102 protein-coding genes (1 of these 102 running past the window's edge) are annotated in these 115343 nt (G+C 43.5%); 43 read left to right on the top strand and 59 right to left on the bottom strand.

What is annotated here, in order from left to right; all coding sequences use genetic code 11:
- Together lon and CYQ88_RS00505 are read left to right on the top strand one after the other, a co-directional pair.
- Positions 1-1317: the 3' portion of an endopeptidase La gene (gene lon, locus CYQ88_RS00510; RefSeq protein ID WP_233188769.1), read on the top strand. The gene continues 1170 nt to the left of window position 1, outside the view; the window shows 1317 of its 2487 coding nt (coding positions 1171-2487); the start codon falls outside the window, past its left edge; its stop codon occupies positions 1315-1317.
- A 155-nt stretch (positions 1318-1472) separates the two neighbouring features.
- A complete protein-coding gene (locus CYQ88_RS00505) occupies positions 1473-4469 on the top strand; it encodes a methyl-accepting chemotaxis protein (RefSeq protein ID WP_101839318.1) in 2997 nt (998 codons plus the stop codon).
- A gap of 48 nt (positions 4470-4517) precedes the next feature.
- Here CYQ88_RS00505 and CYQ88_RS00500 read toward each other — a convergent pair whose 3' ends face one another.
- The 5 genes from CYQ88_RS00500 to dapA all read right to left on the bottom strand — a co-directional run bounded on the left by CYQ88_RS00500 (position 4518) and on the right by dapA (position 14750).
- Positions 4518-7349 carry an EAL domain-containing protein gene (locus tag CYQ88_RS00500; protein WP_101839315.1) on the bottom strand — a complete coding sequence of 944 codons (2832 nt, stop codon included), beginning with the start codon at positions 7347-7349 and terminating at the stop codon, positions 4518-4520.
- A 141-nt stretch (positions 7350-7490) separates the two neighbouring features.
- Positions 7491-9404, bottom strand: coding sequence for a 5'-nucleotidase C-terminal domain-containing protein (locus CYQ88_RS00495; RefSeq protein WP_101839313.1), 1914 nt, complete (start codon positions 9402-9404; stop codon positions 7491-7493).
- A gap of 196 nt (positions 9405-9600) precedes the next feature.
- The gene (gene purL, locus CYQ88_RS00490; protein ID WP_101839311.1) at positions 9601-13479 is read right to left on the bottom strand and encodes a phosphoribosylformylglycinamidine synthase; all 3879 of its coding nucleotides are present in this window, start codon (positions 13477-13479) and stop codon (positions 9601-9603) included.
- Positions 13480-13638: 159 nt separating this feature from the next.
- Complete coding sequence (locus tag CYQ88_RS00485; RefSeq protein ID WP_101839310.1) at positions 13639-13887, bottom strand: hypothetical protein; 249 nt, start codon at positions 13885-13887, stop codon at positions 13639-13641.
- A complete protein-coding gene (gene dapA / locus CYQ88_RS00480) occupies positions 13884-14750 on the bottom strand; it encodes a 4-hydroxy-tetrahydrodipicolinate synthase (RefSeq protein ID WP_199170137.1) in 867 nt (288 codons plus the stop codon). The genes CYQ88_RS00485 and dapA overlap by 4 nt, the downstream gene beginning before the upstream one ends.
- A gap of 197 nt (positions 14751-14947) precedes the next feature.
- On the opposite strand from dapA, the gene CYQ88_RS00475 reads away from it, so the two are divergent.
- Together CYQ88_RS00475 and CYQ88_RS00470 are read left to right on the top strand one after the other, a co-directional pair.
- Positions 14948-15430 carry a peroxiredoxin gene (locus CYQ88_RS00475; RefSeq protein ID WP_101839305.1) on the top strand — a complete coding sequence of 161 codons (483 nt, stop codon included), beginning with the start codon at positions 14948-14950 and terminating at the stop codon, positions 15428-15430.
- A gap of 55 nt (positions 15431-15485) precedes the next feature.
- The gene (locus tag CYQ88_RS00470; RefSeq protein ID WP_101839303.1) at positions 15486-16895 is read left to right on the top strand and encodes a PhoH family protein; all 1410 of its coding nucleotides are present in this window, start codon (positions 15486-15488) and stop codon (positions 16893-16895) included.
- Between the two features lie 70 nt (positions 16896-16965).
- Here the strand turns inward: CYQ88_RS00470 and CYQ88_RS00465 are convergent, their stop codons facing one another.
- The 6 genes from CYQ88_RS00465 to CYQ88_RS00440 form a co-directional block, all read right to left on the bottom strand.
- Entirely contained in the window at positions 16966-17901 is a 936-nt protein-coding gene (locus tag CYQ88_RS00465; protein ID WP_101839301.1) for a LysR family transcriptional regulator, read from the bottom strand.
- Between the two features lie 134 nt (positions 17902-18035).
- Positions 18036-19007, bottom strand: coding sequence for a potassium channel family protein (locus tag CYQ88_RS00460; protein ID WP_101839299.1), 972 nt, complete (start codon positions 19005-19007; stop codon positions 18036-18038).
- Positions 19004-20266, bottom strand: coding sequence for a UbiH/UbiF/VisC/COQ6 family ubiquinone biosynthesis hydroxylase (locus CYQ88_RS00455; RefSeq protein ID WP_101839297.1), 1263 nt, complete (start codon positions 20264-20266; stop codon positions 19004-19006). The genes CYQ88_RS00460 and CYQ88_RS00455 overlap by 4 nt, the downstream gene beginning before the upstream one ends.
- Positions 20259-21440, bottom strand: a complete 1182-nt coding sequence (locus tag CYQ88_RS00450) for an FAD-dependent oxidoreductase (RefSeq protein ID WP_101839296.1) — start codon at positions 21438-21440, stop codon at positions 20259-20261. Before CYQ88_RS00450 ends, CYQ88_RS00455 begins: the two co-directional genes overlap by 8 nt.
- A 24-nt stretch (positions 21441-21464) precedes the next feature.
- The gene (gene pepP, locus CYQ88_RS00445) at positions 21465-22784 is read right to left on the bottom strand and encodes a Xaa-Pro aminopeptidase (protein WP_101839295.1); all 1320 of its coding nucleotides are present in this window, start codon (positions 22782-22784) and stop codon (positions 21465-21467) included.
- Positions 22784-23368, bottom strand: coding sequence for a UPF0149 family protein (locus CYQ88_RS00440; protein WP_101839293.1), 585 nt, complete (start codon positions 23366-23368; stop codon positions 22784-22786). Before CYQ88_RS00440 ends, pepP begins: the two co-directional genes overlap by 1 nt.
- A 165-nt stretch (positions 23369-23533) precedes the next feature.
- Between CYQ88_RS00440 and CYQ88_RS00435 the strand changes: the two genes are divergently transcribed.
- Positions 23534-23809: a cell division protein ZapA gene (locus tag CYQ88_RS00435; protein ID WP_101839291.1), complete on the top strand. Its 276-nt coding sequence runs from the start codon at positions 23534-23536 to the stop codon at positions 23807-23809.
- A 169-nt stretch (positions 23810-23978) separates the two neighbouring features.
- Here CYQ88_RS00435 and CYQ88_RS00430 read toward each other — a convergent pair whose 3' ends face one another.
- A complete protein-coding gene (locus tag CYQ88_RS00430; RefSeq protein ID WP_101839289.1) occupies positions 23979-25223 on the bottom strand; it encodes a hypothetical protein in 1245 nt (414 codons plus the stop codon).
- Positions 25224-25532: 309 nt separating this feature from the next.
- On the opposite strand from CYQ88_RS00430, the gene CYQ88_RS00425 reads away from it, so the two are divergent.
- Positions 25533-26219: a helix-turn-helix transcriptional regulator gene (locus CYQ88_RS00425; RefSeq protein ID WP_101839287.1), complete on the top strand. Its 687-nt coding sequence runs from the start codon at positions 25533-25535 to the stop codon at positions 26217-26219.
- Between the two features lie 417 nt (positions 26220-26636).
- On the top strand, positions 26637-27221 hold the full coding sequence (locus CYQ88_RS00420; protein WP_101839285.1) for a 5-formyltetrahydrofolate cyclo-ligase: 585 nt from the start codon (positions 26637-26639) through the stop codon (positions 27219-27221).
- 40 nt (positions 27222-27261) lie between these two features.
- Here CYQ88_RS00420 and ilvA read toward each other — a convergent pair whose 3' ends face one another.
- Positions 27262-28785, bottom strand: a complete 1524-nt coding sequence (ilvA, locus tag CYQ88_RS00415; RefSeq protein ID WP_101839284.1) for a threonine ammonia-lyase, biosynthetic — start codon at positions 28783-28785, stop codon at positions 27262-27264.
- 209 nt (positions 28786-28994) lie between these two features.
- On the opposite strand from ilvA, the gene CYQ88_RS00410 reads away from it, so the two are divergent.
- The 6 genes from CYQ88_RS00410 to CYQ88_RS00385 all read left to right on the top strand — a co-directional run bounded on the left by CYQ88_RS00410 (position 28995) and on the right by CYQ88_RS00385 (position 33474).
- A complete protein-coding gene (locus CYQ88_RS00410) occupies positions 28995-29624 on the top strand; it encodes an SCO family protein (RefSeq protein WP_101839282.1) in 630 nt (209 codons plus the stop codon).
- A 182-nt stretch (positions 29625-29806) separates the two neighbouring features.
- Positions 29807-30298 carry a hypothetical protein gene (locus CYQ88_RS00405; RefSeq protein WP_101839280.1) on the top strand — a complete coding sequence of 164 codons (492 nt, stop codon included), beginning with the start codon at positions 29807-29809 and terminating at the stop codon, positions 30296-30298.
- A 108-nt stretch (positions 30299-30406) separates the two neighbouring features.
- On the top strand, positions 30407-31075 hold the full coding sequence (gene rpiA / locus CYQ88_RS00400) for a ribose-5-phosphate isomerase RpiA (protein ID WP_101839278.1): 669 nt from the start codon (positions 30407-30409) through the stop codon (positions 31073-31075).
- 10 nt (positions 31076-31085) lie between these two features.
- Positions 31086-31589: a peroxiredoxin gene (locus CYQ88_RS00395; RefSeq protein WP_101839276.1), complete on the top strand. Its 504-nt coding sequence runs from the start codon at positions 31086-31088 to the stop codon at positions 31587-31589.
- A 47-nt stretch (positions 31590-31636) separates the two neighbouring features.
- Complete coding sequence (gene hemL, locus CYQ88_RS00390; protein ID WP_101839275.1) at positions 31637-32917, top strand: glutamate-1-semialdehyde 2,1-aminomutase; 1281 nt, start codon at positions 31637-31639, stop codon at positions 32915-32917.
- 11 nt (positions 32918-32928) lie between these two features.
- Complete coding sequence (locus CYQ88_RS00385) at positions 32929-33474, top strand: elongation factor P hydroxylase (RefSeq protein ID WP_101839273.1); 546 nt, start codon at positions 32929-32931, stop codon at positions 33472-33474.
- 130 nt (positions 33475-33604) lie between these two features.
- On the opposite strand, the gene CYQ88_RS00380 is transcribed toward CYQ88_RS00385, so the two are convergent.
- The gene (locus tag CYQ88_RS00380) at positions 33605-34627 is read right to left on the bottom strand and encodes a diguanylate cyclase domain-containing protein (RefSeq protein ID WP_101839270.1); all 1023 of its coding nucleotides are present in this window, start codon (positions 34625-34627) and stop codon (positions 33605-33607) included.
- On the bottom strand, positions 34624-36021 hold the full coding sequence (gene mpl / locus CYQ88_RS00375; protein WP_101839268.1) for a UDP-N-acetylmuramate:L-alanyl-gamma-D-glutamyl-meso-diaminopimelate ligase: 1398 nt from the start codon (positions 36019-36021) through the stop codon (positions 34624-34626). Before mpl ends, CYQ88_RS00380 begins: the two co-directional genes overlap by 4 nt.
- A 169-nt stretch (positions 36022-36190) precedes the next feature.
- On the opposite strand from mpl, the gene CYQ88_RS00370 reads away from it, so the two are divergent.
- The 7 genes from CYQ88_RS00370 (at position 36191) to CYQ88_RS00340 (ending at position 43388) form a co-directional block, all read left to right on the top strand.
- Positions 36191-37336: an HRDC domain-containing protein gene (locus CYQ88_RS00370; RefSeq protein WP_101839266.1), complete on the top strand. Its 1146-nt coding sequence runs from the start codon at positions 36191-36193 to the stop codon at positions 37334-37336.
- 53 nt (positions 37337-37389) lie between these two features.
- Positions 37390-38667: a 6-phosphofructokinase gene (locus CYQ88_RS00365; protein WP_101839264.1), complete on the top strand. Its 1278-nt coding sequence runs from the start codon at positions 37390-37392 to the stop codon at positions 38665-38667.
- Between the two features lie 117 nt (positions 38668-38784).
- Positions 38785-39657, top strand: coding sequence for a mechanosensitive ion channel family protein (locus tag CYQ88_RS00360; RefSeq protein ID WP_101839262.1), 873 nt, complete (start codon positions 38785-38787; stop codon positions 39655-39657).
- Positions 39654-40385, top strand: a complete 732-nt coding sequence (locus CYQ88_RS00355) for a YdiY family protein (RefSeq protein ID WP_101839260.1) — start codon at positions 39654-39656, stop codon at positions 40383-40385. Before CYQ88_RS00360 ends, CYQ88_RS00355 begins: the two co-directional genes overlap by 4 nt.
- 137 nt (positions 40386-40522) lie before the next feature.
- Complete coding sequence (locus tag CYQ88_RS00350; RefSeq protein WP_101839258.1) at positions 40523-41770, top strand: DUF3419 family protein; 1248 nt, start codon at positions 40523-40525, stop codon at positions 41768-41770.
- A 5-nt stretch (positions 41771-41775) separates the two neighbouring features.
- Positions 41776-42876 (top strand): GNAT family N-acetyltransferase, encoded by a 1101-nt coding sequence (locus tag CYQ88_RS00345; RefSeq protein ID WP_101839256.1) that lies wholly within the window; start codon positions 41776-41778, stop codon positions 42874-42876.
- A 143-nt stretch (positions 42877-43019) separates the two neighbouring features.
- Entirely contained in the window at positions 43020-43388 is a 369-nt protein-coding gene (locus CYQ88_RS00340) for a hypothetical protein (RefSeq protein ID WP_101839254.1), read from the top strand.
- A 43-nt stretch (positions 43389-43431) separates the two neighbouring features.
- Here the strand turns inward: CYQ88_RS00340 and CYQ88_RS00335 are convergent, their stop codons facing one another.
- The 10 genes from CYQ88_RS00335 to CYQ88_RS00285 form a co-directional block, all read right to left on the bottom strand.
- Positions 43432-43938 carry an efflux RND transporter periplasmic adaptor subunit gene (locus CYQ88_RS00335; RefSeq protein WP_101839506.1) on the bottom strand — a complete coding sequence of 169 codons (507 nt, stop codon included), beginning with the start codon at positions 43936-43938 and terminating at the stop codon, positions 43432-43434.
- Positions 43939-43965: 27 nt separating this feature from the next.
- The gene (locus tag CYQ88_RS00330) at positions 43966-45303 is read right to left on the bottom strand and encodes a TolC family protein (RefSeq protein ID WP_158235983.1); all 1338 of its coding nucleotides are present in this window, start codon (positions 45301-45303) and stop codon (positions 43966-43968) included.
- Positions 45304-45310: 7 nt separating this feature from the next.
- Complete coding sequence (locus CYQ88_RS00325) at positions 45311-45814, bottom strand: thioredoxin family protein (RefSeq protein WP_101839250.1); 504 nt, start codon at positions 45812-45814, stop codon at positions 45311-45313.
- 146 nt (positions 45815-45960) lie between these two features.
- Positions 45961-46833, bottom strand: a complete 873-nt coding sequence (locus tag CYQ88_RS00320; protein ID WP_199170130.1) for a hypothetical protein — start codon at positions 46831-46833, stop codon at positions 45961-45963.
- Positions 46821-48263, bottom strand: coding sequence for an aspartate kinase (locus CYQ88_RS00315; protein ID WP_101839249.1), 1443 nt, complete (start codon positions 48261-48263; stop codon positions 46821-46823). The genes CYQ88_RS00320 and CYQ88_RS00315 overlap by 13 nt, the downstream gene beginning before the upstream one ends.
- 157 nt (positions 48264-48420) lie before the next feature.
- Entirely contained in the window at positions 48421-48816 is a 396-nt protein-coding gene (locus tag CYQ88_RS00310) for an ectoine synthase (RefSeq protein WP_101839247.1), read from the bottom strand.
- A gap of 20 nt (positions 48817-48836) precedes the next feature.
- Positions 48837-50093, bottom strand: coding sequence for a diaminobutyrate--2-oxoglutarate transaminase (gene ectB / locus CYQ88_RS00305; RefSeq protein ID WP_101839245.1), 1257 nt, complete (start codon positions 50091-50093; stop codon positions 48837-48839).
- Between the two features lie 52 nt (positions 50094-50145).
- The gene (ectA, locus tag CYQ88_RS00300) at positions 50146-50661 is read right to left on the bottom strand and encodes a diaminobutyrate acetyltransferase (protein ID WP_101839243.1); all 516 of its coding nucleotides are present in this window, start codon (positions 50659-50661) and stop codon (positions 50146-50148) included.
- A 405-nt stretch (positions 50662-51066) separates the two neighbouring features.
- Positions 51067-51354, bottom strand: a complete 288-nt coding sequence (locus tag CYQ88_RS00290) for a hypothetical protein (RefSeq protein WP_101839240.1) — start codon at positions 51352-51354, stop codon at positions 51067-51069.
- 61 nt (positions 51355-51415) lie between these two features.
- The gene (locus CYQ88_RS00285; protein WP_101839239.1) at positions 51416-52012 is read right to left on the bottom strand and encodes an LPP20 family lipoprotein; all 597 of its coding nucleotides are present in this window, start codon (positions 52010-52012) and stop codon (positions 51416-51418) included.
- Between the two features lie 142 nt (positions 52013-52154).
- On the opposite strand from CYQ88_RS00285, the gene greB reads away from it, so the two are divergent.
- Entirely contained in the window at positions 52155-52628 is a 474-nt protein-coding gene (gene greB / locus CYQ88_RS00280) for a transcription elongation factor GreB (protein WP_101839504.1), read from the top strand.
- 55 nt (positions 52629-52683) lie between these two features.
- On the opposite strand, the gene CYQ88_RS00275 is transcribed toward greB, so the two are convergent.
- From CYQ88_RS00275 to hldE, 10 genes are all read right to left on the bottom strand, one after another.
- The gene (locus CYQ88_RS00275; RefSeq protein ID WP_101839238.1) at positions 52684-53016 is read right to left on the bottom strand and encodes a DUF3392 domain-containing protein; all 333 of its coding nucleotides are present in this window, start codon (positions 53014-53016) and stop codon (positions 52684-52686) included.
- Between the two features lie 55 nt (positions 53017-53071).
- Entirely contained in the window at positions 53072-55570 is a 2499-nt protein-coding gene (locus CYQ88_RS00270) for a glycogen/starch/alpha-glucan phosphorylase (protein WP_101839237.1), read from the bottom strand.
- A 45-nt stretch (positions 55571-55615) separates the two neighbouring features.
- Positions 55616-57088: a glycogen synthase GlgA gene (gene glgA, locus CYQ88_RS00265; protein WP_101839235.1), complete on the bottom strand. Its 1473-nt coding sequence runs from the start codon at positions 57086-57088 to the stop codon at positions 55616-55618.
- An 18-nt stretch (positions 57089-57106) separates the two neighbouring features.
- Positions 57107-59290: a 1,4-alpha-glucan branching protein GlgB gene (glgB, locus tag CYQ88_RS00260; protein ID WP_101839233.1), complete on the bottom strand. Its 2184-nt coding sequence runs from the start codon at positions 59288-59290 to the stop codon at positions 57107-57109.
- Between the two features lie 10 nt (positions 59291-59300).
- On the bottom strand, positions 59301-60668 hold the full coding sequence (gene malQ, locus CYQ88_RS00255) for a 4-alpha-glucanotransferase (RefSeq protein WP_101839231.1): 1368 nt from the start codon (positions 60666-60668) through the stop codon (positions 59301-59303).
- Positions 60669-60731: 63 nt separating this feature from the next.
- Positions 60732-62459: a glycoside hydrolase family 57 protein gene (locus CYQ88_RS00250; protein WP_101839230.1), complete on the bottom strand. Its 1728-nt coding sequence runs from the start codon at positions 62457-62459 to the stop codon at positions 60732-60734.
- Positions 62460-62555: 96 nt separating this feature from the next.
- Positions 62556-63824: a glucose-1-phosphate adenylyltransferase gene (gene glgC, locus CYQ88_RS00245; RefSeq protein WP_101839229.1), complete on the bottom strand. Its 1269-nt coding sequence runs from the start codon at positions 63822-63824 to the stop codon at positions 62556-62558.
- 162 nt (positions 63825-63986) lie between these two features.
- Complete coding sequence (gene glk / locus CYQ88_RS00240; protein WP_101839227.1) at positions 63987-64958, bottom strand: glucokinase; 972 nt, start codon at positions 64956-64958, stop codon at positions 63987-63989.
- 75 nt (positions 64959-65033) lie between these two features.
- Complete coding sequence (locus CYQ88_RS00235; protein WP_101839225.1) at positions 65034-65591, bottom strand: SIS domain-containing protein; 558 nt, start codon at positions 65589-65591, stop codon at positions 65034-65036.
- A gap of 1 nt (position 65592) precedes the next feature.
- Entirely contained in the window at positions 65593-67029 is a 1437-nt protein-coding gene (hldE, locus tag CYQ88_RS00230; protein ID WP_101839223.1) for a bifunctional D-glycero-beta-D-manno-heptose-7-phosphate kinase/D-glycero-beta-D-manno-heptose 1-phosphate adenylyltransferase HldE, read from the bottom strand.
- 96 nt (positions 67030-67125) lie between these two features.
- Between hldE and CYQ88_RS00225 the strand changes: the two genes are divergently transcribed.
- From CYQ88_RS00225 to CYQ88_RS00215, 3 genes are read left to right on the top strand one after another with little or no spacing between them, the layout of a single operon-like run.
- On the top strand, positions 67126-67791 hold the full coding sequence (locus tag CYQ88_RS00225; RefSeq protein WP_101839221.1) for an acyloxyacyl hydrolase: 666 nt from the start codon (positions 67126-67128) through the stop codon (positions 67789-67791).
- Positions 67792-67814: 23 nt separating this feature from the next.
- A complete protein-coding gene (locus tag CYQ88_RS00220; protein WP_101839219.1) occupies positions 67815-68759 on the top strand; it encodes an SIS domain-containing protein in 945 nt (314 codons plus the stop codon).
- An 18-nt stretch (positions 68760-68777) separates the two neighbouring features.
- Positions 68778-70100, top strand: coding sequence for a 3-deoxy-D-manno-octulosonic acid transferase (locus CYQ88_RS00215; protein ID WP_101839217.1), 1323 nt, complete (start codon positions 68778-68780; stop codon positions 70098-70100).
- A gap of 95 nt (positions 70101-70195) precedes the next feature.
- On the opposite strand, the gene hemN is transcribed toward CYQ88_RS00215, so the two are convergent.
- The 3 genes from hemN to rlmKL form a co-directional block, all read right to left on the bottom strand.
- Positions 70196-71578, bottom strand: a complete 1383-nt coding sequence (gene hemN / locus CYQ88_RS00210) for an oxygen-independent coproporphyrinogen III oxidase (RefSeq protein ID WP_101839215.1) — start codon at positions 71576-71578, stop codon at positions 70196-70198.
- Between the two features lie 94 nt (positions 71579-71672).
- Positions 71673-73046: a sensor domain-containing diguanylate cyclase gene (locus tag CYQ88_RS00205; protein ID WP_101839213.1), complete on the bottom strand. Its 1374-nt coding sequence runs from the start codon at positions 73044-73046 to the stop codon at positions 71673-71675.
- Positions 73047-73088: 42 nt separating this feature from the next.
- Positions 73089-75293 carry a bifunctional 23S rRNA (guanine(2069)-N(7))-methyltransferase RlmK/23S rRNA (guanine(2445)-N(2))-methyltransferase RlmL gene (rlmKL, locus tag CYQ88_RS00200; RefSeq protein ID WP_101839211.1) on the bottom strand — a complete coding sequence of 735 codons (2205 nt, stop codon included), beginning with the start codon at positions 75291-75293 and terminating at the stop codon, positions 73089-73091.
- A gap of 166 nt (positions 75294-75459) precedes the next feature.
- On the opposite strand from rlmKL, the gene CYQ88_RS00195 reads away from it, so the two are divergent.
- Positions 75460-76686 carry a lytic murein transglycosylase gene (locus tag CYQ88_RS00195; protein WP_101839209.1) on the top strand — a complete coding sequence of 409 codons (1227 nt, stop codon included), beginning with the start codon at positions 75460-75462 and terminating at the stop codon, positions 76684-76686.
- A 209-nt stretch (positions 76687-76895) separates the two neighbouring features.
- On the opposite strand, the gene lspA is transcribed toward CYQ88_RS00195, so the two are convergent.
- The 7 genes from lspA to CYQ88_RS00160 form a co-directional block, all read right to left on the bottom strand.
- On the bottom strand, positions 76896-77396 hold the full coding sequence (gene lspA, locus CYQ88_RS00190; RefSeq protein ID WP_101839207.1) for a signal peptidase II: 501 nt from the start codon (positions 77394-77396) through the stop codon (positions 76896-76898).
- A gap of 51 nt (positions 77397-77447) precedes the next feature.
- Positions 77448-80276, bottom strand: a complete 2829-nt coding sequence (gene ileS / locus CYQ88_RS00185) for an isoleucine--tRNA ligase (protein ID WP_101839205.1) — start codon at positions 80274-80276, stop codon at positions 77448-77450.
- Positions 80277-80340: 64 nt separating this feature from the next.
- Positions 80341-81282 carry a bifunctional riboflavin kinase/FAD synthetase gene (gene ribF, locus CYQ88_RS00180; RefSeq protein WP_101839203.1) on the bottom strand — a complete coding sequence of 314 codons (942 nt, stop codon included), beginning with the start codon at positions 81280-81282 and terminating at the stop codon, positions 80341-80343.
- A 62-nt stretch (positions 81283-81344) separates the two neighbouring features.
- Positions 81345-82118 (bottom strand): peroxide stress protein YaaA, encoded by a 774-nt coding sequence (gene yaaA, locus CYQ88_RS00175; protein WP_101839200.1) that lies wholly within the window; start codon positions 82116-82118, stop codon positions 81345-81347.
- A 6-nt stretch (positions 82119-82124) separates the two neighbouring features.
- A complete protein-coding gene (locus CYQ88_RS00170) occupies positions 82125-82391 on the bottom strand; it encodes a hypothetical protein (RefSeq protein WP_101839198.1) in 267 nt (88 codons plus the stop codon).
- 20 nt (positions 82392-82411) lie between these two features.
- On the bottom strand, positions 82412-83065 hold the full coding sequence (gene murU / locus CYQ88_RS00165; RefSeq protein WP_199170136.1) for an N-acetylmuramate alpha-1-phosphate uridylyltransferase MurU: 654 nt from the start codon (positions 83063-83065) through the stop codon (positions 82412-82414).
- A gap of 5 nt (positions 83066-83070) precedes the next feature.
- Complete coding sequence (locus tag CYQ88_RS00160) at positions 83071-84114, bottom strand: aminoglycoside phosphotransferase family protein (RefSeq protein ID WP_101839195.1); 1044 nt, start codon at positions 84112-84114, stop codon at positions 83071-83073.
- Between the two features lie 145 nt (positions 84115-84259).
- Between CYQ88_RS00160 and CYQ88_RS00155 the strand changes: the two genes are divergently transcribed.
- The 6 genes from CYQ88_RS00155 to CYQ88_RS00130 are packed head-to-tail and all read left to right on the top strand — an operon-like array spanning position 84260 to position 91267.
- Positions 84260-86644 carry an LPS-assembly protein LptD gene (locus tag CYQ88_RS00155; RefSeq protein WP_101839193.1) on the top strand — a complete coding sequence of 795 codons (2385 nt, stop codon included), beginning with the start codon at positions 84260-84262 and terminating at the stop codon, positions 86642-86644.
- Between the two features lie 20 nt (positions 86645-86664).
- Entirely contained in the window at positions 86665-88002 is a 1338-nt protein-coding gene (locus tag CYQ88_RS00150) for a peptidylprolyl isomerase (protein ID WP_101839191.1), read from the top strand.
- Positions 88003-89019 carry a 4-hydroxythreonine-4-phosphate dehydrogenase PdxA gene (pdxA, locus tag CYQ88_RS00145; protein ID WP_101839189.1) on the top strand — a complete coding sequence of 339 codons (1017 nt, stop codon included), beginning with the start codon at positions 88003-88005 and terminating at the stop codon, positions 89017-89019.
- Positions 89006-89800, top strand: a complete 795-nt coding sequence (gene rsmA / locus CYQ88_RS00140) for a 16S rRNA (adenine(1518)-N(6)/adenine(1519)-N(6))-dimethyltransferase RsmA (RefSeq protein ID WP_101839187.1) — start codon at positions 89006-89008, stop codon at positions 89798-89800. The genes pdxA and rsmA overlap by 14 nt, the downstream gene beginning before the upstream one ends.
- 1 nt (position 89801) lies before the next feature.
- Entirely contained in the window at positions 89802-90656 is an 855-nt protein-coding gene (locus CYQ88_RS00135; protein ID WP_101839185.1) for a symmetrical bis(5'-nucleosyl)-tetraphosphatase, read from the top strand.
- 14 nt (positions 90657-90670) lie between these two features.
- Positions 90671-91267 carry a hypothetical protein gene (locus CYQ88_RS00130; protein ID WP_233188767.1) on the top strand — a complete coding sequence of 199 codons (597 nt, stop codon included), beginning with the start codon at positions 90671-90673 and terminating at the stop codon, positions 91265-91267.
- On the opposite strand, the gene CYQ88_RS00125 is transcribed toward CYQ88_RS00130, so the two are convergent.
- The 9 genes from CYQ88_RS00125 to CYQ88_RS00085 form a co-directional block, all read right to left on the bottom strand.
- Entirely contained in the window at positions 91264-91644 is a 381-nt protein-coding gene (locus CYQ88_RS00125; RefSeq protein ID WP_101839183.1) for a MerR family transcriptional regulator, read from the bottom strand. The two genes, CYQ88_RS00130 and CYQ88_RS00125, sit on opposite strands and share 4 nt — an antisense overlap.
- Entirely contained in the window at positions 91631-91924 is a 294-nt protein-coding gene (locus CYQ88_RS00120) for an integration host factor subunit alpha (RefSeq protein WP_101839181.1), read from the bottom strand. Before CYQ88_RS00120 ends, CYQ88_RS00125 begins: the two co-directional genes overlap by 14 nt.
- Positions 91925-91968: 44 nt before the next feature.
- Positions 91969-94350: a phenylalanine--tRNA ligase subunit beta gene (gene pheT, locus CYQ88_RS00115; protein ID WP_101839179.1), complete on the bottom strand. Its 2382-nt coding sequence runs from the start codon at positions 94348-94350 to the stop codon at positions 91969-91971.
- Between the two features lie 24 nt (positions 94351-94374).
- Positions 94375-95373: a phenylalanine--tRNA ligase subunit alpha gene (gene pheS, locus CYQ88_RS00110; protein WP_101839177.1), complete on the bottom strand. Its 999-nt coding sequence runs from the start codon at positions 95371-95373 to the stop codon at positions 94375-94377.
- A gap of 238 nt (positions 95374-95611) precedes the next feature.
- Positions 95612-95968 (bottom strand): 50S ribosomal protein L20, encoded by a 357-nt coding sequence (gene rplT / locus CYQ88_RS00105; protein ID WP_101839176.1) that lies wholly within the window; start codon positions 95966-95968, stop codon positions 95612-95614.
- 12 nt (positions 95969-95980) lie between these two features.
- Complete coding sequence (gene rpmI, locus CYQ88_RS00100) at positions 95981-96178, bottom strand: 50S ribosomal protein L35 (RefSeq protein ID WP_101839175.1); 198 nt, start codon at positions 96176-96178, stop codon at positions 95981-95983.
- 221 nt (positions 96179-96399) lie between these two features.
- The gene (gene infC / locus CYQ88_RS00095; RefSeq protein ID WP_101839173.1) at positions 96400-96954 is read right to left on the bottom strand and encodes a translation initiation factor IF-3; all 555 of its coding nucleotides are present in this window, start codon (positions 96952-96954) and stop codon (positions 96400-96402) included.
- A 26-nt stretch (positions 96955-96980) separates the two neighbouring features.
- Positions 96981-98909 carry a threonine--tRNA ligase gene (gene thrS / locus CYQ88_RS00090; protein ID WP_101839171.1) on the bottom strand — a complete coding sequence of 643 codons (1929 nt, stop codon included), beginning with the start codon at positions 98907-98909 and terminating at the stop codon, positions 96981-96983.
- Positions 98910-99029: 120 nt separating this feature from the next.
- Positions 99030-99905 carry an HDOD domain-containing protein gene (locus tag CYQ88_RS00085; protein ID WP_158235982.1) on the bottom strand — a complete coding sequence of 292 codons (876 nt, stop codon included), beginning with the start codon at positions 99903-99905 and terminating at the stop codon, positions 99030-99032.
- A 242-nt stretch (positions 99906-100147) separates the two neighbouring features.
- Between CYQ88_RS00085 and CYQ88_RS00080 the strand changes: the two genes are divergently transcribed.
- Positions 100148-100795, top strand: coding sequence for a protein-L-isoaspartate O-methyltransferase (locus tag CYQ88_RS00080; protein ID WP_101839168.1), 648 nt, complete (start codon positions 100148-100150; stop codon positions 100793-100795).
- A gap of 68 nt (positions 100796-100863) precedes the next feature.
- Here the strand turns inward: CYQ88_RS00080 and CYQ88_RS11590 are convergent, their stop codons facing one another.
- From CYQ88_RS11590 to CYQ88_RS00070, 3 genes are all read right to left on the bottom strand, one after another.
- Positions 100864-101082, bottom strand: a complete 219-nt coding sequence (locus CYQ88_RS11590; protein WP_233188766.1) for a hypothetical protein — start codon at positions 101080-101082, stop codon at positions 100864-100866.
- A 35-nt stretch (positions 101083-101117) separates the two neighbouring features.
- The gene (locus CYQ88_RS00075) at positions 101118-101654 is read right to left on the bottom strand and encodes a DNA ligase (RefSeq protein WP_233188765.1); all 537 of its coding nucleotides are present in this window, start codon (positions 101652-101654) and stop codon (positions 101118-101120) included.
- Positions 101655-101730: 76 nt separating this feature from the next.
- Positions 101731-101985 (bottom strand): helix-hairpin-helix domain-containing protein, encoded by a 255-nt coding sequence (locus tag CYQ88_RS00070; protein WP_101839166.1) that lies wholly within the window; start codon positions 101983-101985, stop codon positions 101731-101733.
- Between the two features lie 299 nt (positions 101986-102284).
- Between CYQ88_RS00070 and CYQ88_RS00065 the strand changes: the two genes are divergently transcribed.
- The 11 genes from CYQ88_RS00065 (at position 102285) to CYQ88_RS00015 (ending at position 112699) form a co-directional block, all read left to right on the top strand.
- Positions 102285-103331 carry a rod shape-determining protein gene (locus tag CYQ88_RS00065; protein ID WP_101839164.1) on the top strand — a complete coding sequence of 349 codons (1047 nt, stop codon included), beginning with the start codon at positions 102285-102287 and terminating at the stop codon, positions 103329-103331.
- Between the two features lie 59 nt (positions 103332-103390).
- Positions 103391-104227, top strand: a complete 837-nt coding sequence (mreC, locus tag CYQ88_RS00060; protein ID WP_255408722.1) for a rod shape-determining protein MreC — start codon at positions 103391-103393, stop codon at positions 104225-104227.
- Positions 104220-104723: a rod shape-determining protein MreD gene (gene mreD, locus CYQ88_RS00055; RefSeq protein WP_101839162.1), complete on the top strand. Its 504-nt coding sequence runs from the start codon at positions 104220-104222 to the stop codon at positions 104721-104723. Before mreC ends, mreD begins: the two co-directional genes overlap by 8 nt.
- Positions 104724-104726: 3 nt before the next feature.
- A complete protein-coding gene (gene mrdA / locus CYQ88_RS00050) occupies positions 104727-106544 on the top strand; it encodes a penicillin-binding protein 2 (RefSeq protein WP_101839160.1) in 1818 nt (605 codons plus the stop codon).
- Positions 106534-107664 (top strand): rod shape-determining protein RodA, encoded by a 1131-nt coding sequence (rodA, locus tag CYQ88_RS00045; RefSeq protein ID WP_101839158.1) that lies wholly within the window; start codon positions 106534-106536, stop codon positions 107662-107664. The genes mrdA and rodA overlap by 11 nt, the downstream gene beginning before the upstream one ends.
- A 120-nt stretch (positions 107665-107784) precedes the next feature.
- Complete coding sequence (locus CYQ88_RS00040; protein WP_101839156.1) at positions 107785-108972, top strand: D-alanyl-D-alanine carboxypeptidase family protein; 1188 nt, start codon at positions 107785-107787, stop codon at positions 108970-108972.
- 3 nt (positions 108973-108975) lie between these two features.
- A complete protein-coding gene (locus CYQ88_RS00035) occupies positions 108976-109869 on the top strand; it encodes an aminotransferase class IV (RefSeq protein WP_101839154.1) in 894 nt (297 codons plus the stop codon).
- Complete coding sequence (locus tag CYQ88_RS00030; protein WP_101839153.1) at positions 109866-110144, top strand: YbeD family protein; 279 nt, start codon at positions 109866-109868, stop codon at positions 110142-110144. Before CYQ88_RS00035 ends, CYQ88_RS00030 begins: the two co-directional genes overlap by 4 nt.
- A 4-nt stretch (positions 110145-110148) precedes the next feature.
- Entirely contained in the window at positions 110149-110787 is a 639-nt protein-coding gene (gene lipB / locus CYQ88_RS00025; RefSeq protein ID WP_101839151.1) for a lipoyl(octanoyl) transferase LipB, read from the top strand.
- Between the two features lie 35 nt (positions 110788-110822).
- On the top strand, positions 110823-111839 hold the full coding sequence (lipA, locus tag CYQ88_RS00020; RefSeq protein ID WP_101839149.1) for a lipoyl synthase: 1017 nt from the start codon (positions 110823-110825) through the stop codon (positions 111837-111839).
- Complete coding sequence (locus CYQ88_RS00015) at positions 111836-112699, top strand: Hsp33 family molecular chaperone HslO (protein ID WP_101839148.1); 864 nt, start codon at positions 111836-111838, stop codon at positions 112697-112699. The genes lipA and CYQ88_RS00015 overlap by 4 nt, the downstream gene beginning before the upstream one ends.
- Positions 112700-112720: 21 nt before the next feature.
- Here CYQ88_RS00015 and CYQ88_RS00010 read toward each other — a convergent pair whose 3' ends face one another.
- Both CYQ88_RS00010 and CYQ88_RS00005 read right to left on the bottom strand, forming a co-directional pair.
- The gene (locus CYQ88_RS00010; protein ID WP_101839147.1) at positions 112721-113383 is read right to left on the bottom strand and encodes a CZB domain-containing protein; all 663 of its coding nucleotides are present in this window, start codon (positions 113381-113383) and stop codon (positions 112721-112723) included.
- Positions 113352-115343 (bottom strand): methyl-accepting chemotaxis protein (locus CYQ88_RS00005; protein WP_101839145.1); only part of this gene is annotated, 1992 nt, incomplete at its 5' end. The genes CYQ88_RS00005 and CYQ88_RS00010, both read right to left, overlap by 32 nt.

Here is a 115343-nt window from a genome sequence, read left to right as displayed (position 1 = left end):
GGGCCGCCGGGGGTTGGAAAAACTTCGATTGGCCGTTCTATTGCCGAATCCTTAGGCCGACAATTTTATCGGTTTTCGGTCGGAGGCATGCGTGATGAAGCGGAAATAAAAGGACATAGACGCACTTATATTGGAGCCATGCCGGGTAAATTTATTCAAGCTTTAAAGGACTGTGGCACAGCGAATCCAGTAGTAATGCTGGACGAAATTGATAAAATTGGCTCATCTTATCAAGGTGACCCCGCATCGGCATTACTTGAAGTACTCGATCCAGAACAGAACAGCGAGTTCATGGATCACTTTATGGATCTGCGTTTTGACCTCTCAAAAACGCTGTTTATTTGCACAGCAAATACACTAGATTCCATTCCCCATGCACTATTAGATCGCATGGAAGTGATACGATTGTCGGGTTATATTACCGAGGAAAAAGTCCAAATAGCCAAACACCACCTTTGGCCAACGCTGCTTGAAGAAGCAGGCCTGGTTAAAAATCAGCTCAAAATCACCCAAGCCACCCTTCGTCATGTGGTTGAAGGCTATGCTCGAGAAGCCGGTGTTCGAAACCTTAAAAAGCAATTAGCAAAACTGATTCGAAAGCTGGCCATCCGTTTTGTCAATGGCGAAATTGAACAAGCCACGCTGCATGTCAAAGACATTGAACCGCTACTGGGCAAACCGCATTTTGTTAATGAAAAACCCAGCCAACAGATTGGTACGGTCACTGGCTTGGCGTGGACTTCAATGGGCGGCGCGACCTTATCGATTGAAGCCAGTCGAGTGCATACCCTCAACCGAGGTTTTAAGCTCTCAGGACAATTGGGCGACGTTATGCAAGAATCTGCCAGCATTGCGTACAGTTACATTGCCTCCAATTTACAAAAATACAAAGCCGACCCAGAGTTTTTCGACAAGGCCTTTGTCCATTTGCATGTGCCGGATGGAGCCACACCGAAAGATGGGCCCAGTGCTGGTATTACCATGGCAACAGCCCTGCTGTCTTTAGCGCGAAATGAATCCATTCAATCTCCTTTGGCGATGACCGGCGAGCTCAGCTTAATCGGCCAAGTTTTACCTGTTGGAGGAATCCGTGAAAAGGTGATCGCCGCTCGACGAGTCGGTATCAAACGACTGATTTTGCCGGAAGATAACCGTAAAGATTATGAAGAACTGCCAAACTATCTCAAAACAGACATGCAAGTGCACTTCGCTAAGCATTTTGATGAGGTCGCACGTTTAACCTTTGCCATTCGTTCACAATCGGATGCGCTACGTCAGCACCTTAGCAAAATCACGTCTGAAGTGGCTTCTGATTAGTCAACTAATGTGTCCCACCATATTCCGGTACAAATCATAGACTCAGCAACCTGTCTTGGTTATAATTAAAGGCTGGGTTTTTATCCTAAAAATCAATTGCCTATTGGTTTAACATAAAAACTTCCGATTCATTCTTATTTGAAGCCTTAAATATTATGCGCCAAGACATCTCGATTACACAAAACGAATACAATTTACCTGAAGGGAGCCTTTTAGTTTCCAAAACCGACTTACAGGGAAACATTACCTATGCTAACGAGGATTTTGTTGAAGCCAGTGGCTATGACTATGATGAGTTAATTGGCCAACCCCACAATATACTTCGTCATCCAGATGTCCCAAAAGCGGTGTTTGCCGATTTTTGGAAAACGCTTCAAGCGGGCCGTCCCTGGAATCAGATTGTCAAAAACCGTCGCAAGAATGGCGATTTTTATTGGGTTGAAGCGAATGCGACACCCATTTTTGAAAATGGCAAAATTACCGGTTATATGAGCGTTCGTAGAACGGCATCTAACACTCAAAAAAAGGCCGCCGCTCAAGCATATCAAGCGATTGCCAATAAGCAGCTGTCTCTGACCAATGGCCAACCCAATAGTTTTTCAAAACGCTTCAATGTGATGGCGCATTGGCCGCCCCTATTAACACTCATCCCCGCAACGGTTTTAGCCTTATTTGATAAAGCTTTTCCTGATCTTGGCGTAATCAGTGACTACATTAAAATCGTTAATATTATTCTGATTATTTTTTCAACGCTCCATGTCATGTATTTTATTTACCGCATTAAAGATTCCATCAAAGTGGTAGATGAGATTGCCAACAATAACTTATCGGAAGACATTAATACCCACGGTGGCAACATTGCTGGAAAACTCAATCGACGCTTAAAATCGATGCAAATCCGCATGCAAGCTCAGCAAAATGAAATTCTATATGAGGAAAAACTCAACACCCGACTCAAAGCTGCACTCAATGATATTCAAACCAATATTCTTTTGATGGATCATAACCATACGATTGTTTATAGCAACCAGGCTTTGAATAACTTTTTAAAACCGCTTGAATCAAAACTAAAACAGGCAATGAATGACCCTGAACCACTCCAGCTGATTGGCAAGAACATCAGTCATCTATTTAGTCAAAACCCAGAAGCTTTAGACGCTTGTATAAACTTAACCTCAAAACAAACCTTAAATCTAAATTTCTTTGGCTCAGAAGTGCAACTGGTGATTCTTCCTATCTTAAACGAACAGAATGAATCCATCGGCGTTGCGATTGAATGGCAGGATGTTTACCAAGAACTATATGTTCAAAATAGCATTAAGAATTTAGTATTGGATGCCAGTGCAGGTCGATTACATACTCGCTTGGATTCAGGGCAATTAACTGGCTTTTATAAAGACCTATGCGTTGATATCAACCAGTTAATGGATAGCTTACAAGAAACCTTAACAGATATTTCCGTGCTTATAGGTGGCTTACCTGCAAAAGATTTAACTCTAAAGCTTAATAAAACCCATTCTGGACAATATGGCTGGACGCTAAAAACGCTTGCCAGTGGTATTGAATCTCTTAGACAAGATTTTTGTAAAGTCAATGGCTTGGCTGAAGATGTGTATGAATCGGCCAATCATGTTGCAACCAGCAATCAAGAGCTAACAGATGCCATTAAAACGCAAGAATCTGAATTGTTAAAAACCTCCCAAGCCATGCGCTTACTCACTGAAAAGGTCAATGCCACAGCTGATCAGGCACAAGCGTCTAACGGACTCGCACAACAAACCCAGCAGGGTGTGAGTGAAGGGAATGCGAATATGCAGGAAGCCATTGCGGCAATGAGCGAAATTAGCAATGTCAGTGAACAAATTACCGGCATTGTTTCCTTAATTGACAATATTGCCTTTCAAACCAATCTACTCGCGCTCAATGCCGCCGTGGAAGCGGCAAGAGCAGGCGATCACGGTCGTGGATTTGCCGTGGTTGCGGGTGAGGTCCGTCAATTAGCACAAAAATCAGCTGATGCAGCCAGAGAGATTAAAACATTAATTGACTCCACCTCTGAGAAAATTCAACAAGGCACACAGAAAGTCGAGGTGACTGGAGAATCCTTAACAGCCATTATCGAGCAAGTGACTGAAATGACGGATAATATGAGCCTGATTTCAGAAAATGCACAGCAACAGTCTCAACAAATTTCTGAAGTTAATCAATCAATACAAAGCCTCAATCAAACAGCTGAGAAAAGTGCAACCCTAGTGACTGAAAACGCTTCCCTCGCAGAATATTTAGGAGAAGTCGCAGCTAATATGGACAACTTGGTTGGCACCTTTGAACTGGGCGACTGTGATCAAACGGGACAATCGACACAGCTAGCAGATCAAAGCAGCTTGGTCTTAGTGGTGGATGATAATATCTCCAATCAAAAAGTCGCCGTCATGATGCTGAAGAAATTAGGCTATTTATCCAAAGTGGCCAACAATGGTCGTGAAGCATTGAATCAAGTTCAACGTTATCAACCCAGCTTGATTCTAATGGACATCGAAATGCCCGTCATGGATGGGATAACAGCGACCCAGCAATTGAGAAAACAAGGGTATCAAAAACCGATTATCGCCTTTACGGGGCATGGCAAGGACTTCGATGAAAAATTGCGGGCAGCGAATATGAATGAAGTTCTACACAAACCCTTAAAGCTAGAGACTCTCAAACAGACCTTAAATCAATTCAAATGCTCACCGAACCCAGAATTATTGGCACAAGCGCAAAAGAACATCCGACAACTAAAAGTCGACAAAAACCCACAGGCCAAACAATTCTTAACCATGATAGAAGCGCATTTAAATTGGAAAGCCAAAATCCGTAAATTTATCGATGGTGCCGACATCGGCGTAACCGTTGATACAGCAGCAGATCATACAGCATGTGTTTTGGGTAAATGGTACTACAGTTCAGAAGGCCAAAACCTCATGCATTTACCATTAATGAAACAGCTTGGTGAAGAACATGCCCAAATGCATGCTCTAATCCGTATCATTATGGAAGCGTTTGATATTGATGATTTTGAAACAGTTGAAAGTGGCATAGAGCAAATGGATGCACAATCTGACAAGGTCGTAACATTATTGAATCAGTTAATTGATGAAACCATTTTTTAATGTGATTACCGGTGCGAGCACATCGGTTTTAATGGTTTAATTTAAAGCTTAGTCATCATCAGAATGATTTAGCGGAAAGCTTTCTAAGGGCAAGGGCTCTCCTAGATGGAACCCTTGGAGATAGGACACTTTATATTCCAGTAGCTTTTCTTTAATCGCTTCATCACTGACATACTCGGCTACCACTTTAATACCTAATTTGTTCGCGATATCAACGATGCTGGTGGCGACCAACCAACTTTTTTGATCCGTTAAAATTTGTTTGATAATCGAGCCATCGATTTTTAAATAGTCTGCTTGCATATTTGCTAAATAAGAAAAATTCGAATAGCCACTGCCAAAATCATCTATGGCAATTTCTGCACCGAGTGCTTTTGCCTGATGAATAAAATCTTGTACAACCTGATAATCACTAATCGACTCACTTTCCGTCAGTTCAAAAGTTAATTTACCCTGTGCAACTTTTGATAATTGCTCTAGTAAATATTGACGAATTAAAGGGTCTTCAATATCAACAATCGATAAGTTGACAGCCACTTGATACCTAGTTTCGTTAATAAATTCAACCGCTTTTCTGACAACAACTTGCGTTAACTGAGCATAATATCGACTCTTTTTAGCGATTTCTAAAAAGTAGTAAGGGGATACCACTGATCCATCTTCATCTATCAAGCGCACCAATGCTTCATATTTAATATCATCTGGATCGAGAGGATTAATAATAGGTTGATAATAATTCACCACCCGATCTTCTTTTAATGCCAGTTTTAATTTCTCTAGCCAGGCCATGTGGGTTTTAGTGGCGTCAGAATCCTGAATGACCGTTGTAACCCCTGTATGGTGTGACTGATGTTTTGCTTGATACAGTGCCGTTTCTGCCATTTTCAATAGATGATCTACGCCTTGACCAATCCCAACCTCGACATCGACATCAATTTCGATATTTTCGATAAGAAAGTTGTGCAAACCGATCTTCTGTTGAATTGTCTGCATTTTTTCTTCAAAAGGTTTTTTCTGCTTTCTTGAGCGCAAGCGTTCAGGACGCACCACAAAGACGTCCGTCTGTAACCGATAGAGAACTAAATTATATTTTTCACAAAGCTCTAAAAGCACCTTAGAAAACTGCTGAATTAACGTATCACCAAATTCAAATCCGTAATACTGGTTAATAAACCGAAATCCTTTAATATCCAAAATACCTAACTGCTCACACCGTGTATTGGCTATATCTTCAAAGAGTTGGATTCGGTTAGGCAATCCTGTCAAATCATCTAGGCGATGACTCTTTATGATTTCAGCTTGCTTGATCAAGTCTGTCACATCAGAGCGAATACTAATATATTCCGTAATATTTTGATCCAAATCTAAAATTGGCACAATCACACTCTTCACGTAATAATTAGAACCATCTTTTTTGATATTTTGAATAACGCCACGCCAGACTTTTTTAGCCTGAATGGTTTGCCAGAGATCAGCAAATACTGAACTAGGCATTTCTGGATGACGCAAAATATTATGATTCTTCCCTAACACCTCACTTGAAGAGTAGCCTGAAATCTTTTCAAACGCTTCATTAACATAGGTAATGCGTCCCGTAATGTCTGCTTTCGAAACGATAGCGGTTTGATCCAACGCATTTTTGTATTGCTCCAAAGAAGCGGTATGTTCATCTAATTCATCCAACACCACGCGATTCAAGTGGTTTAAGGAGCGGATAGTTGACGCTTTGGCTAAATGGTGCTTCAAATCAAAATTGGGCGATGAGCGTTTTAAAGGATGCTTCTGTTCAGATAGAGCGATAAAAGTGGTGGTTAAATTTAAGAGTTTGGGCTGATTCTGATGAGTAAAGTACTCTCCATAGGTAAAGAATCCGGCGGTAGGCGCAATTTCACTCAACGCGTGAATTTCCGCCTGAATATGCTCTCCTAAGAAAGCGCGCCTTGCGGTACATGAATAGATAAAGATCGACTCAATCGGATAGTAATCATAAGCATATTTCGCCCTATCCGCCGCTTGATTCAAAATTGAATTTACATCTGCAATACCAAAACGGACTTGATCGCCCTCTTGGAAAACACCTGCGTAACGAAAGCCATCTTGCAAAGAGGCCGCCACCATGGAGCGCCCAACTTGTAAATCATCCTGTTGCTTCAGGAGTGGAAACTCCATCGCACTAGCAGGTAAATCCTCAAGAATTTCTGCCCCTAAATACCGTTGGTATACCTCGCTGATCGGTTTATCATTCAAACAATAGATCGTACCTTGATCGTCGCATTCTGTAACCGTCAAAAGCGGCCCAACAGGTGTCCAATTCAATACATAATCCTGATAAACCTCTAAATCAGGATTAACCAGTAATACCCCGGCCATACCTTGTTCATGAAACTCACAACCGGTTATCACAAAGGTTCGATGAAATTGATCTAAATCCCCTGCATTGCCACCAGAAATTACCAGTCCTGGTGCGTTTTTTGCCATGCCATCTAAAAATGCCTGTGGCTGCCCCGTTAAGGTATTACCAAACAGGATCGCACACTTCGCAGCCAATTGATTTGCTTGGTTTGCAATCTGCTGTCCGGTCTGTTGTGATAATTCATCGACATAAAATGGGTGGAGTTGCGTGCTTTCAAACACTGAAAAAACCAATAGTAATTCACCATCCGAGACCTGACCTTGGTCAATTTCACCGCTGGTTGAGGTTCCAATAATCACGACATTGGGTAGTTTTTCTTGAATAAGCACTAAGACAGATGTGATTTGATCTTGATTCTGATTACCTGTCATGACCTGTAATAACAAATGGTCTACTGAAGGCGGTATTTGCTGGAGAAAGGCTTGAAGGGCATCATTTGACTGATAGCGATGAATCAAAGTTTGCATAGATAATAGAAGGTCTCAGCCAGTGCAGAATCATTTCTGTAAAATTTTAATATAAGTGTAACAATACTTTAAAAAATCATGAATTACAAATAAAAAAACCCGCAAATAATGCGGGTTTTATTTTATGACGATCAATCTAAATTAGGCAAGATCACCTGCGTAATCTTCAATCCCTGGATTGTTTTTCACGCCCTTTAACTTAGGATGGTTGACTTTCTTCAGCTTCATATCTTGCTTATGATTACGCAAATAATCCGCCGCAACATCCCACATTAAACGACCATCACCGACCGTATCAACTTGCGCCCAACCGGCAACAGAATAAGACTTACTGGCTTCAAGTGGTGTACCATCATCTAAGCGCAAGTCAGAAATACGATTACCAAATGAGGCGTTCGGTTCACAAGTATAATCCATACCCCCTAAACGGACCATATCACCACCTGACTGCAAGTATGGGTCTTTTTGGAAAAGGTTTTCACATATCCCTTCCAAAATATCCTTCATTTGCGCGCCAGTCAATTCAGATTTATAGGTTTCACCATAAGTCATTGACGTCTCATCCATCACGCGTTCCATGGTAATCATTTCACCCGCAAGCACAGAGGTCCCCCAACGAACTCCGGCAGACATAGCGATTTGTGCATCATGTTCTTCACGCAATGAATTCACGATAATCTGATCCCAAGTCCCCATAAAATTACCACGACGGTAAAGGGTATCTTCGGCCACAGCCAATTCTTCAGAAAGAATCTCACCATAAGTTTTACCTAATCGGTCTTTGTTGACGGCACGCGCTGGATCTCTTGACTCAATAATGGCGTTGTCGTACTTACGAGTGTAAAGATTGTCGATATACTTTTTAACGGTTTCATCTGCAGGCAACACATTAGAGAAAACAGGTAAAAGGTTATAGTGAACGCCTCGCAATTTACCGTTTTGAATATCTAAATCCATACAACCCACATATTTGGCATTTGACCCAGCGTTGGTCACATGACACACACCCCCTTCAGGGTTTTTCACTGGAATGGTCTTAGGAATCCCATCATGGGTATGGCCACCAAAGATAGCATCAATACCACTGACACGAGAAGCCATTTTAATATCTACATCCATACCATTATGAGAGATCATGACTACCGCAGCGACTTTTTCCGTTTCACGAATGTGGTCAACTGTTTCTTGCAAAGCGTCTTCACGTAAACCAAATGACCAATCTGGGAAGTTAGACTGAGGGTTTGCATTTGCCGTTCTTGGGAATGCTTGACCCACCACAGCAATACGTTCACCATTAATCACTTTCACCGTATATGGCTTAAAGGCACGACCGTCATCTTCCGAATACATACCGATGCCATTGTGACGTTCAGTCATTTCACGGTATTCATCACCAAATAATGAATCTTCTTTAATCCGAATATTTTGCGCTAAGAATTCACCCTTAAATTGACCGAGGTTTCTTAGGACTTCCTCTTCTTTATAGGTAAATTCCCAGTGACCGGTCATAATATCAACGCCAATCAAATTCGACGCTTCAACCATATCTTGACCACGGGTAAATAAAGCCGTACCAGAACCATGCCATAAATCTCCGCCGTCCATGGTCAACGTATTTTCACGACCACCAGCACCTTCACGTAACTTATCTAACAAGGTTTTTAAATGAGCAAAGCCACCGACTTTACCATACTGTTCTGATGCATCCTGGAAGTTCAGATAAGTAAATGCATGAGCCAAAGGTGTGCCCGGCTTAAGGTTTAATTCTTTCAGTAATTTTGTTCCGACCACATGTGGCAGCTTACCAAAGGCAGGACCCGTTCCCAAATTCACATTCGGTTCACGGAAATAGATCGGCTTTAATTGGGCATGAGTATCGGTAATATGCAATAAACGAACCTTACCGTTCATCGGTAAGTTATACATATCCATAGTGGCGGCAGCGCCTTGTTTCTTTTCTGGGCTAGACGACATAGCACCCGCTGTACCTGGAAGCATTCCAGCAGCTGCTGCTAGAGACATAACATGAAGGAATTCACGACGATTTAAAGACATATTGCCCTACTCCGTTTAGGTTAAAAAATCGAATTGAGTGGCGCGCACAATTGCCGCCAACCCAAAATATACAAAGTTTGATAAATATAAGCAATCCCTAATAAAAAGTCTAATAGAGTCTGCTTATCTTATCTTCGATATTATTTATCCACAAACTGGGGTTAGGTTTTATGTACCTGTCTCGACTATAAAATGATTACCCCACCCACTTCCTGGCATTTCGGAACAAACGCATCCAAGGCGCATCTTCTAGCCAATCATCCGGATGCCATGAATTTTGCACCGTTCTAAACACCCTTTCTGGGTGCGGCATCATAATAGTGACGCGGCCATCTTGGGTCGTTAACCCGGTCATGCCATTAACGGTTCCATTCGGATTCGCCGGATAAACTTCCGATGGCTGACCTTGAGCATCAACATAACGTAAACTCACCATTGCATCAATATCCCTCGGTAGGTCACCGCCAAAATCCATACGGCCTTCTCCATGAGCAACGGCCACCGGAATTCGCGTACCCGCCATGCCTTGTAATAAAATGGATGGTGAGTCCTGAATTTCAACCAATGAAAAACGTGCTTCAAATTGCTCTGATTGATTACGCACAAATTTTGGCCAATGCGCAGCCCCCGGAATAATATCCTTAAGGTTTGACAACATTTGACAGCCATTACAAACCCCTAGAGTAAAGGTATCTTCACGATTGAAGAAGCTTTCAAACTGGCTTCTCGCTTGCTCGTTCAATAAGATGGAGTTTGCCCAGCCTCGCCCTGCACCCAATACATCACCGTAAGAAAAGCCACCACAAGCAACCAATCCACGGAAGTCATCGAATGCAACCGCTCCAGATAAGACATCAGACATGTGAACATCAATGGCATCAAACCCAGCACGATTAAACGCGGCGGCCATTTCTTGCTGCCCGTTCACCCCTTGCTCCCGCAAAATAGCCACTTTAGGTCGCGGCTGTCCAGCAAACTCAGCAGTAATATCGTCATTGACATCGAAAGTGACCACAGGCGCTATCTGCACTTGAGTATCATCGGTAATAGCATCAAATTCTTGTTTTGCACAGTGCTCATTATCGCGCAAGGCTTGCATACGGTAGCTGGTTTCCGCCCAGCAGGCCTGGTAGGTTTTACGTGACCCCTGTAACACTTTCTGACCTTGTGCACGTATTTCAATCTCATCACCTTCTGTGACTTGACCAATAAAGTGTGTCATCTCCGTTAAACCATAGGTCGCGATTAATCTTTCAACTGCGGGGCGATCTGATTCTAAAATTTGAATAATCGCACCGACTTCCTCTGAACATAAAGCGGCAACTGGCTCATCGCCTAAGGCAGACACATCTAGATCTAAACCACAGTGCCCAGCAAATGCCATTTCTAATAAGGTGACTAAAAATCCACCGTCCGATCGGTCATGGTAGGCTAACGCCAACTCATCGGCCATTACAGTTTGTACAAAGTCAAACAACTGTATTAAGTCATTCGCCGAATCCAAATCAGCAGATTCATCCCCTATTTGATTATAGACTTGCGCTAAACAACTTCCCCCTAAACGATTTTGACCACGACCTAGGTCAATTGCCAATAAACAGGTTTCACCTAAATCCGTTCGTAATTGAGGGGTCAACGTCTTACGCACATCCTGTACGGGTGCGAAGGTAGTAATATTCAATGAAACTGGTGAGGTAACCGATTTAATATCATCAGCTTCCTGCCACACGGTTTTCATTGACATGGAGTCCTTACCAACCGGTACGGCAATTCCCAACTGAGGACATAACTCCAACCCAACTGCTTCTACGGCTTGATAGAGTGCGGCATCTTCGCCTGGATGACCAGCTGCAGCCATCCAGTTCGCAGAGATTTTGATATCGCTCATTTTCTCAATTTTGGCACAGGCGATATTGGTAATCGCTTCGGCGATTGACAAACGTGCCGAAGCTTTTGGATTAATTAAGGCGACTGGCGGCCTTTCACCGGATGCCATCGCTTCACCTGTTACACCGTTATAATCCGCGCAAGTAATACCCGCATCTGCTACCGGAACCTGCCAAGGCCCGACCATTTGATCTCGAGTCACCATCCCCGTAATCGTCCGATCACCGATAGTGATAAGGAAACTCTTACTGGCTATAGTGGGTAACTTCAATAACCGCTCCACCACCTCATCCATAGCCAAAACAGCCGGTTCAAAACCGGGCTGAGGAACCTGACGAGAAACGACATCACGGTGCATTTTGGGTGGTTTTCCTAGCAGGACATTCAATGGCATATCTACTGGGTTATTATCAAATACCGTATCATTCACCACCAACTTCTGCTCAGCAGTGGCTTCGCCTACAATTGCATACAAACAGCGTTCACGACGGCAAATGCGTTCAAATTCTGCAAGCTTGTCAGGATAAATCGCAATCACATAACGCTCTTGCGATTCATTACACCAAATTTCCATCGGCGACATGCCCGGTTCATCATTAGGAACCGCTCTTAGATTAAAGTGTCCGCCCCGACCTGCATCATTCACTAATTCGGGAAAAGCATTCGACAAACCACCCGCGCCCACGTCATGAATGGATGCAATTGGTGAGGCTCCTCCCAAATAGGTACAACGGTCAATGACTTCCTGCGCTCGCCTTTCCATTTCTGGATTTTCACGCTGAACAGAGGCGAAATCCAAGCTTTCGGAACCGGCACCACTGTCTACAGAAGAAGCTGCGCCACCACCCAGACCAATCAGCATCGCCGGGCCACCTAAAACCACTAGTTTAGCGCCAACAGGAATGGTTTCTTTTTGAACATGCATATCCCGAATAGAACCCAAACCACCGGCCAACATAATCGGTTTATGATACCCTCGAACCTCATCGCCCTCATTTGTTAATAAGGCATTTTCATAAGTACGGAAATAGCCATTAATCGCTGGACGACCAAACTCATTATTAAACCCTGCTGCACCTAAAGGCCCTTCCAACATAATATCCAGTGCAGAAACAATTCGGCTCGGCTTACCATAAGGTCTTTCCCAAGGCTGCTCAAATTCTGGAATATTCAAATTGGACACCGTAAATCCGGTTAACCCAGCTTTTGGTTTAGACCCGCGACCGGTAGCGCCTTCATCCCGAATTTCGCCCCCTGATCCAGTCGCAGCACCTGGCCAAGGTGAAATTGCCGTTGGATGGTTGTGGGTTTCCACTTTGATTTGAAAGTGAACAGGCTCCTCAACCGTTTGATACTGAGCGGTCTGCGGATTCGGAAAAAAACGCGAGGCAGGATAGCCTTCTAAAACTGCCGCATTATCACTATAGGCGGATAGCACCCCTTGCGGGTTCTTTTGATAAGTATTCCGAATCATGCCAAACAGCGAATGCGATTGAGCTTGGCCATCAATGGTCCAATCAGCATTAAAAATTTTGTGTCGACAATGTTCTGAATTCGCTTGGGCAAACATCATAAGCTCGGCATCCACCGGATTACGCCCTAAGCTGGTAAAGGCGTCAACTAAATACGTCATTTCATCATCGGATAAGGCTAAGCCCATCGCCTGATTGGCTTGCTTGAGCGCATCAAACCCACCCTGCAAAATGTCCACGGTTTGGAAGGGACGAGGTGATTGATGCGAAAACAAATCCGCTAAGGCTTCCGTATCATGGACCACCTGCTCCATCATTCGATCAAACAACAGCGCTTCCATTGCAGGACGATCGGATTCTGAAACCCCTTCAAAATAGAAAACAACCCCACGCTCAATCCGACTCACTTCCTCTAATCCGCAGGTATGCGTTATATCTGTTGCTTTTGACGACCACGGCGAAATCGTTCCTAAACGAGGCAAAACAATACAACTCGATGGCGTCAGTTCACCAGAAACAACGTCAGGCGAATCATTCACTAACTGTCTTAACTTAGTTAAAGCTTGCTCTGTTAATTGAGTAGTCGGTGTCTTTAATTCGACAACATAAATGGCTTGCGACCTTAAACTCGATATGGCACCAACAGTGGAGAGTGTTTGATGAAGTTGATTAAGACGATAATCGGAATGCGCCGAATTTCCCCAAATGATTTGCATGGTGGTTCCTTATACAAAAAGCCCCCGAAAGGGACGAGGGCAAGTAATCGATATTGCGCTAAAGAGCGAGCTCTAAAGCATTCAAAATAGGTTGTGTTTGCTGCCGCTTAATCGCTTTTTTCGGTTGTATCGTTAAGCTTTGCATGATCATGAATAATCTTAAGAAGCAGGTTTGATGGCTTCATTAAAAGGTTTATTTTCAATCGCTGGATTTAACAAATCCGGCGGGATCGCAAGATCTTTCGCCACTCTCTGTTGATCAGCTTCTGGATCAGCATCCGCTTCTTGGCAAGGCGTCAAAGAACAGCCGGCCAAGGTCACAGCCAATACTACTGTTGACATTAAACGAACACCAGCTTGCGCCTTTAGCGACCATAGATTTTGAAATAACGTTGATTTAACATTCATTCAGACAGAACTCCTGCGACTTGTAAGGCATGGCGAACCTGTGGATGATATTTTTCTGATAAAGGCGTTAACGGCAGACGAATAGCGCCATTCATTAATCCCATCTGAGCCATAGCCCATTTCACCGGAATCGGGTTCGCTTCCAGAAATAAATTAGTATGCAACTCTGATAATGCCACATCGAGACGCCGAGCTAATTCCGCATCCCCGCTAAGAGCCGCTTCATAGACTTCAGACAATTGTGCTGGTGCAACATTGGCCGTCACAGAGATGCCACCATGACCACCAGCAAGGATAAACTCCACCGCGGTTGCATCATCTCCCGTATAAAGATCAAACGCATCTCCAGCTAAAGCTTTGATCTGCGCCACACGGCTCACATCACCGGTTGCTTCCTTTATACCAATGATATTCGGAATGCTTGCCAAACGACCCACCGTTTCAGGCAATAAATCGCAGGCCGTTCGCCCAGGAACATTGTACAAAATCTGATCAATATCCACTGTCTCTGCAATTTTCTTGTAATGCAGATAAAGCCCTTCTTGAGTGGGTTTATTATAATAAGGTGTCACCAACAAACAGGCATCAGCGCCCACATCCTTAGCATATTGGGTCAATCCAATCGCTTCCGCAGTGGAGTTGGCTCCCGTTCCTGCGATAATGGGAATACGGCCTGCTGATTTTTCCACGGCAAAACGAATCACATCACGATGTTCTTGAAAATCTAAGGTTGCTGATTCACCTGTCGTGCCCATCGCAACAATGGCTTTCGTCTTAGACTCGATGTGAAATTCAATTAATTTCTCAAGCGTTTCGTAGTCCACTGACTCGTCTTCCAACATCGGTGTGACCAATGCCACCATACTGCCTCTAAACACGATGATTTATCTCCAACCATTAGCAAAATTTTAAACGGTAATATTAACCTTTCACCCCCGTTTCTTCAAGCGCTTATTTCAGTGACAATCGCCTGATACTCATGAACGTTTTTTTCAGTATTTTTTAATTGTGCTTACCTTCAAAACCTTGCATACTAATCACTAAAAGCAAGGAGATAAACATGACTGAAACAGCCCAAATTGGACTCAATGATACCGTACCTGCCTTCACGCTCGAAACAACAAGCAATCAAACCATTACCGAATCGGATTTATTAAACCACTATACTGTCTTGTACTTTTACCCAAAAGACAATACCCCTGGCTGCACAACAGAAGGGCAAGACTTTACAGCGGCTTACCCCGAGTTTAAAGCGCTCAATACTGAAATTTATGGCGTCTCACGGGACTCTATCCGCAAACATGAAAATTTCAAAGCCAAGTATCAGTTTCCATTTGAGCTCATCTCAGACCCAGATGAAACGCTCTGCAACCTATTTGATGTCATTAAACTGAAAAAGAACTATGGTAAAACTTATTTGGGAATTGAACGCAGTACCTTTTTAATTGACCCTCAGGGTAAAGTCGTCAAGGACTGGCGTAAAGTCAAGGTTATTGGTCATGTTCAAGAAGTTTTGGCCGCTGTCCAAGCACAACAGACTTAATACTGTAAAGCACTGCCAAAAGTCCTAAAAAGCCCAATAGCAAAGGAATGCAACCATGACAGATAATCCAAACCGTCTCTTCATATTAGACACCAATGTATTGATGCACGACCCGATGGCACTCTTCAACTTTGAAGAACATGACATTTTTATTTCAATGACAGTGTTAGAAGAGCTGGATGCAGGTAAAAAAGGCATGTCGGAAGTTTCTCGCAATGTCCGTGAAACCAACCGACTTATTGACCAAATCATTAGCAATGCCTCTTTTGAAGAAATTAAACTTGGGCTAGACCTAGAGCGCATTCACCCAAACAAAGAAAGCACCACGCTTCATCTTGGCAAACTCTTTTTTGAAACTGAACCGCTATTAGCAAAACTACCCGAATCACTCCCGAGTCATAAAGCAGATAATCATATCCTGCAAACCGGCCTAGCCCTTAAAACCCAGTACCCCAGTCGCAATGTCACCCTAGTGACCAAAGACATCAATATGCGCATTAAATCATCGGCAGTGGGCCTCCACTCCGAAGATTACTATAATGATCGGGTTTTAGAAGATGCCGACTTACTGTTTACTGGTTGGGAGCTGCTACCCGAGCACTTTTTTGAGAACCATTTTGACAAAATGAAATCTTGGCAAGAGGATGATAAAACCTTTTATGAGCTGGAACTCGATGACAGCTTGCTCTGGTATCCAAACGAATGTTTGATTAGTGAAAATGATTCTGGCTTTAGTGCCATCGTACGAAAAATTGAACATGGACGCGCCACCTTAGAATACCTACCTAACTTCTCACAATCCCGCACATCCGTTTGGGGCGTCACTGCCCGTAACCAAGAACAAAATATGGCGCTCAAATTTTTATTGGATCCTGAAATCGATTTCGTTTCGCTCTTAGGGACTGCCGGTACCGGAAAGACCCTAATCACCTTAGCGGCCGCCCTTGAACAAACCTTGGATGAAGGCATTTATAACGAAATTATTATGACGCGCGCGACCATCCCGATTGGCGATGACATCGGCTTTTTACCCGGCACAGAAGAAGAAAAAATGACACCTTGGATGGGGGCGCTAATGGATAATCTTGAGGTACTCACCCAGACCGATGGTCATGCAACGGATTGGGAAAAAGCCTCAACCCAAGAACTGCTTAATAAACGCATTAAAATCAAATCATTGAACTTTATGCGAGGGCGAACCTTTCAAAACAAGTTTATTATTTTAGATGAAGCGCAAAACCTCACACCCAAGCAAATGAAAACCCTGATTACAAGAGCAGGTGAAGGCACCAAAATTGTTTGCTTAGGAAATATCGGTCAAATTGATTCGCCTTATCTAACCGAAACAACCACTGGGCTAACCTATATTGTTGATCGCTTTAAAGAATGGGAGCACAGTGCTCATATCACCTTGCAACAAGGCGAACGTTCTCGCTTAGCAGAGTTTTCTTCGGAAAACTTATAAGAGTATAAAAAAAAGCCCCAAATGACCAGGCCTGGTCATTTGGGGCTTTTTTTATAAGTTTAATTTAGATTTATTTCTTTTCTTCAGGGACTTTAAAGCCTTGTTCTGAGGCGTTAATCTTACAATACCCCACGGCAAACTCTAACAATTCACCAACCGCACGATGACGGAACTTGTGTTTTTGGCGAACATGAGAAAAAGGTCTTTGCAAAGGCGGATCCAAAGGAAGAGCTTTTAGGGTGCCTAACTTTAATTCTTTGGCCAAAGTGGTACGAGAAACGATGGCAATGCCCACCCCTGCTTCAACCGCCATTTTGACCGATTCAGGGCTACCCAATTCCATTACCACATTTAAATCTGAATAACTCAAACCCTGTTCTCGGATATAGGTATCAATGACCGAACGAGAACCAGATCCTTCTTCACGAGAGATATAACGATACTGACGCATATCTTCAATCGAAATTTTATTGCGGTTTGCCAAGGGGTGATCGGGGGGAACAATCAACACCATTTCATCAATACGACAGACTTCCACTTCTAGGTTTTTGTTATAGACAGGCGCCTCAACAATCCCCAAATCAATCATATTGTTTTCAACCATGGCCACAATCGCATCAGTATTGCCCACTTGAAGGCGAATATTGACATCTTCAAATTTTTTATTGAAGACACCAAGCAAATTCGGCAGTAAGTATTCGGCAATCGTCGTACTCGCTCCGATCAACAAACTACCCGTGACCTCTCCGGTCAGCTCTCGAACCTCAGAATTCATTTTGTCATAATGATCGAGTATTTTTTCAGCGTAGTCATAGACTAGCTTTCCGGCTTCCGTGAGGGTAATTTTATTATGCGTTCTGTCAAAGAGGCGGGTATTAAAAAATTCTTCGAGCTGCTTAACTTGAAAGGTTACTGCGGGTTGGGTCATATGAAGGGTTTCAGCTGCTTTGGTAAAACTCAATACTCTTGCAACTGTGTAAAAAACTTGAAGCCGTCTATCAGCCATACTGAAGGTGCCCTTATTGTAACTATCTAAATAACTTTTTAAGGAATAGACTATAGTGCCGCTTGGTACAAAAGTCAAAATATTTTATACCCCACCCTTAGAATCGCTTATGGGTATCCGATATAAAATTCAAACTAAACACCTTTTACTAGTCGTTTCACTTCCTCTAATAGTTTTTTATTTTCTGCCTTCATCTTTAATAACAACTGCTCGCTTTCCTGCTGAATTTTGGCATCATGATAAACCACATTGCGCTCGTGCGATTGCAAATGCAGTGATTCAATGCGATGTTCCAATTGATCCAGATGCTCGGAGACATGCTCCAACACACGCACCATACGTTGCTCATTGTTCTCAGAGAGCTGTTCTAAATGTGTTTGCATTAACCGGACTTGTTTCAAAATCTCCTTTTCACGGTTCTTTTGCTCAGTGCCAATCAGAAAAGCCGATACATTTGCTGTCACCAATGAAAACAGCATCACACCGACCACAATCAAAACCGCACCAAAGAGTCGCCCCGTTTCGGTTAGCGGCACCAAATCACCATAGCCGACGGTCGTTATCGTCACCAAGGCGTACCAAACGCCATCAATAAATTCGACCTCTTCAATAACTGAAAAAATTGAACCCGCGACAATTATAAAAACCATTGCCCCAAATAACACCAGACCAAAACTATTTTGACGCAGCAAGGCCACAAAAGCCCCAAAGACATTCAAAATAATTCTCAAAAACAAAAATAACCGCAAGCTTCTAAATAGGACTGCCCAATCGTGACTGACCTCCCACCAGGGCAACGCGATAATGATGATTAAAGCATTTAGCCAATTATGAAGAAGATAACGCTTTCGATTAGTAACAAAGAGTAAATTAACCCCAAACTCTAATACAAAAACCGACCACACGCCAATGGAAAGAATCGACTGATACTGCTGATGCCCTGCATAATCAAGCACCAACTGCACGACCACAACCAATAATGCAATTAAGACCAAGAAAGAAAAATAGCGGCCAATTTGACGTGCATTGGAAGGCTCTGACTCTGAAACACCTTCTACGCCCAGTACCGCTTTAATATTGATGCGATTAAATGTCTGAAACGTCATTGGGCTAACGAAGGAAGGACTTCACGCCCTTTTAACACTTGCGACATTAGCCAGTTCTTAATCGGCGTAGCTTGATTGGCTAGTGGCAATATTTTTGAACGCAGCTTGTTTTTAACGGATTGGTCTTGTTGAAACATCCAATCAAACCCTTCCATTGACCGTTGTACAATCACATTATCCCCACGTCGCCAACGCTCATATCGACGCAACACACTGCGGCGACTCCAATCTTTTTCGGGTGCCTGTTGTCGTGCATTGGCCAAGGTGTCAATCAATGCCGCTGCATCTAATAGCCCCAAATTGACGCCTTGTCCCGCTTGAGGATGGACAGTATGCGCCGCATCACCTATCAATACAAAATGGGGTTGAATATAATGATTGGCATGACGGCGAATCAAAGGAAATGCGCCGCGCTCACCGACCTTAATGACCTGACCTAACTTGTTCGCCGAGGCTTCTGTAATGGCTTCCGCAAAAGCCTCGTCAGACAGAGCTAATGCCCACTGCATTTTTTCAATCGGCAAATACCAGGCAATTGAACTCTGATTATCAGGCATGGCTAAAAACGCAAAGGGGCCATCCGCCTGATAACGTTGCCAACAAGTATTTTGATGAGACAGTTCGGTTTCAACGCATCCGACCACAGCACATTGATGATAATCATGTGTTGTCAATTCAATACCTGCCAATTGCCGAGTTTTGGAGGCTGCACCATCAGCGCCCACCACCAATTGGGTTAACAGGGACTCACCATTACTTAAAAACACTTCCGCACCTTGCGAGGTCAAGCTTAAATCGACCACCTCATCACCCGTACGAATGGTAACCGAAGGATGTGCTAAAAGCTGTTCCCACAGTGCGGCTTGTATCACCGAATTTTCAACGACATGCCCCAAATTGGCTTGGTGAATATCGGCCGCCGAAAAATGAACTTCTGCTTCAGAAGACGACTCCCAAACATGCATATCAGTAAATGCATGACAGCGCCGTGCCTCAATCCCCGGCCAAGCCCCTAATGCTTTTAAGATATTTTCAGAAGCGCGCGTTAAGGCACTGACACGAACCTGATAGGGCTGCTGTGTTGACCAGGACAAATCCGGTTCATACTGTTCGAGCAATAACACGTTAAATTGCTGTTGAGCCAACCCCAGTGCAGCTGTGGCGCCGACCATGCCACCCCCAACAACAATCACATCCCAACCCGCTTTTTCGGCAATCTCAACGGGTGACGATGATGCCTTAGAATGATTGTTAGTCATGATTCAACCCCATTGTAAAAGATGCAAATCGCTTCCGTAGCCGTGGTAACGAATGCATTGCCATTAACCCTAAGCCTCGGAAATGACCGACCACGGGCGATGGCGCTTGAAACAATTGAATCAAGCTATCAGTTAAGCCCATCACCGACTGATGGTGGTGATGTCGATTTTGTGCATACGTTGATAAAAATTCAGCTTCTCCAATATCCGGTGTCGACACGGCCATTTCTATAAACTCTATAATATCAGCAATTCCCAAATTGAGTCCCTGTGCCGCAACTGGGTGCTGCGTATGGGCGGCATTCCCCATTAGAACGGCTCTTGGCCCGATAAAATTCGGTACATAGGTTTCAATTAAAGGATAAACCACTCGTTCACTTACCTGTTCAAAGCCCCCAAATCGCTCTCCGATTTGCGCTGAAAAGGCCTCTAAAAAAACCTGATCATCCATATTTCGAACGGAATCTATTTGTTGTTCCGGCACCACCCAAACAGCTTTATGTTCATTGCCCTGCATCGGCAACAAGGCCACAGGACCGGTTTCGGTAAACCGCTCAAAGGCCCAACCATTTGCCGGTTCAGCGGTCGTGACTTTACTAATAACGCCAAATGCCTGATAAGATTTCTCGGTCATCGTCAGGCCAAGCTGTTTACGAACGGCCGACTGAGTGCCATCCGCCCCAACCAACAGTTGCGTAGTCCGCACTTGCACACCATCGCCCTGCTGAAAAGAGACTTTTTGGTAGTCATTTTCAACCCCAAATTCAACCAGGCCTGAACCGCTAAAGGTTTCAATATTGGCATCCGCCTTCACCTGATGCCATAACACCTTGCCCAGATCAGCCGCGGTAATACTGTATCCCAAGGCGGGCACCTGCATTTCATCCGCATGTAAATAGGTTAAGCCTAAATACCCTTTTTGCGAAACATGAACGTGTTCAATGGGCGTGATATAGGGCTGAAGCGCTGCGCCCAAGCCCAGTTTTTCCAGAAACTGCATAGAACCATAAGTGAGCGCCAGAACCCGACCATCAAAGGAACCAGCCTCTCCTTGCTCAAAGCTGTTTTTTTCAATGACCGTAACCGCTTTACCTTGCTTGGCCAAAGCAACCGCCAATATGAGCCCGACAGGTCCCCCTCCGACAATCACTGCTGATTTTAACTCTATTGCCATACGGCCCCCTTAAACAAAAGTCAACTAACCACGATTTGCAGCCATCCAGCGTTCAATTTCAGTAACGCGTCTCGGCATCCCAACAGTTAACACGTCACAGCCTGTTTCCGTAACCAACACATCATCTTCGATTCGAATCCCCATGCCTCGATAGGATTCGGGAACGTCAGTTGAGGATTTTGGCAAATACAAGCCCGGCTCAACCGTTAACACCATACCCGCTTGTAAGGGACGTGATTGTCCGGCCACTTTATACGCCCCCACATCATGCACATCCATCCCCAACCAATGACTTACACCATGCATATAAAACGGCTTGTAAGCTTCATCTTCGATTAACACCGACACTTTTCCTGACAATATGCCCAGCTCTACCAAGCCCGTGGTAATCTTCTCAATGGCGACTTGCTGCAACTCTTCAAACAACACACCGGGACGTACCCGGTCAATCACAGCCTGTTGCGCCGCCAACACCCATTCATAAACCGCTGCCTGAGGCTTGGTGAAATGCCCATTGGCCGGGAAAGTACTGGTAATATCGCCTGCATAGCCACCAAATTCAGCGCCAGCATCAACCAAAACCAAATTGCCATTTTGGATTTTCGCGTTATTTTCAGTGTAATGAAGGACACATGCATTTTCACCACTGGCGACAATCGAATTAAATGCCACTCGAGGGGAACCATGTTGCTTGAAGGTATTCTCAATATCGGCTTGGACTTGATATTCAAATTTTTCCGATGCAACCGATTTCATTGCAGACAAATGCCCTTGAACGGAAACGCGTGCCGCTTGACGCATAATCTCAATCTCCGCTTTAGATTTAATAAGTCGCATTTCATGTAACACCGAATCTAGATCCGCAATCGTCTTTATTGCCTCATCACCTTTTCGACTGTTTGCTTTATGTTGCGCAACCCAATCCGCAAGGGTTTCCGTCCACTCGGACAATTCCGAAAAACTCACATAGACGTTTTCTATCCCGGTTAAGAGAGCACAACCTTCGTCAATCAACTCTGAAATGTCCCAGGCCTGGTCAATATTCAGCTGACGTGGCGCAAACTCAACCCCTAAACGCCGACCTTGCCAAACCTCTTTTTCACTGTCCTTGGGTCTTAAAAACAAGCCTGTTGAAACGTTGCCTGCCTGCTTTTTTAGCATCAAGACGGCATCCGGTTCTGTAAAGCCCGTTAAGTAAAAAAAGTCAGACGCCGGCCGAAAATCATATTCCACATCTCGGTTACGGATTCTCTCTTCTCCAGATGCGACCCAAACCACACTATTTTCAGGAAGCTGTTCGACTAACGCTTGGCGCCTTGCAATATAGATGGCATTGGCTTTCATTAATGTCGTGACTCCGTTGGCGGTTCCATGGTCATAATCGGGGAGCCTTCTATCGGATTTAAGGTTTCATTTATTGTCATCACGCCAATCTTGACAAACTCAACCAATTCCATATAGTCAGACTCATCCTGTTCAGAGGTATCTGATAAATCGGCAATATCAATACGGGCAATACTACCAAAGTCCTGACACAACTCTGCGACCTCGCCAGTTAATTTAGATTCAGGTTTACCAGCTAAACCGAGTCCATATAAAAATCCCTCACAAAATTGCCCGAGCATTTGCGCACGAAACGACAGATGCTCTGTGTCAGCAGGCAGGCATAAATTTAGTTCAAATCCAGAACCATTGAGTGCACCTTCCGCATCCAAATACAATTGATGCATCGACACCAGAAAACTTTCTTTAACCGAAGTCACTTTTGCCTCTTCGAGTAGCCGCTTTAACCAGACGGCTTCCTTTATTTCACCTTCGCCACACAGAGTACCCATTAACATCCCTTGTAAAAAGGCCGGGGACTCCAATTCAGAATAAGGCTCAATAACGGCACTTATCTCATCAAACGAGTTCGTTTTGCTTTGCATCTGTTTCCCTTAAAACACCAAAATATTGGTTTGAATCATACCATAGCTTCAACGACAACCAAAGACAGGACCTAACCAATCCAGTTTTTTTAATGACAAATTCTTTTAAAGTGCGTACCATAAATAAAATAGATTATCGAAGAACATGACTCAAAAGGAAATACCATGTTAACGCTTTCACTGATGAACCACACTTTTGAAGTTCCGTGTGCGCCAGAAGACCGTGAACTGCTAATTGAAGCAGCCACTTTGTTAGAAGATAAGTTAGACCAAGTCAGCAACTTACAAGGGGAAAGCAAAGTGCTAATGGTTGCTTTAAATTTGTGTTATGACTATTTGCAAATGAAACAAGATACCACCCAATATTGTTTAAGACTGGATCAACAACTCGAATCCATCCAACAACAAGCGACGACAGACACACAAGATACCCCTTCTTAGTCCTCCATAAAGTAGAATCCACACATCAATAGCAGCATCCCCAGAATAAAACAGCCGCTCGTTACAATATAAAACTTTATTCCAGACATAAAAAAACCACCCGAAGGTGGTTCTTTCTACAGAGCTTCCTAACCCAAGGGTTAGGAAAGTTAACTGAAGGTAATCAAACTTACCAAGCAGTGAACATTTGTAGAGTAGTGGTAGCATCACCACCTTTAGGCATAGCGTGGAACAATTCTAACTTCATGTTCTGACGCATAGACCATGCAACACCAACAGTGTTTGAGTCACCTTTTTCTTTAGAAGAACGAGTGGCAACATAACCGTTAACAGTATCAGTAATACCCATTAACACAGCAAGGTTAGTAGACTTAGCTGAAGTACCTGTAGTTGCAGAAGCACCGTCATTAGGGTTCTTAACATCACCATAGCTTAGGTAAGCAGCGAAGTTACGACCAGCAACTTTACCTTCAAGCTGTGAGTCAATTACATAACCGTCAAGCTTAGCAGCAGTTGAACCGTCATTACCAGTTACTTCACCAGAAATCATTTGAACACCAATTGCGCCATCCATACCAGCAACTTGTTGCATAGCAGCAGCACGTACATAAGTTGCTAGGTTAGTGATCTTAGCAGCAGTACTATGAGTCCACCAGCCTGGAGTATACTGAGCGATGTTAACGAAGTATGAAGGATCAGAGATAACAACCGCTAAACCAGTTGCAGCACCTGTACCAACACCAAGTACGTTAGAAGCACTTAATGCTTTACGATCTTCGATCATACGTTGTGAACGTTGAGCACCAGTGTTTAGTAGTTCGAAAGAATACCCTGGCCCTAAAGCGTCAGTTGAGAAAGGAACGATCGAAACACGAGTGTTACCCATTTTCGCCGCTTCAAACATGATCTTATAACCTAAAGACCAGTTTGCAGTTCCTTCAAGATCATGCGCAGTAGAGTTACCTAGAGTTGCGTTACCAGAACCATCTTCGATAGTTACAACACCACCAGCTAGAGCACCTTCAACCAATGCACCAATACCGTCAGAAACTTTACCACCGAATAGGAAAGCTTGCTCATCAGGCCATACAACTTCACCATTACCAGCAGACTCAACATAACGCAATTTAGAGATCATTGACATGTTAAGAGTTGAAGGTAGAGCGAAATCAGTACCTTTGATTTGTTGCTGTGCACCAGTCATAGTGTAACCAGACGCTTTAAAAGCACGACCGAAAGAGTTGATCGCTGGGAAAGCTACTGAGTGACACATTGAACATTGCATGCCCATTTGACGTGCGAATGCTGGGACAGCTTCAGCTGATGGCGGAGTTAAAGTTAATCCGAAAGCAGCAAAACCTGCAACAGAAAGTAACGCTTTAGAAGCAATACCTTGAGTCTTCTTCATTTTCATATTATTTGTATCCTCGTTAATAGATAGGAACTAAATTTCAAAAAGCATCGTTTTCGATACCTGGACGCAACCTTAAAAAAAACCGACCAAAGTGTATATATAACAAATGTTCGAAACTAAAAATGTATCAAAAAAACCACACACTAACTTATGTTATAAACATTATGACAACAATATGAATTTTTAATGACCCCATCATTAAAACCCCTAACAAATGTAAAAAATGCGCTACAATAAGCCCTATTCAGGCAGACAGTGACTTTTCTTGGAACATAAAAGCGCTTTTGGTACCAAAATTGTGAGGATAGAATGAATTTGACTTCTGTGCAGTTTTTTCAAAATTTAAATAAAAAAAATCGTTTGACACTATTAAGTATTCTATTTCTAGCGATGTTTTTGCACGTTTTTGACCTCTATTTAGAGGGTTATTCCAACCTAGACCCCCTCCATCTCGGGGTTAAAGTTGCAGTATTCATACTCTATATATCTATTATTGTGCTGATCTTAACCGGTCCAGCTCCATTTCAACCCCAAGAATACATCACCAATGAAATGGATTCTGACAATGCAGAAACGAAAACTGATACAACTGATACAACTGATGCAACCGATACAACCGATACAACCGATACAACCGATAATAATATAAGCACGGTTCAACCAACTGAAATAAATGACACAACCTTTGCACCCTGTCTTGCCACGCAAATGCAAACCACCTTTAAAGAATGGAAACTCACAGCAGCTGAGCAAAAAGTTGCATCCCTGCTCATTCTTGGGCACAGCTTAAAAGAAATTGCAGAAAACTGTCATCGAGGCGAAGGAACTGTGCGCCAACATGCCACTATTATTTATAAAAAGGCACAATTATCTGGACGGGCAAAACTGACGGGATACTTCCTCGAAGAGTTGATTAATACTGAAAAACTATTTAGACCTTCTGAAAAAGACACACAAACAGGCTCTAATAGTGCTAAAAACACCAACGAATCTTAGCGTGATATTTCATATAATTTGCTCTAATGTTACCCGCCTTTTACGCACAAGCCATATAGTGTCAGTCGGCCGCACGTAATAAATAGAATATTTATTAGGATAATTTCCTGATAAATCAATTCACTTTTCCCATTCTACGCCAATATATGCCCCCTCCGGGTTAATGAAAGAATGACACAAAATATTTAATTGTTATAAAATGGACTCGTGGGTTGAGTTCAAATCCCCTGCCGATAACTTTGACCTCGGGGCCAGAAACTTTAAATGGTGAGCGTCTCGCTTTTGTCCGAGACACCTAAATTTTTAGTGGAGGCTGCCACCTGAACTTAACGGTTCAGGGATAATGGCTCAGCCCACGCTTTTTTAATTATCTATTCACACAACCAACTCTAAAATTAAAAGTTTTACACCTTTGTAATGACATCAGATGCCCGCCAACTTTGTCGCCAAAAGCGAAATGCATTGACAGCTGAGCAGCAATATCAGCACGCTAATAAAGCGATGCGGTGGCTCATGCGCTCACGGTGGACTCAACGCCCTAAAAAAATCGCGCTATTTTTAGCTCAGGATGGCGAACTGCCTACTGAACTTCTTTTTCGAGCATTATGGCAGCGTCATCACCGTACGTATTTACCTGTCCTTCAAAGCCACCGTGGTCGATCGATGGCCTTTGCAGAAGTAACCGTCGCTACACACTATCAATTGAATCAATTTGGCATCTTAGAACCCAAGGTTCCACATCATCAACATTTAACAGGCAATCAACTGGATATAGTCTTGATGCCTTTAACGTGTTTTGACCATCAAGGCAATCGAATCGGTATGGGCGGGGGCTATTATGATCGAACTTTTGCCTTTAAACGAAGGGCAGGCGCACCGTCCAATAAACCCAAACTCATTGGTTGGGCGCATCAGTGCCAGCAAATTGACCAGATCCAGCCAAATGCATGGGACATTCCATTAGACGGGCTCATTACAGAGAACCATTTGTATGAGTTTTAAGTAAAACTTATCACTCAAAACGACCAGGCCTGGTCGTTTTTTAATCAACAGGCCTTAAAAAAAGCTGGTAGCCAGGATTGTCTTGCTCGGCAAAAAATGGATATCCCAAGGTGTTTAAATAGTCTTCAAATTGCTGCTGCTGGTGTGGCGGAACCTGCACCCCGACCAAGACTCGTCCATAAGCCGCACCATGATTGCGATAATGGAACAAACTTATATTCCACTCTTCACTCATTTGCGACAAAAACTGCAATAACGCTCCGGGACGTTCTGGAAACTGGAATCGATATAGTAATTCATGAGCAACCCCATGCGCATGACCACCAACCATATGACGCAGGTGTAACTTGGCCATTTCATCGTCACTTAAGTCCACCAAGTCGTATTGGCATTTTTTGAGCTGCTCAACCAGTTGCTCTTTTTCAGCAACACCCCCTTCCGTTCGTACTCCGACAAAAACCACTGCCGAGTCCTCATCTGAATACCGATAGTTAAATTCGGTAATCGCACGCCTATCTCCCAGTAACTCACAGAATTGCTTAAAACTCCCTGGGGTTTCAGGAATAGTCACTGCAAAAATGGATTCCCGCTTTTCACCAATTTCGGTTCTTTCTGAAATATACCGTAACGCATCAAAATTCATATTCGCGCCACTAACAATCACGGCCAGCTTTAAATCCGCAACGCCCTTTTCGGTCACAAACTTTTTCATTCCCGCTAACGCTAAGGCGCCTGCCGGCTCTGAAATCACGCGTGTTTCCTGAAAAATATCTTTGACAGCCGCACAAATTTCATCGGTCTTAACCGTTACCATTTCATCGACACAACTCTGAGCAATTCTAAAGGGAATTTCTCCTGCCTGAGCCACCGCAACGCCATCGGCAAAAATCCCAACCGAATCCAACTTTACGCGGGAATTTGCCTTTAAAGCTGCCGTCATACAAGCCGCATCTTCCGGCTCCACCCCAACAATGCGAGTTTCCGGAGCCACTTGTTTAATGACGGCAGCAATACCGGCAATCAACCCTCCGCCGCCCACTGGGATAAAAATCACATCAAAAGGCTTGGCTTGCCGCAACATTTCCAAAGCAATGGTGCCTTGCCCTGCTATCACATCCATATCATCATAAGGCGGGATGTAGGTATAACCATTTTCTTGACATAACTGTTGAGCATGTTGCGCGGCTTCATCATAGGCGTCACCAAAGAGCACTACTTCCCCTCCGCGATTGCGAACGGAATCAACCTTAATGGTTGGTGTGGTTCTAGGCATAACAATCGTTGCCTTAATCCCCATTTTAGTGGCCGCGAGCGCAACCCCTTGTGCATGATTGCCGGCAGACGCTGCGATCACTCCACGCTGTTTTTGCTGATCCGTCAGGTGATACAAACAATTATAGGCACCACGTAATTTAAATGAGAAAACGGGCTGTAGATCTTCACGTTTTAACCATACCTGGTTGCGGACACGCTTAGATATAAGCGGAGCCGGTTCTAAGGGCGTTTGTTCCGCCACATCATAAACTGGCGCTTTTAAAACACGTCTCAAAATGGTTTCAGGCATCAAGCATCCTTAGTATTAGAAAATTCAGATAATCACCGGATTATAGCAAATGCCAATCTTCCTGTGTTTTTGAGTTAGGTTTCAACTTAACTCAACGTTTATTCAACAGTGCTTTCGCCGGTTTTTAATGCTTTTTGCATCAACAGTCGCTACAATCTTCTCAATTCAATTGACACTGCATTGATGCAAATTACAACAAAAGGGTCACTATGAGCTGGCATAAAAATTGGCGTATTATTTTACTCATCCTATTACTGGCTGTAACAGGCTATTTCGTTGTCACTGCTGAAAAAGCGCCCTTTTTCAATTCGGAATACGCGACAGCTCAGCTTCAACTGTCGGAAGCGCCAACTGGCGGTGATTTCACCTTGGATGCTCACCAAGGCCCCGTATCCCTCAGCCAGTTTCGTAACCAGTGGGTTTTTATATATTTTGGCTACACCTTTTGCCCAGATATTTGCCCAACCAACCTCGGCAACTTATCCTTGGCCTACCGTAGACTGAGCGAAGCACAACAGTCTCAAGTACAAATCCTGTTTATATCGGTTGATCCCGAAAGAGACACGCCTGCAAAACTGGCAGAGTATGTCAATTTTTTTAACAGTGACATCATTGGCTTAACCGGTAGCAAAGCCGATATAGATAACATTACCCAGCGTTATGGCGTCGTTTATGCTCTACATAAAACACCCGACAACGACAAGAACTACTCGGTTGACCACTCGGCTTTTACTTACTTGATCAACCCAGAGGGTAAACTGGTCAAACAATTACCGCACGGCACTAACCCCAAACAATTCCAACACGCTATTGAACAAGCTCTTCAACCAAATCCTTGATGCCCTGTCATACCCCTAAGCAAAGGCACCCTGTGTATTTTTACTATCCCTAATAAGGGTTTTAATGCATGGCTCAAGGATTTTGTCAGCATTTCTATTCAATTCAATCTTGAAAAGGTTTCAAGAATGCTTATAGTGATTGACAGTTTATAACTCCCTTATCTTATTCAAAGGTCTTTTATATGATAAAAAAGTACTTCTCATTAAATGCTATTCTGTTGGCGAGTCTAGTTTCTTTCAATGGCATTGCTCTAGCCGACTCAGACAGCTCTTTAGAATCCGCAAAAACATTGACACTTTGCGTGGACTATTTCGACCTAACGGATTCAGCCCAGAAAACCGCTTATATAAAAGAATTGGACCGACGCGGTCAGTTAAGTGTTGAAGACCATGCTAACTTTGCGAAAGGTCAAGTTGTCAACGGTTGTACCATGTGCGGTATGTACATGACATTAGGCAAGCCGCTTTCCGAAACGTCAAAACAAATTCGCCCTATGGTTTTTAAAACGGTGCATGTTTATGACAGCCACTATTATGTCACCCAGTCAGGAATGGTCGTTGGTCACTATGAAAGAAAACCCGGCGAGATGCCCCCAAAACTGAGTGAATCCGTGCCTGAAACGCAAGCACCGCCAGTGTTATTCAATGCACCTGGTGGTTCAAAGCACCATTAGCCATCAATTAGAGTAATGTCTCAAGCTATACTTTAAGCACTAAAATGATTAAAATGTCACCCAATTTAAACGCAAAGGCAAGCCTTTTTAAAAACGACGAGAAAAACCATGACACAAGATGAATTAAAGCAACAAGTTGCAAAAGCCGCCATTGAATACGTTGTACCAGATACTTATATTGGTGTTGGGACAGGTTCTACGGCCAATTTCTTTATTGATGAACTGGCCAAAATCAAAGGCAGTATTAAAGGCGCGGTTGCCAGCTCAGAGGCCACTGCTGAACGACTAAAAGGACATGGTATTCCTGTGTTAGAGCTGAATGCCGTTGATGAAATGTCTGTCTATATTGATGGCGCCGATGAGGCTGATCCTCAGCTCAATTTAATTAAAGGTGGCGGTGGTGCTTTAACACGCGAAAAAATCGTACTAGCGGTTGCCAAACAATTTGTTTGTATTGCCGATGACAGTAAAAAAGTTGATGTGCTTGGCAAATTCCCACTCCCCATCGAAGTCATCCCAATGGCTCGTAGCTATGTTGCTCGTGAAGTGGTTAAGCGCTTTGGCGGTGAACCAGTACTTAGAGACGGTTTTACCACCGACAACGGTAATGTTATCTTAGATATTCACGGTTTGGAAATTACAGATCCTGTCGCAATGGAAACGGAACTCAACAGTATTGTCGGCGTTGTAACCAATGGTCTTTTCGCAGCCCGTAATGCAGATATTTTCTTGTGTGGCACGGCAAATGGTGTTGAAACCATCACCGTAACTGACTAAGGGTTTCCCCATGCAAAATATGGCACGACAATTTTTTGGATTAGCTGTCCTAGCACTTATTGGGACTTTGGTCTATTTGACCGTCTTTTCAGATGGCTTAGGAAAGGCGCCTGCCATCACCGTTAAAACGGCCCAAGGGCAAATGCTTGAACTGGATCGACCTATGAAGCCGGTTATGGTGACCTTTTGGGCAACCACCTGCTCTGGCTGTATTGCCGAAATGCCACACCTTGCTAAAATCAAACAACAGTTTGGTGATCAATTTGAACTGGTCGCGGTATCAATGGAATATGATCCCGCTGAACAGGTCGAAAAATTTACTGCCAAAAACCCTTACCCCTTTTCGTTCGTCAAAGACACTGAAGGGAAAATTGCCTCGGCCTTTGGTGAAGTCTTACTGACGCCTACCAGTTACTTAATTGCTCCGAATGGCAATATTAAATATCGTAAAGTGGGCGAAGTGGATTTTGACTGGGTTGTCCAGACCCTTGATCAAATGACCCCTGATTTATAAGTTTTTACTCCAGAATTTTAACCCCCAAACTAGTAATAAGGACGCGCATGTCACATTCTCAAGATTTATTTGAAGCCGCTCAAAACCACATTCCTGGCGGTGTAAATTCCCCGGTTAGAGCTTTTAAAAGTGTGGGTGGAACACCTGTATTCTTTAAGGAAGCAAAAGGCGCCTATCTCGTAGATGAAGACGATAAACGCTATATTGACTATGTCGGTTCTTGGGGTCCTGCTATATTGGGACATGCCCACCCTGAAGTTATTCGTGCCGTTCAAGAAAAAGCCGAACACGGACTATCCTTCGGTGCGCCAACAGCCATTGAAACCACCATGGCAGACTATGTTTGCAACCTAGTGCCTTCTATGGACATGGTACGAATGGTGAGTTCAGGTACCGAAGCCACCATGACGGCAATTCGTCTCGCACGTGGTTATACCGGCAGGGATAAAATTGTTAAGTTTGAAGGTTGCTACCACGGTCATTCTGATTCATTGCTCGTCAAAGCTGGGTCTGGCGCACTAACGTTAGGCGTACCGTCCTCACCTGGTGTGCCTGCTTGCTTGGCTGAGGAAACTTTAACCTTAACGCACAACGATGCGGATGAAGTTCGTCGTGTCTTTTCCGAAATCGGCGACCAGGTAGCTTGTATTATTGTTGAACCCGTTGCCGGCAATATGAACTGTATCCCGCCAGAACCTGGCTTTTTAGAAACCTTGAGAGAAGTCTGTGACGAATCCGGTGCCGTACTGATTTTTGATGAAGTCATGTGTGGATTCCGTGTGGGTCTTGGTGGCGCTCAGGCACGTTACAATGTTGATGCCGACCTTGTTACGTTTGGCAAAGTCATTGGCGGCGGCATGCCCGTCGGTGCATTTGGTGGGAAACGCGAAATCATGCAACATATCGCGCCACTGGGTCCGGTTTATCAAGCCGGTACTTTATCGGGCAACCCTATCGCTATGGCAGCTGGTTTAAAGACCTTAGAACTGATTAGTCAACCGGGATTTTTTGAGAGCTTAGAGGCTAAAACCACCAAACTGGTTAATGGTTTGCAAGCCGTCGCGGACGAAGCTGGTATCCCTTTCACGACCAATCAGGTCGGCGGTATGTTCGGTTTCTTCTTTAGTGAACAAAAGTCCATTTCTCGTTTTGCACAAGTTGCACAAGGCGACATGGAACGCTTCAAGGCCTTCTATCATGGCATGTTAAATGAAGGGATTTATTTAGCCCCATCTGCATTTGAAGCTGGTTTTGTCTCCATAATGCATACCGATGCAGACATAGATGCAACCTTAGCAGCCGCTCGCAAGGTGATGGCAACGCTTTAACCCGAACATCTATGCTCGACCATTCACCTCATCAAGCGCAAACCCTCATTGCGCTTTTTAATGCAACCTTTTCAGAAAGCCAGCACACGCATTTGGTGTGCTGTGAAAAGGAACCAATCTATCGACCAGCAGATAAAAAACATCCCTACCATCGCATTATTTTTGCACACGGTTTTTTTGCTTCAGCATTACATGAAATCGCTCACTGGTGCGTTGCTGGGCCCAAAAGGCGATTGCTTGAGGATTTTGGTTATTGGTATGAACCAGATGGGCGCTCTGAAAAACGCCAAGCTGAATTTGAACAGGTGGAGGTAAAACCTCAAGCATTAGAATGGATTTTTTCCCAAGCTGCAAATTTTACGTTTCACTTCAGTGCTGATAACCTCTCATTGAACAACCAGCCCTCTAACCGCTTTAAAAAAGCGGTACAGGCTCAAGTAGAAATCTATCTAACTGAAGGATTACCTCGGGACGCTCAGATCTGGACAACTTGCTTAATCCAGCATTATCGTCCTAACTGGACTTTAAGCCTAACAGAATTTCAGTTAACACAATAATAAATGCCTAGGTTCGTCGTGCCCTTTGAGTATAGCTATTTTTTAGGAGGTTTGGGCTTGCTAAAGATCGCCCAGACAACAATAAATACTAGCCCGAACAGTATGCCGACTTCTAAAAATGCCCACATGACTAAAGCTTATCAACCTGTACAACGTGTAAATCTGGGTCGTCTTTAATTTGCTTCAAGCCTTTTTTCACTTTTTCTTGCACGGTTTTTAGGTCATCAAACACCTCGACCTTAATAATCGCCGCATTCACAGTAATATTTTTAATCGACTTTTGCTGATTTTTTAACATGACTTGCTTGCCTTCAATCAGAGTCCGAACTCTTTCAACATACTCAGGAATCTTGTGAACGGGAAAGCCATTGGGAGTAAAAACAGCCAATTCATCTTCTTCAAGACGCATCATCTCCCAATTTTGTTCGGTCTCAGTTTGAATAATTTTCACCACCAGACGTAAAATACTGTCTCCGACCAGCCAGGAATATTGTTGATTGTAATGATCCAAATCTTCAATATCGAACACCACGAAATATTTTTTGGAAATAATACCTGACATGGAATTGTTCAAAAATGCCTCTAACTCCTTTTCATAATAAGTTCTATCAGGCAATCCTGTTAAAAAATCACGATTCATATTCTGTTCAATATCAATCACATCCTTTTTAACCGCATCCAACTCTTGCACATTCCGCTTCATCCAAATAGTGGTTTTCTCAGATTCTTTTTCCACTGTTTTCATTTCTGACAAGGCTTCATTGAGAATGATCTGAATAGCTTCTCGAGTTTTCGCAACTGATAAACTATCACTCATATCACCAATAACGGCTTGATGACCTTGAATATTTTCAACAAACTCATGAATACGTTCTCTCAATTCATTGGCTCTATCAATAATCTGAGACGTTTTTTCATTGATACCTAATGAATCTCGAAAATGTTCTCTAAGAATGTAAGATTCATACAAGCGGTGATAGGAAGTCTCAGTCAAACCATTCTCACTGCCACGCAATGATTTAATTCGAGAAATGAGGTTTTTGTTCTCACCTAAAAAATAGGAATACCAAATACTGAACATCATCGGATTAATGTCCAATTTATTGTCGATAAGATATTCTAGGGTCTTATTGGCAATCAACTGTCTCTTCATAACTTTCCTTTTTCTGACTGAGAGAAACTATATTTTTGTTTTAATCCCTCAATCAATCTTTGATGTAGCCCACCAAAACTACCATTACTCATAAATACCACCTGATCATGAGGCTGACAAGCCCCCAATAGAGCTTCATATAGTTTATCATAGCTATCCACCAACGTGACATCACACTGAAACTGATCAGATGCTAACTGCCAATGCCAACCGGGATCAATAAACCCAAAAACCGCATCTGCTGCGTCAAATGCCTTTGGTAACGAATGACGATGAATCCCCAAACGCATGGTATTGGACCTCGGTTCAAATACGGCGATTAACCGCCCGACAGACGAATGCGATTGCTGCATTTTTGCCCGTACTCCAGCAAGAGAGGTTGCAATCGCCGTCGGATGATGGGCAAAATCATCATACACACGAATTTCATTAACCGTATCAACCAATGTCATTCTGCGACGAATGCCTTTAAAGCTAGATAAACTTTCTACCGCTAATTTGGGAGGAACACCACAATGCACTGCTCCAGCTATTGCACTAAGGGCATTACGGACATTATGAGCTCCAGTCATTTGCCACGCTATGTCTCCTAATGACTGCTGCTGATAGAACACCTCAAACACACTGGCATCTTGCTGCTTTAATACCGCAGACCAATCCCCTCCTTCGCCTTGATGTTGGATGGGCGTCCAACATCCTTGAGCAACGACTTCATCCAGAGCGGGATCATCATTTGGCATCACCACCAGCCCATTACTAGGGACGGTTCTCAGTAGGTGGTGAAATTGCTTTTGAATGGCTGCCAAACTATCGAAAATATCGGCATGATCAAATTCTAAATTATTCAACACACAAGTACGGGGATGATAGTGAACAAACTTTGAGCGTTTATCAAAAAAGGCGGTGTCATATTCATCGGCTTCAACCACAAAAAATGGCGCATCCCCTAATCGAGCAGAAACACCAAAATTTTCTGGCACCCCCCCAATCAAGAATCCCGGCGCTAAGCCAGCAACCTCTAAAATCCAAGCCACCATTGAAGCTGTAGAGGTTTTACCATGGGTACCGGCAACAGCTACCACCCAGCGATCCTTTAAGATATTGTCAGCCAACCACTGAGGGCCCGATGTATAGACTTGCTGAGCATTCAATGTTGCTTCAACCGCGACCTGTCCTCGACTTAACGCATTACCAATGACCACCGTATCAGGAAATTGTTGCAGGAAAGCGAGTGAATCGTCCGCCATTACCTCGATATCGGCTTGTTCGAGCTGAGTGCTCATAGGCGGATACACGGCGTGATCCGAACCAGAAACAGTCACCCCTTTTGCCTTCGCTAACTGGGCAATCCCTCCCATGAAGGTACCTGCAATCCCTAAAATATGAATTTTCAAACTCACCCCTTTTAAACAGTTTATAAAGCCGTTATTTTGCGTTATTGATGAGGCCTCTTTGCGCGATAATATGGCAAGGTTGCTTCAGACACGTATCATATTGAAGAATCCTGAAAAAAGCCAACGGCTTTTGCTTGCCGAAACCACTTTTAAACCGTAAACTTCCGTTATGACCTACCAATTTATTGATCACACCGACGCCTTAATCCAATTTTGCCAATCCATCGAATCCAGTCCATGGCTGGCAATCGATACTGAATTTGTGCGAACGGATACCTATTTTCCAATATTAAGCTTAATTCAAACCCAAAATCCTGAAGGAATTTCTGCCATTATTGATCCCATTGCGGTTAATGATCTCAGTCCTTTATGGGAATTATTACAAAATCCTGATATCATCAAGGTCTTCCATTCGGCTCGACAAGACCTAGAAGTGCTCTACCAAGTTTCAGGACAATTACCAGTTAATATTTTTGATACTCAGATTGCTTGTTTATTTTTAGGGCACGGCGATTTGGCAGGATTAGCCCGCGTGGTCGCAGCTGAACTCGATATCAAGTTAGAAAAAGATCAAACCCGAACCGATTGGCAACAACGCCCTCTCACCGAACAACAACTCGCTTATGCTATAGATGATGTTCGTACCTTAGCGCCTTTATATGAAAAATGCCTGAGTCAATTGACGCCAGAACAACTCAATGCATTACAACAAGATTTTGATGCCTTATTGGACATCCGGTTATATGAATTGTCACCTGAAGCAGCGGGGGCTAAAATCAAAGCCACCCATAAATTATCTCGGAAAAATCGTGCAATTGCCTATCGACTCGCAGAATGGCGCGAACGTCATGCGATTGAACATAACCAACCTAAACGCTGGGTACTGTCTGATGATGTTCTGGTCGCTATTGCCAAGCGCCCACCTGATTGCGTAGAGGCACTTTATAAAGTGCCTCATATCAAACCTGCCTCAATCAAACAGTACGGTGAGACTTGGATTAAAGAGATTGATGATGTATTTGCGCACCCTGACCTTTGGCCAACGCCGCCGACTCCGGTTGCCCCACCAACGCCTCAAGAAGCAATTTTATTGGATATCGGATTTGCCTGGGCAAACCAGATGGCTTTAATTTATCATATCAATCCGCATAATATAATCAATAGGACAGATTTGCTGGCCATTATTCGCCAACCGGGCTCCGTTTTGCAAGGTTGGCGTCACTTGCTGGTTGAAAAGCCATTGCGCGATTTTTTAGATGGTAAAACAGCCTTGAGCTATGGCAATCATCAGCTACTTCAAAAATCCGTCATTTAATTCAAACGAAACCCATTTAAACTCAGTGTAAACGATAACAGGAACCTCGTAACATGCCTCAACAAGCGAATAATGTCCTTTATGCTCAAGCCGGTGGTGTGACCGCCGTCATTAATGCCAGTGCGGCTGGAGTCATCGAAATGGCACGCCGACACCCTGAAAAATTTGGCAAAATTTATGCAGCAATCAATGGCATTGTCGGCGTACTAGAAGAAACACTCGTTGACACATCTCAGCTCAGTGAAGAAACTCTTGATCAACTCAAAATACAGCCAGGCGCGACCTTTCAATCATGCCGCTTTGATTTGGACACCCTAGCAGAGAATCCAGATCAGTATCAACGGGTATTGGATGTATTCCGCCAGTATGATATTGGTTATTTTTTCTACAATGGCGGCAATGGCTCTATGGTTACAGCACAAAAAGTGGCTGATTACTGCACCGCGCATGGCCACCCAGTCACCTGTATCGGTGTGGCGAAGACCATTGATAATGACCTTGCTCTCTCTCACTGTAGCCCTGGGTTTGGCAGTGCTGCAAAATATATTGCCACCAGCTTGCTCGAAGCAACTTTAGACTTGATATCCATGCACCGTACCTCAACTAAGTTTTTTGCCCTAGAAGCTATGGGCCGAAACGCGGGGTGGCTGGCAATCGCCGGCGGCTTAATTAAAACGCAAATACCAGACGTGCCCTTAATCGTACTCCCTGCCGAACGTGCTTTCAATCAGCAAGCCTTTCTTGCTAAAGTGGACCACTTTATCGAACACCAAGGCTATTGTGTGTGTGTCGTGTCTGAAGGCTTGACTAATGCCGATGGCAGTTATATCTCTATTGAAAATGTCGAACACACCCACAATCATGACTACACCCAACTGGGAGGAGTGGCACACACGCTATCGAACCTCGTTGCACAAACCTTTAACTGCAAGACCCACAGTGCCGTTCCCGATTATCTGCAACGATCTGCCAGCCACATTGTGTCTGAAACCGACTGGGAGATGGCTTATCGTGCCGGAAAAGCATCGGTTCAAGCTGCCTTGGATGGCTGTCATGGCGTCCTCCCAACCATCCAAGTCATCGGTGAACAACCTCTAGTGTGGCGTTACCAAAATGTCGATTTAGAGAAAGTCGCTGACCTGGAAAAACGCGTGCCGGATAGCTTTATCAGTGACGATGGCATGGACATCACCCCTGCCGCTTTAGCTTACCTAACTCCTTTAGTCAAAGGCCAAAGAGCGATTCCCTATCAACATGGTTTGCCAGCCATTACCCCTATTCAATATCACTGTATGGCCAAGCAACTCCCGCCCTATAAAATCGTCAAATAGCATTGAAAATGGCCAGGCCTGGCCATTTTTTAACGTACTAGCATTTAAATGCTTTAAAATAACTGGTTTGACCCAACTTATGCAAATCTGCTACTTGAGCCATTCCAAAGGGCATTTATGGACATATCAAACTTGAACTTCGAACAAATTGATCCACAACTGATTTGGGATACCTTCATTATTGGCTGGGGAACCAATCTGATCTTTGCCCTCCTCATTTTTCTAGTGGGAAAAATGGTTGTTAAGGGCATCGTAAAAATTGCGACCAAATTGCTTGAAAAAGCCAAGATGGAAGCCATGCTGATCAATTTTATTACCGCCATTGTCAATGCGCTGCTACTGTTATTTGTGGTCATCGCTGCGCTCAGTCAACTCGGCATCGATACCACCTCGCTGGTGGCATTGGTTGGGGCTGCCGGTATCGCCATTGGGTTAGCTCTGAAAGATTCATTACAAAACTTTGCCTCGGGCGTGATGTTAATCGTGTTTAAGACTTTCCAAGTCGGTCACTTTGTCGAAGCCGCTGGCGTAATGGGCACCATTGAATCCATCGGCATTTTCAGTACTCAGATGAGAACGGGCGATAACAAAACCATTATCATCCCCAATGGCAATCTTTATAAAGATACCATTATCAATTATTCTGCCAAACCCACACGTCGAGTGGACATGGTGTTTGGCATTGGCTACGACGATGATATTGCATTGGCCAAGTCGATTTTAATACAACTCCTCGAAGCTGACGAACGGGTGTTAAAAGATCCAGAACCTGTTGTCAATATCGCCCAATTGGGTGCTTCTAGCATTGATTTCAATGTCCGCCCCTGGGTCAAATCATCTGATTACTGGCCTGTACTTTGGGATATGAATGAGAAGGTCAAACAGGCCTTTGATGCGGCCAATATTGGCATTCCCTATCCCCAAATGGACGTGCATTTACACACCAACAATCCAACGATTACTTCAAAAGAACTTAAGGACAAATTATGAACAAAAATGTTTTACTGCTTGCTCTCGGTAGCACGCTCATCACGCAACCCGTTTTGGCTGAAGACGAACCCAAACATGGCTTAAGCGGTGCAGGGGAAGCAGGTTATGCCAATACCACCGGAAACGTGATTTCAGAATCTATGTATGCTGCGCTCACTGCCGACTACAAACAGACAGACTACCGTTTAAAAGGATTGGTTGAAGCCAAGAATAAATCGGAAGATAAGGTTGCCACTGAAGAACGCTATGTTGGCGAAGTGCAAGCAGACTGGTTTCTCAACGCTTATCCTCAAGCCTATGGTTTTGGCCAGGTTCGATTAGAGAATGATCGCTTTGTCGATATTGATTTAAACACCTATTTGCTCGCCGGGATGGGCTACAGCTTTTACGATGAAACCGACCTCATATTAGCAACAGAAGTCGGTTTAGGTCGTCAAACCACCAATTATGCCAACGCCAGTGGCCAAAAAGACCTATCTCAATCCATCCTAAAAGCTTCAGCCAACTTTGAATATGGTTTCAACCAAAACGTTCGTTTTTTACAGGACATCGCCGTTTACAGTGGTAGCGACCAAATGCAATATGAAACCAACACGGGAATCAAGGTAAAGCTAAATGGTAGCCTAAGTTTAAAAGCGAACAATAAAATCCGTCACAATGATACCCCTGCTGCTGGCAATGTTAAAAAAGACACCGAAACCTTTTTAACATTAATTTACGATTTCTAGCCAAAACTCACCTTTCTCAACGCTAGCCAATCAGCTAGCGTTTTGTCATAAATCTCTCATAAACGCGTGATAAAAGCATCACTGAATTGTCATCTCTACCTTGTACCATGAGTTAAACACAATTGGTGGAGAAGACAATGTTAGAAAGTGCTGAAACTGCAACAAAAAACCTGGTTAAGACGGCGGTTCACAATACACCTTTTCTAAGTCGTAAAGGCCTATTGAATCGGCTTTTCGCACACTGGTTTGACCGCCTAGTTTATCCACAAATATGGGAAGACCCCGAAGTGGATATTGAGGCCCTATCTCTGAATGAACAGTCTCGAATTTTTACCATTTCATCGGGTGGATGCAACGTATTGAATTATCTAACCGTAGCGCCCCAATCAATTACGGTCGTGGATTTGAATGAAGCCCATTTGGCGTTACTCAATTTAAAATTGACAGCCATTAAATATCTACCGGATGCAGAATCCTTCTTTGATTTCTTCGGTCGTGCCAACCTTGCAAAAAACCAAGATAGTTATGCCATACACCTGCGCCCCCATCTGGACGAGAAAACCTTGCAATATTGGGAGGGAAAAGAAGGATTTTTTGGGAAAAAACGCATTGAGTTCTTCAGTGATGGTTTTTACCAACATGGACTTCTTGGGCGCTTTATTGGCGCTATTCACTGGATCAGCAGGCAATTGGGCTATGATATCAGTCAAGTGATGAATGCCCGTAACGAACAAGAACAACAACAGTTGTTTGACGAACACATCGCACCGGTATTTGATACCCGACTGGTCAAGTTTTTATGCCGTCGTTCCATTGTGCTTTACAGCCTTGGCATCCCGCCCGCTCAGTTTGATGAAATGGTAAAAGACGCTCAACAGCAACAACAAGGCATGCACCTGCTACTAAAAGAACGCGCACGCCGATTGGCTTGCGACTTCCCGCTGAAAGACAACTATTTTGCTTGGCAAGCCTTTAATCGTAGCTATGACATCAAATATCGTCAGGCAGTGCCTCGCTACTTAAAAAGAGAGAGCTTTGACACGCTAAAGACAAACCTAGAACACCTAAGCTTACACCATCAATCCATGACAGAAAGGTTAAAGGCCATGCCAGCCAATAGCCTAAATGCCTACTTATTATTGGATGCTCAAGATTGGATGGACGCTGAACAACTGACCGAACTCTGGCAGCAAATTAATCGCACGGCACAACCGGGTGCTAAAGTCGTCTTTAGAACGGCAGGCGAAACCTCGCCACTGGAAGAAAAACTTCCCGCAGCCATTTTACAAAAATGGGCAACGGATGCAGAAGCCAATCAACGCTGGACGAAACAAGATCGATCAGCCATTTATGGCGGTGTATTTGCCTATACGCTATCGGCATAACGCCAATGTCTATGCCCACTCAACACAGCCAAGCTGCAAAAACTTGGCTGAAAATCCATCAACAACTGGCGAATGGGAAAGCGATTCGCAATGTGCGGACACAGACCTTATTAGAGCCTATTGGTCATGAGTGGGTGCCCGCCACGCTGAATAACTCAGAATACGACAATAGCTATGTCTGCTCGCCTTATACCGCGTACATTTCTTACGCCAAACAAGAGCTGCCATTACTGAATTGCCCCCTTTTGGAAAAGGGGGCTGCAATTGGGTTGCGGTTGGCAGGCGTTTGGTTAAAGGCGGCCAAAATAAACCAAACCTTATCGATTAATAATTGGCTGTTCTCAACGAACTTACCCAAGAACTGGTCTGCAATCGACTTACATATGGCTACCCAGGGTTGGATTCAGCGCTACCCCAACCATTCAATTCAAATTCGATCACTGAATCATACGCATCATCAATCGCTCATCAACACGCTAAAGGAACAAAAATGGCTTCTGCTACCCGCACGACAAATTTTTCTATTCGATGGCCAACAAACCGACTGGTGGCAAAGAAATAACTGCAAAAATGACCAACGATTATTACGTAAAACACCACTACAATTCGTCAGTAATGCCGAATTTAACGAAACCGATTATCCCCAAATTGAATGGTGCTTTAATCAATTGTTTATTGAAAAGCACTCCATTTACAATCCGCAATTTACAGCGACTTACTACCAACAACTCCATCAGTCAGGCCTGGTTGAATTTGAAGGCTTTCGCGATAATCAGGGGCAAATTATTGGAGTGGTCGGATACCTCATTCAGCAGAACGTCATCACTTCACCGATTCTAGGATACGATACGCAACAACCGAAATCACTCGGGCTCTATCGATTACTGATAACACAAATATTAAAACGCACCTACGAATCAGGAATGGCGATGAATTTAAGTTCCGGTGCAGGTCACTTTAAAACCCTGAGAGGCGGTCAGTCTGAGATTGAATATTGTGCTTTCTACGTTAATCACCTACCTAAAAGGCAACGCTGGTTAATCAAAGGCTTTGCTAAACTCATAACCCGCCCCTTAAAACATTTATTCTCAACCCATACTTTTTAAAGACAATACCAAAAAACTTGGTTTTTTTTAGACGATAAGCTTTGCTTGCTTCAGCCAAGACTCGTCAAAAATGAAAAGACCATTGCTGTATTCTAATATTACCCGTAAGATACAATATTTCGTAACAGTACTATACAAGGCTTATGGAATCAAACGATACAGAACGCATCAATGGCAATTATGCTAAAGCGGTTTATATTATTTATCTGCTAGGGCTTTTATTTCCTATTACCGCATTAATTGGCCTGATCATTGCCATTATTAAACGAGGTGAAATTGATTCTCCCGCTTGGCTGGAACAGCATTATCGCTTTCAAATTCAAACCTTTTGGTTTGGACTCATCTACCTGTTAGTAGGATTTTTCTTTACTGCTTTTATTATCGGCTGGCTTATTTTATGTTGGTGGCTAATATGGTTGATCATCCGCAGCGTTAAAGGTCTCAACGCAATTGATAAACAAGTTGGAATCCGTGGTGGGTTCTTCAGTTCTGGCACAGAGATCCTTATCTAGAACCCTATTAATAAGTGATGGCCCTCCTTTCCATGTCCTTAAATTATTTTTCTAACAATATGAGCGGATTATTTTCACCGAACACCGTTGTGCCTTTTGGTGCTTGAATGGCTTTGACTCTTGCTCGAACGGGCGCTTCTATTCGGTAATATTTTTGCCAGGCCTGGGTCGATTCTAGCTGTGCTTTCGCTTTTAACACAGCCTGTTCAGCCAAATCATAAGCCAGCTTGGCCGCATCAAACTCTCTTTTAGCGGTGACCGTACGATCATATAAGTCCGCTGCTTGATCCAATTCAATTTGGGCATCGGCAAATTTAAGTTCAAGCGCTTTTAACTCTGCAGCCTGCATGGCCAATTCGGCTTGGTAAGCTCGGTCATCAATCTGCAACAAGAGTTGTCCTGGCTTAACCATTTGCCCAACTTTGACAGCAACCTGCTCTACTTGACCTGACACCAAAGCACCAATCTGAATTTTTGCAGCCTGAACAGTCATACTCAAACCTAATAACACAACGAAGCCAAGCGAATAAGTTAAAACAGTTTTTTTCATGACACTCTTCAATAACGGTCTCATTTGCTACTCCTCATGATGATTCATCTGTGCTTGATGAACGTTAAACGGTGGCTGTCCACTTAAAAAGTCTAATTGCGCCCAAGCAAGTACTTGCTTGAATTGTTGGGCAATAATTTGATAATTCGACTCACTTAGCTGAACCATTGAATCCCCTAAATCAGTTTGGGATTCATTTTCATAGAGCGCCCGACTAAAATCTAAATATAAGTCTGCGTAATCAGCCTGCAATTGCACCTGTTTACGTTCTGCCTTGGCTAACTTTAAGTCAAAGAACAGAGTCGCAGCTTCATCGCGTAACGCTTGTTCCATCGCCGCAATTTCCGCTTGAATTTGATTGACTTTTGCCTTTTGGTTAGCGACGCTAGCGGATTTTAGGCCACCATCAACTAACGGCATTTGCATCGACAAATCAACCCTCCAGTTGCCTTCATAGCGTTTTTCATAACTGGAAAGCTGACCGCCCCAGGCATCTAAACGAAATACCGGATAGTTCGCCACTTCTTCCCCCTGTAACTGCGACAGAGCGGCTTGCAATTGAAGCTTTAAGGCCTTTAACTGGAGACTATTGGATAATATTTGCTGCTGTAACGTTTCTAAAGATGGTAAGACTCGATCTGTATAAGCATCAAGCTTCGGAAAAACCAGTTTATCGGACAACTGTTGCGGTTGCCCGACTAAATTGGCTAAAAAGCTCCGAGTGCGCCTTTGTTCATATTCGGCTTTAGAGCGCAATAGTAGAATTTTTTCATAATCATTTTGTAATTTTAAATAACTGACATCGGAAATTTGTTGTAAGGCGTGTCGATCCTTTGCTTTATCCAGCGTGACATAAGCCACTGCCATGGCTTCATTTTGAACCCGATATTGATAGTCCGCCAAGATGACATTAAAGAAAGCCTGCATTAACTGTAATTGATAGTAATGTTGCTGGCGAAGCCCAGACTGGTCTTCAGCGTTTGCAAGATGCTGCTGTGCATGCGTTAAAGCGGTTTGCCGGCCAAAATCGTAAAGCTGCTTACCCAAGTGTAATGCCAATTGGTGGTTATTTTGGGTTTCATTGGCAAACTCTCGCCAACCCAGGCGACCAATCACATTCAGCTCAAAAGCATCTATAGACTGTTGTTGCTCCAGCAGTGCGACAGCCTGGTTCTGCTTGGCCTGTTGTAATTGAACCTGGGGACTGATGGTCATTGGTAATGACATTAAACTTTCTAACGTTAACGGCTCTGGTAAGCTCAGAGCGTCGTTAGATTGTCCAATACTGGTCGTTGAAAAGCTAAATCCAAAGATAAAAATTAGGCAATGCCACAACGAGTTGGTCAACGGAAAGGTTAGTTTCATTTGACGCCTATTTTTGCGAACGTTTATAGCGTGTAAATGACATCTGCTGATAGCTGCCATCTATTACAAATTGCCCCAGTAGCAGGAACTCTTCCTTGGTTCGTGTCGGTCCGGTATAACGCACCAATGGCTGCCCCTCTAAATCAAAAATAATCATCACGGGTGTTGCTCTAACGCGATATTTTTTTTCTGATAATTGTTGTGACGTCCCTTCAGTGCCATCAAAATCAACCATCTGATTGGAACCTTCAATATCCATTTGATAGGTCAAGAAGTGTTTTTTGTAAAACGCAATCACATCGGGTTGATTTAAAATGGTTTTTTTCATACGATCGCAAAAAGGGCATTCTTCCATGTGAAAGAAGATAAAAACCCCTTGTTTATCATTTTCTTTAGCAAGCTCCAATTCCTCTTGCAAATTGCCAAAGGTTTCGTCAAAAAAGTCTGCTGAAAAGCTGATTGTAGTGAAGAACAGGCCACTGATTAAGCCAAATAATTGCAGGGTTTTCATGAAATCCTCGAATATCATCAAATTCTAATAACGCCATAGCTTAACGTAAAGTTTAGTCGGAATTGTGACTAAAAAATGGAAAGTGAGAATGCATATTGAGGTTAAAGAGACTTAACCTCAACGATAGATGATAACCTCTGCTAGCATTAGCTTTCGCCTTCTGCTATCAAAACCTTGAATTCCGGATCGTCTTTAATATTGGCAAACACGGGATCGGCTTGCACTTGCTCTTTATAACCTTCAGAATCTTCTAATGCCTTTCTCAAAAACTCCATCGATTCCGCTGGCTTATCCAAACACGCGTAAGCACCAGCCATTTGGTAAAACGCATGTTTATTCTGCGGATCAATTTTCAAAGCTTGATTACAAAGATTGATTGCCCATAAAGGCTCTTCCATTTCAAGTGCAATATCCGCTTTGTAGGTTAAGGCTTCCGCATTGGCTGGATCTAACTCCAAAATCTGATCATAAATGGCCATGCGATTACTGGAAATGGTTTCCTGCCCCGCTTTCAACCACAAACTGTGAATATCTTTATGTTGAGATAACCGTTTTTGCGCACTGGTAATCCCTCGGGATTTTCGATTCAGTTCCTCTTCAAGCTTAGCTAAACGTGACTCGTACTCATCAATGACTTTACTGACTTTTTCATCCGCAAGATGCATCACTTTTTCTTTTATTTCACGAATGGAAGTCCATCCCACCAATAATAATACCGATGAAATACCGGCAATCAGGTAAAAGAAATAGGTAATGGTATCAGTCGCATAGCCGACGGCTCGTGATGTCGCGGTCAACTCACGATCCACCACTTCTTTGGTGATTTCAACATGCAAATCATTCATATCAACACGCAATTGACGCAGCTCATCCATGACGTAGCGTTCCACAAAGGGGTTGTACATCGGCTCCTGTAGCTGTTCAATGTCTTGCGTTTCTTTGGAATGTCGTTCAGCAGCAAAGGCTGTTGACCCCATCAACAGACTACATAAACTCAACCAAACGATTAATGTTCGCATATCGCCTTTCCATGATCATGAACTTCAATTAAATTTTCGTGTAGCGATTTTATCGCCTTATCATAATCGGTTTCATTAACAAAGAATTGCATTTCGACCTGTCGCATATTCTGCTGAATGGCTTCAACATTAATCCCTTGGTCAAATAAAGTCTGCACCGCTTTGGCTAAGAGTCCTTTAATACGCATATCACTGCCCATTGCAGAGGCTAATGCAATTTTGCTGGTTCGAATAGAAGCCGTCGGCAAGGCTTGTTGTAACTGCTCAGACAAACGCTTAGCTTTCTTCAAAGACGTATTTAAATATAGCGTAATGGTATTGGCGTTGAAGTCTTTGGTGATGACTTCACATGTTAAACGACGACTGGTGTCAATCATCTGTTTTTCATATTCACCTTGCTGACCCATCATTTCTTGATCAAACAACTCCAGTGCAATCAAATTTCGCATACCGGCAATAATTTCAACCTGTGGCGATTCACTCACGTAATCTTCCGTAAACAGGGTTCCATGATGCGCTGGATCAAAGGTATTCTTAATCCGTAATGGAATTTGCGCCAAACGGAGTCCTTGCGCTGCTTTTGGATGAATGGCTTCCATGCCTAAATTAGCTAACTGATCGGCGATATCATAATTGGTTCGACCAATGGGTACCACGTTTCCTTCGCCCACCAAGCGCGGATCGGCACTACTTAAATGATATTCCTTATGAATCACTGCTTCAGTTGCTTGGCATAACACGGCGATACGACTAAACGTCATTTCACTGTAGCCACGATCAAAGGTATACATCAAATTTTCTTTGCAGTGTGTATAACCCGTAACGATCGGCAGTTCTTGTGTGAAGTCAACCCCTTCAAAATGCTGATGAATCATATCATCGAGCGCCAAAGGTTCTTCTGATTGCCAGCCCGTTAAATCAATCAATCGCGCTTTTAACCCTTCTGCTTGTAATAAATGGGTTAAGTTCCAGGCACTGTGGGCCTCACCAATACTCGCCAATAATTCGCGAACAGTTAGTAAATGCGTTTCCAAAGAAAAGTGACCATGACGACATAAGTCTTGCAAATGATTTAACAATTGCTTGGTTTGCGCTATCCGTTCATCAATAAAGTCATTGGCTTGCTGGCGTAATTCCGAATCCGCAAACAGATTTGCATTGATTTTATTCAGCTTCAGACTCAGCTGATCCAACGCAATTCGCCAATCCTCATTGACATCATCATTAGCAAATAAGCCATAGACTCCAGGCTTATTGTTTTTTTTGTGCTCTAACAAATCGTCTGTGATACCACCATAAGCGGATACCACAAAAATTCGGTTATACGGGTTTTCCGGATACAGAATAATATTATCGCGGACAGCTTCGTATTCACTCATTGAAGTGCCACCGATTTTTTCAACACTTAAAGAAGGATTTAATTTTGACATCTTATTATTTAACAACGTTAACAATCATTATGCCGCGGTTAGCCGCGTCTAATGACCATTGAATCGTTATAATTTACTCTCTTTGTTTAAGTTTAAATAAAATTTGAATGATTAAAATAACCAAGCCTGGTTATTTTAATCGTATTGATAGGCGCTTTTAGCCATCAACCAGCTCATAAGAGCCATCTTTGTCATGGGTTTCTCGACCTGTCACAGGGGGATTAAAAACGCACACCATGCGCATCTGCGTACCTTTATTGGCACGAAGAATATGCTGATCGTTTTCGTTGAGGGCATAAACCGTTCCTTCACGAATCGCATGCACCTTGCCGTTTTTCTTTTCTTCAATCTCGCCTTCCCCTTCGATACAGTAAACCGCTTCTAAATGGTCTTTATACCAAAGGTGCAAGTCTTCGCCTTCTTTAATCAAAGTGTCATGCAATGAAAAGCCCATGCCATCTTTTGCTAACAGTAACCGACGACTGCGCCACTGATCAGAGTCGACATCCGCATCCGTTCCCACAACATCATCATATAAATTTTTAACAATCATTTATTGGGTCTCCCTATTCATTATGCCTGACAGATTTTTTCAATCGCGCCTTCCAAAATGTCAAACCCTTCGTTGATCAATTCTGGGGTAATAACCAATGGCCCAAGGAACTTGATCACTTCATCACTCGCTCCAGCCGTTTCAATGACTAAGCCATCTTCAAATGCTTGAGCACAAATCTTCGAAGTCATTTCAGGTTGTTTAAATTCAGCGCCCCAGATCATACCGTGGCCGCGAATTTCTTTAATATAGTTCGGGAAACGCAGTGCAATTTTTTCAAGACGCTGTTGTACCAAAGCCGATTTTTCTTTGACTGCTTTAGAGAAAGAATCATCTGACCAATAATTGTTCAGCGCAACCGCAGAAGAAACAAAGGCTAAGTTATTACCACGGAAGGTTCCTGAGTGCTCACCAGGGCTCCATTGATCCAATTCAGGTTTAAGTAAGACCATTGCCATTGGTTGACCAGCCCCAATTGACTTAGACAAAGTAACGATATCTGGAACAATACCCGCTCTTTCAAAACTGAAGAAATCGCCTGAACGACCATTCCCTACTTGAATTTCATCTGTGACCATTAGGATATCGAAGTCATCACAAATCTGACGGAGATCTCGCAACCACTGTTCACCAGCAACGTTGATACCGCCTTCAGCCTGAATCGTTTCTAACACAATAGCCGCCGGCAGTTCAGTCCCGCTTGACGCGTCTTCTAAAATTTTACGCAAATACGCAACGGTATCGACCTTATCACCAAGGTACTTGTGGAAAGGTATTTGGGTGGTATAACCTGGAACACCATAGCTCTCATCGTGATAATAACTATTACCAGTAATACTTAATGACCCCATTGACATACCATGAAAACCATTGGTAAACGACATCACCTGCTTACGTCCTTTAACCTTACGGGCAATCTTTAATGCTGTCTCAATCGCATTAGTTCCCGTTGGACCAACAAACTGCAGCTTGTAATCTAAATTTCTAGGTTGCAGAATGTTGTACACAAACGCTTCAATAAAAGATTTCTTAGCCACAGTTCCCATATCAAGTGCATGACCGATACCATCATTTTGTAGATAATCAATCAAGGCTGTATTAATTTCTGGGTTATTATGGCCGTAGTTCAGTGCACCAGCACCGGCAAAAAAGTCAACATACCGTTTTCCGGTTTCATCCCAGATTTCGGCCATTTTGGCTTTTTCAAAAATAACTGGGAAAGATCGAATATAACCTCGAACTTCTGACTCATATTTATTAAATATTTCTAATGACATTGATACTTCCTTTCTAAAATTAAAATTAGGGGGTGACGGGCTATGTACTGAATTACAACAAAGCGATATCCGCTTTATTTGGCGACGACAGTAGATATAGCTCTTCTGCTTCATGCCCTTCTGCTCCGAAGTGCGCCTCTGTAATAAATTCTGTTACAGTCATCTTCAAATCATATTGCTTTGCAAATGACTTAAACAAAGCCTGAGATGCTTGATTGGATGGACTGATAGTACAACATATGGAGGAGACCTTAACACGGCCTCTTTGGTTTGCAATCAAGGCCTGAATCATCCGTTTAGCTAAGCCTTGACCTCGCATCGTTTCCGATACGGCAACCTGCCAAACAAAGAGTGAGTGCGAATCATCAGGTCGATAATACCCTGATAAAAAACCCACGATTTCTCGGTTCTGCTCCACAACGATGCAGGTATCGGCAAAGTGCGATGCCTGTAAAAAATAGAGATAACTCGAGTTAACATCGAGCGGCGGAGAAGCCTTTACCAATTCATAAATTGCCAAACCATCTTCTAAGGTTGGCGAACGGAAAACTAAATTGTTTTGAGTCATATCAAATCTTGCCTTTTTTATTGTCATCTTATTGCTATTCAGTGAATCACGCTACACAACTATCACAGGTTCACTAAGGAAATGACATGGCAAAAATCGATTTTACATCGGTCAATTTTCGATATATTTCTCGGCCAAACTTGACGCTCGCCAAACGAAAACAAAAGACGATAACTTCCTCAGGACTGATCCTTTGGATTAGACTTGACCACAAGGGGTCTATAAATGAGGGGCGCCTAAACGCAAATGACAGTGTAATAAATACAGCTGAACGTTTGATAACTTAACCTTTTGGGCTATGAAATTGACAGTAGTGTAACAAAGTGGCTATTAAAAAGCAACCAAACTTGCCATTCGCCTCAAAACCGAAAATGACAAGTTATTGAAAAGACTATATAAAATAAACTATGAATCCAATACCTCAGAATCAGACTTGCGTACTTTGTAGTAATACCTAACTTGATACGGATCACGACTTTCTTCTTCCATCATCCGTTGCATATCCTCGAATAACCCTGGGAACAATACCTCATAAATCTGCTCAAGCTTTTTTGTATCCTTCTCATCGACCGGAACTTCAATGATTCGCAATTTTGGACAAGAAAAAGCGGTAATATCGAGCGCTTCTAAATTCATACAATCCACTTCAAAATCGTAATCATCTTCATACAAATCTTTAATCACCCAACCCATATTATTCTCCTATTCGATTATTGAGACACCTCATTAAGCAAAAAGCACTCCAACTGTTTTGCTATCGAATAGGTTGCTGCGCAATTTCTGCAGCCAATTCTTCAAAACTTTGCTGCGCCTTAAACTGTTGCCATAAAGCCGCTTCATTGCGCATTGAGGTTTGTACAGCCGCCTTCACAACTTGTGTTTTAGCTGCCTCATCGATACCCACCAACACATATAGGCGCCCATTAGGCCCTGTCCGCGTCTGATGAACACGAGACCCCACAAGTGTTTGATGTGTAATCGTTTTCAAGGTTGAACTGGCCGCGGCATCAACGGTTTCGTTATCGCCTTTGCCAGTGGTTCCCAAATACTGTTTAACCATTTTTTTCACTTCGACCTGAAGTTGTTCAGCCAATCGCCCCCGACCGTCGGCAGCAGCAATGTCCTTCATATAGCTAAATCCAGCCTTAGAAGGTTCAGCAACACCAACCGCGCTCAGAACCAGCTCTTTTACAGGCGCATCACAAACCCAATCAGGTGCAATCACCGTTGAATTAGGATACACACAGGTGGTTGCCGATTCAGGCTCTTTCGGCTTTTCTTTTGCAGTACTACAACCACTCAACCAAACTAAGACGGTGATTAAACCTAGAAAAACGCGGTACTGTTGCATAATCGGTTCCTTTCTTTAATAAAGAATAATATTAATACGATAAAATGACGTTTAAATGAATTATAACGAATTTCAGGGTTTTAATCTGTTGCAAAAGCGACACCTCTCGAGAGCAACAAATTCACCGGAGTCTTGCTATCACATGAAAACACAGCTGATCACCAAACAGGGCTTTGAAAAACTAAAGTCAGAACTGGATTATCTATGGAAAAAAGAACGGCCAGAAGTGACTAAAATTGTCGCTTGGGCAGCAAGTTTGGGGGATCGTTCTGAAAATGCGGACTATCAATATAATAAACGGCGGTTACGAGAAATTGATCGGCGCGTTCGCTTCCTAAAGAAAACGCTTGAAGCTGTCAAAATTGTTGAGTACCACCCGCAACAAGCAGGCAAAATTTTTTTTGGCGCCTGGGTTGAGCTAGAAGATATTGATGGCAATTCACTAACATTTAGAATTGTCGGTCCGGAAGAAATTTATGGTGAAAAGAACCACATTTCAATAGATGCACCCATGGCGCGCGCTTGCTTAAAAAAGCAAGTGGACGATGAAGTGATTGTGCAAACACCATCCGGCAAAAAAGAATGGTTTGTTGTGGATATTCACTATGAACAATGACAAACACCCTTTTCATCAATCACCTGTTAGACAGTCGCTAATGAAGGCCGTCGCGTTAAATCATTTGTTTTTTCTGTGCGATCCACCCAATCCCATAAAAAGTGGCAACCACGATCGGCGCCAACCAGTTGTCAGAAATACTGGCCAATTGTGCGGTCAATAAGGGCGCAGCAAACTTGGCCAATATGGCAAAACCAAAAGCACAAAAAACCACAAAGAGCGTTATTTTCACTGCAAAATGATATCGACCGATTTGCAGTTTTAACAGTTGCGTCATGTTATAACCAAATATTACCAATAGGGTTGCGATCATTGCCATCCCTATGTCGGATAAGTGCGGCCGCATCCACTGAGAGGCCAATCCAATCCAATCGAGGATAAATTCCATACGTTATCTCCTAAAATGACCAGGCCTGGCCATTTTCACGTTCAAACACCAGCTTTTACCGGATAGGTTCTAGCTTCCAAATATCATTATTATATTCAGCCATAGTGCGATCTGTTGAAAATACGCCACTTCGGGCCGAGTTAATGATGCTCATGGTATTCCAACGACCGTGATTTTGGAACGCCAAAGCCACTTCGTGCTGTGCGTCAATATAACTTCTGAAATCCGCTAGGGTCATCCAGGGATCCTGTGAAGACTTCATCGAAGCAATGACATCGTCAAACAAGCCATCATCAAACTGATTAAAGTGCCCTGATTCCAATAGACTAATGACATGTTGCAAATCAGAATCCTGCTCAATAATACTTTGAGGATGATAATGCGATTTTAGAGCCGCCACTTCTTCTGTTTTTAAACCAAATAAGAAGAAATTATCCTCCCCTACTGCTTCTAAAATTTCGACATTCGCGCCATCCAAAGTACCAATGGTAATAGCGCCATTCATCATAAATTTCATATTACCAGTTCCAGACGCTTCTTTACCTGCGGTGGAGATCTGCTCCGATAAGTCGGCACCTGGCGCAATAATTTCCATGGCAGAAACCCGATAATTTGGCACAAACGCTAACTTCAAACGATTCCCCACGTCAGGATCATTATTGACTACTTCCGCAACATTATTAATCAATTTAATGATTTTTTTCGCCATGAAATAACCCGGTGCAGCCTTGCCTCCGATAACGACACAGCGGTTTGTCCAATTATCGGTATCGCCCCGCTTTATTCGTGCATATAAATGAATCACATGCAAAATGTTTAACAACTGCCGTTTGTACTCATGAATTCGTTTGACTTGTACATCAAATAGCGCCTCTACCTCAAACTGCACGCCCGTTTCTTTTTTCACCAAGTCGGCAAGTCGTTGTTTGTTCTGACGCTTAACGGCCATCCATTCTCTGCGGAAGGCTTTATCGTTGACATAATTTTCAATTTTATGCAATTGAGACAAATCGGTAATCCAATCTTCACCAATTTTGTCATTGAGTAAATGACGCAATCCAGGATTACTGCTAGCCAACCAACGACGTTGGGTGACGCCATTGGTTTTATTATTAAATCGCTCTGGCCAAAGCTGATAGAAGTCGTTAAACAACCCCTCCTTTAGCAACTGAGAATGTAATGCCGCAACCCCATTAATGGAGAAACTACCGACGATTGCTAAATAGGCCATACAAACATTGTTGTGCGGATCAACAATCGACATGCGTGATAATCGATCTTTATCCCCTGGCCATTTCATTGCCACTTGTTTTAGGAAACGGGCATTAATTTCGTAAATAATATCTAATAGCCTAGGTAACAAGCGTTCGAACAGGGGCACCTGCCAACGTTCTAATGCCTCTGGCAATAAGGTATGATTGGTGTAGGCCATCACTTTTCTGACAATATCCCAAGCAGCATCCCAATCCAATTTGTGTTCATCAATGAGTAAACGCATCAATTCCGCTACCGCCAAACTAGGATGCGTATCATTTAACTGAAACACGTTATAATCGGCAAAATCAGAAAAATCTGTCCCATATCGCTGCACCCATTGGTCGACGACATCTTGTAAAGAAGCGGACACTAAAAAATACTGCTGACGTAATCGCAGCTCTTTACCATTTTCACTGCTGTCATTTGGGTAAAGCACCATGGTGATATTCTCAGCTTCGCTCTTCGCAGCAACCGCTTCAAAATAGGAACCTTGGTTAAATTCCGAAAGATTAAAACCTTCTGCGGCTTCTGCTGACCAAAGTCGTAACGTGTTGACAATGGCGTTTTGGTAGCCTGGAATTGGTACATCAAATGGCACCGCCAACACCTCGTCAGCACCCTCCCAATGAACCGTCAATTCACCGGTATGCGGATCCTTATAAGAACGTGTCGACCCCCCAAATTTAATGGTACGAGTATATTCACTGCGCTGAATTTCCCAAGAGTAATTACCAAATCCGAGCCAATGATCCGGTTCTTCCACTTGATAGCCATTCTGAATCAACTGCTTAAACATACCATACTCGTAGCGTAAACCATAACCGACGACGGGTAACTTAAGCGTTGCACAGGAATCCATAAAACACGCTGCTAAACGTCCCAAACCGCCATTGCCTAAACCGGCATCCCTTTCGGAATCTTCAATATCTTCCAATGATAGTCCAAGCTGATACATGGCTTCATCTGCCGCCGTTTCAACGCCAAGGTTCAACATATTATTTGACAGAGATCGACCGATTAAAAACTCCATCGATAAATAGTAGGCTTTACGGGTTTTTTGTTGATTGTAAGCCAACCAGGTTTGCTTCCAATGGGTCATCAAACGATCACGCATGGTATAGGACAAAGCACGGTATTTGTAAAAACAATCAGACGATAAATTCCGTCCTAGATTGTTGTAGAGGTAATTGACAAAATCCTGTTCAATATCAATAGCAGACATGCCCATTTTTTTAAGCAATTCTGCAATGTGTTTTTGCTGATCTTCTTTCGTAAGTGTCGATTCTTGCTTAGTCATGACTGACTCCATTAAACAATTATTAAAAGGGCGACCCCATCCAGGTTAAAGGGTTTTAAACAAATTTAAATACTGTTCAGCACTCTTCGTCCAACCAAAATCCTGCTGCATTGCAGATTTTTGGATTTTTTGCCAAGTTCGCTTTTTACCATACAAATGAATGGCATGTAACAGCGTGGACTTAAGTGCATGACGACTCGGGTCAAAAAACACGAAGCCTGTCGCAGTCGCCATCGCTAAATTCTTATCGGTGGCATTTACAACCGTATCTGCCAAGCCGCCAGTGGAGTGAACAATCGGTGGCGTACCATAAGTGAGACTGTAGAGTTGATTTAAGCCACAAGGTTCAAATCGAGAAGGCATTAAAAACATATCAGCGCCCGCTTCAACCTTATGAGCAAGCATTTCAGAATAGCCGATATACACCAATAAACGCTCAGGGTATTGGTGTGACAATTCTGTTAATGCGTATTCGGTATGAGACTCGCCTGTTCCCACAATCACAAATCGAGCCGAGGTTTCTGCAAGCACTTCCGGCAAGACATCTAAAATCAAATCAATGCCTTTTTGCGGCACCAACCGGCCAACAAACCCGATAACGGGATCTGCTGAATGCTCTTCATCCAAAGTGCAATCCCAAAAACCAAGCATATCTTTTTTATTGAGTTTCTTAGCGGCAACACGCCCTTTCTCTACGCTGTAATTGCGGAGTATCATCGGATCCGTTTTCGGATTCCAAACGGTTTGATCAATGCCGTTTAAGATCCCTACCAGCCTGCCTTGTTCAGCGCGTTGAATAAGCAGCCCCTCTAGACCATAGGCAAATTCAGGATAGGTAATTTCCTTCGCGTAGGTTGGGCTCACCGTTGTCACCACATCAGCCATTTGAATTCCGGCTTTCAACATGGATAGGTTATGATAAAACTCAACGCCCTTTTCAGGTTCCCACCAATCACTAGGCAATCCTAACCCATCAAATAGCGACTTGGGAAAGAGTCCCGCGTAAGCCATATTATGGATGGTAAAAACCGTTTTAGGACGATTGGACTCTAATGAAAGCCAAGCCGGAACCAATCCAGTTTGCCAATCATTCGCCTGAACCACGTCTGGCTGCCACTTCAAACCAACTCGGTCCATGGCAATTTCAGCAACGACTTTTGCAAAAACCCCAAATCGCTCACCATTATCCCACCAATCTTTACCATCTGGTGCTAGGTAAGGATTACCTGGTCGATAAAACAATTCAGGAATATCCACTAACCAAATAGGCACGTCAATACCCGTTGCCGTCGCCTTATGGATCCGCACATGTAAATTTCGACCACAAGATTCTAAATTGAAATCCGCTATTTGGGAGACATTCGTCACCTTATCCCAAACATCGCCATAGGCTGGCATCACCAGCCGAACCTTATGTTTCAATTTTTGATATGCATTTGGCAGACTTCCACACACATCTGCCAAACCGCCCGTTTTGATAATCGGATGCGCTTCTGACGTCGCAAACAATATTTTCATTTTGATACAACCTTTCTTTTATTGTTTTGATTCTTGTTTTAGCACCACCACACCCAATGGCGGTAATACCAATTCAGCTGAATAGGGACGATTCATCCACGGAATGGCTTCGGCTTCAATCAAACCTGCATTTCCGAAATTACTACCGCCATAGACCTCTGCATCGGAATTAATCACTTCCAAATAGCAACCGTCATCAGGCAGACCAATACGATAATACGTTCTAGGAACGGGTGTAAAATTAAAGACACAAATTATTTTTTCAGTGGCCGACTGCCGCATAAAACTCAGGATGGATTGCTCATAGTCATGGCAGTCAATCCACTCAAATCCTTCTGACACAAAATCTCTTTCATGTAAGGCGGTGTGATTCAAGTACAACCTATTCAAATCGCGTACTAATAATTGGACGCCTCGATTTGCAGGTTGATCACAAAGATACCAATCTAACCCCCGTGCATCACTCCACTCCTGCCATTGTGCAAATTCACACCCCATAAACAGAAGTTTTTTACCAGGATGTAACAATTGATAACTCATCAATAAACGCATATTGGCCATTTTTTGCCAAACATCTCCTGGCATTTTACTGACCAGCGCTTTCTTTAAATGCACCACTTCGTCATGCGACAACGGCAAAATAAAGTTTTCCGAATAGGCGTACATTTGACTAAAGGTTAGTTGATTATGATGATAAGGTCGATAAACTGGATCTTTTTCAAAGAAGTCTAGCGTATCATTCATCCAACCCATATTCCATTTCATGGAAAACCCAAGACCGCCCATCCAAGTTGGTCGTGAAACCATGGGCCAAGAGGTAGACTCTTCTGCCATCATGACGGCACCTGGACTTTGAGCATGCACCTCCGCATTGAGGGTTTTCAAAAACTCGATGGCTTCAAGATTTTCACGACCACCATATTGATTGGGCACCCAAGCGCCTTCTTCACGAGAGTAGTCCAAATACAACATAGAAGCCACCGCATCAACCCGCAAGCCATCAATATGAAACTCTTCCAGCCAATACAAGGCATTGGCAATTAAAAAATTGCGGACCTCATTACGACCAAAGTTAAAGATATACGTACCCCAGTCCTGGTGTTCACCTTTGCGCGGATCTTCATGCTCATAAAGCGCTGAACCATCAAACCGTGCCAAGGCAAAAGTATCTTTAGGGAAATGGGCTGGAACCCAATCTAAAAAGACACCGATTCGATGCTGATGGCAGTAATCAACAAAATAGCGAAAATCATCAGGCGAGCCAAATCGACGAGTGGGTGCAAAATAACTCGAGGTTTGATAACCCCAAGATTCGTCCAATGGGTGTTCTGAAATCGGTAATAATTCAATGTGGGTATAACCCATCCACACCACATATTCCACCAAGCGATGAGCGATTTCGCGATAATTTAAAAAATCACCCTCATCGTCTCTTTGCCAAGACCCCAAGTGCACTTCATAAATGTTCATTGGCGTAGACTGCCAATCACGTTCAGCACGATGCGTTAACCAAGTTTGATCTTGCCAGCCAAATTGGGATTCCGCGACCATCGATCCAGTCAAAGGCCTCAATTCCATCGCTTTGGCATAAGGGTCTGTCTTAATGAAAACATCTGACGTTTGGGCATTACGAATTTCAAATTTATAGATATCGCCCGCCATCAGGCCAGGAATAAATAGTTCCCAAATGCCACTGCCACCACGGACGCGCATTGGATGACGTAGGCCATGCCAACCATTAAAGTCACCAACCACCGACACACGTTCTGCTGAGGGCGCCCAAACCGCAAATAACACCCCCGTTACACCGTCAACCGTCTTGGTATTTGCCCCTAAAAAACGATAGATATGCCAGTGTCGCCCTTCTACAAAAAGGTGTAAATCCAGTTCACCCAATTGTGGCATAAAACTATAAGGGGACACGACCTGATGTTTTGAGCCATCCTGCTCTTGCCACTGGATTTGGTAATGCTGAGGCAATTTTTTCTTTTGCGCAGCAGTCAATTTCACAGTAAACAAATCTGAGTTTGGGTAACGTTCCAATGGAATCGTCTGTTCTAAAGTCGCCGACTCTGCAGAAGGCAGCCAAGCACGCACTTCCCAACCATCATCAACTGGATGACACCCGAGTATCTCAAAGGGATCATGATGGGTTCCAGTTTGTAATCGAGACAAGGCCTCTTGAGAAAATTGTCGGGTCATTTTTTTGTCCTTATTCTGTTTCATGTGAGCCGTCTCGACCGGAAGCGATGACTAGCTTAGCGATTTGATCGGTTAAAGCAGGGGTCATCTGCGACCATTGAAATTGCCACGTCCAGTTACCATTAGCCACACCGGGAACATTCATTCTAGCAGTGTTATCAAGCCCTAAAAAATCCTGCATTGGAATAATCGCCAGTTGCGCCACCGAATACATGGCAGCGGCAATCACTGGCCAAGGCATGGGCAAGTGAGCTTCTGGAAGCTGAGATAAAATCCACTTTCTATGATCATCATTCTCTTGTAAATGCCACCAGCCAAGCGTTGTATCATTATCATGGGTGCCGGTATAAACCACCGAATTTTCAACCTGTTCAGCCAGCGAATGGGGATTATCAGGCAACCCATTAAATCCAAACTGCAAAATTGACATACCCGGCAAGGAAAAATCATTTTTCAAAGCCGTCACCTCTGGTGTAATCACCCCTAAATCTTCAGCGACCAAAGGTAAATCGGGGAACGCTTGTTTAAGCGTGTTTAATAAGGCTCGCCCTGGAACTTTTTGCCAACAACCATTAATTGCGGTTTCTTCTTCTGCTTCAATCTCCCAACAAGCTTCCAACCCTCGAAAATGGTCAATACGAATCAAATCAAATAATTCAAAATCCGAAGCAATGCGTTGTCGCCACCACTTAAAATGGGTTTTTTCCATTGCTTGCCAGTCATAATGTGGATTCCCCCAACGCTGACCGGTTTCAGAAAAATAATCTGGCGGCACCCCAGTCACCACCTGGGGATTATGGTTTTCATCTAACTTAAACAAATGCGGATTCGCCCAAACATCTGCACTATCGTAAGCGACAAAAATTGGCATATCGCCAAACAATTGAATGCCTCTGGCGTTGGCATCGGATTTTAATTGGTGCCAAATTTGGCTGAGCATAAATTGTTGTTGTTTTAAATAACGAATTTCTGCCGATTTTTCTATTGCAAATGCCTTTAAAGCAGCCGCTTCTCGTGTCTTATAAACCTTAGGCCAATCCACCCAGGAAACCTGACTAAACTGCTGTCGTAAAGTCATAAACAACGCATAATCATGTAACCAATGGGGCTCATTTTCTAAATATTCATCAAACGTAGTGTCCTGCTTGCTCGTCCATTTGGCTTGCCAATCTTCTGGCAATAGAGTCGGATTCATGGCAAAGGCCGAGACACTTTGGTAAGGTGATAACCCTTGTACGGGTTGAGTCAAAGGTAGCATCTGCCACACTTTTAAGTGCGCGGATTCCATCCAATCTAAAAACTGCCAGGCCTGGTGATTTAAGGTACCAGAAGGGAGAGAGGTCGGGTGTAACAGAACTCCAGCTTGCTTTATTGACATACGTTTCCCCTGTTAAGGTTGCAGAATTTAAATCGGTAAGCCGCTTATCACATGATGATTACACTAGTTTCGTTTCATCGTGCCCGAATTTTCCATTTCCCCACCCCCATAAGACAAGGGTTTAGCTAACTGTGGTGGTGGTGGCCGGTTCAATAACAAAAATAACTTTTCTAAATGGCGGCGGAACAATTCATCAAAATCATGAACACTGCCGGCGGGGTTATAATCCCCAAACCACCAAAACCAATCTGAGCCTTCACAAATTGCCAGTTGCTGGGTTGCTAACACTTGCTCTTCCTCAGATAAAACACCCGATGCCATCACCTCATCGTAATTCACCTTAGCAGAGACCAACAAATCCCAAGCGGCATTTTTATCTGGTTCACCAATCCAAGTTGAAAAAGAGCCGTAGACCCAACTGCCTGCTTTTAGTTGTCCTAAATGAAGCGGGCGTATACCGCTTGCAAGCGTTTCGGAAAAGGTTGTCATTTCAATCTGAGGCTCATGGGTTAACGTTTGATACAGCTTTGACAAAAAATGGTAGGCATTATCTGGATAATATTCCCACGCGTTCTCTCCATCCAAAATCACCGATACGACATGCTCTTCAACATCATCGGCAAGCGCATTGGCAATATTCTTTAAGTGATGGACAAAATTATTAGCCGCATCTTGTGGATCCCAGTCCTTATATTGAAAACCGATCAGATCGGAGAGTCCATCATCTCGAAAGAAAAGCGCGCATTCTTGAGTTGCATGCTGTATAGGCTGATAAAGCGTTTTTTTGGAAATAATGTCTTGAGCATCAATGCCTGAAGCTTCACACGAATGACGCCAAACCCCTTCACCAGAAGCAGTCCATTGAATTTCATAATGATCCAATAAGCCAATGGCTTCTGAACTCAAAGCGCCTTCCGACAACCAAACGCCTTTAGGGTGTACTCCAAAATGGCTTTTAAAAACGTCCATGCCTTTTTCCATATGCCATTTAGCTCGCTCATAGCCATTTGGATAAATAGCCGATTGTGGCATAGGCGCATCTGGCTGAGCATCGCGCATTGAGTTGAAATCAATTAATAACGGTACAATCGGATGTCCATAAGGCGTCATGGATATTTCAATTTGGCCGGCCTCCAATAAAGTTCGATAACGCGGCACAATGCCTTCAATGGCATCCGCCATAATCTCAATCATCAACCGCTGATCTTGCGTACTAAAATGCTCGCCAAATCGACCGCTTGCTAACAACTTTTTTACCCGGTTATCCTGAAGCCTTAGACTATGTCCCATCCATGCAAGGTGGTACCACATTAACAGATCCACAAAATAAGACTCATTGTAATAGGCCAAACAAGCAGCGTCTTCCACTTGGGTCAGTTTATGCGCCCCAACCATTCGTAACAGTTTTTGAAAGACCGGAAAAGTATCGATCATGGTTGGCGCAAAGGCCTTTTGACAGGCTTGCAGGACGTCAAACCGCCGCTCGACTAACTCGCCTACTGAACATTGCCCTGAGACATAATTCAACAGAGCATCTTGTAATGGGGTTCCAGACTCTAGCCAAGCGCGCAACTGCCCGGCATAATCATCTAACTGTTCGAGTAATACGGGCGCAAAGTTCACAACGACCTTTGCCTCAGGTATCTTCTCCAAGTGTGCCACCATATCGGTATAATCTTTGATCGCATGGAGATACACCCACGGCAATCGATACTGACCACTCAAACCGTCACGATAATGCGGCTGGTGCATATGCCAACACAGCACAAGTTTTATTTTTTTTTGTTCCATAACTTACTTATTTAAACCATTTTAGATACGCTAGATGCGCTTCACTTTGACCAAATCTAGCCATCATTCTCTTTGTATAATCTTACAAGTATTCTTTCAACGCGTTACATGAAGCTTCTGACCTAGCATTTCAGGAGTCACTAAGACAATCCCTGACGATTCTTCCACATAAAATCGACGTTTATCTTCTGCCAAATCTTCACCAATAATGGTTCCTTCTGGAATGACGCACCCTTTATCAATAACGGCATTTTGAATACGACAATTTCGATGAACTTGAACCCGAGGCAGCAAAACAGAATCTTTAACCAAAGAATAACTATGCACCCATCCCCCACTGGAGATAACCGAACGCTTTATACGAGCACCCGAAATAATACAACCGCCGGAAATTAGCGAGTCAATAGCTTCTCCTCGACGCCCTTCATCATCAAAAATGAATTTTGCTGGCGGCATTTGAGCTTGATAGGTCCAAATAGGCCAGTCACGATCATAAAGATTCAAATCTGGCGTAACAGAGCACAAATCCAAGTTTGCTTTCCAATAGGATTCAATCGTACCCACATCTCGCCAATACACTGGGCGTCTTTCATCATCTTCAAACGGGAAAGCTCGGACATGATAGCCTTCAATCACCGATGGGATAATATCTTTACCAAAATCTCTCGAAGAGTTGGGATCATCCGCATCTTCAATCAGTTTTTGAAATAAGAATTCGGTTGAAAATACATAAATCCCCATGGAAGCCAAAGCTTTATCAGGCTTACCGGGCATCGATTCAGGGTCTTCTGGCTTTTCAGTAAACTTGGTAATTTCTAAGTTTTCATTTACGGACATCACGCCAAACCCTTTGGCTTCCATTCGGGGCACCTCAATGCAACCAATCGTCACATCTGCACCGGATTTAGCATGCTCAAACAACATCTTACTATAATCCATAGAATAGATATGGTCGCCCCCTAACACCAACACATAATCGGGTGTATGACGACGTAAAATATCTAAATTCTGGTAGAGGGCATCGGCAGTCCCTTTGTACCACCCCTTGTCGACCCGCTGTTGAGCGGGTAACAACTCAACAAATTCACCAACTTCATAACGCATAAAAGACCACGCGCGCTGAACATGGCGAATTAACGAATGGGATTTGTACTGGGTTAAAACACCGATTTTTCGGATGCCAGAATTCACACAATTTGACAACACAAAATCAATAATTCGATACTTCCCGCCAAAGGGCACCGCGGGTTTAGCTCGCCATTTGGTTAAATCCTTTAATCGACTGCCTTCTCCCCCAGCTAACACTAGGGCTAGGGTTTTGCGCGTTAAATCGGTTACTGTTTTTGTCTCGCTGTAATTCTTCATGTGACCCCCTTCATTGACTCAAACTGGTTCCAGCAACTTTGCATCTCACCAAAACAGATTTTATAACCGACGAGCTCTGTTTTCGATTTGTGCAAATCGTTAAGCATTCATTGTGACGACGACTTATTTCTTCCCCTTATTAAGGCATATCAACACCAACTTTCAAGGGGTATTCGATGCATTTTGAATTTTCAAGGCTTCTTGCATCGCCCCTAACAACCCCACTTTTTCATTCAACACCAAATAAATAGGCGCACTTTCGACTACACTTCTTAGGCGCCCTTTATTCAAAAAAGCATTTAAAAAAATGGGCTTTGTCATCCAATCGCTAATCTTAGGCGCGATTCCACCCGCAATATAAACACCCGCGTTAGACTCCCATATTAACGCTAAATTACCAATATAGGCGCCATAAATTTCAACAAAAGCATTTAACGCCCGATTAGCGACTATTTCGCCGTCCAAAGCAGCCTGATGAATCAGCGGGGCTTTTAGGCCTTTATGTCCGTGACCATGTTCTTCAATACTAAAAAAGAAATAAAGCGTTTCCAATCCTTCTCCAGACAATAACCTCTCATAGGAAACATGCGCCCATTTTTGACGACACCAATTATAAATTGCAACTTGAAGGTCGTTAACCGGAGCAAAATCGATATGCCCGCCCTCGGAAGACTGAGGAACAAAATTTCCGCCGCAGTTTTTAATGGGTGCGACCCCCAAGCCAGTACCCGCGCCAACTACCAATCGGTTACTCTGCATATTAGGAATGCCTGGTTGCAAGCATAATAAATCGCTCTCAACCAATTCATCAACACCCAATGCAGCCGCATAAAAATCATTAGTTAACGCTACATGATCAATCCAGCACTGTTCTTCAATCTGGTTCGCATCGACGACCCAAGGTAAATTGGTTAACCTTGCTTCTCGTCCGACGACCGGACCAGGTAAGCCCAAACAAGCAGCTGAAAAATGGGAAATACGGTACTGTTGTTGAAATAACTGAATCACTTCAATTAAGGAAGCAAAATTCCCACTGATATAACGGGCTTCAGCTAACAAAGCTTGAGAATCGACATCATACGCTTGAAGCAATACTTTCGTTGCACCGACATCGCCGGCCAAAATCTTAGACACTTAACCTCCTAACAATTAGGGATAGCAGCAAACACTCTAACTCCATCAAAGGGTGTTAGAAAAGCTGTCATTAGGCTAAGCGAAAAAGTCGTCTAACCCTTCGCAAAGTAAATGACAAATAAAACTATGCGCTTCTTGAATACGAGCGGTTTCGTTTGATGCCACCTGAAAGCAGAAGTCACTGATTTCAGATAGCTGAGAAGACGCTTCTCCAGTCATGGACACACTGATACAACCTTGCCGATTTGCCTGCTTCATCCCTTGCACGACATTCTCACTGTTACCAGAGGTTGATAAGCCAATCACAATATCACCAGGCCTGGCCAACCCTTCAATTTGACGAGCAAAAACCGTCTCAAACGCGTAGTCGTTGCTATGGGCTGTTAATATCGATGTATCGGTCGTTAAAGCAATAGACGCCAAAGGCGCGCGATCCTTGAGATATCGCACCATAAGCTCTGCCGCCATGTGTTGAGCATCTGCGGCACTGCCACCATTTCCCATCCACAAAACTTTTCCGCCAGCGGTCAAAGTCTCTGACATTTTAACGACTAAATTTTCTAGCTGCTGTGATGATTTCGTGACAGATTCAATAGCGATTTGATGGGCTCTAAGTGCTCTTGAAATGTTCATTTTAGGCGTCTCCATCCCGCTCTTCAGCTTGGATCTTATCAACCAATTTCGTGGTCGAGAAACCGTCCCAGAACGACAACACAGCCACTTCACCGCCATTTTCCCAAACGCAATCCGCACCGGCAATCTCTTGGGGCTGATAATCGCCCCCTTTGACCAAAACATCAGGTTTTAGTTTACAGATTAACCGTTCAGGAGTCTCTTCAGAAAAGGGCACCACCCAGTCAACGCAGCTGAGCGCCGACAATAATTCCATTCGACCAGCCAACGGCACAATCGGACGAGAATCCCCTTTTAACGTCCGAACAGATTCATCTGAATTCACGGCAACAACAAGACGATCTCCTCGCCGGGCCGCTTCATTTAAATAACGGACATGGCCACTATGCAATAAATCAAAACATCCATTGGTGAACACCACTTTCTCACCCTGTTCCTGAGCGACTTGAATAAGCGTCCTCACTTCATCTTCACTCATTGAAGCATAGCCTTTATGACGCTTTGCCAACCGAAGTTGCTCTTCCAGCTCCGCCAGTGAAACCGTTGAAGTCCCAACCTTACCCACTACGATACTGGCCGCAACATTCGCAAGCCCCACGGATTTCGGCAAGTCTAAGCCGCTGCCAAAAGCAGTTGCCAAAGTGGCAATAACGGTATCTCCGGCGCCTGTCACGTCAAACACTTCCCGTGCTCGGGACTTTAATATTGTCGGCTCAGCCTCACGCTCAACTAAAGCCATACCATGCTCACTTCGAGTCACTAAGAGTGCGTCTATGCCAACCTCTTCTAACAAGGCTTGAGCTTTGCCAATTAAATCTGTCTCATCAATGCAAGGACCTACGATCAGTTCAAACTCACCTTGATTGGGTTTGACCAAAGTCGCACCAGCATAACGTGAAAAGTCATTGCCTTTGGGGTCAACCAAAACGGGAACCTGTGCCTGCTTGGCAGCGTCAATCATTTGTTCTACATACTGTAAAGCCCCTTTGGCATAATCTGAAATCAGCAGTACATCATAATTCGCAACCTGTTCTGCAACGGCTTTTGCTAACTGTTGCGCAGCGGAAGCTGGGACCTGGTTTTCAAAATCCATCCGAATCAATTGCTGATGATGACTCAAAACCCGTAATTTGCAGATTGTGCCAGACACTGAATAAACCCAATCCGATGACACCTGTGCAGCTTCCAGAACCTGATTCAATTGACTACCAAAAGCGTCTTCACCAATAATACCCATCAATTTCACTTGAGCACCCAAGTCGGCCACATTCAACGCCACATTGGCCGCGCCCCCCGCTCGGACGGTTTCATCCACAACCTTAACCACCGGAACCGGTGCTTCTGGTGAGATGCGGCCCGCTCGGCCAGTCCAGTACTGATCAAGCATCACATCGCCGACCACTAATATTTTTGTTTGGGAAAAATCGTGACTATTCATAACTAAGATTAAATTTAAGGTAAAATTACGACTCATTCATAAATGAATCATCAAAAACGTTTATATAAGTTATAAGTCTATCAGGATTCTCAATCAATGTTGGTTTTTAAAAGTCGCTATCGCGCATTTTTTTTGGTATTGCTTAGCACTCTACTGCCGCTTCACGTTAATAACGCGCAAGCCTTTGACACATCAAACGACTTTTTAATGAATGCAACCATCTGGGGCGCAGTCGGCTCTTTAGGATTTGCCTGCTATCAAGGCAAGCCGCCTTGCAGCCTTGACCCAGGTATCGACATCCACAGATTAACCCTGAGCACCGACATTGGTAGCGATAACACCGTTGGTTTTCAGCGTGTTTCACTGGGTGCTAACTGGCAAACACCAATATACCAAATGGGCAACTATCAACTGACTGGGCGAATGGAGCTCAATGCTGGAACTTGGCGTTCTTCACTGACAGCACCACTCAATAAGAGTGGCCATATTTTCGGCCTCAACCCTGTTTTTCAAAGCCGCTATCACCTTGGCAAGATCAATCCCTATTTTGAACTGGGCGGAGGCCCTAACTGGCTTTCCAATGCCACTATCGAAAATGAATTCAAATCAACTCAGTTTCAATTTGGCAGTATTTTCGGGTTTGGCGTGCAAACAACCGAATTTGAAGTGGGTTATCGTTACCTGCACATTTCCAATGCAGGCATTGAACTCCCTAACCCCGGAACCGACTTTCACAACCTACATCTGGCCATCACCTTTTAGCGACTTTCTCAAAAAGGCATTTTATGAACACCATCGACACAGCAAAACGCGTTTTTCAAATCGAAGCCGAAGCCATTCAAGCGCTTAGCTATCAGCTCGACAACCATTTTAGCCAAAGCGTTGAGACCATTCTGGCGACAGAAGGACGTGTAGTGATTTGCGGCATGGGCAAGTCAGGCCTAATCGGTAAGAAAATTATGGCAACCTTAGCCAGTACCGGAACGCCTTGTTTCTTTATGCATCCAGGTGAGGCATTTCATGGTGATTTAGGCATGGTTTCACCCAAAGATATTTTTATAGCCCTCTCTAATTCTGGTGAAACCGAAGAAGTCATTAAGCTCATCCCTTTTTTAAAAGATAATGGGAATCTGATCATTGCCATGACAGGGCGCCCTGATTCCACCTTGGCACAAAATGCTGACTTCCATTTAAATATTGCTGTACCACAAGAAGCGTGCATCCACCAGCTAGCCCCGACCTCCTCGACCACTGCAACCTTGGTTATGGGCGATGCGTTAGCTGTGGCTTTAATGGAGAAACGTGACTTTAAACCGCAAGATTTTGCCCGATTCCACCCTGGTGGGAGTTTAGGACGCAAACTACTCACACGGGTCAAACATGAAATGAAGTCTGACAACCTGCCATTTGTCACTGCCGATGCCAGTATGAAAGACGTGATTCATACCATGACCGAGGGACGCCTTGGGCTCTGTATTGTTGATCAAGGCAAAGGCATTATCACGGATGGGGATTTGCGTCGCCAGATGGAAGAGCATCCGGATCGTTTTATGCAACAGACTGCGACCGACATTATGTCTCCCAACCCGAAGACCATTGATGCAGAAGCACGCTTATCGGATGCAGAAGAACAAATGAACCAGCAAAAAATCACCTCATTACTGGTTTCACAATCTGGACCTGAACAAAAAATTGTCGGCGTAATTCAAATTTACGACCTTAACCGCTAAGCGCAGGAAACGCTCTCCATGCAACTCTGGCTTTATCGATTACTGTTAACCCTACTGTTTCCCTTGATTCTCTATTCGGGCTGGAAACGGTGTCGTAAGGCGCAAAGTAAAAGCCAACAAAACTCAGATGAAGTCCCGATACCGCACTGTTTTGCATCACGTTTGGGGCGCAATCCAACCTATTTTCAAAAGGGTGGCATTTGGATTCATGCCGTTTCAGTCGGCGAAACACGCTCCATTTTTCCCTTACTGAAACAACTGCATTTGCGTTATCCACAGCTACCGATCACGTTAACCAGCGGCTCAACTCAGGGCGCTCAGCAAGCACTGAGATTTTCTCCGGTGGCGATTCAGCATCAAATGATCCCCTATGACACTCGTAGCGCGGTCAATCGATTTTTAAATCAAATCCAACCTAAGCTGGTGATTATGATTGAAACGGAAATTTGGCCCAACCTGTATCAAGCCTGTTCTGAACGAAAAATTCCCTTGATACTGGCCAATGCGCGGATAAAACAACAGTCCTTTAAAGCCTATCAGAAATGGGGCGGTCAGTTGGTGAAACGTGCGCTGAATCAAACGCACCTGATTGCCAGCCAATTCCAAGCGGATACAGACCACCTGCTGGCACTAGGTGCAGACCCAAAACGGATCAAACAACTGGGGAACTTAAAGTTTGACATTGAAATCCCAGCAAACTTGACGCAAAACGCCCAGGCCTGGCGAATGGACAATGGACTGGAGGATCGATTTATTTGGGTCGCGGCCAGCACCCATGCTGACGAAGAAGTCCTAATGGTAAAAGCGCATGAAAAACTCCTCCACCATTGTGCCAATGCCTTACTGATTTTAGCGCCTAGGCACTCTGACCGTTTTCAAGAAGTGGCCGAATTACTTGAACAAAAAACCGACCTTCTCTCAGCCATTCGTTCACAACAAATGCCTGTCACAGCAAACACCCAAGTCTATTTAGCGGATACTATTGGCGAACTGATGCATTGGTTTGCTTGCAGCGATGTGGCCTTTATTGGCGGCAGCTTAGTGCCTTTTGGCGGTCATAATATTCTGGAACCGGCCGCTTTAGCCAAACCCATTTTGTCAGGGCCTTATCACATGAACCTGCAAGCGCTCTATGATACCTTCAAGCAGACTGACTCCATCACCATTACTCAAAACACCGATGAATTAGCTGAAACATTGATTAAACTCTCACAATCCAATGAATTACAACAACAGCAAGGCCAAAAAGCTTACCAATGCTTTCAACAACAAACGGGGGCTCTTTCGAAGTTATTGTCTGAAATTGACCAACTCTCGCTGACCGATCCAAATCACCTCTAAAACAACCAGGCCTGGTCATTTTTATCACGTCTAGACATAAAAAAACCGCTATTACAGCGGTTCTAATAAAGCCCTTTCAGGTCAAAATCAAGCCATTAAATTACTTTTGAAAAACGGTTTTCCGTTCCTGCCTTTAAATAGGCGTCAAAGGTCATACAAATATTTCGAATCAATAATCGTCCTGCCGCCGTCACGGTTAAATCGGTTTCATTCAATTCAATCAGGCCATCTTCCACCATCGGCGTCAAACGCTGCAACTCATTGGCAAAATATTCTTTAAAGACGATGCCCCACTGTGCTTCCACCTTGGCAAAATTTAAATGAAAGTGACTGATTAACCGCGTAATTACATCCCGTCTAAGTTCATCATCCTCAGACAGGGTCACCCCTCTATACACAGCAAGGTGTCCTGCATCAATCGCTTGATAGTAGTCATCCAGCCCCTTGTAGTTTTGTGCATAGGTATTATTAATTAATGAAATGGAAGTCGCCCCCATGCCAACCAAATCACATTCCGCATGGGTTGAGTAACCTTGGAAATTACGATACAGCGTTTCATTACGCTGTGCCACCGCCAACTCATCATCCGGCTTAGCGAAATGATCCATGCCGATGTAAACATAACCTGCTTCCAATAAGCGATTGGTAGTCGCATGTAAAATCGCCAATTTTTCATCCGGCGAAGGCATGTCATCCGGGTTCATTTTTTTTTGGGTGGGAAACATGCTCGGCATGTGTGCGTAATTGAAAATTGAGAAGCGATCGGGTTCAACCTGTAAAACTTTATCTAAGGTCGCCATAAAACCGGCTTCGGTTTGATGCGGTAAGCCATAAATCAAATCAACATTCACTGATAAGAAGCCCGCTTCCCGTGCACCTTCTAGCACCTCAAAAGTTTGTGCTTGAGTTTGAATGCGATTTACCGCTTTCTGCACTTTCGGATCAAAGTCCTGAACGCCCAAGCTCATGCGGTTAAAGCCCAGTTCTCGCAACAGCGCAACTGATTCTTTGGTGGCTTCACGCGGGTCAATTTCAATTGAATACTCGCCAGAATCGTCGTCATGCAAATTAAAGTGCTTGCGCGTCACCGTCATCAATTCACGCATTTCATCCATATTGATAAAAGTCGGTGTTCCGCCACCCCAATGTAGCTGATCAACTTTTCGGCTTGAATCAAACAATTTCGATTGCAATTCGATTTCTTTATAAAGACGGCTTAGATAAGGGGTGGTTTTAGAACGATCTCTCGTCCAGACTTTGTTACAGGCACAAAAAAAACAAACCGTATCACAAAAAGGGATGTGAAAATATAAAGACAAATTCCGGTCAGATTGGTTGCTGCGTTCAGCAGCGGCTTGATAATCGGCGATACCAAAGCGTTCATCAAACTGCACCGCCGTCGGATAAGACGTGTAGCGTGGCCCTGATTGGTTATACCGTTTAATTAACGCTTCATCAAATTGAATGGATTGTTCCATGGAGACGCCTCTTGTATAAACTTAAATTGGCGCTTATTCTAGCAAAAAAGCGACTTGAGAAAAGCGACTTGCGCCAGACTTAATTGAAATCATCTTATTCACCTGGATTGACAGGCACCACATCATAAACGCGGTGAGAAATTTGATTGCGGCCATTTTGTTTCGCCAAATACAACTGCTCATCCGCTAATTCAAACACCGTTTTTTCAGGCAAGGTCAAACCTGCCCAATAACTGAGCGCGCCACAGCTTATGGTTAATTTAAGCGCTGCCCCATCAGGAAAGACAAAGGTTTCTTTTTCAACCGCCTTACGCAACCGCTCTGCTAACATCTCTGAACCCTCGGGTTCTTTATCGAGGGTAATGACCACAAACTCTTCGCCCCCCCAACGGAAAATCATATCTTCGGTTCGTGCCACTTGAGTAAAAATATCAGCTAACTTCTTTAAAACCGTATCGCCTTGCTGGTGCCCATATTGATCATTAATCGGCTTAAAGTGATCCACATCGATCACCACTAAGTCCAACCAAAAGTCATGCCGCTTAGCAAAGGCCAAAGCTTTATCAAACTCAAAATCAAACGCACGTCGATTTAAAAAGCCCGTTAAGCTATCGGTATTGGCTTCTTCAACAAACTGCTTTTCAATCAGATCCAATAACACATCCATGACATCTTCAGAAGCCATTTCCATTTCCATCAGCAACTCAATAATATTTTCATGCCGATTTTGCATCGCCTCTTCAATGGCCAGGTTGGCAAGTCGATGCACCCGTTCGTGGGCTTCAAGAAAATACTGCTTTTGCGCTTCGGGAATTAACTGCAACCCCTCTTCATCCAACCAGTTAGCTAACTTACAGTCTAAGTGAGAAGACTGATAGTTTTCAGATTCTGTTTGCCCTTCTAACGCCAATTCAAATGCACTCATTTTCCATTTTTGGTGATTAATATAAGCATCAATTAACGTTTGGGAAACTTCTAATGACGTTGAGCAATAAGAGTTTCGAATACGACGGATTTCATGATTGGAACGGGCTTTCATTCGTTCAATCGATTCGGCAACCGAGTACACCGTGGTCACAATGCTTTGGCCCAAACCAACCACATGCAACAAACTCTTGGCCAGCGCATCTGAATTTAAATGGTCTGCATAGCGTATAAATTGTTGTTGCATTTGTGTTAACAATAATAGACATTGTTTAAAAGACAGACCTGCTTTCAACCAGTGGAGCGTTTGCTGATATTGGACAGAATAGTAATTATTCTGGTAAACCCCATTTATTAAACTGACGAAATAGTCTTTGACTAAGATGGACGGTTTGTCAGCCAAGCCTAATTCAGTAAAAGAGTCATTCATGGCTTGGTCAAAACTGGCTTGCTGCTCTAAAAGGGGTAAGTAATACTTTTCTACTTCGAGCCTGTCCAAAGGGCCAATTCTAGCCGTATCTTTCAATTGACTAATATGCATCATGGTCTAACAATCCTTTTATACCGTAACAAATGCGCACCTGAGTTAACCTTTTGAAAAGCACCATACTTGATGAATTTTGGGGTTCCTTGCAAAATCTTTTGGCAAGGTCGATTTTGTCCAGTTTTCAACGCCCTCCTCAAAAGCCAAGCCTTCTAAATCCAACTTAAACCGCCTCAGGTTGGTTGAGAATACCAACTTCCCTTCCGGTGTCAATAATTTTAGGGTTTTACGAATTAAATCAACATGATCTCTTTGGATATCGAGAGTGCCATCCATTCTTTTTGAGGTCGAAAATGAAGGCGGATCTAAAAAAATCACATCAAATAAGTCTTTGGGATTTTGAGTCGCGGTTTCAAGCCATTTCAAAACATCTTCTTGTTGAAGTACATGTTTTCTTTCATTAATGTCATTACACATAAAGTTATGTTTAGCCCAATATAAATAGGTTTTAGACATATCCAAGCTCAAGCTACTTTTGCACCCCATGTTAGCCGCCTCAGCAGTAACACTGGCAGTATAACAAAATAGATTCAACAACCGTTTGCCAGTCGCCAAACCAGCCACTTTTTCACGTACACTGCGATGATCTAAAAACAATCCAGTGTCCAGATAATCCGTAAAATTGACTCTTAAACGGGTCTGATTCTCGACGACTGTAAAGAAAGCTTTTTGTTCATCCAAGCGCTCATATTGGTCTAGCCCTTTTTGTTGACTACGAACCTTAAACACGATTTTCTCTGCCGGCACATTAAAAACGCTCGGCAACACCGAGAGTGCTTCATAAAGTCGACGTTTCGCCAAAGTTGGATTCACAGTTTTGGGTGCAGCATATTCTGCAACCAAAACCCACAATCCCTCTTCTAAGGTGTGATAACAATCAATCGCCAATGCATATTCTGGAATATCAGCATCATAAACTCGATAAGCTCGAACCTCTTTTTGCTTCAACCAACTTTTCAGGTTTTTGAGATTTTTTCGAATGCGGTTTGCCACCATTTTGGCATTATCACTTTCTGCAAAATCTGGATGGAGTTGCAAAACTTGCGACACTAAATCTTGTTTGGGTTGCAAGGCTGGCTGACGAAACCAGTTTTCTTCTATGTCAAAGCGAAATAATCGACAAGCCATCGCGCCGTTATAAAAGTCATGTGAACGTTTGGCTTTCATCCCCAAAAATAAACCCAATTCCGTATGACAAGTTAAAACAGCGGCTTGCCAACCTCTAAATTCAGATTTAAGGTATTCTCCCAATTTGAGATAAATCGGTTTAATGGTGTCTTCATCTTCCAAGCGCTCACCATAAGGCGGATTGACAATCACTAATCCAGGCTTCCAATCACCCCATCGACGGCCTTGCTCAATCGACATTTGCTTAAGCTCAATTACTTCTGAAAAACCAGCCGCCGCAATCGCATCCTCAGCGACGTCAAGCGATTTATGCGAAATATCTGAACCATAAATTGCAGGTAACTGCAGGCGTCCAGCCTGCTGACGTTGCTCAGCATCTTGAGTTAATTCTGCCCATATATCCGTGTCAAAATTCAATAATCGAGTCAAAGCCATTTTGTGAGCTTTCTCAATGCCTGGTGCCACATCGGCCGCCATCATCGCTCCTTCAATCAAAAAGGTAGCCGATCCACACATTGGGTCATAGAGGGCACCCCCTTGTCGAGCAATCTCTGGCCAATTTGCGCGGGAAAGAATGGCTGCAGCGACATTCTCTTTTAAGGGCGCAGTCACCTGCTCCCCTTCACGATAGCCACGCTGATGCAAACTGTAACCGACTAAATCCAGGCTAAGGGTTAATTGGTTACGATTTATATGAGCATGAATTCGAACATCAGGAAAATCGGTATCGACTTGTGGGCGTATTTGACCTGTTGCACGAAAATAGTCAACGATGCCATCTTTAACCTTTAAAGCGCCGTAATGACTGTGACTAATGCCTAATCCTTCCCCTGAAAAAGATACTGCAAATGTCTGTTCGACAGAGAAATAGGTTGACCAGTCTAATGCGGCCACTGCTTGAGTTAAAGCCTCTTGGTTTGGCAGTTCCGTTTCTAAAATGATATGGTAAACCCGATTAGCTAATCGTGACCATAAACAAGCACGATAGCCGACCTCTAAGGCGCCTTCAAAAGTGGCTCCCGTTGGCTGAGTTTTAATGGCGACGGCTCCTAAGTCCGTTAACTCTTGGCGTAGTAGCTCATTCAGCCCTTTTGGAACCGTTGCAAAAAAACGACACATTGAAATTACCCACTTGCAAAACCGCTATTTTACTGCATTGTCACCAACCACTTTAGTAAAATGCGCAGACGACATCTTAAAATCATTCTACTAGAGCCTGTAGCACTCTGGATTAAGGCCCGATAAGAATATCAAACTAATAATAAAAAGTGATACCCCAAAACAAATGATGCTTTCAACTGCACGTCTTTTCATTTTCACACTACTTTGCTCTGTCTTTAGCGCCACGACTTATGCCTATACTCCGCCAGTTCAATCAGAACAAGACTTCCAGCAATGGTTGGAAACATTTAAGCAGAAGGCACGAAAAGCCAATATCTCATCACAAACACTTGAAAAAGCATTCAATAATGTTCACTTAAACCACCGTGTACTCGAATTAGACCGGAAGCAACCTGAATTTACCCGCACTTTCTGGCAATACTTTAACAGTGCAGTAACCGACTGGCGCATAAAGAAGGGGCAAGCGCTTTATCAGAAGCATCGTTCTCAGCTACATGAAGTCACTCGAAAATATGGCATCCCTGGCCGATTTCTAATTGCATTTTGGGGCATGGAAACCAACTTTGGCGGCTATACAGGTAACACCCCCATTATTGAATCGCTCGCAACCCTCTCCTATGACCCCAGACGGGCAGGTTATTTTCGCAAGGAATTGCTGGCGGCTCTGACCATATTAGATCAAGGCCATATATCTGTTAAACAAATGCGAGGATCCTGGGCGGGAGCAATGGGACAGTGCCAATTTATGCCAAGCAACTATTTGCGCTATGCCATCGATGCCGATCAATCAGGCAAACGTGATCTATGGAACAGCTTGCCTGACGTCTTTCACTCGATGGGGAATTTTCTTAAAGCGATGGGTTGGCAGACTGCAGAAAATTGGGGACGAGAAGTCAAGTTACCGACAGGGTTTGATTATGCTTTAGCTGATGGGGAGTCCAAAAAATCGCTTGCTGACTGGCAGAAATTGGGACTCAAGCTCGCCGATGGTCGCCCGTTACCTATTGAAGCCATGGACGCTGCCCTCATCTTACCCTACGATTATCGCGGACCTGCTTTTTTGGTTTTTAATAATTACGAAGTGATCAAACGCTGGAACCGATCTGACAACTATGCCCTCGCAGTCGGACACTTAGCAGACCGTATTGTTGGTCGAGATGCGCTACAAAGCACTCAACCGGATGATGATCATGCCTTAACGCGTCAGGAAATTATAGAATTACAACAACGGTTACGTCGATCAGGGATTCAGATTAATAGCATTGATGGGATTGTGGGTAATAACACTCGACGGGCATTACGCGAGTTTCAAACACGACATCATCTTCCTGCAGATGGCTACCCATCCTATCGAATGCTTAAAATAATTCGAAAGCAAACCGCGTCCTGAAAAACTTTTCCGAGAGAATAAGGGTTAAGCTATGCAATCCAATTCAACACCCATGCGACTCAAAAGCCCAATAAAACCATTTGGCGCAGCTTATCTTTTTTGGAAAATGCATTGCCGGCTTTTAAAATTAAACCACCAATTACGACGACTGAAACAACCAGAACACCGATCTCACGAAGCAAAACGGACCTAAGCAACCACTAACAAACTTAAGTTGATTGCTTTTGCTGACGGGGCTTTAACCAAAACTCAGAGACTAATAACAATAACGCCCCCAGACTAATGGCAATATCAGCGACATTAAACGTAGCATAATGCCAACTCCCAATATAAAAATCGATAAAATCCGTCACACGACCTGCGATAATGCGATCAATCAGATTACCTACCGCACCGCTTAGAATTAAGTTAATCCCCACGACTTCAACCGACCAAACTTTAGGCAGTTTAGCCAACCAAAGCAACAGTCCTCCACCAACGAGCAAAGCCAAGCCACTAAAGAACCACCTTTGCCAACCGCCCATATCAGCTAGAAAACTAAAAGCGGCACCATAGTTGTAAACCAAGGTAAAGTTCAAAAAAGGCATAATAGAAACTGGTTCACCCAACACCAAAGATTGATTAACCCAATATTTGGTCAATTGGTCTGCAACGATTAAAACAATAGCAAACCAAACGCTTACTAACGCTGTTTGTGATAAAGACTTCATCAAATTCCTTTAAGTCATTCGGCAGTTCAAAATAACCAGGCCTGGTTGTTTTTAAGCAAAGTTTCGAGTTTCCCCTTCACCATGAACATTGTCCATACAACGCTGACATAATCCATCATCCTTCAAGGTTCCAACCTCCTCTCGATGATGCCAACAACGACCGCATTTGGGTTTATCTGCCGCGCCAGCATCCACCCATAACCCATCGACATCTGTCGCCACGGCTGTATCGGATTTTTCTGCGATAGATTTCACTTTGGCATAAGAGGTAATCAGGACAAACCGCAATTCATCCTGGAGCGCCTGAATCTGTTCCAATAGCTCACCATCAGCATACAACGTCACTTCAGCGGTCAAAGATCCTTTCACTACGCCGTCGTTACGTAACTGCTCTAACTGTTTAGCAACCGCCGAACGCACATTCATCATCTGAGCCCAGTATGCCGAATTCATCGATTTTGTTTCATCCAACGCCGTTAAACCGTCATACCATTGTTCGGTAAAAATCGTTTCCGTACGTTCGCCTGGCAAAGCCTGCCAAATTTCTTCCGCTGTAAAGCTCAAAATTGGCGCTATCCAGCGAGTCAGTGCTTCTACAATGTGATACAAAGCCGTTTGGGCCGAACGACGTGGCAAGCTATCTGCCTTACAGGTGTACTGACGATCTTTAATCACGTCTAAATAAAAAGCTCCTAACTCCACAGAACAGAAATGAGTGACCGACTGATAAATGGCATTAAAATGGTAATTTTCATAGGCATTTTTGACTTCCTGCTGTATGCGCGCAGCTTGACCAATCGCCCATTGATCCAACGGTAACATCTCGTCATAAGGCACCGCATCGGCTTTGGGATCAAACCCATTGATATTCGCTAATAAAAAACGCGCCGTATTACGAATACGGCGATAAGCATCGGCCGTACGACTGATAATTTCATCCGATACCGTCATTTCATAACGATAATCTGCTGCAGCTATCCATAACCGCAAGATATCCGCACCATATTTATTGGCAATATCCTGTGGCGCAACAACGTTGCCCAATGATTTTGACATTTTCTTACCGTCTTTATCCACGGTAAAACCATGCGTTAATACCTGCTTATAAGGTGCTTCGCCATTGGTCGCAAGGCTAGTCAACAAGGAGGATTGGAACCACCCGCGGTGTTGGTCAGATCCTTCCAAATACAAATCAGCTGGAACCGAAAGTTCTTCACGCTGACCCAGCACAGTAAAATGCGACACGCCTGAGTCAAACCATACATCCAAAATATCGGTGACTTTTTCATATTCGTCGGCATCAGCACCTAATAAAGCTTCCGGCTCTAGGTCATACCATGCATCGATGGAGTTTTGTTCCACCATCTGCGCGACTTTTTCCATTATCTCGACAGTATTCGGATGCATAGTCGCTGTGGCCTTGTGCACGAAGATCGGAATCGGAACCCCCCAAAAACGCTGACGCGAAATACACCAGTCGGGACGGCCTTCAATCATACCTTCAATTCGACCTTGTCCCCACTCAGGCACCCACTTGACCTGCTTGATTGATTGCATTGCTTTATCTCGCAGTCCCCCTTCTGTCATGCTGATAAACCACTGTGGTGTGGCTCTGAAAATCAATGGGGTTTTGGTCCGCCAGCAATGCGGATAGCTGTGAACAATCGCTTCATGATGCACCAATGCTTTATGCTCTGTTAACACGTCAATGACATGGGCATCGGCTTTCAATACATTCTCACCCGCAAATAAGGGCGTGCCTTCCACAAAATTCCCATTGCCATCGACTGGACAATCGACCTCTAAATCATATTTGAGACCAACGGCATAATCTTCCTGACCATGCCCTGGCGCGGTATGAACACAACCAGTACCCGCATCCGTTGTCACATGATCACCCAAGACAACTGGGACAACACGCTCATAAAAGGGGTGTTGAAGTCGAATCAGATCAAACTGCTCACCTCGTCCATAGGCAATCACTTGATAATGCTCAAAGCCCCATTTATCCATAGTTTCTTTCAATAGCGCTTCTGCAACAAACAGCCTTTCTGCACCATTTTCACCATCAACTTGAACGACTGAGTACTCAAGATCCGGATGCAAAGCAACGGCTTGGTTTGCAGGCAGCGTCCAAGGTGTCGTCGTCCAAATAACAATGGACAAAGGGCCTTCGCCAAGATGATCTTCCACATGATGACAGCGCTCAAAGAAAGCCGTCTCATCCAACACATTAAAGCGCACAGCAATAGCATGAGAACGTTTATTTTCGTACTCTACCTCCGCCTCGGCTAAAGCGGAATGCCCACCAACACTCCAATAAACTGGCTTCGTCCCTTTTACCAAATGACCTTGCTCAATCAGCTTTGCCAAAGAACGGATTTCATCAGCCTCATATTTAAAATCCTTGGTAAGATATGGATTCTGCCAATCTGCCATGACTCCCAGACGCTGAAAATCAGTCATTTGACCATCAACTTGCTTTTGAGCGTAATCCCGACAGGCTTGGCGGAATTCAGTGGCGCCAATCTTACGGCCGACCTTGCCCTTTTTCTTTTCGACATTCAGTTCAATTGGCAATCCATGACAGTCCCAACCGGGAACAAAAGGTGCATCAAACCCACTTAACCCTTTGGATTTGACAATCATATCTTTTAACACTTTGTTGACAGCATGACCGATATGAATATTGCCATTGGCATACGGAGGGCCATCATGCAGAATAAATTTGGGTAGGCCTTGCTTTACCTCTCTAACGGATTGATAGAGCTTTTGTTGCTGCCAGGCAGTAACTTGTTTTGGCTCCCGATTGGGTAAATTGCCACGCATCGGAAAGTCCGTTTTAGGCAAATTAAGAGTTGGCTTATAATCTGTGGTCATAGTGTTCACTTTTTATCAGGTCTGGTTAAATTCTATAGGGATTTGTTTTGGAAAAATAAGCGATCTACAGCAAGCCATGGTGAACTTGTGCAACAACGACATCTTTTTCAATTTGAGCTTTCAATGCGTCAATATCATCAAACTTCAATTCTGGACGAATAAATTGGCTTATTTTAACGCCGATATGGGCACCATACACATCCTTTTGCCAGTTAAACAAATGGACTTCTATTGATGGTCGGTGACCATCTACCGTTGGACGAATGCCGATATTCGCAATGCCTGGCCAATCCACCTCCGCTAAACCGGTGACACTCACGCTATAGACGCCTTCCAATGGCATTTGAATGCGCTTAGGGTTCAAATTCAAAGTACGAAAGCCAATTTTTCGTCCCAGTTTTTGTCCATGAATCACGCGACCTTGAAAACTAAAAGGCGCGCCCAGCAGACGGCTTGCTTCCGTCAAATCTTGGCGAATCAAGGCTTGTCGAATACGGGTACTACTGACCCTTTCGCCATCCACCTGATAAGTCATCAAGTCTAATGTATCAAAGTTCAGTTGACGACCATACTGTTGCAACAAGTTAAAATCCCCTTGCCGGGCTTTTCCAAAGCGAAAGTCATCTCCCACTACTACCTGCTTGGCATTCAATCCTTGATGCAAGATCGTTTTCACAAATGCATCTGCACTCAGGTTGGCAAAGGCCGCGTCAAAACGACACACCACCACATAATTAATATCAGTGGCCTGAAATGCGGCCAATTTTTCTCGCAAATTCATTAGCCGAACGGGCGCATCTTTTGGTGAAAAATATTCGATTGGCAAAGGCTCAAAGATCATCACTACTGAAGGAAGCTGCCTTTCGGTGGCCAGTTGATGAACTTGACTCAAAATAGCCCGATGCCCCAAATGGACGCCATCAAAATTACCAATCGTTAACACGCACCCCTGCGCAAAATCGGATTGATGACGTGCCAAATTATGTAAACCGCGAATCAGTTTCATGGTATCCAAAGCTTTACTAAAGACGGAAATTATAGCCTAAAATCGTCCAGACTTGATGGGTTTCAAGCTTGGTTTCGAGTAAACACCCAGTTTTTTTCGGACGACAGATTCGCTGCAAACTGATAGCCTTCCCAATCAAAGTATTTCAACGACTCCGGCTCGGTCAATTGATTCTCTGCGGCATATCGTGCCATCAGCCCACGAGCACGTTTTGCATAAAAGCTGATGATTTTATAACGGCCATTTTTCCATTCTTTAAATTGTGGCGTAATGACGTCTGCTTGCAACTGTTTTGGCTGAATTGCTTTAAAATACTCATTCGATGCCAAATTGATAACCCACCTATCTTGCTGTTCAGCCAATTGTTGATTAAGGGCTTCGGTCAACTGCGCTCCCCAAAATGCATAGAGATTCTTACCCTGATCCGTAGCTAAAGCCGTCCCCATTTCCAGTCGGTACGGCAAAATCACATCTAAGGGTTTGAGCAGCCCGTAAAGACCCGACAAAATCCGTAAATGCGTTTGACAATAATTCAAAGCATTCGCATCCAGCGTAGAAGCTTCCAAGCCTTGATAGACATCACCCTTAAACAACAGAACCGCCTGCTTGGCCGTTTCGCCATCAAATGGTAGCTGCCAAGCTTGAAAACGCTCATAATTTAGATCTGCTAATTTCTCACTCAACCCCATGAGTTGTTGAATATCGACCGGCCCCAACTGTTTTAGCACCGTCATCAACTGCTCTGACTGCGATAAAAAAGCAGCTTGAGAAGTTGCTATATTCGCAGGTGCTGGTGATTCATCTAGTGCTTTAGCGGGTGAAATCAAAAACAACATAATGGCTCACAAATCCTTAGGCGTTAAGTCAACCGCCTCTAAAAAGTGACGCAATTTGGTCACCTCTTCTTTATTAGCCAATTCGTGACCATGATGTGGCAACCCCAATGTCAGCTCTTGATCCTTAATCACGATATGAGCACGGTTTGCATTAGACACATCAATAGCCGCGCCATAATGCTCTAAAGCAGCAGCTAATTTCTTCCAATCAATATTCGTCGCAATAGGGTGGGCAAATACTTTTTCTAATAACACTTTATGTTTGTGACTCATAATGATTCCCTCTTATTTTTTTATGATCGATTCGCTTGTTCTAAACGCTCTGGGGTACCAATATCATCCCAGCGCCCTTGATAGCAAACACCCGTAACTTGACCATTTTGCATAGCCGCTCTTAACACTGGCGCCAACGGCTGCACACCAGGCGACAACCCTTTAAATAAATCTGGATGTAGCAAACTGATTCCCGAAAAAGTCAAGCCGCCTTGCTCTGTCACCTTTCCTGCCTGCAAGCCAAAGTCACCCTGTTTTTTATATGCCGGGGTCGGCACTAAAACCAAATGCGCAAGACAACCTTCGGCTAATGTATGTTGACACAAAGCTTGAAAATCAAAATCGGTCAAGACATCACCGTTAACCACTACAAAAGGGGTTTTGCCATCCGTCAACTTAGGCAAGGCCTGTAAAATCCCACCGGCAGTTTCCAAACCTTGTTCACCCTCTTCAGAATACTCAATCTCTGCGCCATAAGCCACACCTGAGCCTAATTTTGCTTCAATTTTTTTGCCCAACCACGCATGATTAATAACCAGTTGATGAATGCCCGCACGCACTAACGCATCAATATGATACTCAATCAAGGATTTACCCTTAACAGTCAATAGAGGTTTGGGGTCATGGTCGGTTAATGGGCGCAACCGATTGCCTCGACCGGCTGCCAGAATCATTGCTTTCACAGGCTAACCTTCTCGGCTTCGACCAACCTCGCCGTCACATTTGGCAAAACTTGATCCTCAACCAAGCCCGCCAAGAACTGCGTTTCGGGATAAAGTGCGGCAATCGAGATCAAATAACCCAACGTCTTAGGAATATCCTGCAAATAGCCATCTTTGCCATCTCGAAGCGCTAAGCGTGCAAAGATACCCGCCGCCTTTAAATGTCGTTGGATACCCATTAAATCCATCGCCTTCACAAAACCAGACCATTCATCCTTGGCTAAAAGCCCGACTTGAACACTTTGCAAAAAGTATTGGCGCTGCCAATCCTTAACCTGTTCTGAGGGCCAACTAATGTAACAATCACGCAATAATGAAACGGCATCGTAAGTCATGGGGCCTTTAACCGCATCTTGAAAATCTAAAATCCCCGGATTGCCTTCAGACAACACCATTAAGTTACGACTGTGGTAATCTCGGTGCACAAAAGTCTGGGGCTGTCGCAATGCAGATTGCGTTAATAGGTGGGTTAAATTCTGCCAGGCCTGGGCGTTTTGACGTTCTACAGGGGTTTCGAGATAAGTTGCCAATAACCAATCCGGAAATAAGGCCATTTCTGCCAGTAATAAATCCGCATTGTAAGCAGGTACTGAAGTGGTTACGACTCGGCTTTGGGTTTGCATCTGAATCAACGCATCCAGCGCATCACCATAAAGACGATCCGCGCTCTCATCGCTCAGCTGCGACAAATAGGTTTCATCCCCCAAATCTTTGAGCAACAAAAACCCTTGTGACAAATCTTGGGCCAAGACCGTCGGAACCGTCAATCCCATCTGCTGAAGCGCACCGGCAATGCGCACAAAAGGTTCACAATCCTCATGCTGAGGCGGCGCATCCATAATAATATAGGACACCGTCTGATCAGATAGCATTGCATTCAAACGATAATAACGCCGAAAACTAGCATCATTAGATGCGGGAACTGGCTGTTCATATTGTGCTTGCGCCAAAGGAGGACAAGCTTCCAACCAGTGCAATAATTGCTGAAAACGGGCTGTCATAGCGAATATTGAATCCTTAATTTCATGGCGGCTATTTTACTTGAGGAATTGTGCCTTCTAAAGGTTTTTTTCGATTCTCACAGCATTGCGAATAGGGTTTCGGTTAAAATGTCGCATTTAGCGACCGAACTGATTGACAATCAAAATGATAAGACTGCTCAAGCTGCTTAATTTGATCCCCTATTTATTTGCGTTCATCGCTTCCTCTTTAGGCTTTAGTGTGGGAAGTGCAATCGCTGCAGATGACACTGACAGTTTATCTTTCCAGTTAAGAAATACGCCCGCTTGCCAACCAGATTGGATTATACCTCGAACTCAAGTTCCTGAAGCTAACAGCCAGCCCACGGTCAGCGCTGATAAGTTACAACAACCAGATACACTCCAGTATGAACTGATTGGTCAAGTCGTTTTAAAACAACCAGGCCTGGTTGTTTTTTCAGACCAAGCAGCCTTAAATCGTGAAACCCAAACAGCTGAGGCCTTTGGCTCAGTACAGCTTCATCGTCCCTCTTTACTAATGACCAGTGACCATATCTGGCTTGATGATCGACAAAAGACGGCTAAACTGCAAAATGCTCGCTATCAATTTATTGCAAATCGGGCGCACGGAACCGCAAAAACTTTATTTATGAATCGAACCGAACAGCAGAGCACCCTTGACCAGGCAACCTACACCACCTGCCCACTCGTCACAACCCTTTGGCAAACCCGAAACAAAACCATTGAATCGGAACAAACGCTGGATTGGGAACTCGACTTCAGTGAATTAAAGATCGACAACCAAGCCAAACGCATTTATGGCTACCATACCCTACTTTACTTCCACCAATTGCCCATTTTCTATACGCCCTACATTAATTTTTCAATGGAAAAGCGTGCCAGCGGCTTGTTATTCCCGACTTTTGGAAAGTACAAATCTATTCTTCACCCGGACAGATCCCGTGAGGCCTATATTAATATCCCTTACTACTTTAATATTGCCGAAAATATGGATGACACTCTCAGCGTTATGAAGATGCAGGATCGCGGCTGGGTGGTGGAAAATGAATTTCGCTATCTGCAACCCAATCATTCAGCTGAATTAACGCTCACAGGGCTCAATGATAAGGTGACACAGCAAGAAGGATTAAGTTATGCCAACAGTCAAAAGGAAATGGTTTACCAGCAACCCGTTTCAGAGCGCTGGCGAGCAAAGCTGATTGCCAACCAGAACTGGGGCGCAGGGTTCAGCAGCAACATTCACTGGCACCAGGTTTCCGACAAATACTTTTTTGCTGATATTCCAATTGAAACCACTTTCGATACCATTACCTACACCCAAAGAAGCACAAGTCTCCAATACCAACAACAGAACTTACAAGCTCGTTTAGAATTATTTGACTATTTACGGCTACGTGCGGATGCTCCCTATAACTACGAAAAACGCCCCCACTTCGCCCTAAACTACGCCAAGCCCATTGAAGCTGAAAATTGGCAAAATCTATCTTTTAATCTAGCGGCAGAAGCCACCGAATTTCAAATATCCTCTGCTGGCCACCATAAACCAGAAGGACGAAGAACCGTCGTCACGCCAAGCGCTCGCTATCAAGTACTCAAGCCCTATGGACAGTTTAAAACCGAACTACTCGCACACCAAGTGAACTACAACCTGTACGCGAACCAAGCTCTCCCCGACCCAGAAAAGCTACCGGCTATGCAAATACCGCAATTTCTGATGCGTGGCGGATTGATTTTTGAGCGAGACTTCTCATTGGCAAATACAAATATGACCCAAACGCTCGAACCTGACATTCAATACCTGTACACCCCTTACCAACCTCAGAATGAACAGCCTTTGTTTGATACGGTTGCCAGTAGTTTGGATTTTACCAACCTATTTGCAACAAATCGTTACAGTGGATTAGACCGCTTTGGGGATAGCAACCAAGTCGCCACCGCCCTGACAACACGTTTTTTATTCGCCGACGGACGCCCCTTTGCAGAGCTGGGGGCGGGGCAAATATTTTATTTAGCGGACCGTAAAGTCACACTCAACAATACCCCAATCGAATTGAAGCATAACCAACACAAACGCTCGGACTATTTTATAAAAGCCGGGCTGCAAACCGGCCCTATGAAGATTGCCGCTACTGCTCAGCTGAACGAACACAACTTCGGCATAACGCAATCTAATAGCCGCTTAAAACTGAATATTAATAATCAATTAAGCTTTCTGTCGACTCATATTTTGACCCTTCGCAACCAACCAGGTGAAAATGAAGATCTAACCGCGGGGCTGCATTGGCAAATGACGCCCCACTGGTCAATCGGTAGCTACATCAATTTCAATTTCACTCAAAACATTAGAAAAGAAACCCAAACCGCATTGAGATACGACAGTTGCTGTTGGTCTTCCGAAATTTCACTAAAAGAGACAAAACTGCTAGAGGGTCTGTATAATTACAGCCTTCAATTTGTAATTGAGTTCAAGGGGCTTAGCTCCGTAGGAACCCCCTTCAAAGAATTTTTACAGCATAAATTAAACTTTTAGAATTGAGTCCATTATCTGATATGAAAAATCCTCTTTCAAAAACCTGGATCCTCCTATTTTTAGTGGGGCTAATGAGCCAAACACCACTTGCATGGAGTGCAAAAGAAACCCAACTACTAGATCGAGTGGTGGCAGTTGTCAATGACGATATTATTTTAAAAAGTGACGTAGAAAAAGGCATGGTAAAAGCTATGCGAGAAATGCGTTCGCGCAATATTCAGTTGAATGACAAAGATGAGCTAGCTGAAAAGGTACTTGATGGTTTAATTCTAGAACGCATTCAGTTACAGCGCAGTGAACAACTGGGACTTAAAATCAGCGATGATGAACTGTTCCAACAAGTATTAGCTATTGCAAAACAAAACAAGATAACCGCGGCTCAGCTCCGTGATGAGCTCAATCGAACAGAGCCTAACGGCTTTGAAAATTTTCGCGAAGGCATTCGCCAAGAACTGCTGTTTCAGAAACTACGCGATACGGAAGTCCTCTCCAAAACACAAGTCACAGAGAGTGAAATCACCAACTTTATTCAACGCCAATCACTTATGCAAAATTACTCCGAGTTTAGACTCAGCCACATAATGATTAGTTTACCGAAATCAGCCACCCAGGCAGAAAGAAAAGCCAGCCGTAAAAAAGCTGAAGACCTGTTAAATCGTTTAAAGCGAGGGGAGAACTTTAGCCAGCTGGCGGTACGCTATTCCGAAGGACAAAATGCCCTACAGGGTGGAGACCTGGGCTGGCTAAAGGCAGATCAACTCCCCACCTTTTTTATGAATGAAGTCGAAGACATGCAAGTTGGTGACATCAGCCCGATCGTTCGCAGTGCAATTGGCTTTCATATTATTCAATTAAAAGACAAACGGGATAAAGATACCAAGTTGGTTAAACAATATCACCTTTACCGCTTTATTCTATTATCCGACAACGCCATGCAAAGGCAAAAGCCCACCCCAACCCTCGTCAAATTGGCTCAAGGCATTAACAGCTTAGAAAAGTTTAAGGCATTAAGTGAAAAATACAAGGATATGCCTTCATCCGTCAATGCCAACAGCCACTTAGGTTGGAAAACTCTTGCAGAAATGCCCAAAGACTACCTTAAAGCGATAGATGGACTGGCTCCCAAACAAGCAGCCATGCCATTTGCAAATGAACAAGGATGGGTAATTTTATACTTAGATGGCATTCGAGACAAAGATCTTGGAATTGTGAATAAACGTCAACAAGCGATGCAAACCTTACGTATGAAAAAGGCAACCGAATCTTATGCCGGTTGGTTAAGACGCATGAAGGATGAAGCGATTATTGATATTCGCTTAAAGAACACCGATATTTTCAAATCACCAACAGTACACTAAATGACTCAGACAACCACTTCGTGCCATCGTCTATTGATTAGCTCAGGAGAGCCAGCCGGAATTGGCCCTGAGCAAATCGTTAAACTCGCGCAAAATGCTTGGCCATATGAATGGGTTGCATTGGGTAGTATCGATCTCTTTCGGCAAACAGCACAGCAGCTAAAACTGCCACTGCAAATACTCCCCTTTGCCTCAGAACAGGCTGCTCGGCCCAATCAAGCGCAACAACTCAAAGTCATCGACGTGCCGTTAAGAGTGCCTAGCCAACCCAGCATCTTAACAGAGGACAATGCCCATTATGTTTTGGAAATGTTATCCATTGCCGTCGATAAATGCTTAGATTCGACCTTTGATGCGCTCGTGACGGGCCCTATCCATAAAGGCATTATTAATCAAGCAGGGATCCCCTTTACCGGGCATACCGAATTACTTGCCGAGACTTCAAATACGAGCCAAGTGGTCATGATGCTGGCGACACCGGGCTTGCGAGTACCTCTAGTTACTACCCATCTTCCGCTAAAAGCCATTTCCGAAACCATAACGCCTGAATTACTGGAAAGTGTTATCCGGATCTTGCATCATTCGTTGCAAACTCAGTTTAAAATTGCACACCCGAAAATCTTTATTATGGGACTCAATCCCCATGCTGGTGAAGACGGCCACTTGGGAATGGAGGAAATTACCACCATCATCCCAGTTATTAAGCATCTCACGCAAGAAGGCATGGATTTAGTCGGTCCTCTGCCCGCTGATACCATTTTCAGTCCGAGTCACCGTCAGCAGGCCGATGCCTTTTTAGCCATGTATCACGACCAAGGACTTCCGGTATTAAAAACACTCGGCTTTGGCCGTGCCGTCAATGTGACATTGGGATTGCCTTTTATTCGTACCTCGGTTGACCATGGCACAGCGCTTAATATCGCTGGACAAGGCAAAGCAGATACCAATAGCTTTGAATATGCGTTAACTGTTGCTAATGAGATGATCGTTGAAAGGAAAAGTCATGGCCAATCATAAGCATAAAAAGCGATTTGGCCAAAACTTTCTGAATAATGACCGAATCATTCAACAAATCATTGCTGCCATCGCCCCCAAATCAGACCAGCATCTTGTTGAAATCGGACCTGGAGAAGCGGCCTTAACACAACCGTTACTGGAACAAGTGGCACACTTAGATATTATTGAAATTGACAACGACCTGATTCAGCCTTTGACGCAAAAGCTAGGGCATTATCCTGCATTTCATCTGCATCATACCGATGCCTTAAGTTTTGATTATGGTTTGTTAAAAACGCCCTCGTCACCCGCTTTGCGAATTGTTGGGAACCTGCCTTACAATATTTCCAGCCCTCTTTTATTTCACTTAATGAACTATGCGGAATCGATTGAGGATATGCATTTTATGCTCCAGAAAGAAGTTGTTGAGCGCATCACTGCCCAGCCAGGCGTTAAAACCTATGGACGCCTGTCCGTTATGTTGCAATATGCTTGTGATGTTGAGTATTTATTGACTGTTGGTCCGGAAAATTTTAACCCGCAACCGAAAGTGGACTCAGCCATTATCCGCTTACGCCCTTACCAGAAAAAACCTGTTCAAGCAGAAGATGAAAAGGCTTTTGCTGATTTGGTGCGTCAGGCCTTTTCTCAAAAGCGCAAAACCCTGCGCAACAATCTTAAAGGCTGGTTATCAATCCCACAGATTGAGCAATGCAACATCAATCCCGCAAGCAGGGCAGAAACTTTAACTGTTGCAGATTTTGTTTGTTTAGCAAACCATTATCACAACTTGAGTCTATAACATGGCAACGTATATCATTGGCGATTTACAAGGCTGTTTTGATGAATTACAACAACTTCTCAAGCATATCGACTATGATCCCTATCAAGACATTCTTTGGTTTGCAGGAGATATTGTCAACCGCGGGCCCAAATCACTTGAATGCTTACAATTTGTTCAAGCACTGAACCTTGAAGGCAAAGCTCAAATAGTACTCGGAAACCATGATTTTCAATTATTGGCAGCTTATTGCGGCTTACATGACTATGCAAGCAAAACGGACACACTAGAAGATATTTTATCCCACCCTGACGTAGACAGCCTGATTGACTGGTTGCGGCACCAGCCACTTATGATTCGCCACCCGGTTCATTCCGCTGTATTGGTTCATGCAGGAATCCCCCCACAATGGACTATCGACCAAGCGTACAACCTTGCTAAAGAATTTGAACAGACGCTTCAAGCGGATGACTGGCAAAACTTTATTACAAACCATTTATTTGGATCAAAGCCTAAACAGTGGCATGACGGCTTACAAGGATGGGATCGTTTACGCTATATTGCCAACGCCTTTACTCGAATGCGTTACTGTAATGCAGAAGGCAAACTGGATTTTAAACAAAAACACACGCCCAAACAATTACAGCGATCCCGGTCTGAGTTTTTACCCTGGTTCTCACATGCGAATCGCCAAAATAAAAACAGTGAAATCTTTTTTGGTCATTGGTCAACACTGGGCGTCATGGATGCCTATCAAGTGCATTCAACCGATACAGGGTGCCTTTGGGGAGGATACTTAACCGCCTATTGTCTTGAAACGAACAAACGCCATACAATATCTTGTAATATAATCTGTAAACCTAAAGCAAATAACTAATTCATCTTATGGCAATGACCGACACGCAAACTGAAGCTGATCTACAAACGGACATTCCATTTGTCCCAAACATGCCTTATGCAGAAGACATGCTTGAACGCCTTTACGCAATTGACGTGAATCAATTCGATATCAGTCAACGAGTTGATGAACTCAAGGGGAATCATGCATGGCTTTTTGTGCTAACCATGCCGGTTAGTGCACTATTATTAGTCATCTTAACCTTAATTGGCACCTTTCTGTCTGACCAATTTATTCTGACCTTCTTAGTGGTGGCTGGCCTTCTATTTTTGATTGGGAAAATGCTCGACAACTATGAGAAGAAATTTAAGAGGCAAGCTCGTATTGATATCATGCAACGAATCGAAAAAGCAGAAGGTGAAATGGGTGTCATCCCCCACTTTAAAGACTTCTTGCCAATAAAATATCGCCATCTATGGCAAAGCTTAAAAAAACAGAATTATGTCTATATTGAACAATATGTGGCTGCATTAACCTTGCTTCAGAAACACCTCGACCGAGACAAGTTCATCAGAATTTGGCAACTCAAGTACCCAGAAACGGCCCCGCAGCAAGAGGAAGATGAGGACTATGAAGAAGAGGTCAATTAATAACGTTTAGCAAAATACTGCTGAAACGTTTTTAACTCACTACGCATCAATTGCAGTTGCTGCTCAATGGACTGAGGAGGACGATCAAACGACTCTTCAATCAAATCCCCTTTTGCCAACCGTACCTTAGCGCCTGATATGGTAAACCCTTGATCATGTAATAATGATTTTATCTCAACGACTAACTCAACGTCACGTTTTTGATAATAGCGCCGACCCCGGCGCTTATTGGGTTGCAACTGGGGAAATACCTGCTCCCAGTAACGCAACACATGGGATTTTAACTGACAATACTCACTGACCTCACCAATCGTAAAATACTTTTTGTCAGGTAAATCAATTTCTAACTGTTGATCTAATGCCTTAGTCTTTGCCATAGTTATCAATTTGAGCCCGTAATTTTTGACCTGGCTTAAATGTTACCACTCTTCTTGCAGAAATGGGAACATCTTCACCGGTTCTTGGATTACGTCCCGGACGGGCACTCTTGTCTTTTAGCTCAAAATTACCAAACCCTGATAATTTAATCTGTTCACCTTTAACGAGCACCTCTGTCATTTCATTGTAAAACTGTTCAACTAGGTCTTTTGATTCGCGTTTGTTAAAGCCAAACGTATCTGATAAATTTTCAGCAATATCTGCTTTAGTCAGTGCCATGGTTCTTTCCTCTCAGTTTGACTGGGTATTTTAATCGGAATGCGTTATCTTAGGCTCGCATCAACCTTTTCAGAAGCCTTAGCAATATAGGCCTGAACAAGAGATTCTACTTCTTCATCCTGTAAAGTTCTTTCTGGATGTTGTAGTTTCAGCGTTAACGCAATACTTTTTTGTTGATCGGCGATGCCTTGTCCTCGATAGATATCAAACAACTCTATTGATTTTAACCAAGGATTATCCACCGTATTTAACGCATCCAACAATGCCTGTACCGGTAAATCATCAGCAACGACAAATGCTAAATCACGTTGGACTTCTGGGAATTTTGAGATCGGCTCAGCCATCGGAATTTTTTGTGTCAAAATAACGTCTAATTCAAGTTGAAATAAGTAAACCTTACCTGAAACACCCGCTTTTTTGGCCAGGCCTGGGTGTAATTGCCCAAGACTACCTACACATCGATCTTGTTGATAAAGTGCCGCTGCCTGCCCTGGATGGAATAAGGTAGACTGTGTCGGCTCAAAACGAACCTTATCCTGAACATGACTTAATGCCAAAAGCGTTTCGACATCTCCCTTTAAATCATAAAAGTCTGCTACTCGATCATCCCCTGTCCAGCTCGGGCTATTGATTGGACCAACAATCGCACCGCCAATCATCGGCGTTTGCTGTGTCTCATCGCCGTGACGCTGAAAAACCAAGCCCATTTCAAAAAACTTAAGTTGATTTTGTTGACGTTTTTGATTGTAAGCTAGGGTTTGTAATAAACCAGGGAAAAGCGTTGTACGCATCGCTTTCATATCATCCGAAATTGGGTTTTGTAAAAGCACCGCTTCTGCATCTGGAACCAAAGTATTTTGCAACGTTTCTTCTACGAATGAATAGGTAATAATTTCATGATAGCCACGACTGACCAGTTCTTTGCGAATAAACATTTGTTCTTGAATTGCTTCTGGCAGATGTGGCAAGCGCATAGGCGCGACTAATGCGTCATTTGGTAAATTATTATAACCAAATACACGTCCTACCTCTTCAATCAAGTCAGCTTCAATAGCGATATCAAATCGGTAAGAAGGTGCGGTTAACAACCATCCATTTGATTCAAGTTGAATTTGAAAATTCAGTCGTTCAAAAATCGCCTCAACGACTTGACGCTCCAAGTTAACACCGAGTAGCTTCTTGATTCGCTCATAGCGTAAACTGATTTCAGCTTGCTTGGGTAGAGATGTCTTATCAATCGCTGATGAGACCTCTGAAACCTGACCACCGGCGCACTCTACAAATAATTGCAAGGCTCTTTCCAGTGCTCTTTCAGGTAGCTCAGCATCCACGCCTCGCTCAAATCTATGTGAAGAATCCGTATGCAACCCATACTGTCGCGCTTTTCCTGTAATAGCTAAAGGGGCAAAGTGAGCACATTCGAAGAAAAGCTTTTGCGTATTGTCATTTACACTGGTTGCTAACCCACCCATAATACCAGCAAGTGCAATTGGACCTGCTTTATCAGCAACCACAAGGGTGTCCGGTTTTAATTCGAGTTCTTTCTCATCCAGCGTGACCAAACGTTCTCCAGCGTTCGCCATACGGACTGTGACCGTCCCTGTCAAAGCATCCGCATCAAATGCATGCATCGGTTGCCCAAGCTCAAGCATCACATAGTTGGTAATATCGACACTCAATGACTTTTCAGCGATACCTGATCGATTAAGTCTTCGAACAATCCAATCTGGAGTCTGCGCTGAGGTATCAAAATCGGTCACCAACACGCCCAAATATTTTGGACAGGCGGCTGGTTGATCTATTTGGATAGATTGAGGACAGGCGCCTTGTTTACTAACCGTATCCAGAGTAAAAGGTTGGGCAACCTGACAGTCTGCAAAAGCAGCAATATCTCTTGCAACCCCTTCAACACTTAAACAATCTGCCCGATTGGGCGTCAAGTCAATATCGATCACTTGATCGTCTAAATCTAAATAGCAGCGGATATCCTCACCAACAGGGGCATCATCAGCTAAAACATGCAACCCATCTACCCCAGTATCTGGCAAACCTAATTCCGTTGCACCGCATAGCATACCGTTTGAAGGTACCCCTCTCAATTTTGCTTTTTTGATTTTAAAGTTGCCAGGAAGTACCGCACCAACGGTTGCACAGCAAGCCTTCATGCCAGCAACGACATTGCTCGCACCACAAACAATCTGAACAGGTTCCTCAGCACCAATATCGACCTGAGTAATATTTAACTTATCGGCATCAGGATGTTTAGTAACCGATAATACTTTGGCCACCACAACACCGGTAAACGCTGGCGCAACCGCTTCAGCTCCGTCTACCTCTAGTCCTGCCAAGCTTAATTCTTCTATTAACTGACTGGTTTCCCAGGCTGGGTTAACCCATTCTCTTAACCAATTTTCACTAATTTTCATATCTATTCTCGCCAGGCCTGGTGATTATTTAAACTGTTTTAAAAACCGAACATCATTCTCAAAAAATTGACGTAAGTCGGTTACGCCATAACGTAGCATTGCTAAGCGCTCGACCCCCAAACCGAAAGCTAGGCCAGTATATTTTTCACCATCAACGCCAACATTTTCTAACACCTTAGGATGAACCATGCCACATCCCAAAACCTCTATCCAACGGCCATCACCAAACAAATTAGTGGCAATATCCACTTCAGCAGAGGGTTCCGTAAATGGGAAATAAGAGGGTCTAAACCGAACTTTCAGTTGATCATCCTCAAAGAACTGTTTTAAAAACGCAATAATTAGCGTTCTCAATTGTGCAAAACTGGCCTGTTCTTCAACAATCAACCCTTCTACCTGATGAAACATAGGTGTATGTGTTTGATCTGAGTCACAACGATATACTCGGCCTGGGGCAATAATCCGCATAGGAACATCACGATTTTCCATCGTTCGAATCTGTACGCCAGACGTATGCGTTCTTAAAACGGTTTGCGCATCAAAGTAAAACGTATCGTGCATAGCTCTAGCAGGATGGGTTTCTGGTATATTGAGCGCTTCAAAATTATGCCAGTCGTCTTCAATTTCAGGGCCGGTTTCGATTTCAAAGCCAGCTTTGGCAAAGATGGTTTCAATACGGCGTAAAGTACGTGTTACGGGATGTATCCCACCGATATTGACGCCTCTTCCTGGTAAAGTCACATCAATTGTTTCACTGGTCAGCTGAGCCTCTAAAAGCGCATTTTCCAAAGCTTGCTTTTTATCAGCAAGCAAACCTTGAACGGCTTGCTTAGCTTCATTAATAATCTGACCCGCCTTAGGGCGCTCCTCTGCAGAGAGCTTGCCTAGCGTTTTCATCATTTGAGTAAGTTCGCCTTTTTTCCCAAAATATTGAACTCGAATTTCATCTAAATGTGTGAGTTCTGAAACCGTATGAATGGTTTCCTTAGCCTGGGAGACTATCGCTTGCAATGTCTGTTGCATGATCTTAACGACCCTTAAAATAAGTGAGTGTTATCAGAGAGTTCGGTTATGAACAAACCGATGATAAACACATAAAACAGTTAATAGAGCGGGGCTCTATTTATGAATGGTGTTATTTGAGATTATTTTTAAAGACACTAATTCTTAGCTTGACTAATGAGTACCCTTAAAAATAAAAAAGGAGCTACCAAGCAATTTAAATAATCCATCGCTTGACGCCCCTTTAAATTATCACAGTTTAAGCTAAAGCGGCCTTTGCCTTTTCTACAATCGCAGAAAATGCAGCTGCATCGTGAATCGCAATATCAGAAAGAACCTTCCGATCAACTGCGACACCCGCTTTGTTTAAACCTGAGATAAAACGGCTATAGGTCATACCGTTCATGCGTGCTGCCGCATTGATACGTGCAATCCATAAACGACGGAAAGTACGCTTTTTATTACGACGGTCACGATAAGCATATTGACCAGCCTTAGTTACAGCTTGCTTAGCAACACGGAATACGTTTTTACGTGCTCCATAATAGCCTTTCGCTTGCTTTAAGATTTTATTATGTCTTCTGCGTGCAATGACGCCTCTTTTTACTCTTGCCATCAGTCCGTCTCCTTACGCGTAGGGTAACATGCGGCGAACCATTGCCACATCGTTATCATGAATCATGCTGCCAGAACGCAGATGACGTTTACGCTTAGTCGACTTCTTAGTCAAGATATGACGAAGATGTGATTGTTTGCATTTATAACGGCCAGAGCCGGTTTTCTTAAAGCGCTTTTGAGCACTTTTATTGGTTTTCATCTTAGGCATTGCTAAAACTCCACTAGCAAATTCTTATATTTCCAAATAGAAATACAAAGAATTTTCAGTTTTAAGAAAAGTCACCCCTTAACTAGGTTAAGGCTGACGCTAAACAATAAACAGCACTGAAGAGCTGCACCGGAAGTGATTTCACCCCAGTTATTGCATTTCCCGTTAACTTGCGGGTCAAGTTTTGTCAAATAATGACCTGAGTCACTATTCAAAAAAATCTATTGTTTTTTGGTTGGCGCCACCATCATTTGTAATTGGCGTCCTTCCATCTTAGGCATCTGTTCAACCGTAGCGACTTCTTTAATATCATCACGGACTCGTTCAAGCATGCGCATTCCCAACTCTTTATGGGTAATCTCACGCCCTCTGAACCAGATAGTGACCTTAACTCTATCGCCATTATCAAGAAACTTCATTAAATTCCGCATCTTAACGTCATAATCACCTTGTTCAGTACCGGGGCGAAATTTAACTTCTTTTACCTGAACCTGTTTTTGTTTTTTCTTCGCTTCGTGCTTTTTCTTTTGTTGCTGGTAAACAAACTTACCATAATCCATCACACGACAAACAGGGGGATTTGATTTTGCAGAAATTTCAACTAAATCCAGCTCAGCTTCCTTAGCAACTTCAAGGGCTTCTTCAATTGAAACAACCCCTCTTTGCTCACCTTCTGCATCAATTAAGCGAACCTCTTTGGCAGAGATATTTCCGTTAATATTATCCTTTGGGACTTCTGGTTGCTGTGGTCTTCCACGACCTCTTCTAACTGCGATAGCGTTATCTCCTGATTAATATAAAACTAAGATTGAACATGACGACCGAGCTGAGCTATGTCTTGGGTGAGGTGATCGACAAGTTCATCCAATGTAAAACTTCCCATATTTTCACCACTTCGTGCTCGAACATTCACCGTCTGGTTTTCCACTTCTTGATCACCAATAACCAAGATATAGGGAACACGCTGTAAAGTGTGTTCGCGAATTTTAAACCCAACCTTCTCATTTCTCAAGTCTGTTTCAACTCTAAACCCATGTTTTTTCAATTTTTTAGCAAAATCGGTCACTGTAGACGCATGATTTTCTGAAATTGGAGCAATCACAGCTTGAACTGGAGCCAACCAAGTAGGGAACTTCCCTTCATAATGTTCAACTAAAATCCCTACAAATCGCTCCAAAGAACCCAATATGGCACGATGAATCATAACAGGGTGATGTTTTTCATTGTCAGCACCGATATAAACCGCATTCAAACGTTCTGCTTGCGTCATTGAAAAATCTAACTGAATGGTCCCACACTGCCAAACCCGTCCGATACAATCTTTCAATTGAAACTCGATTTTAGGACCATAAAAAGCCCCTTCGCCTGGCTGCAAGGTATAAGGCAATTCTGCCGCTTTCAAGGTATCTTCCAAAGCTTGTTCAGCCAAATCCCATACTTGATCAGAACCCACTCGTTTATCTGGACGAGTCGAAAACTTTACAGCGATCTGGTTAAACCCAAAATCAGCATAAGTGGTATACACTAAGTCGATACAAGCTTGAACCTCAGCTTGTATTTGTTCTGGTGTACAAAAAATATGCGCATCATCCTGGGTAAAAGATCGCACACGCATTAAGCCATGCAAAGTTCCGGAAGACTCATTACGATGAACCAGACCAAATTCAGCCAAGCGCACAGGCAAGTCACGATAGCTGCTTAAATGACGATTATATACCTGTATATGCCCCGGACAATTCATCGGCTTAACGGCATAATCCCGACTTTCTGTTTCCGTGGTAAACATATTGTCTTTGAACTTATCCCAGTGACCTGACTTTTCCCAAAGACTCCGATCCATAATAAGAGGGGTACGAATCTCATCGTAATCATTTTCAACCAACTGTTGTCGCATATAGTCTTCTACGATGCGATAAAGCGTTGCCCCTTTTGGATGCCAAAAAGCCATACCCGGCGCAATCTCATCCACATGAAACAAATCTAACTGTTTACCTAACTTACGATGGTCGCGCTTTTCAGCCTCTTCCATCATAACCAAATACGCCTTTAACGCCTTTTTATCTGGGAAAGCGACGCCATAAAGCCGTTGCAACATCTTATTATCGGAATCACCTCGCCAATAAGCCCCCGCAACATGCGTCAACTTAAATGCTTTAACAAACCCCATATGTGGCAAATGCGGTCCGCGACACATATCAATGTATTCTTGATGATAATAAAGTCCAAATGCACTTTCATCAGGCATATCATTAATCAATTCGACCTTATAATCTTCAGCGCGAGATTGAAAAATCTCCAGCGCTTCAGCTCTGGGTGTCATTTTTTTAATAACATCGTAGCCCGTTTTTGCTAGCTCACCCATTCGCCGTTCGATTTCCACCAAGCTCTCAGGTGTAATCTTTTCATCTAGATCAATGTCGTAATAAAATCCATTTTCAATAACGGGACCAATCGCCATTTTTGCATCAGGATAAAGTTGCTTTAGCGCATGACCCAATAGATGAGCGCAAGAATGGCGCATAATATGCACTCCATCCTCATCTTTCAGGGTAATTATCGACAATTCTGAATCTTCAGAAATCATATCTGACGCATCTTTCAGCTCGCCATTAACACGTCCAGCAATAGTTGCTTTTGCTAGGCCCTGACCAATTTCCAAGGCGACCTGCAACACTGTAACAGGATTTTCAAATACTTTTTTTGAACCATCTGGCAACGTAATAATTGGCATAATATCTGGCAACTCTTTGTTTTTACGAATTTAATAAAGCTTATTGAACCCAACCAATGCGAATCTACAGGAATTCAACAAAGCGAAGAATTATAACATAGTCATTAAGGCGATAGAAAGCTAAATCAACCCCACAGACTGTGCTTCTTGATAACCCTTTTCAACGGCATTCAAAAAATCCTCTTCGCAAATTCCTTGTTTTTGCAGAACACGCAGTACTGAGTCTCGCAAAACACCCTCTACGCCTTCTACCACCCCATTAAATACACCCAAATAAATAGCCCCTGACTCCGCTAGAAACGTTAAATAGGCCGCGTTCTGATACTGCAGTTCAATACGGGCTGGAGAGTGATGACCCAAAACACCCCTAACCACTATCTCCGGCATATGCCAATGACTAATAATACGAGCACCGACACTAGAATGTGTCACACCAAAGACCTCACGCTCCGCTGAAAGGTAATATTTTAAATTTTGATGCGATTTCTCTACTACCAACGCAAACCCCTTTTCTGAATAAGTTGCCAAAATGTATACACCTATCTCATGAAACAACCCCATCAGAAAAGCATCATATTCCGCCACTTTAAAAGTTTTTGCTAGATTTTTAGCAATAAACCCAGAAACCAAAGAATGCTTTAAAAAAGCATCCGCATCGATTGCAACTCCACCCTGAAACACATCCAAGAAGCTGAGCGCCATAATCATAGCCCGAACATCTTTTACCCCTAGCAGCTTTACTGCATCAATTAGCCGAGTTACTTTTTGCCCACCTCGAGCATATCGCGCTGTATTAGCTGTCGTTATCACGCCCGCCATCATTCGAGGATCGGACTGCAAAAGCTTTGCCACCTCCTCAACATGAGTCCCCGCAGCCTGATTAACCAACCGATCAAATTCTGCCAACGTATTTGAAAAACTTGGTAACCGCTTCAAATCAACCAAAGCGTCAATCACCTCAGCGCTCGTTACCCTATAGTTCGCTACTGTTGTCACGCACCCTCCTTTAAAAATGCAGGCTATTTAATGTTTTATAAGACAAGCCGATACTGTACTCATAACTGAATACTTTGCTTTAGTCACCAAAGTTATTTTCTGAATGATTTTACTCTATTCTTCTAAAAGTTTTTCCGCTATAATCAATCCCCATTTTCACAGACTGACTAATTAACAAAGCATCATTAATTGCGCTTCCCAAACACAACTGAAGCCTAAAAATTAGCGACAAAGGAATGACTATGACACTTGAACAAGCTCGTTTTAATATGGTTGAACAACAAATCCGCCCCTGGGATGTGCTAGATGCTAAAGTGCTTGACCTATTCATGAATACGCCGCGCCATCAATTTGTTACAGAAGCCCAGCAACAACTGGCCTACACAGACACCTCTCTACCCATTGGCGAGGGGCAATTCATGTTGCCGCCGACCGTTGAAGCGAGAGTCTTGCAAGCGCTGGACATAGCCGAAAATGAAACCGTACTCGAGATTGGTACCGGATCTGGGCATAATACTGCCTTACTGGCAAAGTCTGCTCGTCACGTCACCACCGTAGAATATTTTTCATCAATACTCGAAACTGCAAAAAGTCGTTTAAGTACTTTCGACAACATTGAATTTCACCAAGGCGATGGCAGCCAAGATTGGCAAGACAACAAACAATATGACGTCATATATCTGACAGGAGCCGTGACTGACATTTCCTCTAACTACCTACAAAAATTGACCATTGGCGGTCGAATTGCCGCTTTTGTTGGCACGAGTCCAGCAATGACTGCTCAAATTATCACTCGAGTTGGTGAAAACGAATGGGAAACTGAAGCCTTATTTGAAACAGTCATTCCGTCATTAATTCACGCAGAGCCCAAAGCGACCTTTCAACTTTAACAAAGCGCACTGCAACTCAACCCCCTGTCTGGTTGCCTATAGACTAAATAGCAACTTGACAGGCGAAGCTACCGATTTTTATCTGAGCGAACTCTTAGGAACACAGGAAATCGTGGACGCCCTGAAGCCGTTAACCCATAATATTTAAACGTTACCCATACTCCTTTACGAGGTGGATTTTTTCGATCATCATCACTTAAACCACTCCCTAGCAAAACCCTCTGTGCTTGCCACTGACATATTAATGCACCAGCCAGACCTTGATACTTACCCTTACCTGGCGTCACACCGATTACTTGACACTCATCGTCTTGAAAAGGTTTTATTTTAATGCGGACGAATGACGCCCTGTCACATATGATTGATTTGGCTGCCTTAAAACCAACCCTTCTGCGCCTAAGCCCAACAGCCGCTCCATTTCGACACGAAAATGATGATCACTTTGTATTTTGACTTCCGGAATAATATGTAAATACGGCACGTCTCTTTTTTGTAAATAACCTTCCAAAATCGATAAACGCTGTAGCAACCCCCCGGCTTGGTTAGGTACCTCAAAAATATTGTACGTAATCTCTTGCCAACGCTGATCCGGTTGTTGTTGCCTGACAATCGAAACAATATTTTCAAAGTCATTGCGCTTAGTCCACAACTCCCCATCTAAAGCAAATTTTGGCAACCCTGCCAAAAACCACTCTGGCGCCAAAATCAATTGGCCACTGCGAAAACGCAACTGTTTTCCATCCCACAAGGCACGAACCCCATCCAGTTTCTCACTCATTAACCAACCGGTAACCGCTTGATCTTGGTACACCTTTAACAGCAACATTTCTGGCGCAGGTGGTTTTGCTAAAACAACCATGACTGATGATAATAAAAACAAAAAAAGGAGGCAACAAAGCCTCCTTAACAATAAAATCTTTAGCATTGAATAATTGCTACTTTAAAAGAATATCGGCTTTATTTTTTTCGACAGTCTTGTCACCAATCCCTTTTACCTGACTCAACGACTCAACTGACTTAAAGTGACCATGCGCTTCGCGATACGCGACTATAGCTTCGGCCTTAACTTTTCCTACACCTGTTAGAGCCGCCGCAATTTCATCGGCATTCGCCTGATTTACATTGACTGGCGCAGCCCACACCGCAAAAGCCATCATCCATCCAAACAGAATAACACTTAGTTTTTTCATAAAAAAACCCCTCTTGTTTGTATTAAGCAATAATTAAGTTAAACAACTTATTATCCGTACTCAAAGTTACTTTATTTTCAGTTATAAGTCAAAATTCACCATCTGTAGCTAAATTTTTTTTGCATTTCAAGATTGTTTTTAAAATTTCAAATTATGATGAAATAGATAACTTTTGAACCAAAACTAATATAAAATAACACGTTAATTTTTACATACATCCAGCGTAGACCCTAACTCAGACCCACCAAAATGGGCAAACTGTCTACGAACCGAATCACTGAAGTTTTAAGGATTTTTCCATGTTTCGAAAACTCATCGGCCTTTTTTCAAATGACCTTTCCATCGATCTAGGAACAGCCAACACTCTTATCTATGTAAGAGGAAAAGGAATGGTGCTGAACGAACCTTCTGTTGTTGCGATAATGAATAACCGTCAAGGCAGCAACTCTCGTTCAATCGTTGCCGTCGGTGAAGCCGCGAAGCTCATGCTCGGTAAAGAAAACCAAAGAATTCAAACCATTCGACCAATGAAAGATGGGGTGATTGCTGACTTTGAAGTGACTGAAAAGATGCTGCAATCCTTTATCCGGAAGGTGCACGAGGCTCGTTTTTTCCAGCCCAGTCCACGCGTACTGGTTTGTGTTCCGTGCGGTTCCACTCAAGTTGAAAGACGCGCCATTCGAGAATCTGCGGCAGGTGCAGGTGCACGCGAAGTCTTTCTAATTGAAGAGCCGATGGCTGCAGCGATCGGCGCTGGAATGCCAGTGAGTGAAGCAACCGGATCCATGGTCGTTGATATTGGTGGGGGAACAACGGAAGTCGCAACCTTATCATTAAACGGGATTGTTTGGTCTGATTCAGTCAAGGTTGGTGGTGACCGTTTCGACGATGCCATCATCAAATACGTCCGTCGAAACTATGGCATGGTCATTGGAGAAGCGACGGCTGAAAAAATTAAAAAAGAGATTGGTACCGCCTATCACGAAATGGAACCCCAAACCATGGAAGTGCATGGCGCCAATATTGCCGAATCCGTTCCACGCCGTTTCACACTCAACAGCAATGAAATTCTAGAAGCCCTTCAAGAACCCTTATCTGCTATTGTGAGTGCCGTCAGAACCGCATTGGAACATACGCCACCAGAGCTTGGAGCCGATATTGCTGAACATGGTATTGTGCTAACAGGCGGAGGGGCATTGCTCCGGAACTTAAACACCTTACTTTCTGAAGAAACTGGCGTGCCCGTTATTATCGCCGACGACCCATTAACCTGTGTTGCTCGTGGTGGCGGTCGTGCACTTGAACTGATGGACGAAAAAGGAATTGACCTCTTCTCATTTGATTAAAATGACCGTAATGGCACAAAATCTAAATGTATTCATAACCTTAAAAGCAGGGGGTCGCTATTAACTTCTCGACTCCCTCTCCCCAGAAAGAAGGCAGCTACTTCTTACTGTTCTTTATTCTCAGCATCGCATTAATGGTGTCAGATCATTATACCAATGCCCTGTCTAATTTCCGAAACCTACTAACCGCAACCATAGAGCCAGTTGAGAGAGTCGCAGCTCTGCCTTTAGATCTGTATAACTGGATTCAACAGGACTATACCCACTCAAACCAACTCAGTGCCGAAAATCATCGCCTAAAGACTGAAAACCTATTACTAAAAGCGCAACAACAACAAATGAAAAAGCTGCAGCTAGAGGTAGAACGGTTAAATAGACTACTGGGAACCGCTAGTCAATTTAAATCAACGGATGTTCAAATCGCATCCGTAATCGCCTATAGCCAGACCCCTTTTGCCCAGTATGTCATTTTAAACAAAGGTGCTCTGGACAACATTCAGCTTAACCAAACCGTGATAGATGCTAAAGGCTTGATTGGCCAAATTACATCCCTAACACCTTCCTCGTGCCGTGTTCAGCTCATCACGGACCCTGAAATACAAGTTCCCGTCCGAATACAGCGAACCGGTCAACGAGGCATTCTGAATGGTATTGGCCATGAGCAACTTTCGTTACTCTTTATTCCGTCTTCTAGCTCAATCAAAGTTGGCGATATTTTAGAAACCTCAGGCCTGGGTGAAATTTTTCCCGAAGGAAGGCCTGTGGCAACCATTTCAAATGTCAAATCTTTAAGCGGGGAACCTTATTATAAAATTAGTGCCGAACCCATTGCGGACCTAACTCGCTCACAAAAGGTTCTCATCCTCTCCCCTAGACAGGAAGCAGAACATGACTGAAAAGGTATTTTCACTTCAAATCAATGATATTAAGTGGCTATTTTTTTTGAGCTATTTGACGGCCATTGTCATCGACAATATGATGGTACTCAGCTTTGATATTCAATTTATGCCTTCACTAACGCTGCTGACACTTTTTTTTTGGACGACTCAAATCCTTTATAAAAGCCATTTATTTTCGGCCTTCATTCTCGGGTTAGCTTTTGATACCGCCTTAAACACTCCTTTAGGATCCCATAGCCTGATTTTTTTAACAACGACATTTCTCATGTTGCGTTCTCGACTGCGCTTTAAAAGCTACCCGCTTTGGCAACAGTCAATTATCATTGGGGGCTACATACTAGTCTTCCAAATCATGAGTTGGTTTATTTTTGCGCCTAAACTGTTTGGCAATGCGCCCTACTATTATTGGCTTGAACCCGTTATTGCAACCTTAATTTGGCCACTGCTCACCCTCATACTGAACCGTTTAACGCATAAAACTGTTTTCAACTAATTCATGAAGAACAAACACCGATACCAAACAGAAGGTGAAATATACTTTCAAAAACAATTATTTAGAAGCCGAATATATTTTGCTTTAGCCTTCTGTATTTTATTATTATTAATCCTTCTGGGCCGAATGACCTACTTACAATGGATTGGGTACAATCATTACCAATCTATGGCTGAAGGGAATCGCATTTCAGTCGAACCTCTACCTCCGGTTAGAGGCCGCATTTATGACCGGAATCATGCGCTGTTAGCTGACAACCAGCCTATATTTACCCTTAAGTTTTCTAAAGACAAAATGGAAAACTTAAATAAAAGCTTTATCGACTTACAAACACTGCTCCCCAACCTGAGCGAAGAAAGGTTATCAAAATTCTATGACCGCTTAAATGCCTCCAGTCGCTATCGCCAACTCTATTTGCCTTACACGCTATCTGAGCAAGAAGCCGCTCGCTTTGCTGCCCATAGCTATCAATTCCCCGGAATGACACTGGTTGCCAAGCTGAAGCGAACCTATCCTTTTAAAGACAGTGCAGCACATGTCTTAGGCTATGTTGGCAAAATCAACCAAAGCGAATACGAGCAATTGGAAGAATCAAGCTATGCAGGAACGGATGTCATTGGTAAGCTCGGAATTGAAAAATACTATGAACCCTTGCTACATGGACAGCCAGGAATCCAACAGATTGAAACCAATGCCCGTGGCAGAGTTATTCGTAAACTGGAAACCATTCCAGCCACACCGGGCAAAGATATTCAATTAACATTGGATATTCGCTTACAACGCTATATCGAAACCTTACTGGATGGAAAAAAGGCCGCAGTGGTGGTTACTGAACCTGAAACCGGAGAAATTTTGGCGTTTGTGAGTTCACCGGCCTATGATCCCAATTTATTTGTCGATGGTATTAGTCAAAAAAATTACCAAGCATTACTCAACAACCCTAAACGCCCGCTCATTAATCGGGTTATCAATGGCCAATACCCACCCGGATCAACCGTCAAACCATTTATCGCCCTTGCAGCAATAGAAAACGACATTATTTCGCCCAATACTGAAATCCATGATCCCGGTTTTTTAGAATATCAGGATCACCGTTATCGCGACTGGAAAAGGCGTGGTCACGGCCTGGTCGACATGCGCAAAGCCATTGTTGAATCCTGCGATACCTACTTCTATAAATTGAGTTTAGATATGGGGATCGATCTGATCCACAGTTCGCTTACCCCCTTCGGTTTTGGACATATAACGAAAGTGGATTTACAAAATGAATCCACAGGCATTCTACCCTCTCGCAGCTGGAAAAGAAACGTCAAGAACGATGATTGGTACAATGGTGAAACGATTATCACCAGCATTGGTCAAGGCTTCTTTTTAGCAACCCCATTACAATTGGCAAAAGCCACCTCTATCTTGGCAAACCGAGGGGAAATTATCCAGCCAAGACTCCTCAAAAGTGCGCCCACCTTCGTCATCAAAAAAATCGCAATTGAGAAAACCCAGAACTGGGAGAGAGTCATTCAAGCCATGGAAGACACGGTTCACTCGATTCATGGAACCGCGCATGCTTATGCAAGAGGATTACCCTTTAAGATGGCAGGCAAAACGGGAACGGCACAAGTTTTCAGTTTGAATGAAGGCGAATACAATGAAGATGAAATCACCAAAAACCTAAGAGATCACTCGTTATTTATTGGTTTTGCACCAGTCGACAAGCCTAAAATCGCCATCAGTGTCATTATTGAAAACTCAACGACCAAAGCGGCACCCGTTGCGATTAAGATTGCTAAATACTATTTAGAAGAACTCTCCAATGAAGATTGATTTGCCACAACGAGAAAATGTTTATCGCCAAAAGAAAGGGATCTGGTTCTCAATGCACCTGGATAGCTGGCTTTTATTGGGCATTTTCTTGCTCATTATCACCGGATCTTTAATTGTCTATAGTGCCTCTGGTAGTGATTTAAATGTTTTGATCCGCCACTTAACCCGTGTTGGATTTGCTTTTGCCCTAATGCTATTTTTTGCTCAAATCCCCCCTAATATCATGCGTGTTTACACCCCTTGGATTTTTCTAATAGGAACCCTGATGTTAATCAGCGTCATTCTATTTGGAGAAATGGGCAAAGGAGCACAACGGTGGCTGGATTTAGGTATCGTTCGATTCCAACCGTCTGAAATTATGAAACTCGCGCTCCCAATGATGGTGGCATGGTTATTTGCCCATGACACCTTCCCGCCGCCTCGTAAAAAAATGCTGATTGGTATCGGTCTTGTCGGTTTAACGGCCGGCCTCATTATTATCCAACCCGACCTGGGCACCTCGATTTTGATTGCCATGAGTGGATTGTTTGTACTATTTTTTGCAGGCCTATCTTGGCGATGGATTGCCTCTGCAATTGCAATCGTCGCGGCCAGTTTACCCATTGTTTGGAACTTCTATATGTATGACTATCAAAAACAACGGGTTCTAACCTTCCTCAATCCAGAGTCAGACCCTTTGGGGACGGGTTACCATATCATACAATCCAAAATTGCCATCGGTTCAGGCGGACTGGAAGGAAAAGGGTTAATGGGCAGTACTCAAGCGCATTTAGAATTTTTACCGGAAAGCACCACCGACTTTATTTTTGCCGTATTTGCTGAAGAGCTTGGGCTCATCGGCGTTGCCGCATTATTGACGCTTTACCTATTAATCATTGCTCGCGGGCTCTACATTGCCTCACAAGCTCAAGATAATTTTGCTAGGCTGACTGCCGCCAGCCTAGTCATGACTTTATTTGTTTATGTCTTTGTTAACATTGGCATGGTAAGCGGCATTCTACCCGTTGTCGGCTTACCCTTACCTCTGATTAGTTACGGTGGCAGCTCAATGGTCACATTAATGATTAGTTTTGGCATTTTAATGTCGATTCAGACCCATAAAAAATTGCTGACTTCTTAAAACCATCACAAACGATAATTTGTTGATTCCAATCCAGGAAAAGCGGCCTGATCGCTTTAGCTTTAGACTCAAATATGTTAAATTATAAAAACTATTAATAGCTAAAAAGATTCTATCAACATGACCAAGATTTTTGCCTTATTTTTAACGCTTCTTGCTTCAACCATCAGCTTTGCTAACAGCCCTGTTCCCTCACCATCAGATGCTCTCCCCCACGTAATTCCATCTGCACCGAACATTCAAGCAAAAGCCTATGTTTTGATCGATTATGATAGTGGTAAAACCATTGCTAGCCTCAACCCACAAAATAGAATTGAGCCAGCAAGCTTAACCAAAATCATGACAGGCTATGTCGTCATTAGTGAACTTAAAAATGGCACCATTCAACTGAATGATGAAGTCACCATTTCAACCAAAGCTTGGCAAATGCCGGGTTCAAGAATGTTTATTGAAGTCGGTAAAAAGGTAACCGTCCAAGACTTGATAAAAGGCATGGTGATCCAATCAGGAAATGATGCCAGTGTGGCTTTGGCAGAACATGTTGCTGGCAGTGAAGAGGTCTTTGCCGAACTCATGAATCGTTATGCCCAATCGCTTGGCATGAATGACACGCATTTTGTCAATGCAACTGGCCTACCACACCCAGACCATTACACAACCGCTGCTGATCTTGCCATCCTAACTCAAGCACTGATCAATAACTATCCAGAAGAGTACCAATGGTATTCCAAAAAGAAATTTACCTATAATGGCATCACCCAATACAACCGTAATAAACTACTATGGCAAGATCCAAGTGTTGACGGTTTGAAAACAGGCCATACAGAATCGGCCGGATTTTGCCTAGTCACCTCTGCAAAAAGAGAAGAAATGCGCCTAATATCAGTGCTACTTGGCGCGGAAGATGCCAAGCAGCGTGTGCAGGAAAGTCAAAAGCTTTTAAACTATGGCTTCCGCTTTTTTGAAACTCACAAGTTGTATGATCAGGGACAACGCCTAAATGAAACTCGTATCTGGGAAGGCAAACAAGACATGCTTGGTCTTGGCCTAACGGATACGCTCTACATTACCATTCCACGCGGTCAATATAAAAACCTCGTCATTGAATCTTCGATTGATCCTCAAATCACCGCTCCGGTACAAAAAGGTCAACAGCTAGGTAAGTTGTTTATCTCTTTCAACAATGAAACTTTGGTTGAAAAACCCTTAGTGGCTTTAACGGATGTTGAACAAGGCTCTTTCTTTAAAAAGTTATTTGACCAAATCAAACAACTATTGAACAGTTTATTTGGCTTTTTAGGACTCTAACGAATGACCAAAGCATCCTCTCAAATTGCGTACTTAAATGGCGATTTTTTACCGATTGAAAAGGCAAAAATTTCAACGCAAGATAGGGGGTTCTTATTCGGAGACGGTGTTTACGAAGTCATTCCCGTCTACGGTAAACACATCTTTACCCTAGAGGCCCATTTAAATAGACTAAAGCGCAGCTTACAAGAAACAGCGATATTAAATCCTTTGACCGACGAAGAATGGTATAAGCTGCTCAATAAAATTGTCCATCTTCATTCTTGGCAGAATCAATACTTATATATACAAGTCACCCGTGGCATACAACTTCAGCGTGACCACCTCCCCAACACGGACTTGTCGCCCACGCTTTATATCTACACCAATCCACTCAAGCCTCTTGATGAAGCTATTCTAGAAAATGGCATTCATGTCATTACCTTAGAGGATATCCGCTGGTTAAGATGTGATATTAAAGCAATCACGCTATTACCCAATATTATGCTAAAGATGGCGGCTCAGCAGCAGGGTGCGCAAGATGCAGTCCTCATCAAACCGGATGGGCAAGTGGCTGAAGGGACCTCAAACAATGTCTTTGTCGTCAAGGACAAGACATTATTCACCCCTCCGAATGGGCCACAGATCCTGCCTGGAATTACCCGTAGTGTCATATTAAAAATGGCAAAAGACCACCAAATAAACCTCATTGAAGCGCCTTTATTTCAAAAGGACTTGGAAACAGCTGACGAAATTTGGTTAACCAGTTCTACAAAGAATGCAGTTCCTGTGACCCAACTGAATAACCAAGCAATAGGAAACGGCAGGCCTGGTGACATTTGGCAGCTTTTTCAGGGCTATTTTGATAACGAAATACAGAACTTTATTGAACAAGCAGAAAATAAGAGATTAACATGACCGTTGATTTACATTCCGAAGAAACTTTAATGGAATTCCCTTGTGACTTCCAGCTCAAAGCCATGGGACACAATACCGAATCCTTTATCAATACGGTTTTTGAAATCACTCAGAAACATGCACCTGATGCCAGCCGTGACAAAATGCATATCAAAGACTCTAAAGGCAAAAAATTTATTTCGGTCAATATTCATTTCGAGGCGACCAGCTTAAAACAGCTTCACACAATTTATGGTGAGCTCAAAGCCCATCCAGAAGTGTTAATGACACTCTAAACGCATGACCATCCTCATCCGCTCTCTCGGGCTTCAACCCTATGAAAAAACCTGGCAAGCCATGCAAGCGTTCACCAACCAGCGCAATGATGATACACCAGATGAAATCTGGTTCTGCCAGCACCCACCGACGTTCACTCAGGGCTTAAACGGTGATCCAAAACACCTCCACGCCACTATCGAAACACATACCATCCCATTGGTTCAAACGGATCGTGGCGGCCAAGTCACCTACCACGGGCCGGGACAACTCATTTGTTATCTGTTGCTCGATTTAAAACGTTTAAACATGGGCGTCAGAGCACTCGTGACCTTAATTGAGCAAACGCTCATCTCACTATTGGCGGAATTAGATATCCATGCCAGTACTAGAGCCAATGCTCCTGGTGTTTACGTTGAAGGTCAAAAAATTGCATCATTGGGCTTGAAGGTTCGCAAACATCGAACCTATCATGGTTTATCGTTAAATGTTGATATGGAGTTGACCCCCTTTCAGTGGATTACGCCTTGTGGACTCTCAAATATCAAAATGACCCAGGTCTACGACTGGAACGCACAACCCAGTCTTGACCAACTCCAGTCTCGCTTATCCGAATTACTGCTAGATCAACTTCAATCAAACCCATTGACTGCTCAGGTATAATATCCGGTCATATTCAAAACGGAAGGCCATTTGTCATGAGCGCACCACAATACCAAGAAATCGCGGTTGATCAATTAACCCAAAGCCTTAAATCGCGCAACGCCACCATGTCTAAAGGCGAATACAAGACCAAATCGTTGAAAAACAAGCCAGATCCAACGCAACCGAAACTCAAAAAACCGGCATGGATCAAAGCCAAACTTCCCAAAGCAAAACACATAGGTCGCGTCAAAGAATTGAAAGCTATCCTGCGCCAACAAGGATTGAATTCGGTTTGTGAAGAAGCTTCTTGTCCAAATTTAGGGGAATGTTTTGGGCACGGCACCGCCACTTTTATGATTATGGGACACATCTGTACTCGCAAATGTCCCTTCTGCGATGTGACCCACGGTAGACCCAACCCACTTAACCCAGAAGAACCCGAGCAATTAGCTCAAACCATCGCTGCGATGAAGCTGAACTATGTTGTCATCACTTCGGTCGACAGAGATGATCTACGAGATGGAGGGGCTCGCCATTTTAGCAACTGTATTCAAGCCATCCGTCATCAAACCCCCGATGTTAAAATTGAAACGTTGGTACCCGATTTTAGAGGACGTCTGACTGTTGCGCTCGACACCCTAGCGCAAACACCACCCGATGTCATGAATCACAATTTAGAAACCGCACCCAGACTCTATGACGAAGCCCGACCAGGTGCCGACTATCAAGCATCCCTCACACTCCTTAAAAATTTCAAACAGCTTCACCCTCAAACCTTAACTAAATCCGGTTTAATGGTCGGCTTAGGTGAACGCTACGAAGAAATTATCGAAGTGATGCAAGACTTACGAGCACATGATGTTGATATGCTCACCATTGGACAATATCTACAACCATCAGACTACCATCTACCGGTTCAACATTATTGGACACCTGACGCTTTTAAACAACTTGAACAAGCGGGGTTGGAAATGGGCTTTCAACATGTTGCATCCGGCCCGATGGTACGATCCTCTTATCATGCAGACCTGCAAGCACATGGACAGTTTTCGGAGACAAAACCCGCATGAACGATCATATACAACGATTTTTATTTAAAGAACTTAATATTCGCGGTCAACACCTCAATATCCACCAGGCCTGGCAGGAAATGATTAAAGATCGCCATTATCCTGACAACCTCACACAAGTGCTTGGCGAGCTGACAGCTGTTGCGATTATGCTAGCAAACGGCATGAAACATAGTGGAAAGGTTTCCATCCAAGTTCAAGGGTCAGGCCCTGTCAACTTACTCGTGGTACAAGTCAGTCATACCTTTGAGATGCGTGGAGTAGCCAAAACCAATCAAACACTGACCAATGAAACGGGATTAGATGCCCTTTTAGGGGATGGTCAAATTCTGGTCACGCTCGAAAACACTCAAACGGGTCATTTTTTTCAGTCCTATGTACCTAGAGAAGCCGATAGCATCTCTGACTGTTTTGAGGCATTTTTGAGCCAGTCTGAGCAGCTTCCATCCAAACTTTGGCTCGCTGCAAATAATCAAGCCATTGGCGGTGTATTGATTCAAAAAATGCCCACCACCGATGAGCAAGATGAGGATGGCTGGGAACGCATTACGCATCTAAGCCATACCGTGACCGAAGCGGAATTACTTGAGTGTGATGCCACAACCTTACTTCATCGACTCTTTCATGAAGAGACGATTGAACTCTATCCACCAGAAACCGTCCACTATGATTGCCCACAAGACCAACAAGCGGTTGAAACCATGTTGAAATCACTCGGAGAAACGGAAGTACGAAAAATTCTGGAAGAGCAAGGCCAAGTTGTCATTCACAATGAAATGTGTAATCTTCACTTTAAATTTGATGAATCAGACATTAACCGAATTTTTTCAGGCATTGAAAACGACTCAACTTTGCACTAGAAACAACATGGGATCAGGGCTTTAAAAATCCTCCCACTCGTCATGTTGACCCTTTGGTTGAGATGGTTCTGAAATTTCATGCTGATGGGTAGGTAATGAAGCAGTAGACTTGGCTTCCGCTTGCCCATCATGAAACAAATGACGTTTTAATTCATCAATTAATTCTATAATTTGTCTTGAATAGTGACCTACCTTATCCTTTTGTTGACTTGCCAACTGCATATCACCCAACGCTTTTGCATCAATAACCCTTCCAACCGTTTGATGCATTTCAGCATGGACAGTAATTAATTTTTGCATTTCAGCTAGGTGCTCATACTTTTTTCCTTCACTATAAATCCACTTACCGAGTAGGCAAGCATCATCACGCCGAACACTATTTTCATCAAACTCAACCTTCTCTCCAACCAAAAATCGTTCTAAATCAACCGTCCAGGCTCGATGTCGATTTTTGGCTTCCTCTAATTCAAAACTGGCCTTTTGAGAGCCCTTAGAATTTCCAAGTTCAGTTGTGATCGCGGAAATTTTAAATTTTCCGACAAAATCCGCTTGTGTTTTGGCTTCTTCACTCATATTCCCTGATGTCGCTGCCAATTGCTCTACCAAAGCTGCATTCTGCTGGGTCATATCATCTAGTGCTGAAACTGCAACATTAACCTGCTCCAGGTCCCTGAGTTTGCTCATATGCACCTTTCGATAATTGATCAATCAAAGTACTCACTTCCTTGATTTTAACAACCACATCCTCAAAGGCATTATTGGTTTTTTCTACCAACTCTGTACCCTGTGTAATTTTTTGCGTTGTCGTTGAAATCAGGTTCGAAATCTCTTTCGATGATTCTGCTGATTTTTGTGCCAAATTACGAACTTCACCTGCAACCACAGCAAACCCTCTACCATGTTCTCCTGCCCTAGCGGCTTCGACAGCAGCATTGAGTGCCAACAAATTAGTTTGGAAAGCGATACCGTCAATTACTGAAGTAATTTCTGCAATCTGCTTACTCAGTTCACTAATATCATGAATCGCGTTAGAGGTTTCCGTCATTTCTTCAATTGCCAGTTCAGCCTCTTTCGTTGCTTCCGATGAAATTTGATTCACACGATGCATATGATCTTCGGAATTTTTTACGGTGCTGGTAATTTGTTCCATTGACGAAGCAGTTTGTTCAAGTGAAGCCGCCTGAGACTGGGTTCGCTCGGATAAATCATCACTGGCATTCGATACTTCCTTCGCCATATGTCCAATTTCACTGGAACCAGCCTTGATTTGTCCGAAGGTGGCTTCGATATTGGTTAGGGCGATATTGGTGGCTTCCTTCATCGCCAAAACTTCCCCCTGATAATCACCATGCATTCGGTTGGTTAAATCACCTTTACTCATTTGATGCAAAACATCACTGATATCACGAATCAATTCTGCAAAAGCACTTAACAGAGTATTAATAGAACCAGAAAGCGACTTATTAAACCCTTGTAAATCACGGGTATCAATGCGCTCCACCAACAACCCTTTGGCAGCATTTGAAATAATGCTTTCAATATTGGATTCGATAGCCAATTGTTCAGTGACATTTTTCCACTCTGCAACCGTACCAATCCGTTGATGATCTTCGCTAAATATTGGGTCTAAAATCAAATCAATCGTAACACTGCCATACTCAACCCGGGTTTCAAATGTCTGTTGGAGGTTATCAAGTAGTTGGTTCCAATGCTGAGTGTCCTGATGAAACATTTCAAAGGATTCTTGAATCAATGTTTCTGTATTCAATTTGGGCAATGCCGCATTTAATTCTGGCCTGATCTTAGCCAACAGTTGCCTAAACGCTGAATTCACAAAGATAATCTTATGAAAACGATCAACAACCATAATATTAGATGATGCAGCATTCAGAGCTTGCTGAATTTGCATGGAACGATTCAAAGAAGCCTTAACGTCATCGAAATCTGCACCTAAGCGAATTTGCATGGACTTTAAACGCCCTAAAGTTCGGTGGCTTAATGCTTGACCAGATGAATCAATAGGTTGGTGAAAATCCCCTTCTGAAATGGCCGTTAAATGTTGATAAATCTGACTCAGTTTTCGATTCATCGATAAGGAGGATGCGATAATCAGAACGATAAAGATGGCATCCAAAATTCCAAAGAGGATTGCCGGCACACTATTAATATACAAGGGTGCATTCATAGACAACAGCAATAACAAACTTAATACAATTATGAGGTGGCTGGATTCAAAGCGTGAAAACAGATTCAACTTAGCCGCAGTACTCTCAACATAGCCTTCAGAAAGCGAAAGTTTTCCAGCTGAAATGGCCTTATACGCCTTTTCAGCTGCCGTAATTTCTTGTCGTGTAGCCGGCACTCTGACCGACATATACCCCATTATTTCACCCTTTTCAAAAATGGGTGTTGCGCTGGCTTTTACCCAATAATGATCGCCGTTCTTTCTTTTATTTTTAACAATTTGAGACCAAGGTTTACCGGCCTGTAACGTTTGCCAAAAGTCTTTGAAAACGGCGGCTGGAACATCTGGATGTCGTAGAATATTGTGAGGCTGACCAACCAAATCTTTCCATTCATAGCCACTTGCTTCAATAAAATCCTCATTCGCTTGTACGATATTGCCATGCAAATCAGTTCTTGA

It is taken from the genome of Hydrogenovibrio sp. SC-1 (assembly GCF_002848135.1).
GTDB lineage: Bacteria > Pseudomonadota > Gammaproteobacteria > Thiomicrospirales > Thiomicrospiraceae > Hydrogenovibrio.
Note: the sequence above shows the minus strand (reverse complement) of the source record. Positions and strands in the feature narration are given on the sequence as shown.

Coding starts and splice junctions, on each gene's coding strand:
- CYQ88_RS00505 (WP_101839318.1), top strand. CDS start 1,473: ATGCGCCAAGACATCTCGATTACACAAAACGAATACAATTTACCTGAA.
- CYQ88_RS00500 (WP_101839315.1), bottom strand. CDS start 7,349: ATGCAAACTTTGATTCATCGCTATCAGTCAAATGATGCCCTTCAAGCC.
- CYQ88_RS00495 (WP_101839313.1), bottom strand. CDS start 9,404: ATGTCTTTAAATCGTCGTGAATTCCTTCATGTTATGTCTCTAGCAGCA.
- purL (WP_101839311.1), bottom strand. CDS start 13,479: ATGCAAATCATTTGGGGAAATTCGGCGCATTCCGATTATCGTCTTAAT.
- CYQ88_RS00485 (WP_101839310.1), bottom strand. CDS start 13,887: ATGAATGTTAAATCAACGTTATTTCAAAATCTATGGTCGCTAAAGGCG.
- dapA (WP_199170137.1), bottom strand. CDS start 14,750: ATGGTGGCATTGGTCACACCGATGTTGGAAGACGAGTCAGTGGACTAC.
- CYQ88_RS00475 (WP_101839305.1), top strand. CDS start 14,948: ATGACTGAAACAGCCCAAATTGGACTCAATGATACCGTACCTGCCTTC.
- CYQ88_RS00470 (WP_101839303.1), top strand. CDS start 15,486: ATGACAGATAATCCAAACCGTCTCTTCATATTAGACACCAATGTATTG.
- CYQ88_RS00465 (WP_101839301.1), bottom strand. CDS start 17,901: ATGGCTGATAGACGGCTTCAAGTTTTTTACACAGTTGCAAGAGTATTG.
- CYQ88_RS00460 (WP_101839299.1), bottom strand. CDS start 19,007: ATGACGTTTCAGACATTTAATCGCATCAATATTAAAGCGGTACTGGGC.
- CYQ88_RS00455 (WP_101839297.1), bottom strand. CDS start 20,266: ATGACTAACAATCATTCTAAGGCATCATCGTCACCCGTTGAGATTGCC.
- CYQ88_RS00450 (WP_101839296.1), bottom strand. CDS start 21,440: ATGGCAATAGAGTTAAAATCAGCAGTGATTGTCGGAGGGGGACCTGTC.
- pepP (WP_101839295.1), bottom strand. CDS start 22,784: ATGAAAGCCAATGCCATCTATATTGCAAGGCGCCAAGCGTTAGTCGAA.
- CYQ88_RS00440 (WP_101839293.1), bottom strand. CDS start 23,368: ATGCAAAGCAAAACGAACTCGTTTGATGAGATAAGTGCCGTTATTGAG.
- CYQ88_RS00435 (WP_101839291.1), top strand. CDS start 23,534: ATGTTAACGCTTTCACTGATGAACCACACTTTTGAAGTTCCGTGTGCG.
- CYQ88_RS00430 (WP_101839289.1), bottom strand. CDS start 25,223: ATGAAAATGAAGAAGACTCAAGGTATTGCTTCTAAAGCGTTACTTTCT.
- CYQ88_RS00425 (WP_101839287.1), top strand. CDS start 25,533: ATGAATTTGACTTCTGTGCAGTTTTTTCAAAATTTAAATAAAAAAAAT.
- CYQ88_RS00420 (WP_101839285.1), top strand. CDS start 26,637: ATGACATCAGATGCCCGCCAACTTTGTCGCCAAAAGCGAAATGCATTG.
- ilvA (WP_101839284.1), bottom strand. CDS start 28,785: ATGCCTGAAACCATTTTGAGACGTGTTTTAAAAGCGCCAGTTTATGAT.
- CYQ88_RS00410 (WP_101839282.1), top strand. CDS start 28,995: ATGAGCTGGCATAAAAATTGGCGTATTATTTTACTCATCCTATTACTG.
- CYQ88_RS00405 (WP_101839280.1), top strand. CDS start 29,807: ATGATAAAAAAGTACTTCTCATTAAATGCTATTCTGTTGGCGAGTCTA.
- rpiA (WP_101839278.1), top strand. CDS start 30,407: ATGACACAAGATGAATTAAAGCAACAAGTTGCAAAAGCCGCCATTGAA.
- CYQ88_RS00395 (WP_101839276.1), top strand. CDS start 31,086: ATGCAAAATATGGCACGACAATTTTTTGGATTAGCTGTCCTAGCACTT.
- hemL (WP_101839275.1), top strand. CDS start 31,637: ATGTCACATTCTCAAGATTTATTTGAAGCCGCTCAAAACCACATTCCT.
- CYQ88_RS00385 (WP_101839273.1), top strand. CDS start 32,929: ATGCTCGACCATTCACCTCATCAAGCGCAAACCCTCATTGCGCTTTTT.
- CYQ88_RS00380 (WP_101839270.1), bottom strand. CDS start 34,627: ATGAAGAGACAGTTGATTGCCAATAAGACCCTAGAATATCTTATCGAC.
- CYQ88_RS00370 (WP_101839266.1), top strand. CDS start 36,191: ATGACCTACCAATTTATTGATCACACCGACGCCTTAATCCAATTTTGC.
- CYQ88_RS00365 (WP_101839264.1), top strand. CDS start 37,390: ATGCCTCAACAAGCGAATAATGTCCTTTATGCTCAAGCCGGTGGTGTG.
- CYQ88_RS00360 (WP_101839262.1), top strand. CDS start 38,785: ATGGACATATCAAACTTGAACTTCGAACAAATTGATCCACAACTGATT.
- CYQ88_RS00355 (WP_101839260.1), top strand. CDS start 39,654: ATGAACAAAAATGTTTTACTGCTTGCTCTCGGTAGCACGCTCATCACG.
- CYQ88_RS00350 (WP_101839258.1), top strand. CDS start 40,523: ATGTTAGAAAGTGCTGAAACTGCAACAAAAAACCTGGTTAAGACGGCG.
- CYQ88_RS00345 (WP_101839256.1), top strand. CDS start 41,776: ATGTCTATGCCCACTCAACACAGCCAAGCTGCAAAAACTTGGCTGAAA.
- CYQ88_RS00340 (WP_101839254.1), top strand. CDS start 43,020: ATGGAATCAAACGATACAGAACGCATCAATGGCAATTATGCTAAAGCG.
- CYQ88_RS00335 (WP_101839506.1), bottom strand. CDS start 43,938: ATGAAAAAAACTGTTTTAACTTATTCGCTTGGCTTCGTTGTGTTATTA.
- CYQ88_RS00330 (WP_158235983.1), bottom strand. CDS start 45,303: ATGAAACTAACCTTTCCGTTGACCAACTCGTTGTGGCATTGCCTAATT.
- CYQ88_RS00325 (WP_101839250.1), bottom strand. CDS start 45,814: ATGAAAACCCTGCAATTATTTGGCTTAATCAGTGGCCTGTTCTTCACT.
- CYQ88_RS00320 (WP_199170130.1), bottom strand. CDS start 46,833: ATGCGAACATTAATCGTTTGGTTGAGTTTATGTAGTCTGTTGATGGGG.
- CYQ88_RS00315 (WP_101839249.1), bottom strand. CDS start 48,263: ATGTCAAAATTAAATCCTTCTTTAAGTGTTGAAAAAATCGGTGGCACT.
- CYQ88_RS00310 (WP_101839247.1), bottom strand. CDS start 48,816: ATGATTGTTAAAAATTTATATGATGATGTTGTGGGAACGGATGCGGAT.
- ectB (WP_101839245.1), bottom strand. CDS start 50,093: ATGTCATTAGAAATATTTAATAAATATGAGTCAGAAGTTCGAGGTTAT.
- ectA (WP_101839243.1), bottom strand. CDS start 50,661: ATGACTCAAAACAATTTAGTTTTCCGTTCGCCAACCTTAGAAGATGGT.
- CYQ88_RS00290 (WP_101839240.1), bottom strand. CDS start 51,354: ATGGGTTGGGTGATTAAAGATTTGTATGAAGATGATTACGATTTTGAA.
- CYQ88_RS00285 (WP_101839239.1), bottom strand. CDS start 52,012: ATGCAACAGTACCGCGTTTTTCTAGGTTTAATCACCGTCTTAGTTTGG.
- greB (WP_101839504.1), top strand. CDS start 52,155: ATGAAAACACAGCTGATCACCAAACAGGGCTTTGAAAAACTAAAGTCA.
- CYQ88_RS00275 (WP_101839238.1), bottom strand. CDS start 53,016: ATGGAATTTATCCTCGATTGGATTGGATTGGCCTCTCAGTGGATGCGG.
- CYQ88_RS00270 (WP_101839237.1), bottom strand. CDS start 55,570: ATGACTAAGCAAGAATCGACACTTACGAAAGAAGATCAGCAAAAACAC.
- glgA (WP_101839235.1), bottom strand. CDS start 57,088: ATGAAAATATTGTTTGCGACGTCAGAAGCGCATCCGATTATCAAAACG.
- glgB (WP_101839233.1), bottom strand. CDS start 59,290: ATGACCCGACAATTTTCTCAAGAGGCCTTGTCTCGATTACAAACTGGA.
- malQ (WP_101839231.1), bottom strand. CDS start 60,668: ATGTCAATAAAGCAAGCTGGAGTTCTGTTACACCCGACCTCTCTCCCT.
- CYQ88_RS00250 (WP_101839230.1), bottom strand. CDS start 62,459: ATGGAACAAAAAAAAATAAAACTTGTGCTGTGTTGGCATATGCACCAG.
- glgC (WP_101839229.1), bottom strand. CDS start 63,824: ATGAAGAATTACAGCGAGACAAAAACAGTAACCGATTTAACGCGCAAA.
- CYQ88_RS00235 (WP_101839225.1), bottom strand. CDS start 65,591: ATGAACATTTCAAGAGCACTTAGAGCCCATCAAATCGCTATTGAATCT.
- hldE (WP_101839223.1), bottom strand. CDS start 67,029: ATGAATAGTCACGATTTTTCCCAAACAAAAATATTAGTGGTCGGCGAT.
- CYQ88_RS00225 (WP_101839221.1), top strand. CDS start 67,126: ATGTTGGTTTTTAAAAGTCGCTATCGCGCATTTTTTTTGGTATTGCTT.
- CYQ88_RS00220 (WP_101839219.1), top strand. CDS start 67,815: ATGAACACCATCGACACAGCAAAACGCGTTTTTCAAATCGAAGCCGAA.
- CYQ88_RS00215 (WP_101839217.1), top strand. CDS start 68,778: ATGCAACTCTGGCTTTATCGATTACTGTTAACCCTACTGTTTCCCTTG.
- hemN (WP_101839215.1), bottom strand. CDS start 71,578: ATGGAACAATCCATTCAATTTGATGAAGCGTTAATTAAACGGTATAAC.
- CYQ88_RS00205 (WP_101839213.1), bottom strand. CDS start 73,046: ATGATGCATATTAGTCAATTGAAAGATACGGCTAGAATTGGCCCTTTG.
- rlmKL (WP_101839211.1), bottom strand. CDS start 75,293: ATGTGTCGTTTTTTTGCAACGGTTCCAAAAGGGCTGAATGAGCTACTA.
- CYQ88_RS00195 (WP_101839209.1), top strand. CDS start 75,460: ATGATGCTTTCAACTGCACGTCTTTTCATTTTCACACTACTTTGCTCT.
- lspA (WP_101839207.1), bottom strand. CDS start 77,396: ATGAAGTCTTTATCACAAACAGCGTTAGTAAGCGTTTGGTTTGCTATT.
- ileS (WP_101839205.1), bottom strand. CDS start 80,276: ATGACCACAGATTATAAGCCAACTCTTAATTTGCCTAAAACGGACTTT.
- ribF (WP_101839203.1), bottom strand. CDS start 81,282: ATGAAACTGATTCGCGGTTTACATAATTTGGCACGTCATCAATCCGAT.
- yaaA (WP_101839200.1), bottom strand. CDS start 82,118: ATGTTGTTTTTGATTTCACCCGCTAAAGCACTAGATGAATCACCAGCA.
- CYQ88_RS00170 (WP_101839198.1), bottom strand. CDS start 82,391: ATGAGTCACAAACATAAAGTGTTATTAGAAAAAGTATTTGCCCACCCT.
- murU (WP_199170136.1), bottom strand. CDS start 83,065: ATGATTCTGGCAGCCGGTCGAGGCAATCGGTTGCGCCCATTAACCGAC.
- CYQ88_RS00160 (WP_101839195.1), bottom strand. CDS start 84,114: ATGACAGCCCGTTTTCAGCAATTATTGCACTGGTTGGAAGCTTGTCCT.
- CYQ88_RS00155 (WP_101839193.1), top strand. CDS start 84,260: ATGATAAGACTGCTCAAGCTGCTTAATTTGATCCCCTATTTATTTGCG.
- CYQ88_RS00150 (WP_101839191.1), top strand. CDS start 86,665: ATGAAAAATCCTCTTTCAAAAACCTGGATCCTCCTATTTTTAGTGGGG.
- pdxA (WP_101839189.1), top strand. CDS start 88,003: ATGACTCAGACAACCACTTCGTGCCATCGTCTATTGATTAGCTCAGGA.
- rsmA (WP_101839187.1), top strand. CDS start 89,006: ATGGCCAATCATAAGCATAAAAAGCGATTTGGCCAAAACTTTCTGAAT.
- CYQ88_RS00135 (WP_101839185.1), top strand. CDS start 89,802: ATGGCAACGTATATCATTGGCGATTTACAAGGCTGTTTTGATGAATTA.
- CYQ88_RS00130 (WP_233188767.1), top strand. CDS start 90,671: ATGACCGACACGCAAACTGAAGCTGATCTACAAACGGACATTCCATTT.
- CYQ88_RS00125 (WP_101839183.1), bottom strand. CDS start 91,644: ATGGCAAAGACTAAGGCATTAGATCAACAGTTAGAAATTGATTTACCT.
- CYQ88_RS00120 (WP_101839181.1), bottom strand. CDS start 91,924: ATGGCACTGACTAAAGCAGATATTGCTGAAAATTTATCAGATACGTTT.
- pheT (WP_101839179.1), bottom strand. CDS start 94,350: ATGAAAATTAGTGAAAATTGGTTAAGAGAATGGGTTAACCCAGCCTGG.
- pheS (WP_101839177.1), bottom strand. CDS start 95,373: ATGCAACAGACATTGCAAGCGATAGTCTCCCAGGCTAAGGAAACCATT.
- rplT (WP_101839176.1), bottom strand. CDS start 95,968: ATGGCAAGAGTAAAAAGAGGCGTCATTGCACGCAGAAGACATAATAAA.
- rpmI (WP_101839175.1), bottom strand. CDS start 96,178: ATGCCTAAGATGAAAACCAATAAAAGTGCTCAAAAGCGCTTTAAGAAA.
- thrS (WP_101839171.1), bottom strand. CDS start 98,909: ATGCCAATTATTACGTTGCCAGATGGTTCAAAAAAAGTATTTGAAAAT.
- CYQ88_RS00080 (WP_101839168.1), top strand. CDS start 100,148: ATGACACTTGAACAAGCTCGTTTTAATATGGTTGAACAACAAATCCGC.
- CYQ88_RS00075 (WP_233188765.1), bottom strand. CDS start 101,654: ATGGTTGTTTTAGCAAAACCACCTGCGCCAGAAATGTTGCTGTTAAAG.
- CYQ88_RS00070 (WP_101839166.1), bottom strand. CDS start 101,985: ATGAAAAAACTAAGTGTTATTCTGTTTGGATGGATGATGGCTTTTGCG.
- CYQ88_RS00065 (WP_101839164.1), top strand. CDS start 102,285: ATGTTTCGAAAACTCATCGGCCTTTTTTCAAATGACCTTTCCATCGAT.
- mreD (WP_101839162.1), top strand. CDS start 104,220: ATGACTGAAAAGGTATTTTCACTTCAAATCAATGATATTAAGTGGCTA.
- mrdA (WP_101839160.1), top strand. CDS start 104,727: ATGAAGAACAAACACCGATACCAAACAGAAGGTGAAATATACTTTCAA.
- rodA (WP_101839158.1), top strand. CDS start 106,534: ATGAAGATTGATTTGCCACAACGAGAAAATGTTTATCGCCAAAAGAAA.
- CYQ88_RS00040 (WP_101839156.1), top strand. CDS start 107,785: ATGACCAAGATTTTTGCCTTATTTTTAACGCTTCTTGCTTCAACCATC.
- CYQ88_RS00035 (WP_101839154.1), top strand. CDS start 108,976: ATGACCAAAGCATCCTCTCAAATTGCGTACTTAAATGGCGATTTTTTA.
- CYQ88_RS00030 (WP_101839153.1), top strand. CDS start 109,866: ATGACCGTTGATTTACATTCCGAAGAAACTTTAATGGAATTCCCTTGT.
- lipB (WP_101839151.1), top strand. CDS start 110,149: ATGACCATCCTCATCCGCTCTCTCGGGCTTCAACCCTATGAAAAAACC.
- lipA (WP_101839149.1), top strand. CDS start 110,823: ATGAGCGCACCACAATACCAAGAAATCGCGGTTGATCAATTAACCCAA.
- CYQ88_RS00015 (WP_101839148.1), top strand. CDS start 111,836: ATGAACGATCATATACAACGATTTTTATTTAAAGAACTTAATATTCGC.
- CYQ88_RS00010 (WP_101839147.1), bottom strand. CDS start 113,383: ATGAGCAAACTCAGGGACCTGGAGCAGGTTAATGTTGCAGTTTCAGCA.